Origin of the sequence: Hydrotalea flava, assembly GCF_001623405.1 — a bacterium.
Classification (GTDB): Bacteria; Bacteroidota; Bacteroidia; order Chitinophagales; family Chitinophagaceae; genus Hydrotalea; species Hydrotalea flava.
In genome coordinates, this window is sequence record NZ_LUHG01000097.1 from 1 (window position 1) to 115,343 (window position 115,343).

106 protein-coding genes and 1 CRISPR repeat array (1 of these 107 running past the window's edge) are annotated in these 115,343 nt (G+C 37.3%); of the genes, 70 read left to right on the plus strand and 36 right to left on the minus strand.

Annotated elements, in window-relative coordinates; all coding sequences use genetic code 11:
* The 3 genes from A0F92_RS11300 to A0F92_RS11310 all read left to right on the plus strand — a co-directional run.
* On the plus strand, nucleotides 1-808 hold an 808-nt coding region (locus A0F92_RS11300; protein WP_253810398.1), incomplete at its 5' end, for a glycoside hydrolase family 3 C-terminal domain-containing protein.
* A gap of 130 nt (nucleotides 809-938) precedes the next feature.
* On the plus strand, nucleotides 939-2,318 hold the full coding sequence (locus A0F92_RS11305) for an aldehyde dehydrogenase family protein (RefSeq protein WP_068246247.1): 1,380 nt from the start codon (nucleotides 939-941) through the stop codon (nucleotides 2,316-2,318).
* A 68-nt stretch (nucleotides 2,319-2,386) separates the two neighbouring features.
* Nucleotides 2,387-2,977: a glutathione peroxidase gene (locus tag A0F92_RS11310; protein WP_068245966.1), complete on the plus strand. Its 591-nt coding sequence runs from the start codon at nucleotides 2,387-2,389 to the stop codon at nucleotides 2,975-2,977.
* A 93-nt stretch (nucleotides 2,978-3,070) separates the two neighbouring features.
* On the opposite strand, the gene dusB is transcribed toward A0F92_RS11310, so the two are convergent.
* The gene (gene dusB, locus A0F92_RS11315; RefSeq protein ID WP_068245969.1) at nucleotides 3,071-4,108 is read right to left on the minus strand and encodes a tRNA dihydrouridine synthase DusB; all 1,038 of its coding nucleotides are present in this window, start codon (nucleotides 4,106-4,108) and stop codon (nucleotides 3,071-3,073) included.
* Between the two features lie 70 nt (nucleotides 4,109-4,178).
* Between dusB and A0F92_RS11320 the strand changes: the two genes are divergently transcribed.
* The 14 genes from A0F92_RS11320 (at nucleotide 4,179) to A0F92_RS11385 (ending at nucleotide 14,473) form a co-directional block, all read left to right on the plus strand.
* Nucleotides 4,179-5,141: a CPBP family intramembrane glutamic endopeptidase gene (locus A0F92_RS11320; protein WP_167517047.1), complete on the plus strand. Its 963-nt coding sequence runs from the start codon at nucleotides 4,179-4,181 to the stop codon at nucleotides 5,139-5,141.
* A gap of 9 nt (nucleotides 5,142-5,150) precedes the next feature.
* Complete coding sequence (locus A0F92_RS11325; protein ID WP_068245973.1) at nucleotides 5,151-5,366, plus strand: putative signal transducing protein; 216 nt, start codon at nucleotides 5,151-5,153, stop codon at nucleotides 5,364-5,366.
* A gap of 14 nt (nucleotides 5,367-5,380) precedes the next feature.
* A complete protein-coding gene (locus A0F92_RS11330; RefSeq protein ID WP_068245976.1) occupies nucleotides 5,381-6,271 on the plus strand; it encodes a phosphatidate cytidylyltransferase in 891 nt (296 codons plus the stop codon).
* A 55-nt stretch (nucleotides 6,272-6,326) separates the two neighbouring features.
* The gene (locus tag A0F92_RS11335) at nucleotides 6,327-6,917 is read left to right on the plus strand and encodes a TetR/AcrR family transcriptional regulator (protein WP_068245980.1); all 591 of its coding nucleotides are present in this window, start codon (nucleotides 6,327-6,329) and stop codon (nucleotides 6,915-6,917) included.
* 53 nt (nucleotides 6,918-6,970) lie between these two features.
* The gene (gene paaE, locus A0F92_RS11340; protein WP_068246250.1) at nucleotides 6,971-8,044 is read left to right on the plus strand and encodes a 1,2-phenylacetyl-CoA epoxidase subunit PaaE; all 1,074 of its coding nucleotides are present in this window, start codon (nucleotides 6,971-6,973) and stop codon (nucleotides 8,042-8,044) included.
* A gap of 60 nt (nucleotides 8,045-8,104) precedes the next feature.
* On the plus strand, nucleotides 8,105-9,082 hold the full coding sequence (gene paaA / locus A0F92_RS11345) for a 1,2-phenylacetyl-CoA epoxidase subunit PaaA (protein WP_068246253.1): 978 nt from the start codon (nucleotides 8,105-8,107) through the stop codon (nucleotides 9,080-9,082).
* A 29-nt stretch (nucleotides 9,083-9,111) separates the two neighbouring features.
* Complete coding sequence (gene paaB, locus A0F92_RS11350; protein WP_167517049.1) at nucleotides 9,112-9,474, plus strand: 1,2-phenylacetyl-CoA epoxidase subunit PaaB; 363 nt, start codon at nucleotides 9,112-9,114, stop codon at nucleotides 9,472-9,474.
* A 35-nt stretch (nucleotides 9,475-9,509) separates the two neighbouring features.
* Nucleotides 9,510-10,349 (plus strand): 1,2-phenylacetyl-CoA epoxidase subunit PaaC, encoded by an 840-nt coding sequence (gene paaC, locus A0F92_RS11355; protein ID WP_068246257.1) that lies wholly within the window; start codon nucleotides 9,510-9,512, stop codon nucleotides 10,347-10,349.
* Entirely contained in the window at nucleotides 10,343-10,849 is a 507-nt protein-coding gene (paaD, locus tag A0F92_RS11360) for a 1,2-phenylacetyl-CoA epoxidase subunit PaaD (protein ID WP_068245983.1), read from the plus strand. The genes paaC and paaD overlap by 7 nt, the downstream gene beginning before the upstream one ends.
* Before the next feature lie 9 nt (nucleotides 10,850-10,858).
* Nucleotides 10,859-11,632, plus strand: a complete 774-nt coding sequence (locus A0F92_RS11365; protein ID WP_068245986.1) for an enoyl-CoA hydratase-related protein — start codon at nucleotides 10,859-10,861, stop codon at nucleotides 11,630-11,632.
* An 11-nt stretch (nucleotides 11,633-11,643) separates the two neighbouring features.
* Nucleotides 11,644-12,066 carry a hydroxyphenylacetyl-CoA thioesterase PaaI gene (paaI, locus tag A0F92_RS11370; RefSeq protein ID WP_068245989.1) on the plus strand — a complete coding sequence of 141 codons (423 nt, stop codon included), beginning with the start codon at nucleotides 11,644-11,646 and terminating at the stop codon, nucleotides 12,064-12,066.
* Nucleotides 12,063-12,668 carry an acyltransferase gene (locus tag A0F92_RS11375; RefSeq protein WP_068245995.1) on the plus strand — a complete coding sequence of 202 codons (606 nt, stop codon included), beginning with the start codon at nucleotides 12,063-12,065 and terminating at the stop codon, nucleotides 12,666-12,668. Before paaI ends, A0F92_RS11375 begins: the two co-directional genes overlap by 4 nt.
* 42 nt (nucleotides 12,669-12,710) lie before the next feature.
* The gene (gene obgE / locus A0F92_RS11380) at nucleotides 12,711-13,718 is read left to right on the plus strand and encodes a GTPase ObgE (protein WP_068246001.1); all 1,008 of its coding nucleotides are present in this window, start codon (nucleotides 12,711-12,713) and stop codon (nucleotides 13,716-13,718) included.
* Nucleotides 13,719-14,053: 335 nt separating this feature from the next.
* The gene (locus A0F92_RS11385) at nucleotides 14,054-14,473 is read left to right on the plus strand and encodes a hypothetical protein (RefSeq protein ID WP_068246008.1); all 420 of its coding nucleotides are present in this window, start codon (nucleotides 14,054-14,056) and stop codon (nucleotides 14,471-14,473) included.
* 83 nt (nucleotides 14,474-14,556) lie between these two features.
* Here A0F92_RS11385 and A0F92_RS11390 read toward each other — a convergent pair whose 3' ends face one another.
* From A0F92_RS11390 to A0F92_RS11420, 7 genes are all read right to left on the minus strand, one after another.
* Complete coding sequence (locus A0F92_RS11390; protein ID WP_068246011.1) at nucleotides 14,557-18,348, minus strand: DEAD/DEAH box helicase; 3,792 nt, start codon at nucleotides 18,346-18,348, stop codon at nucleotides 14,557-14,559.
* A 168-nt stretch (nucleotides 18,349-18,516) separates the two neighbouring features.
* Nucleotides 18,517-19,242: a 2-phosphosulfolactate phosphatase gene (locus tag A0F92_RS11395; protein WP_068246014.1), complete on the minus strand. Its 726-nt coding sequence runs from the start codon at nucleotides 19,240-19,242 to the stop codon at nucleotides 18,517-18,519.
* Between the two features lie 128 nt (nucleotides 19,243-19,370).
* A complete protein-coding gene (locus A0F92_RS11400; RefSeq protein ID WP_253810401.1) occupies nucleotides 19,371-19,763 on the minus strand; it encodes a septal ring lytic transglycosylase RlpA family protein in 393 nt (130 codons plus the stop codon).
* Between the two features lie 132 nt (nucleotides 19,764-19,895).
* Nucleotides 19,896-20,987 carry a glycine cleavage system aminomethyltransferase GcvT gene (gcvT, locus tag A0F92_RS11405; RefSeq protein ID WP_068246019.1) on the minus strand — a complete coding sequence of 364 codons (1,092 nt, stop codon included), beginning with the start codon at nucleotides 20,985-20,987 and terminating at the stop codon, nucleotides 19,896-19,898.
* A 142-nt stretch (nucleotides 20,988-21,129) separates the two neighbouring features.
* Nucleotides 21,130-23,271: a PspC domain-containing protein gene (locus A0F92_RS11410; RefSeq protein ID WP_068246022.1), complete on the minus strand. Its 2,142-nt coding sequence runs from the start codon at nucleotides 23,269-23,271 to the stop codon at nucleotides 21,130-21,132.
* Between the two features lie 79 nt (nucleotides 23,272-23,350).
* Nucleotides 23,351-23,707: a PadR family transcriptional regulator gene (locus tag A0F92_RS11415; protein ID WP_068246260.1), complete on the minus strand. Its 357-nt coding sequence runs from the start codon at nucleotides 23,705-23,707 to the stop codon at nucleotides 23,351-23,353.
* Between the two features lie 89 nt (nucleotides 23,708-23,796).
* Entirely contained in the window at nucleotides 23,797-23,991 is a 195-nt protein-coding gene (locus tag A0F92_RS11420) for a hypothetical protein (RefSeq protein WP_068246025.1), read from the minus strand.
* Nucleotides 23,992-24,436: 445 nt separating this feature from the next.
* On the opposite strand from A0F92_RS11420, the gene A0F92_RS11425 reads away from it, so the two are divergent.
* Nucleotides 24,437-25,222 carry a GLPGLI family protein gene (locus A0F92_RS11425; protein WP_167517050.1) on the plus strand — a complete coding sequence of 262 codons (786 nt, stop codon included), beginning with the start codon at nucleotides 24,437-24,439 and terminating at the stop codon, nucleotides 25,220-25,222.
* Nucleotides 25,223-25,326: 104 nt separating this feature from the next.
* Here A0F92_RS11425 and A0F92_RS11430 read toward each other — a convergent pair whose 3' ends face one another.
* Nucleotides 25,327-26,523: an acetyl-CoA C-acyltransferase gene (locus A0F92_RS11430; protein WP_068246034.1), complete on the minus strand. Its 1,197-nt coding sequence runs from the start codon at nucleotides 26,521-26,523 to the stop codon at nucleotides 25,327-25,329.
* A gap of 111 nt (nucleotides 26,524-26,634) precedes the next feature.
* Between A0F92_RS11430 and rlmN the strand changes: the two genes are divergently transcribed.
* The 5 genes from rlmN (at nucleotide 26,635) to A0F92_RS16085 (ending at nucleotide 30,359) form a co-directional block, all read left to right on the plus strand.
* A complete protein-coding gene (rlmN, locus tag A0F92_RS11435; protein ID WP_068246037.1) occupies nucleotides 26,635-27,678 on the plus strand; it encodes a 23S rRNA (adenine(2503)-C(2))-methyltransferase RlmN in 1,044 nt (347 codons plus the stop codon).
* Between the two features lie 188 nt (nucleotides 27,679-27,866).
* A complete protein-coding gene (locus tag A0F92_RS15660) occupies nucleotides 27,867-28,010 on the plus strand; it encodes a hypothetical protein (RefSeq protein ID WP_167517051.1) in 144 nt (47 codons plus the stop codon).
* Between the two features lie 97 nt (nucleotides 28,011-28,107).
* On the plus strand, nucleotides 28,108-29,169 hold the full coding sequence (locus A0F92_RS11440) for a pseudouridine synthase (RefSeq protein ID WP_068246040.1): 1,062 nt from the start codon (nucleotides 28,108-28,110) through the stop codon (nucleotides 29,167-29,169).
* 11 nt (nucleotides 29,170-29,180) lie between these two features.
* The gene (locus tag A0F92_RS11445; protein WP_068246043.1) at nucleotides 29,181-29,885 is read left to right on the plus strand and encodes an RluA family pseudouridine synthase; all 705 of its coding nucleotides are present in this window, start codon (nucleotides 29,181-29,183) and stop codon (nucleotides 29,883-29,885) included.
* 288 nt (nucleotides 29,886-30,173) lie between these two features.
* Complete coding sequence (locus A0F92_RS16085) at nucleotides 30,174-30,359, plus strand: GxxExxY protein (RefSeq protein ID WP_394330971.1); 186 nt, start codon at nucleotides 30,174-30,176, stop codon at nucleotides 30,357-30,359.
* A gap of 228 nt (nucleotides 30,360-30,587) precedes the next feature.
* Here A0F92_RS16085 and A0F92_RS11455 read toward each other — a convergent pair whose 3' ends face one another.
* Nucleotides 30,588-31,484 (minus strand): helix-turn-helix domain-containing protein, encoded by an 897-nt coding sequence (locus tag A0F92_RS11455; RefSeq protein ID WP_068246046.1) that lies wholly within the window; start codon nucleotides 31,482-31,484, stop codon nucleotides 30,588-30,590.
* A 201-nt stretch (nucleotides 31,485-31,685) separates the two neighbouring features.
* Here A0F92_RS11455 and A0F92_RS11460 point away from each other — a divergent pair, with 201 nt between their 5' ends.
* The 6 genes from A0F92_RS11460 to A0F92_RS11485 all read left to right on the plus strand — a co-directional run bounded on the left by A0F92_RS11460 (nucleotide 31,686) and on the right by A0F92_RS11485 (nucleotide 37,119).
* Nucleotides 31,686-32,591, plus strand: coding sequence for an MBL fold metallo-hydrolase (locus A0F92_RS11460; RefSeq protein ID WP_167517052.1), 906 nt, complete (start codon nucleotides 31,686-31,688; stop codon nucleotides 32,589-32,591).
* A gap of 6 nt (nucleotides 32,592-32,597) precedes the next feature.
* Nucleotides 32,598-32,798: a tautomerase family protein gene (locus tag A0F92_RS11465; RefSeq protein ID WP_068246055.1), complete on the plus strand. Its 201-nt coding sequence runs from the start codon at nucleotides 32,598-32,600 to the stop codon at nucleotides 32,796-32,798.
* A 106-nt stretch (nucleotides 32,799-32,904) separates the two neighbouring features.
* Nucleotides 32,905-33,672: a carboxymuconolactone decarboxylase family protein gene (locus tag A0F92_RS11470; protein ID WP_253810403.1), complete on the plus strand. Its 768-nt coding sequence runs from the start codon at nucleotides 32,905-32,907 to the stop codon at nucleotides 33,670-33,672.
* Nucleotides 33,673-33,708: 36 nt separating this feature from the next.
* Nucleotides 33,709-34,719, plus strand: coding sequence for an aldo/keto reductase (locus tag A0F92_RS11475; RefSeq protein WP_068246058.1), 1,011 nt, complete (start codon nucleotides 33,709-33,711; stop codon nucleotides 34,717-34,719).
* A gap of 27 nt (nucleotides 34,720-34,746) precedes the next feature.
* On the plus strand, nucleotides 34,747-35,160 hold the full coding sequence (locus A0F92_RS11480) for a cupin domain-containing protein (protein WP_068246062.1): 414 nt from the start codon (nucleotides 34,747-34,749) through the stop codon (nucleotides 35,158-35,160).
* Between the two features lie 765 nt (nucleotides 35,161-35,925).
* Nucleotides 35,926-37,119, plus strand: coding sequence for a carbamoyl phosphate synthase preATP-grasp domain-containing protein (locus A0F92_RS11485; RefSeq protein ID WP_167517053.1), 1,194 nt, complete (start codon nucleotides 35,926-35,928; stop codon nucleotides 37,117-37,119).
* A gap of 92 nt (nucleotides 37,120-37,211) precedes the next feature.
* On the opposite strand, the gene A0F92_RS11490 is transcribed toward A0F92_RS11485, so the two are convergent.
* The 3 genes from A0F92_RS11490 to A0F92_RS11505 all read right to left on the minus strand — a co-directional run bounded on the left by A0F92_RS11490 (nucleotide 37,212) and on the right by A0F92_RS11505 (nucleotide 39,904).
* On the minus strand, nucleotides 37,212-37,889 hold the full coding sequence (locus tag A0F92_RS11490) for a response regulator transcription factor (protein ID WP_068246065.1): 678 nt from the start codon (nucleotides 37,887-37,889) through the stop codon (nucleotides 37,212-37,214).
* On the minus strand, nucleotides 37,886-38,728 hold the full coding sequence (locus A0F92_RS11495) for a sensor histidine kinase (protein WP_167517054.1): 843 nt from the start codon (nucleotides 38,726-38,728) through the stop codon (nucleotides 37,886-37,888). Before A0F92_RS11495 ends, A0F92_RS11490 begins: the two co-directional genes overlap by 4 nt.
* 681 nt (nucleotides 38,729-39,409) lie before the next feature.
* Nucleotides 39,410-39,904, minus strand: coding sequence for a hypothetical protein (locus A0F92_RS11505; RefSeq protein WP_068246072.1), 495 nt, complete (start codon nucleotides 39,902-39,904; stop codon nucleotides 39,410-39,412).
* A 501-nt stretch (nucleotides 39,905-40,405) separates the two neighbouring features.
* Between A0F92_RS11505 and A0F92_RS11510 the strand changes: the two genes are divergently transcribed.
* From A0F92_RS11510 to A0F92_RS11520, 3 genes are all read left to right on the plus strand, one after another.
* Nucleotides 40,406-42,526, plus strand: a complete 2,121-nt coding sequence (locus A0F92_RS11510; protein WP_068246075.1) for a ComEC/Rec2 family competence protein — start codon at nucleotides 40,406-40,408, stop codon at nucleotides 42,524-42,526.
* 54 nt (nucleotides 42,527-42,580) lie between these two features.
* The gene (gene purH, locus A0F92_RS11515) at nucleotides 42,581-44,077 is read left to right on the plus strand and encodes a bifunctional phosphoribosylaminoimidazolecarboxamide formyltransferase/IMP cyclohydrolase (protein WP_253810405.1); all 1,497 of its coding nucleotides are present in this window, start codon (nucleotides 42,581-42,583) and stop codon (nucleotides 44,075-44,077) included.
* A gap of 77 nt (nucleotides 44,078-44,154) precedes the next feature.
* The gene (locus A0F92_RS11520) at nucleotides 44,155-45,072 is read left to right on the plus strand and encodes a DMT family transporter (protein ID WP_068246084.1); all 918 of its coding nucleotides are present in this window, start codon (nucleotides 44,155-44,157) and stop codon (nucleotides 45,070-45,072) included.
* Nucleotides 45,073-45,081: 9 nt separating this feature from the next.
* Here A0F92_RS11520 and A0F92_RS11525 read toward each other — a convergent pair whose 3' ends face one another.
* From A0F92_RS11525 to cas9, 7 genes are all read right to left on the minus strand, one after another.
* Nucleotides 45,082-46,392, minus strand: coding sequence for a DUF7033 domain-containing protein (locus A0F92_RS11525; protein WP_068246085.1), 1,311 nt, complete (start codon nucleotides 46,390-46,392; stop codon nucleotides 45,082-45,084).
* Nucleotides 46,393-46,404: 12 nt separating this feature from the next.
* Entirely contained in the window at nucleotides 46,405-47,784 is a 1,380-nt protein-coding gene (locus tag A0F92_RS11530) for a LutB/LldF family L-lactate oxidation iron-sulfur protein (RefSeq protein WP_068246086.1), read from the minus strand.
* A 49-nt stretch (nucleotides 47,785-47,833) separates the two neighbouring features.
* Nucleotides 47,834-48,424: a DUF3109 family protein gene (locus A0F92_RS11535; protein WP_068246087.1), complete on the minus strand. Its 591-nt coding sequence runs from the start codon at nucleotides 48,422-48,424 to the stop codon at nucleotides 47,834-47,836.
* Nucleotides 48,425-48,647: 223 nt separating this feature from the next.
* A CRISPR array of direct repeats spans nucleotides 48,648-51,997; the repeat unit is 47 nt; unit sequence GTTGTGATTTGCTTTCAAATTCTTTTTATCAGATCTTTGATAACAAC.
* A gap of 129 nt (nucleotides 51,998-52,126) precedes the next feature.
* Nucleotides 52,127-52,480: a CRISPR-associated endonuclease Cas2 gene (cas2, locus tag A0F92_RS11540; protein WP_068246090.1), complete on the minus strand. Its 354-nt coding sequence runs from the start codon at nucleotides 52,478-52,480 to the stop codon at nucleotides 52,127-52,129.
* A gap of 114 nt (nucleotides 52,481-52,594) precedes the next feature.
* A complete protein-coding gene (gene cas1, locus A0F92_RS11545) occupies nucleotides 52,595-53,506 on the minus strand; it encodes a type II CRISPR-associated endonuclease Cas1 (RefSeq protein ID WP_068246093.1) in 912 nt (303 codons plus the stop codon).
* Between the two features lie 11 nt (nucleotides 53,507-53,517).
* Complete coding sequence (locus A0F92_RS11550; RefSeq protein WP_068246096.1) at nucleotides 53,518-54,111, minus strand: transposase; 594 nt, start codon at nucleotides 54,109-54,111, stop codon at nucleotides 53,518-53,520.
* 16 nt (nucleotides 54,112-54,127) lie between these two features.
* Nucleotides 54,128-58,393 (minus strand): type II CRISPR RNA-guided endonuclease Cas9, encoded by a 4,266-nt coding sequence (cas9, locus tag A0F92_RS11555; RefSeq protein ID WP_068246099.1) that lies wholly within the window; start codon nucleotides 58,391-58,393, stop codon nucleotides 54,128-54,130.
* A gap of 434 nt (nucleotides 58,394-58,827) precedes the next feature.
* Here cas9 and A0F92_RS11560 point away from each other — a divergent pair, with 434 nt between their 5' ends.
* From A0F92_RS11560 to A0F92_RS11595, 9 genes are all read left to right on the plus strand, one after another.
* Nucleotides 58,828-60,987, plus strand: coding sequence for a S9 family peptidase (locus A0F92_RS11560; RefSeq protein WP_068246263.1), 2,160 nt, complete (start codon nucleotides 58,828-58,830; stop codon nucleotides 60,985-60,987).
* 116 nt (nucleotides 60,988-61,103) lie between these two features.
* Nucleotides 61,104-62,465, plus strand: coding sequence for a sigma-54-dependent transcriptional regulator (locus A0F92_RS11565; RefSeq protein WP_068246102.1), 1,362 nt, complete (start codon nucleotides 61,104-61,106; stop codon nucleotides 62,463-62,465).
* 336 nt (nucleotides 62,466-62,801) lie between these two features.
* On the plus strand, nucleotides 62,802-62,879 hold the full coding sequence (locus tag A0F92_RS16090) for a potassium-transporting ATPase subunit F (RefSeq protein ID WP_167517062.1): 78 nt from the start codon (nucleotides 62,802-62,804) through the stop codon (nucleotides 62,877-62,879).
* 109 nt (nucleotides 62,880-62,988) lie between these two features.
* Complete coding sequence (kdpA, locus tag A0F92_RS11570; RefSeq protein ID WP_068246266.1) at nucleotides 62,989-64,692, plus strand: potassium-transporting ATPase subunit KdpA; 1,704 nt, start codon at nucleotides 62,989-62,991, stop codon at nucleotides 64,690-64,692.
* Between the two features lie 12 nt (nucleotides 64,693-64,704).
* Nucleotides 64,705-66,747, plus strand: a complete 2,043-nt coding sequence (gene kdpB / locus A0F92_RS11575; protein ID WP_068246104.1) for a potassium-transporting ATPase subunit KdpB — start codon at nucleotides 64,705-64,707, stop codon at nucleotides 66,745-66,747.
* 8 nt (nucleotides 66,748-66,755) lie between these two features.
* The gene (locus tag A0F92_RS11580; protein ID WP_068246109.1) at nucleotides 66,756-67,322 is read left to right on the plus strand and encodes a potassium-transporting ATPase subunit C; all 567 of its coding nucleotides are present in this window, start codon (nucleotides 66,756-66,758) and stop codon (nucleotides 67,320-67,322) included.
* Between the two features lie 45 nt (nucleotides 67,323-67,367).
* Nucleotides 67,368-68,444 carry a porin gene (locus A0F92_RS11585; protein WP_068246110.1) on the plus strand — a complete coding sequence of 359 codons (1,077 nt, stop codon included), beginning with the start codon at nucleotides 67,368-67,370 and terminating at the stop codon, nucleotides 68,442-68,444.
* Nucleotides 68,444-69,568: a sensor protein KdpD gene (locus tag A0F92_RS11590; protein ID WP_068246111.1), complete on the plus strand. Its 1,125-nt coding sequence runs from the start codon at nucleotides 68,444-68,446 to the stop codon at nucleotides 69,566-69,568. The genes A0F92_RS11585 and A0F92_RS11590 overlap by 1 nt, the downstream gene beginning before the upstream one ends.
* Nucleotides 69,569-69,705: 137 nt before the next feature.
* On the plus strand, nucleotides 69,706-71,448 hold the full coding sequence (locus tag A0F92_RS11595; protein WP_068246114.1) for an ATP-binding protein: 1,743 nt from the start codon (nucleotides 69,706-69,708) through the stop codon (nucleotides 71,446-71,448).
* Between the two features lie 105 nt (nucleotides 71,449-71,553).
* Here A0F92_RS11595 and A0F92_RS11600 read toward each other — a convergent pair whose 3' ends face one another.
* Complete coding sequence (locus tag A0F92_RS11600) at nucleotides 71,554-74,775, minus strand: S41 family peptidase (protein ID WP_068246117.1); 3,222 nt, start codon at nucleotides 74,773-74,775, stop codon at nucleotides 71,554-71,556.
* A gap of 47 nt (nucleotides 74,776-74,822) precedes the next feature.
* Here A0F92_RS11600 and A0F92_RS11605 point away from each other — a divergent pair, with 47 nt between their 5' ends.
* Entirely contained in the window at nucleotides 74,823-75,530 is a 708-nt protein-coding gene (locus A0F92_RS11605) for a peptidoglycan DD-metalloendopeptidase family protein (protein WP_068246120.1), read from the plus strand.
* Nucleotides 75,531-75,565: 35 nt separating this feature from the next.
* Nucleotides 75,566-75,733 carry a hypothetical protein gene (locus A0F92_RS15670; RefSeq protein ID WP_167517055.1) on the plus strand — a complete coding sequence of 56 codons (168 nt, stop codon included), beginning with the start codon at nucleotides 75,566-75,568 and terminating at the stop codon, nucleotides 75,731-75,733.
* 51 nt (nucleotides 75,734-75,784) lie between these two features.
* Here A0F92_RS15670 and A0F92_RS11610 read toward each other — a convergent pair whose 3' ends face one another.
* Entirely contained in the window at nucleotides 75,785-76,480 is a 696-nt protein-coding gene (locus A0F92_RS11610; RefSeq protein ID WP_068246123.1) for a type 1 glutamine amidotransferase, read from the minus strand.
* Between the two features lie 129 nt (nucleotides 76,481-76,609).
* On the opposite strand from A0F92_RS11610, the gene ruvB reads away from it, so the two are divergent.
* Nucleotides 76,610-77,644, plus strand: coding sequence for a Holliday junction branch migration DNA helicase RuvB (gene ruvB / locus A0F92_RS11615; protein ID WP_068246129.1), 1,035 nt, complete (start codon nucleotides 76,610-76,612; stop codon nucleotides 77,642-77,644).
* A 63-nt stretch (nucleotides 77,645-77,707) separates the two neighbouring features.
* Here the strand turns inward: ruvB and A0F92_RS11620 are convergent, their stop codons facing one another.
* Nucleotides 77,708-78,406 (minus strand): response regulator transcription factor, encoded by a 699-nt coding sequence (locus A0F92_RS11620; RefSeq protein WP_068246132.1) that lies wholly within the window; start codon nucleotides 78,404-78,406, stop codon nucleotides 77,708-77,710.
* A gap of 199 nt (nucleotides 78,407-78,605) precedes the next feature.
* On the opposite strand from A0F92_RS11620, the gene A0F92_RS11625 reads away from it, so the two are divergent.
* Nucleotides 78,606-78,977 (plus strand): co-chaperone GroES, encoded by a 372-nt coding sequence (locus tag A0F92_RS11625; protein WP_068246135.1) that lies wholly within the window; start codon nucleotides 78,606-78,608, stop codon nucleotides 78,975-78,977.
* A gap of 148 nt (nucleotides 78,978-79,125) precedes the next feature.
* On the opposite strand, the gene A0F92_RS11630 is transcribed toward A0F92_RS11625, so the two are convergent.
* Nucleotides 79,126-81,042 (minus strand): RecQ family ATP-dependent DNA helicase, encoded by a 1,917-nt coding sequence (locus A0F92_RS11630; RefSeq protein ID WP_068246143.1) that lies wholly within the window; start codon nucleotides 81,040-81,042, stop codon nucleotides 79,126-79,128.
* Between the two features lie 191 nt (nucleotides 81,043-81,233).
* Here A0F92_RS11630 and A0F92_RS11635 point away from each other — a divergent pair, with 191 nt between their 5' ends.
* Nucleotides 81,234-82,199 carry an MBL fold metallo-hydrolase gene (locus A0F92_RS11635; protein WP_068246145.1) on the plus strand — a complete coding sequence of 322 codons (966 nt, stop codon included), beginning with the start codon at nucleotides 81,234-81,236 and terminating at the stop codon, nucleotides 82,197-82,199.
* A gap of 7 nt (nucleotides 82,200-82,206) precedes the next feature.
* Here the strand turns inward: A0F92_RS11635 and A0F92_RS11640 are convergent, their stop codons facing one another.
* Complete coding sequence (locus A0F92_RS11640; protein ID WP_068246150.1) at nucleotides 82,207-84,327, minus strand: heavy metal translocating P-type ATPase; 2,121 nt, start codon at nucleotides 84,325-84,327, stop codon at nucleotides 82,207-82,209.
* Between the two features lie 70 nt (nucleotides 84,328-84,397).
* Between A0F92_RS11640 and tsaE the strand changes: the two genes are divergently transcribed.
* The gene (gene tsaE / locus A0F92_RS11645; protein WP_068246157.1) at nucleotides 84,398-84,838 is read left to right on the plus strand and encodes a tRNA (adenosine(37)-N6)-threonylcarbamoyltransferase complex ATPase subunit type 1 TsaE; all 441 of its coding nucleotides are present in this window, start codon (nucleotides 84,398-84,400) and stop codon (nucleotides 84,836-84,838) included.
* Between the two features lie 52 nt (nucleotides 84,839-84,890).
* Nucleotides 84,891-86,108 (plus strand): alanine dehydrogenase, encoded by a 1,218-nt coding sequence (locus tag A0F92_RS11650; protein WP_068246160.1) that lies wholly within the window; start codon nucleotides 84,891-84,893, stop codon nucleotides 86,106-86,108.
* A 7-nt stretch (nucleotides 86,109-86,115) separates the two neighbouring features.
* Here A0F92_RS11650 and A0F92_RS11655 read toward each other — a convergent pair whose 3' ends face one another.
* The 5 genes from A0F92_RS11655 to A0F92_RS11675 all read right to left on the minus strand — a co-directional run bounded on the left by A0F92_RS11655 (nucleotide 86,116) and on the right by A0F92_RS11675 (nucleotide 91,489).
* Nucleotides 86,116-86,736, minus strand: a complete 621-nt coding sequence (locus A0F92_RS11655) for an ABC transporter ATP-binding protein (protein ID WP_068246163.1) — start codon at nucleotides 86,734-86,736, stop codon at nucleotides 86,116-86,118.
* A 27-nt stretch (nucleotides 86,737-86,763) separates the two neighbouring features.
* Entirely contained in the window at nucleotides 86,764-87,600 is an 837-nt protein-coding gene (gene lpxA / locus A0F92_RS11660; RefSeq protein ID WP_253810407.1) for an acyl-ACP--UDP-N-acetylglucosamine O-acyltransferase, read from the minus strand.
* A 77-nt stretch (nucleotides 87,601-87,677) separates the two neighbouring features.
* On the minus strand, nucleotides 87,678-89,084 hold the full coding sequence (locus A0F92_RS11665; RefSeq protein WP_068246166.1) for a bifunctional UDP-3-O-[3-hydroxymyristoyl] N-acetylglucosamine deacetylase/3-hydroxyacyl-ACP dehydratase: 1,407 nt from the start codon (nucleotides 89,082-89,084) through the stop codon (nucleotides 87,678-87,680).
* A gap of 110 nt (nucleotides 89,085-89,194) precedes the next feature.
* Nucleotides 89,195-90,247 (minus strand): UDP-3-O-(3-hydroxymyristoyl)glucosamine N-acyltransferase, encoded by a 1,053-nt coding sequence (gene lpxD / locus A0F92_RS11670; protein ID WP_068246169.1) that lies wholly within the window; start codon nucleotides 90,245-90,247, stop codon nucleotides 89,195-89,197.
* 30 nt (nucleotides 90,248-90,277) lie between these two features.
* Entirely contained in the window at nucleotides 90,278-91,489 is a 1,212-nt protein-coding gene (locus tag A0F92_RS11675; protein ID WP_068246172.1) for an HD domain-containing protein, read from the minus strand.
* A gap of 154 nt (nucleotides 91,490-91,643) precedes the next feature.
* On the opposite strand from A0F92_RS11675, the gene porX reads away from it, so the two are divergent.
* From porX to A0F92_RS11770, 19 genes are all read left to right on the plus strand, one after another.
* Nucleotides 91,644-93,200, plus strand: coding sequence for a T9SS response regulator signal transducer PorX (gene porX, locus A0F92_RS11680; RefSeq protein WP_068246175.1), 1,557 nt, complete (start codon nucleotides 91,644-91,646; stop codon nucleotides 93,198-93,200).
* Nucleotides 93,201-93,288: 88 nt separating this feature from the next.
* Nucleotides 93,289-93,627, plus strand: coding sequence for a carboxypeptidase-like regulatory domain-containing protein (locus tag A0F92_RS11685; protein ID WP_167517056.1), 339 nt, complete (start codon nucleotides 93,289-93,291; stop codon nucleotides 93,625-93,627).
* 18 nt (nucleotides 93,628-93,645) lie between these two features.
* Nucleotides 93,646-94,008, plus strand: coding sequence for a TonB-dependent receptor plug domain-containing protein (locus A0F92_RS11690; RefSeq protein ID WP_068246179.1), 363 nt, complete (start codon nucleotides 93,646-93,648; stop codon nucleotides 94,006-94,008).
* A 386-nt stretch (nucleotides 94,009-94,394) separates the two neighbouring features.
* On the plus strand, nucleotides 94,395-94,673 hold the full coding sequence (locus tag A0F92_RS11695) for a hypothetical protein (protein WP_068246182.1): 279 nt from the start codon (nucleotides 94,395-94,397) through the stop codon (nucleotides 94,671-94,673).
* Between the two features lie 86 nt (nucleotides 94,674-94,759).
* The gene (locus A0F92_RS11700) at nucleotides 94,760-95,542 is read left to right on the plus strand and encodes an MBL fold metallo-hydrolase (RefSeq protein WP_253810410.1); all 783 of its coding nucleotides are present in this window, start codon (nucleotides 94,760-94,762) and stop codon (nucleotides 95,540-95,542) included.
* An 84-nt stretch (nucleotides 95,543-95,626) separates the two neighbouring features.
* Entirely contained in the window at nucleotides 95,627-96,493 is an 867-nt protein-coding gene (locus A0F92_RS11705) for a helix-hairpin-helix domain-containing protein (protein WP_068246185.1), read from the plus strand.
* A gap of 68 nt (nucleotides 96,494-96,561) precedes the next feature.
* On the plus strand, nucleotides 96,562-97,701 hold the full coding sequence (locus A0F92_RS11710; RefSeq protein WP_068246188.1) for an acyl-CoA dehydrogenase family protein: 1,140 nt from the start codon (nucleotides 96,562-96,564) through the stop codon (nucleotides 97,699-97,701).
* 235 nt (nucleotides 97,702-97,936) lie between these two features.
* Complete coding sequence (locus A0F92_RS11715; RefSeq protein WP_068246191.1) at nucleotides 97,937-98,287, plus strand: NADH-quinone oxidoreductase subunit A; 351 nt, start codon at nucleotides 97,937-97,939, stop codon at nucleotides 98,285-98,287.
* A complete protein-coding gene (locus A0F92_RS11720) occupies nucleotides 98,278-98,829 on the plus strand; it encodes an NADH-quinone oxidoreductase subunit B (RefSeq protein ID WP_068246195.1) in 552 nt (183 codons plus the stop codon). The genes A0F92_RS11715 and A0F92_RS11720 overlap by 10 nt, the downstream gene beginning before the upstream one ends.
* Nucleotides 98,826-99,281 carry an NADH-quinone oxidoreductase subunit C gene (locus tag A0F92_RS11725; protein WP_068246198.1) on the plus strand — a complete coding sequence of 152 codons (456 nt, stop codon included), beginning with the start codon at nucleotides 98,826-98,828 and terminating at the stop codon, nucleotides 99,279-99,281. Before A0F92_RS11720 ends, A0F92_RS11725 begins: the two co-directional genes overlap by 4 nt.
* A gap of 50 nt (nucleotides 99,282-99,331) precedes the next feature.
* A complete protein-coding gene (locus tag A0F92_RS11730; protein WP_068246201.1) occupies nucleotides 99,332-100,447 on the plus strand; it encodes an NADH-quinone oxidoreductase subunit D in 1,116 nt (371 codons plus the stop codon).
* Nucleotides 100,448-100,463: 16 nt separating this feature from the next.
* A complete protein-coding gene (gene nuoH / locus A0F92_RS11735) occupies nucleotides 100,464-101,540 on the plus strand; it encodes an NADH-quinone oxidoreductase subunit NuoH (protein WP_167517057.1) in 1,077 nt (358 codons plus the stop codon).
* Nucleotides 101,541-101,649: 109 nt separating this feature from the next.
* Complete coding sequence (locus tag A0F92_RS11740) at nucleotides 101,650-102,126, plus strand: 4Fe-4S binding protein (protein ID WP_068246204.1); 477 nt, start codon at nucleotides 101,650-101,652, stop codon at nucleotides 102,124-102,126.
* 1 nt (nucleotide 102,127) lies between these two features.
* Nucleotides 102,128-102,643: an NADH-quinone oxidoreductase subunit J family protein gene (locus A0F92_RS11745; RefSeq protein WP_068246207.1), complete on the plus strand. Its 516-nt coding sequence runs from the start codon at nucleotides 102,128-102,130 to the stop codon at nucleotides 102,641-102,643.
* 4 nt (nucleotides 102,644-102,647) lie between these two features.
* Nucleotides 102,648-102,965, plus strand: a complete 318-nt coding sequence (gene nuoK, locus A0F92_RS11750) for an NADH-quinone oxidoreductase subunit NuoK (RefSeq protein WP_167517058.1) — start codon at nucleotides 102,648-102,650, stop codon at nucleotides 102,963-102,965.
* 78 nt (nucleotides 102,966-103,043) lie between these two features.
* Nucleotides 103,044-104,963 (plus strand): NADH-quinone oxidoreductase subunit L, encoded by a 1,920-nt coding sequence (nuoL, locus tag A0F92_RS11755; RefSeq protein ID WP_068246209.1) that lies wholly within the window; start codon nucleotides 103,044-103,046, stop codon nucleotides 104,961-104,963.
* A 31-nt stretch (nucleotides 104,964-104,994) separates the two neighbouring features.
* Entirely contained in the window at nucleotides 104,995-106,479 is a 1,485-nt protein-coding gene (locus tag A0F92_RS11760; RefSeq protein ID WP_068246214.1) for a complex I subunit 4 family protein, read from the plus strand.
* Nucleotides 106,480-106,504: 25 nt separating this feature from the next.
* Nucleotides 106,505-107,929 carry an NADH-quinone oxidoreductase subunit N gene (locus A0F92_RS11765; protein ID WP_253810412.1) on the plus strand — a complete coding sequence of 475 codons (1,425 nt, stop codon included), beginning with the start codon at nucleotides 106,505-106,507 and terminating at the stop codon, nucleotides 107,927-107,929.
* Nucleotides 107,930-107,941: 12 nt separating this feature from the next.
* Entirely contained in the window at nucleotides 107,942-108,322 is a 381-nt protein-coding gene (locus tag A0F92_RS11770) for a hypothetical protein (RefSeq protein WP_068246217.1), read from the plus strand.
* Between the two features lie 135 nt (nucleotides 108,323-108,457).
* Here the strand turns inward: A0F92_RS11770 and A0F92_RS15675 are convergent, their stop codons facing one another.
* The 4 genes from A0F92_RS15675 to A0F92_RS11785 all read right to left on the minus strand — a co-directional run bounded on the left by A0F92_RS15675 (nucleotide 108,458) and on the right by A0F92_RS11785 (nucleotide 111,430).
* Nucleotides 108,458-108,601, minus strand: a complete 144-nt coding sequence (locus tag A0F92_RS15675) for a hypothetical protein (RefSeq protein WP_167517059.1) — start codon at nucleotides 108,599-108,601, stop codon at nucleotides 108,458-108,460.
* 49 nt (nucleotides 108,602-108,650) lie between these two features.
* Nucleotides 108,651-109,889: an ATP-dependent Clp protease ATP-binding subunit ClpX gene (gene clpX / locus A0F92_RS11775; protein WP_068246220.1), complete on the minus strand. Its 1,239-nt coding sequence runs from the start codon at nucleotides 109,887-109,889 to the stop codon at nucleotides 108,651-108,653.
* 158 nt (nucleotides 109,890-110,047) lie between these two features.
* Nucleotides 110,048-110,686, minus strand: coding sequence for a ClpP family protease (locus A0F92_RS11780; RefSeq protein WP_253810414.1), 639 nt, complete (start codon nucleotides 110,684-110,686; stop codon nucleotides 110,048-110,050).
* Nucleotides 110,687-110,734: 48 nt separating this feature from the next.
* Nucleotides 110,735-111,430 carry a ClpP family protease gene (locus A0F92_RS11785; RefSeq protein WP_068246223.1) on the minus strand — a complete coding sequence of 232 codons (696 nt, stop codon included), beginning with the start codon at nucleotides 111,428-111,430 and terminating at the stop codon, nucleotides 110,735-110,737.
* Between the two features lie 349 nt (nucleotides 111,431-111,779).
* Between A0F92_RS11785 and A0F92_RS11790 the strand changes: the two genes are divergently transcribed.
* The 3 genes from A0F92_RS11790 (at nucleotide 111,780) to fabD (ending at nucleotide 114,188) form a co-directional block, all read left to right on the plus strand.
* The gene (locus tag A0F92_RS11790; RefSeq protein WP_068246226.1) at nucleotides 111,780-112,196 is read left to right on the plus strand and encodes a 6-pyruvoyl trahydropterin synthase family protein; all 417 of its coding nucleotides are present in this window, start codon (nucleotides 111,780-111,782) and stop codon (nucleotides 112,194-112,196) included.
* Nucleotides 112,159-112,881, plus strand: coding sequence for a GTP cyclohydrolase I FolE (gene folE / locus A0F92_RS11795; protein ID WP_068246229.1), 723 nt, complete (start codon nucleotides 112,159-112,161; stop codon nucleotides 112,879-112,881). Before A0F92_RS11790 ends, folE begins: the two co-directional genes overlap by 38 nt.
* 416 nt (nucleotides 112,882-113,297) lie before the next feature.
* Nucleotides 113,298-114,188: an ACP S-malonyltransferase gene (fabD, locus tag A0F92_RS11800; protein WP_068246283.1), complete on the plus strand. Its 891-nt coding sequence runs from the start codon at nucleotides 113,298-113,300 to the stop codon at nucleotides 114,186-114,188.
* A gap of 63 nt (nucleotides 114,189-114,251) precedes the next feature.
* Here the strand turns inward: fabD and A0F92_RS11805 are convergent, their stop codons facing one another.
* On the minus strand, nucleotides 114,252-114,701 hold the full coding sequence (locus A0F92_RS11805; protein ID WP_068246285.1) for a GNAT family N-acetyltransferase: 450 nt from the start codon (nucleotides 114,699-114,701) through the stop codon (nucleotides 114,252-114,254).
* A gap of 7 nt (nucleotides 114,702-114,708) precedes the next feature.
* On the minus strand, nucleotides 114,709-115,343 hold the 3' portion of the coding sequence (locus A0F92_RS11810) for a trans-sulfuration enzyme family protein (protein ID WP_068246232.1). Its footprint extends 589 nt past the window's final position; the window shows 635 of its 1,224 coding nt (coding positions 590-1,224); its start codon lies off the right edge, out of view; the stop codon is at nucleotides 114,709-114,711.

The following is a 115,343-nucleotide window of genomic DNA, read 5'->3' on the forward strand; positions in this document are numbered from 1 at the left end:
ATTACAGGCCGATGTGGTAGTGGCTGCATTAGGCGAAGCAGCCGATATGTCCGGAGAATCATCCAGCAGGGCAGATATTGGTTTACCTGAAAGCCAGCAACGCTTGTTAACTGCTTTGGTGCATACCGGAAAACCGGTGGTGGTGGTTTTATTTAACGGAAGACCATTGACGTTGGTTAAAGAAAGTCAGCAGGTTACTGCTATATTGGATGCATGGTTTGGTGGAACGGAAGCCGGAAATGGAATTGCAGACGTGTTATTTGGAAAAGAGAATCCTTCGGGTAAACTAACTGCTTCGTTTCCATTTAGTGTTGGGCAAATTCCGGTGTATTATAATCATTTAAATACAGGCAGACCTTATATTTTAGGTGGAGATACCAAATTTAAATCAGATTATTTAGATATTCCTAACACACCCCTGTTTCCGTTTGGTTTTGGATTAAGTTATACACGTTTTCATTATTCCCCGGTTACTTTATCTGACATTAGTTTGAAAAATGGAAGAACCATTCATGCATCAGTCAATGTTACGAATACCGGTAATTATGATGGGGAGGAAGTGGTACAACTATATCTGCGTGATGAAGTGGCATCTGTTAGCCGGCCGGTTAAAATGTTGAAAGGATTTCAAAAAATATTTTTAAAAAAGGGCGAAACCAAAACAGTTGACTTTCCGATAACGATTGATGTATTAAAGTTTTATAACAGCCAGTTAAAATATGTTACTGAGCCCGGAAAATATGAAGTGATGATTGGTACCAACAGTAATGAAGTGCAAACAGCTTCATTTACACTATTCAATAATTAAAAATTTGTGGTAGTCGTTTTTGTTAGATAGGGCCTGTTGCAATTACTTGCAATGGCCCTTTTTTTGCTATCAATGATGGGGTTTTATTTGTAGCGTTATTTTCTTTATCTTTTCTTTGAAATTAATTGATATGCAGCCGAATGATTTGTCTTTTCTCAATGATTTAAGAACGAATTTTCAATCAGGGGTTACCAAAACTTATGCTTTTAGAAAGCAGCAGTTACTGAATTTAAAAGCAGCCATTCTTCAATTTGAAAATGAATTGTATACTGCGCTGGAAGCTGATTTAAAAAAAAGCAGGGAAGAAGCCTGGGTTACGGAAATTGGGATGGTGGTGGCTGAAATAAATCATGCGCTGCACCATTTAAAAAATTGGATAAAGCCAAAAAATGTTGGTACTAATTTAGCGAATCTGCCTTCTTCCAGTAAAGTATATGCAGAACCCTGGGGCGTTGTATTAATCATTGCGCCATGGAACTATCCGGTTCAATTATTATTCAGTCCATTAGTAGGCGCCATTGCTGCCGGTAATGTGGCGGTGGTAAAACCGAGTGAGTTTGCGGAGGCAACTGCAAATATGTTACAAAAAATAATTGATACCACTTTTTCCAAAAATTATATTGCTTGCATTCAGGGAGATGGTGCTGAAGTGGTACCTGCTCTGATACGTTCATTTACATTCGATTATATTTTTTATACCGGCAGCACAGCAGTTGGTAAAATCATTTATACAATGGCTGCTGAAAAATTAGTGCCCGTTACATTGGAATTGGGGGGTAAAAGTCCTTGTTTAATTGATGCTGATGCCAATATTGCTATAGCTGCAAAACGGGTTGCTGTTACCAAATTCTCGAACTGTGGACAGATGTGTGTGGCCCCCGATTATGTTTTGGTGCATCATGCTATTCAGGAGGTTTTTGTACAAGAAATGAAAAAGGTAATTCATCAGTTTTTTGGAGATGATGCAGCCAACAATCCTGATTATGGTAAAATGATTAATGAAAAACAATGGAACAGGGTAGTTGGTTATTTACAACAGGGAACTATATTAGCAGGAGGCACCTTTCAAAAAGATAATTTATATATTGCGCCTACTTTATTAGCGGTATCTGATTTAAATGCTTCCATAATGAAAGAAGAAATTTTTGGTCCGGTATTGCCAATACTTTCTTATTCAACTCCGGAAGAAGTAGAATCTATTGTTTCCGTCAACCCAAATCCGTTAGCATTTTATGTATTTACGCAATCTAAAAAAAATGCCGAAGATTGGATACAAAAAATACCATCAGGTGGTGCCTGTATCAATAATGCCAGCTGGCATTTAACCAATCCAAATTTGCCTTTTGGCGGAAGGGGAGGCAGCGGACTGGGCGCTTATCATGGTAAATATTCTTTTAACACCTTCAGTCATCAAAAAACAGTAATGCAAACACCAACTTGGTTTGATCCGGCTATCAAATACCCGCCTTTTAAAGGAAAGCTGAAACTGTTTAAATGGCTGATTCGGTAAATGATGCGTTTTTTTGAACAACATCCATCAATGATGTGTTGCCTTGTTAGTACATTTTAAAATATAGTATGACAGTAAAACAAAGTTTGTTGAAATGGATATATCCCATTACCATGCAAATAGGTAAGTGGATGCCGGATAAAAAAAATTATCTGGTCAATTTGCAACAAGTGATACCGCCGGTAGATTTTTACACTTTGCAAGCCATTCAATCTGATGGCTCCGTTTTCAACTTTTCATCTTTACACGGGGGAAAAGTATTACTGGTGAATACTGCCAGTAATTGCGGTTTTACGGCGCAGTATAATGCGTTGGAGAAATTATATGAAACATATAAAGACCGGTTGAACATCCTGGCATTTCCATCCAATGATTTTAAAAATCAGGAACCGGATACGGATGCCAATATTAAAAATTTTTGCAGCTTGTATTACGGAGTACAATTTCCGTTAATGCAAAAATCGGTTGTGGTAAAATCTCAGGTGCAGCATCCTGTGTTCCAATGGTTGAGTGATGCGAACAGGAATGGATGGAATAATCAGGCACCAGTTTGGAATTTTAATAAATATCTTGTGAATGAATCAGGTATGTTAACGCATTATTTTTCTTCTTTTGTTTCGCCTTTATCTCCTAAATTTTTAGCCGCTATTGAACAGTGATGATGTAATTGCCGCTTGCCGCATAGCGATAGGAACGTACAAGTGTGCGACGCAACAGGTGCTGCACAACGATTTGTTGCCGGTAACATAATATTATACCGGGCATTTCTCGTGATAATTAATCAGTTCAATGGCTGTGCGCTCAAAACTGTACCCTTCATAATTCTGTTCAATTTCAGATAAAATGGCAATAATTTCTTCTGTTTCTTTTACGGTCACCAATCTGTTGCGGTATTCTTTTATGCCGGGTAAACCTTTTAAATAGTTGGCATAATGGCGGCGCATTTCATTAATGCCAACAATGGTGCCCTTCCATTCAACCGATTTTAAAAGATGGTTTTTACAAACGTCAATCCGTTCCCGTATAGTTGGTGAAGGTAATACTGTTTGTGTTTCGAAATAATGTTTAATTTCACGAAAAATCCAGGGATAGCCAATAGCGGCGCGGCCAATCATGATGCCATCTACACCATACCTGTTTTTGTATTCAAATGCTTTTTCGGGTGAGTCAATATCGCCATTTCCAAAAATGGGAATTTTGATGCGGGGATTATTTTTTACTTTGGCAATGAGCGTCCAGTCGGCTTCTCCCTTATACATTTGAGAACGGGTGCGACCATGAATAGATAAAGCTTGAATACCTACATCCTGCAAGCGTTCTGCTACTTCTTCAATATTTTTAGATTGCTCATCCCAACCCAAACGGGTTTTAACAGTTACCGGCAAATGCGTAGATTTTACAACGGATTCAGTCAGGCGTACCATTAAATCAACGTCTTTTAAAACGCCGGCTCCGGCACCTTTGCTGACAACTTTTTTAACCGGGCAACCAAAGTTAATGTCAACCAAATCGGGATGTACGGTTTCCACAATTTTAGCACTGAGCGCCATGGCTTCTTCATCGCCGCCAAAAATTTGTATGCCAATGGGGCGTTCGTAATCAAATATGTCTAATTTTCTTCTGCTTTTAATGGCATCACGAATCAATCCTTCACTCGATATAAATTCGGTGTACATTAAGTCTGCCCCATTCTCTTTACATACTGCCCTAAAAGGAGGATCACTAACATCTTCCATAGGAGCCAGCAATAAAGGAAAGGCCGGTAAGCTGATGTTTCCTATTTTTACCATTCAATTAAAAATTAATTGGTTGGTTAACAACCAAAGTGCAAATTTACAATCTTACAGATAAATTATGGATATGTTTGAAAATACAACACCGGAACAAGATGGTTTTGATGCCTTTACAGCAGAAAAGCCGGTTTTACGTAGTAGTAAAATTTCTTATTTTGGGCAGTTGGCCATTTTGATTGGCTTTGCGGGAATGGGTATTGTAGTGAGTAGTGTATTGGCAGTAATTATTTGGATGATGATGACGCACCAATCGTTTACCAGCATGGCTACCTATATTTTATTACCGGCTTATGCCAATGTAGCCAAACTGATTCAATTGGTAATGTCTTTTTGTATGTTTTTTTTGCCGGCATATTTTTTAGCATTGTTATTAAGCCGCAAGCCTTTGCAATACATGCAATATAATCGTAAAGTAAATATTCGTCAGGTATATTTGGTGATTGCAATGGTATTTGCGGGTTTGTTTTTAAGCGGTGCATTAACGCAGCTCAACCAAATTATTCCCATTCCACACAAATGGGAAGTGAGTTTTAAGGCAATGGAAAAAGCATATACCGATGGCGTAAAGGGGATGGCTTCCATGAAAAATTTTGGCGATTACCTGTACACATTGTTCGTTATTGCCATTGCGCCGGCCATTTTTGAAGAAACTTTTTTCAGAGGAGGGTTACAAAATATTCTGGTAAAATGGACTAAAAATGCGGCAGTAGGCATCATTATTACCAGTATCATTTTCAGTGCAGCGCACACCAGCTATTATGGTTTTTTACCCCGTTTTGGACTGGGCATTATTTTAGGCTATATTTATTATTATGGTAAAAATATATGGCTCAATATTTTGTTGCATTTTTTGAACAATGGCTTTGCTGTAACCATGTTGTATTTTGCTACCAAAAACGGACAGTTAAAAGAAGATGCTTTGGATGATACAACTTTTCCCTGGTATATTGGCATTGCAGCCGTTATAGCGTTAGTAGCATTATTTAAGTACTTTAAGCAGGTTACACCAACGCAGCAATCATTGGTATAAACTTTTTTTATGAAGGATAAACCCTCCTGGTATTTGTTATTCAGTACACAAAATTTTCCGAAAGCCAGCATTATAAAAGGAGTTTTGGAAGAAAACAGTATTCCGGTTCAGGTGCTGAATAAATTAGACAGCAGTTACCTGATATTCGGACAAATTGAAATTTATGTGCCCATGCATTTGAAAGATGTGGCACAGCATTTATTACAACAGTCGCTTTTAAATTAATTGAACGAATTGCTATGGCATTGAACCTGCAAACATTTAAAACCCGCACACTTACCGCATTGCTTTTTGTTATGATTATGCTGTCCGGGTTACTGATTAATCAGTGGAGTTTTTTTATATTATTTACCCTTATTCATTTTGGCTGCTGGCATGAGTATCAGCAATTAATTAAAAAAATATATCCGTCCTACAACGGTATTGGGTTGGTGCATGAATATGGAGTTATGTTTTTGGGATGGTGCTTTATGGTTTGGCGTTTTCATAACCCTTTTCCATTGGGCCAGGTAACCATGTATGGTTTGGGATGGTATTTGTTTTTATTAATGGCTGTTTTATTAATGGCCAAAGAAATTGTGTTGAAGAAGGAAATAGATCTTAAAATAATCGGGTATTCCTTATTGGGGCTTATTTATATTTCATTGAGCTGGAGTTTAATGATGGATATTCGAATTGGTTTTTGGCCTGTAGCAGGTATTAATAACTTACAAATATTTCCGGGGCTTGCCATTGTATTGCTATTGATTGGTACCATCTGGATCAATGATACCATGGCTTATTTGGTGGGTTCCTTTATCGGTAAAAGGCCGCTTGCTGCTATTTCTCCCAAAAAAACCTGGGAAGGTACCATTGGTGGAGCTATTATAGCCATAATTGTAGCTACTTTTCTGGGTATTCAGTTTACAGGTGTTTCGCTAAACATTGCATGGGGTATTACCATTATTGCTACGGTGGCCGGAACTTTCGGCGATTTGTTGGAAAGCAAATTAAAACGAATGGCGGGTGTAAAAGACAGTGGACAAATTATGCCGGGGCATGGTGGTTTTTTAGACCGATTCGATTCCTTGTTACTGGCAACGCCCATTGTTTGGCTTTTTTTATGGGCAATGAGTGGATTCCCTCTTTAAACTAACAGTATGAACTTTCATTTGGTGCTAACGTTAGTTAGTGTATTTTTGCAGCATGGGAAGAATTAAAACCGACACCAATAACTCTCGTAAAGAAGTAATTATAGCCAAAGCCGCTACTTTATTCAAAGAAAAAGGTTACAAAGCTGCCAGTATGCGTGAACTGGCTGATATTGTTGGCGTAGAAGCCGCCAGCCTATACAACCATATTAAAAGCAAAAGCGAATTATTGCACGAAATATGTTTTAGTGTAGCCAATCGCTATGGGCATTTTATGGAAACGGTAGAAGCTGAAACTTGCAGTAGTATTGAAAAAATAGAAAAGATTCTCCGTTTTCATATACATGGCATGATTAATCATTTTGATGAAGTATATGTGAGCGACCGGGAATGGAAATACCTTGAAGATCCCTATCTGTCTAATTTCCAAAATCAGCGGCGTACTTATCGCAAACGTTTTGCTGCCATTATAGAATCGGGTATTCAAAAAAAAGAAATAAAACCCATCGATGCAACTACAGCGGTGCTGATTATGTTGCATGCCATCAGCGGCATTGAAAGCTGGCACAGAAGTAAACAGCGCATCAGTGGTGATGTATTAGAAGAAAATATGATTACCATTCTGGTAGGCGGATTGAAAAATTAATGGATAGTACTCAATCAACCAGTTTCCCCAAATCATTAATTAAATCATTCGTTGTGGCACATTTTTATCCGGTAAAAGTGAATGAAGTATACCATGAAACCGATACGGCTGTTGTAATTGGTTTCGATATTCCAGATGAACTGAAGGCTGCATTTGCATTTACGGCAGGTCAGTACATTAACCTCAGAACACATATCAATGGGGAAGAAGTCAGGCGATCTTATTCACTGTGTTCTGCTCCTTCCGAACAACGGTGGCGCATTGCTGTAAAATTATTGCCGGATGGTATTTTTTCAAATTATGCATTTCATTGTTTAAAACCTGGCGATAGTATTGAGCTGATGCCCCCCATGGGTAAATTTTTTACCCCTTTACATCCCGAACAGCAAAAAAAATATGTTGCATTTGCTGCAGGAAGTGGTATTACGCCCATTTTATCCATCATTACCGCTACTCTGCAAACCGAAATTAAAAGTAGCTTTACATTAGTGTATGGCAATAAAAGCCGTGCCGATATGCTATTTAAAGAAGCCTTGGAAGCACTGAAAAATAAATACATGGATCGTTTTATACTTATACCTGTTTTTAGTAGGGAAAGAGTAGAAAGTCCATTGAACGAAGGACGCATTGATGCGCCAAAATGTGCTGTTTTAGCCAAACAGGCAATTGATCTTTCTGCCAGCGAATTTTTTATTTGCGGTCCTTTTGAAATGATAACCGTTGTAAAAAATTTTTTGCAGCAAAAAGGAATTGCTGATCAACATATTCATTTTGAGCTGTTTACTGCCTTGCACGCCAAACCAAGAACTGCAGCTACTGTTTATCAGGTGAATAAAAGTGTGTATGCCAGTAAAGTTACCATACGGTTAGACGGGCGTAGTTTTCAATTTCCATTGGCTGCTAATGGCATGAGTATTTTAGATGCAGCCCAGCAACAGGGCGCCGATGTGCCTTATGCCTGCAAAGGTGGTGTTTGTTCAACCTGTCGTGCTAAACTATTAAAAGGTAAGGTAAATATGGCGGTAAATTATGCCTTGGAGCCTGATGAAGTGGCTGCGGGTTTTATACTTACCTGCCAAAGTCATCCTGCTTCTGATGAAGTTTGGGTAGATTATGATGTTAAATAAACTAACAATTGTTAGTAAGCAGCGGGTATTTCCTTATTTTTGAAATCTAAATGGTTGGTTATGGATACAACAAAATTATCAGAGCAGTTTCAGCAAAAAATAGATGAGGATATAAAAATTGAGCCACAGGATTGGATGCCGGATGAATATCGCAAAACATTAATTCGCCAAATATCACAACATGCTCACAGCGAAGTGGTGGGTATGTTACCCGAAGGAAATTGGATTACCCGTGCCCCATCACTCAGGCGAAAAGCCATTTTATTGGCTAAAGTGCAGGATGAAGCCGGCCATGGCCTCTATCTGTATGCTGCTGGCGAAACACTGGGTATTACTCGCGATGAAATGTATCAACAGTTACACAGCGGCAAAGCAAAATATTCTTCCATATTTAATTATCCCACCCTCACCTGGGCCGATATGGGTGCCATTGGCTGGCTGGTAGATGGGGCTGCCATCATGAATCAGGTGCCTTTATCGCGCTGCTCTTATGGGCCTTATGCCCGTGCAATGGTAAGGGTTTGTAAGGAAGAGAGTTTTCATCAGCGGCAGGGTTTCGAAATTCTTTTAACTTTATCGAAAGGCAATGCTGCACAACGTAAAATGTGTCAGGATGCCATCAACCGTTGGTGGTGGCCTTCGTTAATGATGTTTGGGCCTTCCGATAATAATTCACCACATACTGCGCAAAGCATGCAGTGGAAAATTAAACGATTTACCAACGATGAGTTGCGCCAAAAATTTGTAGATGTATGTGCTGAACAGGTAAAGTTTTTGGGAATGACCTTGCCCGATAAAGATTTAAAATGGAATGAAGCAAAACAGCACTATGATTTTGGTGCCATTAACTGGGATGAATTTTGGAATGTGGTAAAAGGCAATGGCCCCTGTAACAAAGAAAGATTGGCAACCCGTGTACAGGCATGGGAAAATGGTGCCTGGGTTCGGGAAGCAGCTTTAGCGTATGAAGATAAAAAAGCAGCAAGGCAGTACCGTTATAATACAACACAGGCTGAAAGCAAAATGCCTGCAGGATAGTTGAATTCCTCATTTTTAAAGTAACTTTTATGTTGCAGTTAATAAAAAAATATTATTATGGCGATTATGGTGAAATTGAAGGGGGTGCTGCCCCTGCCCCGGGCTCTAATTCCCGTGAATGGCCTTTATGGGAAGTATTCATCAGAAGCAAGCAGGGGCTCGATCATAAACATGTGGGTAGTTTACATGCTGCAGATGCTGCTATGGCAATTGAGAATGCCAGAGATGTGTATACCCGCAGAATGGAGGGCGTAAGTATTTGGGTGGTGGAAAGTAAATACATTCATGCATCTAATCCCGATGAATCGGATGCTTTGTACGATCCTGCTAACGATAAAATTTACAGGCATCCCACTTTTTATCAGCTACCCGATGAATTGAAATATATGTAGTGCCTTGCACCGCCGGTTTTTTAAAAGAATTTTTCATGGAGTCAGATACAATTGTTATGAATGAAACAGCAATTACAGATGCATTGATTGATTGCACACTGCAATTGGCAGATGATAGCTTAATTATGGGACATCGCTGCAGCGAATGGTGTGGGCATGGCCCTGTTCTGGAACAGGATATTGCTTTAACCAATATTGCGTTGGATTATGTAGGGCAATCCCGTAACTTATACCAATATGCAGCTTTGTTATTGGAACAGTTACCCAAAGAAAAGGCACTATCGTTGGTAGATTTTGATATCATACCTGAGCATATAACAGAAGACAGCTTGGCTTATTTACGCGATGTGGGTGCTTTTAAAAATCATTTGTTGTTTGAACAGCCCAACGGTGATTGGGCACAAACCATACTTAAAATTTTCTTTTTCAGTGTGTATCGGTTTTATCTTTTTCAACAATTACAAAATAATGCTGATGAGCGATTGGCTGCCATTGCAGAAAAATCAGTAAAGGAAGTAACCTATCATTTGAAGTGGAGTAGCGAATGGGTGATTCGTTTAGGAGATGGTACTGATGAAAGTAAATTTCGTATGTTGCAGGCCATTGATGCCTTATGGCCTTTTGTGGGCGAATTGTTTGAACCTGCAGGATATGAAACCCTATGCTATTACTCAGATATGCTGACTTTTGAAAGGCTTCGTTCAGATTGGCTGAATAAAATCAATCAAATTTTTGAAACAGCAACCTTGCCACCACAATCAATTGGCCGTTGGCATCAAACCGGTGGAAAAAACGGTTATCATTCTGAACATTTGGGTTATATACTTGCTGAAATGCAATTTTTACAAAGAACCTTCCCCAATGCAATATGGTAAATAGATCCAATCATACGGAAGAAGCAATATGGCAGTTGCTGGAAACGGTAAAAGATCCCGAGGTTCCGGTGCTTTCTGTGGTTGATTTAGGTATTGTAAGAAAGGTTATCATTGAAGATGAAAATACAATTTCAATTGCTGTAACACCAACGTATAGTGGCTGTCCGGCCATGGATGTAATTCGAATGCAATTGCGAATATTGTTATTGGAAAATGGGTTTAAACAGGTGAATATTCAGCAGGTACTGTCACCTGCCTGGACTACAGACTGGATGTCTGAAAAAGGAAAGGAACAACTAAAAGCTTACGGCATTGCCCCACCGCTACCTAAACAAACAGTCTGCCATCCCGATGCTTTTCAGGAAGAAGAAGCCATTCAGTGCCCGCACTGTTTATCTTACCATACCCGTTTGGTTTCCCGATTTGGAAGCACAGCCTGTAAAGCATTGTATCAATGTTTGGATTGCAAAGAACCTTTTGATTATTTTAAATGTCATTAATCAAAAACAATGGCTGAAATTAATTTTGAAATACATAACGGTATAGCCTTTATTACACTAAACAGGCCTGAAAAGTTAAATGCTTTTAATCGATCTATGGCCTTACTGCTGCAGGAAAAATTAGATGTTTGTATGGATGCATCTGTTCGCTGTGTATATATTACAGGCGCCGGTAAAGGTTTTTGTGCCGGACAGGATTTGGAAGAAGTAATGGATCCAAATGGTACTGGAATGGATAGGATTTTAAAAGAACAGTTTAATCCTATTATTACCCGATTACAACAGTTACAAAAACCGGTTTTGGCTGCAGTGAATGGCGTTGCCGCAGGTGCCGGCGCCAATATTGCACTGGCATGTGATATAGTTGTGGCGCATGAACAGGCAGCATTTATTCAGGCTTTTTCTAAAATAGGATTAATACCCGATAGTGGCGGTACTTTCTTTTTACCGCGTTTAATTGGTCGTCAAAAAGCAATGGCATTGATGCTGTTGGGCGATAAAGTTACTGCTGCCGATGCCTGTAATATGGGTATGATTTATAAAACATTTGCTGCCGATGTATTTGAAACAGCATCCAAACAATTAGCACTTACCTTAGCCACCATGCCTACCCGGGCATTGGCGTATATTAAACAAGCAGTGCATTTATCTGCCGTTCAAACGCTGGAGCAGCAATTGGAATTAGAAGATCAGTTACAACAAAAAGCTGCCGCTACGAACGATTTTAAAGAAGGTGTAGTAGCTTTTATGCAAAAAAGAGTACCCAATTTTAAAGGTAATTAAATAATTCAACCATGCAATTGCAAAATAGTTTTGAACAGGTGGTACAGCAAATGATGAAAGATGACCTTTTTTCACAATGGCTGGGTATTCAGGTATTGGAGGTAAAAGAAGGGTATAGTAAAATTTCAATGTTGGTAAGGCCCGAAATGATGAACGGTATGGGTATTGTGCATGGCGGTATTGCCTTTTCGCTTGCCGATAGTGCATTTGCATTTGCCTGTAATAACCGCAACCAATTATCGGTGGCATTAGATACCTCCATTCAATTTTTGAAACCGGTGCATGTGCATGATATATTAACTGCTGAAGCTGTTGAATTGCATAATGGAAAAAGTACAGGTTTGTATTTAATTAAAATTTTTAATCAAAACCAACACCTGATTGCTTTATTCAAAGGCACCTGTTTTAGAACCTCAAAAAAAATAATACCATGATTTATCGGTTTCGTCAGTATATACCCGTTATTCATCCTTCTGCATGGGTGCATCCACAGGCAGCTGTAACCGGAAATGTAATGATCGGCAGTGATGTGTACATAGGACCGGGCGCCGCCATTCGGGGCGATTGGGGTAAAATTATTATTGAAGATGGTTGCAATGTTCAGGAAAACTGCACCATACATATGTTTCCGGGTGTAACTGTTGTATTAAAACAGGGTGCCCACATTGGGCATGGTGCCATTATTCACGGTGCTACTATTGGTGCCAATTGTTTAGTTGGTATGAATGCAGTGATTATGGATAATGTTGTTTTGGGTGATGAATGTATTGTTGGGGCATTAACATTCATCAAAGCAGATACTGCATTTGAACGCCGAAGTTTAATTGTTGGCAATCCTGCCAAAAAAATAAAAACGGTAAGTGATGAAATGTTACAATGGAAAACCGAAGGAACAAAATTATATCAATCATTATCCGCACAAATGCGTGAATATTGGACTGCTTGTGAGGCGCTAACTGAAATACCTGATGCTGATGGCGAAAGTGGACATTCAATTGTTTACAAAACATGGAATGAATCAAAACCCAATCAGTAAATACATTGCTGTACCTTTGTATTTCAATCATGCTGTTATATTGTGTCTGAAAAAAACAATTTCATAGATTATATCCGGGTATTTTGCCGCAGTGGTCATGGTGGTGCCGGCGCCAAACATTTCATGCGCAATAAATTAACCGCAAAAGGTGGCCCCGATGGTGGCGATGGTGGTCGCGGTGGTCATATCATATTACGTGGTAATGCCAATTTATGGACGTTACTGCATTTGCGTTATTACAAAAATGTGCTGGCAGAGAATGGTGAACCGGGATCAAAAAATAATTGTACCGGACATGACGGTGCGGATATTATTCTTGAAGTGCCGCTGGGAACCATTGCAAAGGATGAATTGACCGGTAAAATTGAAGCTGAAATTTTAGAAGATAAACAGGAAGTAATTTGGTTGAAAGGAGGTAGAGGCGGTTTAGGGAATGCCAATTTTGCTACACCTACCAATCAGGTGCCGGAATATGCCCAACCCGGCGAACCGGGAACGGAGGGCTGGAAATATTTAGAATTGAAAGTGTTGGCCGATGTGGGTTTGGTGGGATTTCCCAATGCAGGGAAATCTACTTTATTAAGTATAATTACTGCTGCAAAACCCAAAATTGCCGATTATGCATTTACCACCTTAATTCCGCAATTAGGAATGGTGGAATATCGGGATGGCAAAAGTTTTTGTATGGCCGATTTGCCCGGTATTATAGAGGGAGCTGCAGAAGGAAAAGGTTTAGGGCATCGTTTTTTACGGCATATTGAACGCAATTCGGTATTGCTTTTTTTAATACCTGCCGACAGTAATGACCATGCAGCGGAGTTTAAAATTTTATTGGAAGAATTAACCGCTTACAATCCTGAAATGCTGCAAAAAGATTTTATGATTGCTATTAGTAAAGCCGATATGCTGGATGAAGAATTAAAAGAAGCCATCCAACAACAACTACCATCCCATATACCTCACTTGTTTATATCCTCTGTAACCGGTCAGGGTTTAATGGCCTTAAAAGATGCGCTCTGGCAAATGTTGAACAAGCCTCTTTCAGCATAAACAATTCGTTTTTGCCGGCTACTTTTAAATGCATATACATTTATTATATGTATTATTTTTGGTGAAATCTTACTAAAAATACAAACGATCGTTAGTGTTTTGTTTGGTAACAATTCGTTAATGTAACAATTTTTTGTGTATTGGGTTACCTTTTTTCTATTTTTGTATTAATATTTGAAATGAAGTAGGCCTTACTGATTTATTCTTCAACGCACCGCTTGCCTACTATGAAATACACCATCTGATTGGTTGTCAAATGAAATCAAGTTTTTTTTAATCAAAAAAGATGCTTCGGCATCGGTGGAAAATTATTGTTTCATTTAAAACCAAAAAACATGAAAAAAGTAGCATTAAACAAAGTAGCCAACAAATTTTTTGCAGGCAGTTTAGTAGCAGCAGCATTATTTTTATCAGTACATGCACATGCAGCCAACAACATTACCAAAGCAGAAAACGACAACAACAAAGTTCAAATTAAATATACCGGTAGTAATGATGAGTATTTAAATTTTACTGTATCATATTCCAATCCAACCGGTAACAAATTTGATTTAACTTTTTATGATGAAAGTGGCGATGTAATTTATTCTAACACTTTTAAAGATCAGAATTTTGTAAAACGTTTCAGCGTTCCAAAATCTGCTTATCAAAAGTTAACGGTGGTGGTTAGCAATGCCAATGGTGTTGACCAAAAGAAATTTGATATTGCTATTCGTACCAAACAAGTGGATGATGTAAAAATTAGCCAACTGTAAGGGTGTAAATTAAAAATTTTGTAAAAAGAAAAAGCTATTGCAAACAAATGTGCAATAGCTTTTTTGATGGGGTGCAATGCTTTTTAGCTAAATAAATATTCCAGATCTTCTCTGCTCAGTGATTTTACAAAGCCTTCATCATCTGTTATTAAATCTCTTGCAAGGGCTCTTTTTCTTTCCTGAAGGTTTAAAATTTTATCTTCTACCGTATCAGTACAGATCATGCGATAAGCAAAAATATTTTTGGTTTGTCCAATCCGGTGTGTTCTGTCAATGGCTTGTTGTTCTACTGCCGGGTTCCACCATGGGTCAACAATATACACATAATCGGCAGCGGTTAAATTTAAACCAACGCCACCGGCTTTCAGTGAAATAAGAAATACCCTGCAACTTTCTTCATTTTGAAAACGTTCAATTGCCTTTTGCCTGCCTTCTGCCGATGTGCTGCCATCAAAATATTCATAATCAATACCCAGTTCATTTAATTTTTCTTTGATGAGTGCCAGCATACCCAAAAACTGTGAAAATATTAATGCCTTATGGTTACTGATGTTTTCAGTAATTTCTCTGCCCAATTCTTCCAGTTTAACCGAAACATTCGGGTACTTTTCATCTTCTTTAATAATGGCTGGGCTATCGCAAATTTGCCGTAGTTTCATTAAGCCCTGCAGAATGGTTAACTGCGATTTTTGAACGCCTTGTGTATCTACCACACCCAGAATTTTTTCACGAAAATCATTTCTGTATGCATCGTAAATTTTTCGTTGTTCTGCACCCATTTCGCAAAATAAAACCATCTCCTGTTTTTCGGGCAAATCCTGTGCCACCTGTTCTTTGGTTCTTCTTAAAATAAATGGGTATAATAATTTTCGAAGATGTTCTTTCTGTTCTTTTTCATTAAACTTATCGATGGGTATAGCAAATTCCTGTTTAAAGAATTCAACAGTTCCCAACATCCCAGGGTTTAAAAAATTCATCTGCGCAAAAATATCGAACGTATTATTTTGAAGTGGTGTACCACTTAAGCATAGTCTGTTTTTCGCCTTCAGTAAACAGGCTGCTTTTGTTACTTTGCTGGAAGGGTTTTTAATTGCCTGACTTTCATCCAATACCACATAATCGAAAGGTATTTCTATAAATTGTTTAATGTCGCTACGTAAAGTGCCATACGTTGTAATGATTACATCGTAATTGGTATTGGTTAATGATTCTTTTTCTCTGGCTCCGCCATGGTGCACGTAATGTGATAATTCAGGCGTAAATTTTTTAATTTCATTTTGCCAGTTAAACATCAGCGTAGTAGGACAAACCACTAAGGTTCTTAAATGGCCTTGTTCTTTTTTGATATGATACATAAATGCCAATGCCTGAATGGTTTTACCCAAACCCATATCATCTGCTAAAATTCCGCCCCATTGTACTTCGCGTAAGTAATTTAGCCATTGAAACCCACTTTCCTGGTAAGGCCTTAAAACACTTTGTAAGTGTGCCGGAGCAGGTGTAGGCTGAATGGTATGATTATCTTTTAATTTTTCATATTTTTTTTCTAATTGAATAACTAATTCTTCGTCGTTACGCTGCGCATATAGTTCTTCTATTACACCAAAATGATACTTGCTCAGCTTCATGTTGGTGTTCTTTCCTTCACCAATTCTAAAAAGCAGCGCATATTTTTTTAGCCATTCTTCGGGTAAAATTCCCAAAGTGCCGTCGGTAAGTTGTACAAACTGTTGTTTGTTGGCCAATGCTTTTTTTACATCTGCTACGGTAATTTTTTGCTCGCCAAACTGAATTTCTACTTTGGCATCAAACCAATCTGTATGTGAACTGATGAAAATTTTGGTAGAAGGTTTTGCTGTATTGAACCTGAATTTTTTCAGGCTTTCAAAACCATAAATAGGTGTTGCCCTATCTTTTAAAGTATCTATAAAAAGAAAGAACCAATTGTTTTTAAGTACATCAACTCCCTTTAACGCCAATGCAGTTCCGCTATCAGATTGTAAGAAATGGGAATGGAGTTTTTGTATTTCCTGAATAAATGATTGCTCTGCTTCTGTATTGCGATAAATCATTAAAATGGTATCGCCCTGCGGTATAATTATTTTTTCATTATCGCCTGGTTTTATCTGGTAACCCTGGTAAGTGAATATGGGTTGAAACAATAAGTAATCGCCTTTTTCTTTTAGCAGAACGCCTGTTTCGGGTTTACTGTCTCTTACTTCTTTTTTGTGAATATTTCCAAATTGTATATTGTATTGTTTAGAGAGCGGAATGATGAATTGCTCTAATTTATTTTTCCATTCTTCTGCTGCAATCACAATTTGCCCATCCGGCAAAAATTGTTCAATCAATAAAATATCTTCCGGTCGTTCCCAATTATAAAATCTGCCATTGTTTAAAAATAGAAATGGAGTATTGATTTCGTTTTCATTTACACTAATTCTGCCAACAGGTAATTTAGCATAACATTCTATAATGTATTGATTATCTTTTTGCTGAATAAAAAATTCAGGTACAAGTGTTTGCTGTTCAAATTCGGCCGGTTCAATATTTGCGGTAGTAAAATTTTTTCCGGCGGGTAAATAGAAAGTAAAATTACTTTCGGCCAGTTCAACAAATAATTTTTTGAATTTAGGGTGCAGGTATTCGTTAATCAGATGTTTGGTTTCTTCCGGCAATTCATCGCCATGTTGCTGAATAATATTATCCCAAATGCCGCTGAATGGTGAGTTTCTGGTTAAATATCTGCTTACTTCCGTTGGCAATAATTTGCGTAATTGTTGTACTAAAATTTTATCTTCTTCATTAAAAACTTCCGTATTAACAAATTTATTTAAATCAACTTTTTCAATTTTACCGGTGTATTTGCTAAAGTCTTCATCAATTTCTCCTTGTATGGCATCTACTTGTATGTATGGGTATTGTGGTTGATTTAATATAATAATGGTACCCAACTTCTGTTGTATTTTGCCGATAATGGTATTGGTTTCCTGAACTGCCTGTTCGGCAACATGATTTTGTTGCTGGTTTCTTTCTGCAAGATATGCAGGCTGAGGTACCAATTCGGTATGTGTATTTTGGGTAATGCGTTTAATAGACGGATCTAATACTTTTAAAAATGGCTTTCCGTTGGTATAAGTAAACTCAAATTTGCCGGATAAGTCATCAGTTAATGCATAGCCATAGAGTGATAATAGTTTATTTTTTTCTTTGTCCCAATTTCTGATGGAATCAAAATAATTGGGGCCATAATTATTGAGTAATTGAAGCAGTACAATGGTTTTATGAACACATAAAGGGTGATGTGTATCACTGTTACAATTACATCCTGTATCAAAATTGCGTTCTTCATTTTTTTGCAGAAAAATGGTGAACTTTTGTTGATCAATGAATAGTTCGGCAACTACTTTTTCATCTTTTGCTTCAATAATATTGGCAGTATTGGAACGAACAAAATTTTCCGCAAAAGGATAGTTCTCCTGGCCGGTGAGCATGCGGATAAGCTTTACGTCTAAAACTTTCATTTTAACAACCGTATGCTTTTGGTCGTAACTAATGTCTTTTTCGCCCAATAAATTTTTATCAATCATTTCCTGCAACTGGAATAATGCACCGGCTTTGTGCCTGCAAATTTCAGTTAAGTTATAAGGACAGGTACAGCGCAACGAAAGTGTTTTGGGATCTTTATAATGTTGAATATAAACTTTGTAAAAAGTACCGTAGGTATCGTCTTTTACCCTGAAAACAACGCTGTTCATTAAAGCATCATGTTCAATCAGTTCTACGTTGCCGGATGCATGTATTTTTTTTCCACGGCGAATGACTTCTTCGGCTCCGTTATTATAAATATGCTTAATTAAATAGGGTAATGCCATAATTCCTGAACACTGCTAATATGAATAATTTGCTTTTCAAGGATGCCTTTTTTTACTGAAAAGGGCAATTTGCAAATTTACGGCTTTGTTGCGTAGCAGGTGTCAAAAATTTTGATCATTATATGAAATGTTTGTTAACTCACCGGGCTTAGCTTTCTATTAAAAACCTTAATGCATGGCCAATAATGCACCATTTTTATACAGTGGTAAAACATTGGCTACATTTGGAGTTACACAATATTCTAAATCTTTTTCCAAGCCATAAGCAGAAAGACGATGCCAGTGTGTTGTTTTTCGGATAAATGTGTGCATATTATCTTGATGCAAGGTATACATTTCCTGTGCCATGAGCGATGCATCGCAATGAATTTTAAAATGATTGGTCACTTTGTTTACAACAGCCCCTGCAAATAGGGTATCTTCTAAATTAAATTTATCTTTCCAGGCTGAGCATCCTAAAATAACATTCTTTTTTTGTTGCATTAAAAATTCTGTTACTGCAGCAAGATTTGGGAAAGAACCTGTTATAATTTCTGCAGCACCATTGTTTAATGCCATGTGTAACAAGCGGGTGCCGTTAGTGGTGGTTAATACCAATGTTTTACCCTCAATAAAAGATTTAGGATAATCGCCGGGTGAATTACCATATTGTAATCCTTCAATTACTTTTCCGTCTCTCTCGCCTGCTGTGATGCTATTGGGTGTGGCTTTGCCAAGGGCTATGCATTGTTCAACACTATCAACCGGAATAATTTTTTCCGCTCCATTGTATAAAGCAGTAGCAATAGTTGAAGTGGCTCTGAACACATCTATTATCACTACAATCGTATTGCTTAAATCATATAAATGTAAAAGTGCTGGCGATAAAACGGTATGCAAAACTGGTTGTTTCATATTTTTTTATTTAAAATGCAAGGTAATTCAACGATTCGTTCCAATGAATGTATTGAATGCAAAATTGAGCTGGTTGATAAGTTTGCAAAGATACTTGCGTGAATGAATTTTATTAGGGTGATGTACGCCTATTTTCTGTATTTTATTTTCACTTTTATAATGCCACTTCCCAGCATATCTAATTTTTTTGCCGCCGATTTACTGAGGTCAATGATTCTGCCTTTTACAAACGGCCCTCTGTCGTTAATGCGCACAATTACTGATTTATGATTGGTTAAGTTAATGACGCTTACCTGTGTGCCAAAAGGCAGATGTTTATGTGCAGCAGTATAATTGGATTGATGAAACAATTCGCCACTGGCTGTTTTTTTTCCTTCAAATTTATCGGCATAGTAAGAGGCATAGCCCATTTCTGTGTGTACCCTCCCAGTTCCTCCCAAGGTTTTATCGGGTACTGTTTTTCTATGGCAGGCTACTGCCAATATGCAAAGCAAAAGAATGCTGCTTTTTTGAGGTAACAATTTGTTTAAGTTTATTTTTCGGAAGAATATCATCACGTATTTTATTTTTTAAACGATGGAATGGGTACAATATATTAAAAAAAACAGGCAACAAATTTTGTTGCCTGTAAACAATGCTTTATTAAAAATTTATCAGGATAAAAAGGGCATTTTTACAATTTGTGCTTTTACCAAATTGTTCCTGATTTCAATAAAAATAGTGTTGCCCAAAGCTGCTTGTGCTATGTTTACATAGCCCATGCCTATTCCTTTGTTTAATGAGGGCGATTGTGTACCACTGGTAACATGGCCAATGGTTTCGCCCTGTTCATTTTTTATCAGGTAATGATGGCGTGGAATACCCCGGTCAATCATTTCAAATCCAACTAATTTTTTTTGTATGCCATTTTGTTTTTGTTCCTGTAAAATAGATTTGGCAGTGAACTCTTTGGTAAATTTTGTAATCCATCCTAAACCGGCTTCTAATGGGGTAGTGGTATCATCAATATCATTACCATACAGGCAATAACCCATTTCCAAACGTAATGTATCTCTGGCGCCGAGCCCTATTGGTTTTAATCCTTGTGGTGTTCCGGTTTGCATGATGGCATTCCAAATGGTTGCTGCTGAACCATTGCTGTCTTCAAAATAAATTTCAATGCCGCCTGCACCCGTATAACCGGTGGCACTAATTAAAACATTTTCAATACCTGCAAATGTTGTTTTGATAAAAGTATAATAAGATAAGTTTAATATATCAGCACCTGCTAAAGGTTGTAATATTTTTGTGGCGTTTGGTCCTTGTATAGCCAGCAAGCAGGTTTTATCGCTAATGTTGTGCATTTCGGCACCAAAAGTTTCATTGTTTTGACGAATCCAGTTCCAGTCTTTTTCTATGTTGGCTGCATTTACAACCAGCATATACGACTGGTTTTCATCTAAGCAATACACAATTAAATCATCTACAATACCTCCGTTTGTATTGGTTAGGCAACTGTATTGCGCTTTCCCTTTTGTTAATTTAGCAGCATCATTGGTAGTAATTTGTTGAATAAGCGGCAATGCTTGTGGGCCTTTTAGAATAAATTCGCCCATGTGGCTAACATCAAAAATACCGGCGTTGTTTCTAACGGTTTGGTGTTCATCATTAATGCCAGTGTAACTAATAGGCATATTGTATCCGGCAAATTCTGCCATTTTAGCGCCTAACGCTATGTGGTATTGGGTAAAAGCTGTGTTCTTCATGTGTGCATTTTGTTGGCAACAAAAGTAAGTGAAGTAGCAATGGGGTAAAAAAATAATTGCATACATATATTAAATTATATATACAAAGTGCCCCTGCCGGGAACGGCAACGGGCACAGGGGTATTCCCAACTTCAACCTATTTTAAATCGCGAATCGCGTTCTGATTAAATCAGTTACATTTTGTTGCAGCATATTTATTGAGTCGTTTGAATTGGCTGTAACCTTTGTTTTTTTGGGTGCTTCGGGCTGGTAGTGATAGTGGTTGCTGTCTTTGCTGCCCGGTTGGTTCAATTCTTTTTTCAAATCGTCCGATTCTTTTTGTAATTGCTCTAATTTTTCTTTTATAATTTTTTTCTGTTCGTTAAAGTTGGGCGTACTATTGTTACTTTCATCTGAAAAATCATCCAATGCTTTTAAACCATTTTTGGTCATGATGTAAGTTATATTTGATTTCCAGTTGAAAGCAGCATCATCATTCCAACCCCAGTTCCAATTATCATCAAACCCAAAATAAACATCTGTTCCATCATCCCAATTTTTTTTGCTGGTAATTTTTATTTTTTTGCCTACCGGTACAGCTATGGTTACAATTACATGTTGGTTTCTGAATTTATTGTTTTGGTTAATAGCAATACTGTTGTTAAACTGAATGGTAGAATCGTTTTGTGTAATTTGAAAAGCAATGGCATCGGCATTTATATTGGCGTCAGTTCTGCTTGATCCATTCGCTAATTTTACTGCACTAATAAAAAAACTGTCGGTAGCTGATTGAACGATTCGGATATTGATATTTCTAATATATACGCTATCTTCATCTATATTGGTAAAAGGATCTAATCTAAACCAACGGTTGTTGTTATAATAAAATTTATTTTCATTGCCACGAACAATTTCTAAATAACCTTTGGTGGGTTGTTGTATTTTCACAGTTTGTTCTATAGGGTTGTTGTGGTATCTAAAATCATTGCGTAAAGAAACCATCAAACCAATAAAGCAAAACAAACCAATGAACCAAAGTGCCGTAAAACTGTAGCGGATAATATTTTTATTACCCTTAATATTGGCTATTTTTCTAATGATAAAAGTAACAATACCTATTACCGGCACCCAAATAAAAAATATAAGTGTGCCCCATGCAAAAATGCTTTGCCATCCACTTTCTAATATATAATTTTTTAAAGGCATTAATCCGGTAAATACAATGCCTATAGCAAATAAGGCCACTACAATAGCAAATAACACAACCCCAATAATGAAATAGGCAAATATTTTAAACAGCAATACAATTACATCGCCTAAGTCTTTGCTGGTTTTGCGTGCTGCTATGGTTGCTTCCGTACCCATTTGTTTGCTTTTTTCGCTGACTGTTTTTCCTATTTCCTGTGCTTTATTTTTTATTTCATTTCCCATTTTTTCTGCACGATCTTTCCATCCTTCCATATCACTTTGAATGGTGTTTTTAATGCTTTCCACATCTACTTTTTCGCCGCGCAGTTCTAATTTTTCTGCAGCCGTTTTGGCTTCAGGCAATACTATCCAAAATATAATGTAAATAACCAGAGCACCCGGACTAAATGAAAAGTTTACAAAACTTGGGAAATCAAATAATCCCCAATGCCAGTGCCGGAAAGCGAAGGATAAAAATGGCAGTATAAATAATGCCCGTGGTATCCAAACATTGATACCAAAATATTTAGATAATCCGCTGCAAACCCCTGCAATTATTTTATCGTCCGGGTCGCGATATAGTTTTTTGCGTTGTGCCCCAATTACTTTTGAAGCTGTACTGGGCACGGCAATCCACAATACTAAATAAGGAATAAATGTTACCCCAATAAAAATGGCAGTGAGGATACGAATAATAAGTGGGTCAATATTGAGGTAGTTGGCAATACCACTGCATACACCACCTAAAATTTTGTTGTTTTCATCACGAAATAATCGGTTAGCAGTGCCGGTACTGGTGCTAGTGCTATTGCTTTTACTTTCTGCACCGGGTTGCGCTGTACTATTTACACCCTCTTCATCAAAATCCTGCGGCCTGCCCATACTATTTAATATGGTTTCTACATCTGCATCCGTAATACAGGTATTGCCTTTTTGAAGTACTTCTGCAAATAATTCTGCAATCCTTCCTTCTATATCATTAATAATTTCATCGCGTCCTTCTTCATTGGCAAAATACAAACGCAGGCTATCTATATATTGCTGTAATGCCTCATAGGCAGATTCTTCAATGGGAACAATTCTTCCCTGAAAATTAATGTTGATTACCTTTTTCATGGTTAAATGTTTTGTTTGCCGAATAAAATAGGTGCCGGCATGGTTTAGGCCGTTCCAATGATTCTATTCAGAAAGTTGGTTAAGGTTGGTCTGTTTCTTCGTTTTGGTTTTTTGGCTTTGTTAAGGCATGAACGGCATCGGCCAGTTCGTTCCAGGTGTCTTTTAGTTCTTCGTAAAACGCCAAACCTTTATCCGTCATCATAAAATATTTCCTTGGCGGTCCACTGCTGCTTTCTACCCATCTGTAACTAAGCAGGCCTGCATTTTTTAAACGGGTAAGCAATGGATATAATGTTCCTTCCAAAATGTTTAAGTTGGCGGCTCTCATTTGTTCAACAATATCGCTCGGATACACTTCGCCCTGGCGAATAACTGATAAGATGCAAAACTCCAATACCCCTTTACGCATCTGGCTTTGTGTGTTTTGAATGTCCATACTTTTCGGAGTTTTAAGGTTTGCTTTTTTAAAAGCATTTGTTTTTTCAATTTTTTTCTCACCCATCATTGCTATTTGTAACAATGATGCTATAATGTCCAATACCTTCTCTGTACCCTAACTTTCTTCATTTTGTGAATGTTCCATAAATTGGCGGCGCTTAAAACAGGTTTAACTGTTGTTAAAATGCCTGCACTGGCAATGGTTTCTTTTGTTTCGGCGGTTAATTGTGCTACTTCTAAGTTGGTTAGGTTAGCGAACAATTGTTTTTGTTGTGGTTTCATTTTTTTATGTTTTTAAGATGATTTGTATCATTGACCACACAAAGATGCAACTTTATTTGGTACTATGCAACACATAGTACCAAGTTTATTTTAGTAATAGGCTGACTAAGGAATTGTATTCAATTATTAAGTTATTGACAATCAATGATTTAACTAGAAATTTAAATATTTTTTCTTGGCTTGAATTGGGATGAGCGGTAAAATAAAGTGATAAAAAACAAAAGCTAAACTAGTAAAATGTGTAGCATTTCAATTTTCTGTTACAATTGGGGGGTAGAATAAGCGTATAATTCTATCATCAGGGCGGTACTGCTGCCACAACACTCGATTTATATTCCAAAATATTTATCTGTTTATGTTAGAATATATAACTAAAATAAGTATTTTGCAATAGGGGTATTTCCCTTTAATGCACAATGTAGTAGTATAAAATCATTAGATGTATATGCATATTGGTAAACATTTTTTTACTGTGATACGAAGCCTGCTATTGCTGATGCTGCCTTTACTCTCTTTTCAGTTTGTTGCAACTCAGCCAACCAAAAATGGTTATGCAGTATATCAGTTTTTGAATGGTAATAATTATGAAACCATTGATTTTTGGTTTTCTGCAGATACCTATATATACAATGTTAGAAGAAAAGATTTCAGAGCAAGCAATGATTATAAAAGCAGAATTATAACATTGTCGAAACAAGATTCGCTCAATTTTGAAAAGGTGATTGATACAATTAACAAGAAGAATCAAGCACTACCTCCCAGATACATATATGGTAACCTACGTACAAATTTTACTTTACAAAATGAATTAGACGCCGATTTACATCCGGTTTGTGTGATAGATACCCTTCATTTTATTAGCTGGGAGGTATTGTCTGATACGCTCACCATTAATGGATTGTTGTGCCAAAAAGCAAAGGGTACTTTTGCCGGAATGCAATACGATGCCTGGTTTGCACCCTCCATACCTGTTTCGGTGGCACCCCTTCAATTAAGGGGATTGCCCGGGCTATTGGTAAAGTTAAATAACCTCAATACACATACACAGGTTATCATGACTTATTTAGAATGGCCGGCCAAACAATGGGTGAAAGCAACGCCTTGTAATGCCGCCTCAGCTATTGGAAGAACGGCTTTTAACGAACAGGCAAGGATTTTAGAAGCAAAACATAGGAAAAATATAAGTAGTTCTAAAACCATGATTGAACTGTTGAATGTAATTGAACAATAGTTTATTCAAAATTTTATTTATTTTAAAAATAAAAAATATTTACTGAAAAAGTTACTTTTTTAACTTATAGTAACTATTCCAGTTTAAATGGCATAGCAACAGTATTACCCCACCCCCTCATACACAATGGCTGCACCCTGCCCAACCCCTACACACATAGTAGCCAGTCCATATTTCGCTTTGCGCTTTTTCATTTCATGCACCAATGTAGTGGAAATACGGGCTCCGCTGCATCCCAAAGGATGGCCTATTGCAATGGCACCTCCGTTTACATTTATTTTAGCAGGATCTAGTGATAAATCGCGCAGGCAGGCAATACTCTGGCTGGCAAAGGCTTCGTTCAATTCTATCAAATCCAGATCATTGGCTTGTAGGCCGGCTCTTTGCAATGCTTTACGGCTGGCAGGTACCGGGCCAATACCCATAATGGAAGGATCCACCCCGGCAGTACCCATACTTACTACCCTGGCTAAAGGTTGTAAGTTGAATAATTTTATGGCCGCTTCGTTGGCTAATAATAAGGCCGAAGCCCCATCATTAATGCCGCTGGAATTGCCGGCTGTTACCGAACCCTCTTTGGCAAAAGCGGGTTTTAAACCGGCTAATTTTTCCAAACTCGTTGGGCGCGGATGTTCATCTTCGGCAAAAACAGTGGGCGTTTTGTTTTCGGTAATTTCAACCGGAATTATTTCATCTTTCCATTTACCTGCAGCCAATGCAGCTGCATATTTTTGTTGTGAGGCCCATGCAAAAGCATCTTGTTCTTCCCGGCTAATATTCCATTGTTTGGCCACATTTTCAGCCGTTTCGCCCATATTATACGGGTAGTACATGGCCGCTAATTTTTTATTGGTAAAGCGCCAGCCAATGGTGGTATCGTAGGTTTCGGTTTTACGGCTCCAGGCACCATCGCTCTTGGCAGTTACAAAGGGCGCTCTGGTCATGCTTTCCACGCCACCGGCTATATATAGCATCCCATCACCACAGGCAATGGCCCTGGCTGCATCCATAATGGCTTGTAAACCACTGGCACATAAGCGGTTTACGGTATTGCCACCCACGGTAACCGGTAATCCTGCCAACAAAGCGGCCATCCTGGCTACATTCCGGTTATCTTCTCCGGCCTGATTGGCAGCGCCGGCAATTACATCTTCAATCCTATTTACATCTATATTCGGATTGCGTTGAATTAAGGCGGTTATCATCAATGCCAGTAAATCATCAGGCCGCATGGTGCTTAATTTACCGCCATATCGGCCAATAGGGGTGCGTACCGCATCAATTATATAAACGGGTTGCATATATAAACTATTTTTAATTAATTATCTTCAAATAAATGTGTTGCAAAGGAAAACAAATCACATTATCCGGCAAAATATATCGCTTGGTGCTTCTCTGCCTATCTTTGCAGCATGAATCAATTACCGAATATACGTGCGTTGAGTAACGAACAGCTGGCTGAGTTTATGGAAAGCATTGGCGAAAAAAAATTCAGGACCCAACAAATACAAGAATGGCTGTGGCTGAAACATGCAGCCGGGTTTGATGATATGACGAATTTAAGTAAGGCACTCAGGCAACAGTTATCTGAAAATTTTTCTCTGCCTGCATTATCCATTGATACTACTCAAAACAGCGCCGATGGTACCGTTAAAACCCGCTTTACTACCTTCGACGGGCATAAAATTGAAGGTGTTTTAATTCCTACCGATGAAAGAAAAACGGCCTGTGTTTCCTCGCAAATTGGTTGCAGTTTGAGTTGCAAATTTTGCGCTACCGGTTACATGGATAGAAAACGCAATTTAAATTTTGATGAAATTTATGACCAGGTCATGCTCATTAACCAACAAAGTGAAGCCCTGTACCAAAAAAAGTTAACCAATATTGTATTTATGGGCATGGGCGAACCCTTGTTGAATTATACCAATGTGTTAAAAGCCATTGATCGCATTACAGCAGAAGATGGTATTCATATGAGTGCAAGGCGTATCACAGTATCAACCGCCGGTGTAGCCAAACAAATTAAAAAGTTGGGCGATGATGGCGTGAAATTTAAACTGGCGCTTTCCTTGCATGCACCTACCGATGCCAAACGCAACGAAATTATGCCCATTAATGAAACCAATAACCTGAAGGCATTGGTGGAAGCGCTGAATTATTTTTATAATAAAACCAAAAATGAAATCACTTTCGAATACATTTTATTTAAAAACTTTAACGATTCACAAAAAGATGCCGACGATCTGATTAAATTATACCGTCAGGTTCCTGCCGATTTGGTGAATATTATTGAATACAACCCCATCGATGCATTTGCCTTTCAAAAACCGGATGAAGAGGGTATGGAACGATTTATGCAGTATTTAGAAAAAAACAGGGTAAATGCCCGTTTACGGAGAAGCAGAGGAAAAGATATTGATGCAGCTTGTGGCCAATTGGCCAATAAAGGCAAATAAGGCAATCGAAATGTCCTTATTAAATCGTTAAGAATAGCCTTTCATGCACTTTGAACTGCATTTTTCATTATTTTCATGTTTCAGTAAACCTATATGCTATTTGTATTTCATGCACTGCATGATACGTTGAATCAATCATGCAAATGTTTAGCGCACTGTTAATACAATAAAAATCAAAACATGAGCACATGAAAAAAATTTGGAGTGTACTTTCATTAGCCTTGCTATTCAGTTTTGGGGCAATGGCACAACCTTATCACTTTAAAGGCAAAAGCAAACACCGCCATGCCTGGCACAAACACATCAAAAAGTATAATAAAAAACGTTTATAACCAATCGGTATAAGCAGGCACTATGCCTCAAATACCCTTCGCTGCATTATTTTCCGTAGTTTTGCCTTGCCTGTTGTAAAACAGTAAACGAAAATATATGGCGAAAGCATTTGAAAAGTTTATGGATAGCAGCCCTAAGGGTGCTAAGAAAAAAGAGGCCATACGCCAGGAAAAAAGAAAAGCAAAAGCAGCTTCCCGTGCAGAAGGTGAAGCATTCCGGAAAAAACAATGGGAGAAAAAACATGGCATTGCACCTGAAGTACCTGCCTCAATACCCCCATCAAAAAATGTAGATAAAACAGTACGTAGCCCTAAAAAAGAGGAGCGCCGTTTTTCTAAATCATCTCCCCAATCAGCTAAGCAAAAAGCAATAGCTCCTGTTACCACAGTAGCTGCCGACCCCCAGGCACCTATGCCATTAAATAAATTTTTGGCACATGCGGGTATTTGTGGAAGAAGAGAAGCGGCTGAACTCATTAAAGCCGGACAAGTAACCGTAAATGGGGATACCATTTTTGAACCGGGTTTTAAAGTATTGGGTAATGAAGATGTTAAATGGAAAGGCAAAAAAATATTTCTGCAAAAAAACTTAGTGTATATACTGCTGAATAAACCGAAAGATTATATTACCACAGCTAAAGACCCCGAGGGGCGGAAAACCGTGCTGGATTTGGTGAAAGATGCTGCCAAACAAAGGGTATATCCGGTGGGCAGGTTAGACAGGAATACAACCGGTGTTTTATTGCTCACCAACGATGGGGCATTGGCGCAAAAATTAACGCATCCTTCTTTTCAGGTGAAGAAAATTTATGAGGTTAAATTAGATAAACCTGTTGCCAAAAAAGATTTGGAGGCCTTACTCACGGGCTTTCATTTGGAAGATGGATTTATTCAGGCCGATAGCGCTGCTTATGCCGATGCAAAAGATAAATCGGTAATTGGTATTGAAATTCACAGTGGCCGTAACCGCATTGTACGCCGTATGTTTGAACATTTGGGCTATGATGTGCGTGGGTTAGACAGGGTTTTGTTTGCCGGCCTCACCAAAAAAAATGTAGACCGGGGTACCTGGCGCTTTTTAAACGAAAAAGAAATCAGGAACTTAAAGTTTATGAACGGAGCCGGATTGGCGAAAAATGACCATAATACTGCTCATTAGTTTTAGTTATCATGCAATTGGATATCATTTTTGAAAATAATTATTTTGTTGCCATACACAAACCATCGGGTTTATTAAGTATTCCCGACCGGATAGGAAAGGAGCTGAGTTTAAAAGATATATTGAAAGAAAAATATGGCAATATCTTCACCGTTCACCGATTAGATAAAGATACCAGTGGGGTAATTGTTTTTGCCAAAGATGAAGCCACCCACCGCTCGCTCTCTCAAATGTTTGAAGCAAGGGAAGTGAAGAAAATATATCATGGCTTGGTATATGGCGTTCCGGTGCATACAACAGGCACTATTGATGTACCCATATTTGCACATCCCGGTAAAAATGGTTTAATGGTAACAGGCAACAAGGGTAAACCTGCTATTACTGATTATGCATTGGTAGAAAGTTTTGGAAAATATGCCTGGATGCAATTTCAAATTCATACAGGCCGTACCCATCAAATTCGTTTGCACATGAAGTATATTGGGCATAGTATTGTTTGCGATGCTTTATATGGCAATCCTGCACCATTGCTGCTTTCTTCCATTAAGCGCAATTTTAAATTAGCGAAAGCGGTGGAAGAAGAGAAACCATTGCTACAACGATTGGCATTGCATGCTACTGGATTATCTTTTGAATGGAACAATGAAACATTCCAATTAGAAGCGCCCATCCCTAAGGATCTTCGTGCTGTATTACAACAATTACGTAAGTGGTAATATTGCTGTTTTCTTTAAATGATGAAATTAGCTTTACTCTTACTGCAAATAAGTATAACGAAAACATTAATAGTGTTATCATTTATTTTGAATGAGTCTATGAATTTTAATGAATTATCATATAAAATAATTGCTGTGGCTGTAGATTTTCATACCCAATTAGCACGGGGATGATTAGAGTTTGTTATGAAACCACTTTGGCCTGTAATTTAAGGGAATGAGGGCTTGAAGTGAAAACACAGGTTCCCATGCCATTGGGTTATAAAGCAGTGAAGCAGGATATTGGTGATGGGATTGATACTTGTTGAAAATAAGGTAATTATTGCGGTAAACTGTGTTGAAAATATAGCTGCTGTTCATTTTGCTCAACCATTAACCTATTTAAAACTGGCAGATAAAAAGTTAGCACTGCTTATTAATTTTAATACAAAACTTTTGAAAGACGGTATGCACAGAATTGTGAATCGATTATAAATATTGCTCTATATTGTTCTTCGCGCTCTTTGCGAGGAAAAATAAGTTGCACGCCAAGCACGCTAAGTTATTTCGCGAAGCACGCAAAGTATTTTTTTTGGTACTAAAAATGCCAACACACAGCCTACCCACCTCCGGCTGATTTACAAGACTTCACCAAATAATTATTCATAGATTTTTCAGTGCAATAATTATGGGAAGAAAGAAAACCTGTTTTACCAGAACCGTTTAATTAAGCAGGCGATATTCATTCGGTGAATACCCAACACGTTTCTTAAACATCCTGCTAAAATGTGCAGGGTATTTAAATCCAAGATCATAAGCCACTTCACTTATTGATTTCTTTGTGTCAAATATTTTTTCCTTCGCAGTATCAATTAATTTTAATTGTATAAATTCTTGTGCTGTTTTGCCGGCTTCCTTTTTTATCAAATCACCAAAATACTTTGGAGATAAATTAAGTTGTTCAGCACAATAAGTAACCGAAGGCAATCCTAAAATCTGTGGTTTATCCGACTGAAAATACTCATTCAGTAAACTTTCAAATCCTGTTAATACATCTTTATTAATATGTTCTCTTGTCACAAACTGCCGGTCATAAAAACGAACGCAATAATTCAAAAACAATTCAATATTACTTACAATTAAAGTTCTGCTGTGTTTGTCAATAGCATGCGCCAACTCATACTGTATTTTCCTGAAACATTCCACCACAATCGCTCTTTCGGAATCTGACACATGAAGGGCTTCGTTTGAATCATACGAAAAAAAATCATACTCATTTATATGTTTGCCAAGATGCGTTCCACGTATTAAATCCGGATGAAACACTAATGACCAACCTGAAGGTTGCACCATCTTCCCACGCTCCTCAAATCCGAATACTTGTCCGGGTGCAATCAATAAAAGTGTACCTTCCTCATAATCGTAGTGATTGCGACCATATTTTAGTTCGCCACATATTACGTCTTTTAAAAAAACAATGTACAACTCAGAAATATAACGTGCCTCTTGCACCGGCTTAGAATGAGCGTTATCGAGAACACTTACCAAAGGGTGTAGTGTTTTTTGCCCTCTGTCTCTGTTGAACTGAGCCACGGTTTCTATTTTATTAATTTTTCCCATCAACTATGTTTATCGAATAGTAAAATTAAAGCAAGTAAAGTATAAAACCTATATTTCAAAAGCCATTCGGGAATAATGGTAAGGGAAACAGGAATAAGTATAATAAGCAGATGAGAAATGATATTGAACTTTATCATTTCAAAATCATAATCATCTGCCGGAGCATTAAAATACCCGGCAACACATAAACAAATACAAAAGATGAAAAAAAAGCAAATCTTTCTGACATTAATTGCCGTCTTGGTATTTGCAATCGGAGTGCAAGCTCAATCTACGAATGATAGTACTGGAACACCGAAGAAATATCAGGCAAAAGCGCCAACAACAAAAGCTTTTGGGAAAGAAGCATTTACATCTTCTAACACAACTACGATTCGCTGGTTAGGCATGGCTGGTTTCCTTGTAAACAGTAGGGGCACAACCTTTATGATTGATCCATTGCTGGAGGGTTACGATATGCCTCTGTTAATGAATTTTCCCATCAAGCCAAAAGATGTTCCACACCTAGATGCCGTATTTGCCACTCACAGCGACAACGACCACTACAGTGTTGCAACCTTTAAAGATTTAGCATCTGTTACAAAACAATTTCATTCCACTATATATGTTGACTCGTTGATGAAAAACGACGGCTTGCATTCTTATGGGCATTATATTGGCGAAACCTTTAATGTTGGTAAAATATCTGTTAGGCTAACCCTTGCAGACCATGCATGGCAAAATAGCTTTCCGAAACCCGGGCAACGGTATTACGAACCCGGAGATGCTTGTGGCTTTTGGTTCAATACACCCGATGGTTCTATTTGGGCACCTGGCGATTCACGCTTTATGCAGGAACAACTGCACATGCCCATACCTGACGCTATTCTGTTTGATTATTCAGAAGATGCTGCTTTTCATTCAGGTTTGGAAGGTGCGGTAAAAATAGCAAATGCTTATCCTAATACCCCGCTAATACTCGGTCATTGGGGCTTTGTAGATGCGCCGGATTTTATACCATTCAATGGCGACCCGGAACGTTTAAAAAAACTGGTACTAAACCCTGAACGCATAATAGTTTTAGCACCGGGTGAGCCTTTCACACTTAAACGCTCGAAAAAATTATAAAGAAAAATGCCACACATTATAGTTAAAATGCTTTCTGGTCGGAGTGATAAACAGAAACAAAAACTTGCAAAAAAAATTACAATCGTTGGAAATATAAGCAACGCTATTAATGATGCTTATAAAAAGAATTACACCAGCAGTACTTATCTATCTCCTGTGATTAGTAATCGTGCCTCTGCCTATACATTAAAAATAATTCTGAAATAATTTCAACACAATGAAACACCTCCTCTTAACACTTATAATTATCAATTTCTCCGTGTCGCATTTAATTGCACAAAATTCAAGTAAGCAAACAAATAAAAAAGATACTATGAATAGAATAGAAAGATCCAAACAAACATACGAGCAACTATTTAGGCAGGTACAGTCTGTTTCCGGCTCTGATGATCCTGAACTAATCACCATTCTGCAACGCTTTATTTTCGGTGAAGTTTTTTATATCGGCAATATTAGTGACACAACACGTGAACTTATCACTATAACAGCCCTTGCAACCAATCAAACTTTGCCGCAATTGAGACCGCATACCAATGCTGCCTTAAACATTGGTGTAAATCCGATTGAAATACGGGAAGTAATTTATCAGTTAGCTCCATTTATTGGTTATCCAAAAGTGTTGAATGCTCTAGATTCTATCAACAGCGTTTTCAAAGACAGAGGAATAAAACTGCCTTTGCAAAATGAAGCAAAAATAGCAGACAGTGAAAGATTTGATAAAGGGAAAGAAATACAATCTCCCATTTACGGCGAAGGAATGAAACAAAATATGAAAGATTTGCCGGGTGAATTTGCAGATGCCATTCCCCGAATATTAACTGAGTCATGTTTCGGCGATTTCTATACAAGAGGTGATTTGGATATTAAAACAAGAGAGTTAATGATATTTTGTGCATTAGTTACATTAGGCGGTGCCGATAAACAAATGGGTTCACATGCAGTTGGCAATATGAAAGTGGGCAACAATAAAGAAACCCTTCTTTCTGCGTTGATTCAACTCTATCCATATATCGGATTCCCAAGAATAGCTAATGCTATTTATGCAATTAAAGATGCAAAAGTTGAAACGGATGTTCATTAATACAACAACATTATTTCATTCAATAAAATTTTTAAAATGAAAACACTACAAAAAAGAAAATTGGGCAACAGCGGACTTGAAGTGTCTGCACTCGGTCTTGGATGTATGGGCATGAGTTGGTCTTACGGTGCAGCAAAAAACAAACAAGAAATGATTCAACTCATTCATTCGGCAGTTGAACGTGGCGTAACATTTTTTGATACAGCGGAAGTATATGGTCCTCTCACCAATGAAGAATTAGTCGGTGAAGCATTAAGGCCTTTCAAAAATGAAGTGGTGATTGCAACCAAGTTTGGTTGGGAACCTGCAAATGAAAACGAAGTTAATGCAAGATGGAATGCTTTAAACAGCCGACCGGAGCACATAAAGAAAGTGGTTGAAGGTTCGCTGAAAAGATTAAATGTAGAAGTTATTGATTTATACTACCAACATCGAGTTGATCCAAACGTTCCAATTGAAGATGTAGCAGGGGCAGTAAAAGATTTAATTCAGGAAGGTAAAGTAAAATATTGGGGACTTTCCGAAGCAGGGGCGCAAACCATTCGCAAAGCACATACTGTGCATCCGGTGGCTGCACTGCAAAGCGAATACTCACTTTGGACAAGACAGCCTGAAAACGAAATTATACCAACACTGGAAGAATTGGGCATAGGCTTTGTTCCTTTTAGCCCACTTGGTAAAGGATTTTTAACAGGAAAGATTGACGAAAACACACAACTTGATAGCAATGATTTCCGAACTACAGTTCCCCGTTTTAGCGCCGAAAATCGTAAAGCAAACAAAGCATTGGTTAACTTATTGAACCAGTTTGCCAAACAAAGGAATGCAACACCTGCACAAATAGCTTTGGCTTGGTTACTGGCAAAAAAGCCGTGGATTGTTCCAATCCCGGGCACAACAAAATTGAACCGGTTAGAAGAAAATCTTGGAGCTATGAGTGTTGAACTTAAACCTGACGATTTGAATGAAATTGAACAGGCGGCTTCTGAAATTAAAATAGAAGGGGCACGGTATCCGGTAGCTGCAGAACGTATGACAGGGCTTTAATATGAAATTGAAAAAGGAGGAATTAAAATGGCAAAACATGAAGAAATAAAAAACGGAGTAATTTTTCCAGTCGGTGAGAAAAATGAAGCCTATGCACAATATTTTATAGGACAAAGTTATCTTAAAGGATTAGTTACCGATCCTCAAGTGAATGTTGGAGTTGGAAATGTGACCTTTGAACCAGGATGCAGAAATAACTGGCATATGCATCGTAATGGGTTTCAAATATTATTGGTTACAGGTGGCGAAGGGTGGTATCAGGAAGAAGGGAAACCAGCACAATTTTTAAAAGCAGGTGATGTAATAGTTACCCACGATGGAGTAAAACATTGGCATGGTGCAACAAAAAATAGTTGGTTTGAACACATCGCAATCACTGCCGGAAAACCCGAATGGTTGGAGCCGGTTGATGATGAAACGTATGATAAAGTACAAGACTAAATACGGTAATAGGTGGTACTGTATTGGTTGAAATGGTTTATGTTTTTGACAACAATTTGCTTAGCGACACCTCAAATGAACAAACTAAGTTTCAATTAACGTCCTATACACAACGAAGTATTGAATATTTTATAGAAAAGGCGACATTCGAAGCGCAATGAAAACATTTGGATAAATTTAAATTGACTTTCATTTTAGATTCTGGAGGCTAAATCATGTAGCTATTCACAAAGAGCAGTATGGAGAAATGAAAAAGCCAATATAGTATCAGCTTTCAGATAAAATCATTTCAAAGGCAGATGGAGGTTAGCCACAGGAAAAGTGAGAAGATGGTGGGTATTATAATTATGTTTTGAATAGAACTATGGCCCATCAAGACCTTTTACCAAGTACGAAATAGACAAGAATTTCTTAATAAAAGCAATAAAAAAACCTTGACTTTTCCTGAAACAGGTTGTCTAAAAATCAGCCAATTTCTGGACATCAAAAATCAAGATATTCCGTAACCCGGAGATGTATCTCTGGCAAGTTGTTCTCCGGCAGAGCCTGCTTCCGTTTGGTGTTCAATGCAAATGTAAACCTAATTGAGGATTACTGAAAACGTGTACACTTGTAACCGGATTTAAAACCAAAATAGTGTTAACTTTTTTCAGGAAGGTACCCAATCTCTGTTTTTGTATGCTTCATTTTTCTATTTTCATATTTCATTCAAAAAAATATGCTTAAAAAAATGAGAGGTTGTTACATTTGCACAATTTCATACTCATGAGCAATAACCTTCTACACAACGAATCCATCCCCTCTGCAAGAAAAAAAATTATTGTTTTAGGAAGTGGCCCTAACAGAATTGGCCAGGGTATTGAATTCGATTACTGCTGTGTGCACGGCTTATTAGCCATTAAAGAATGTGGTTATGAAGCCATTATGGTAAACTGTAATCCGGAAACTGTTTCCACCGATTTTGATATGGCCGATAAATTGTATTTTGAACCTGTGTTTTGGGAACATTTGTGGGAAATTATTGAGTTAGAGCGACCGGAAGGGGTTATTGTTCAATTGGGCGGACAAACCGCATTGAAATTATCGAAACGCCTACATGAAAAAGGCATTAAAATTATCGGTACCTCATTTGATGATATGGATATTGCTGAAGACCGCGGCCGTTTTAGCGATTTATTGAAACAATTGGATATTCCTTATCCTGAATATGGCACCGCTTTTACTGCCGATGAAGCCATTGAAGTGGCCAACAGAGTGGGTTATCCGGTGCTGGTAAGGCCGAGTTATGTTTTAGGCGGACAAAGAATGCGGATTGTAATTAATGATGAGGAAGTTGAAAAAGCAGTAGTGAGCCTTTTAAAACATATTCCGGATAATAAAATATTAATTGACCATTTTTTAGACCGTTGCCAGGAAGCAGAAGTAGATGCCATTTTTGATGGCGAAAACTTTCATGTAATGGGTGTTATGGAACATATAGAGCCGGCAGGTATTCATAGCGGCGATAGCAATGCCGTGTTGCCCGCATTTAACCTAAGCCCTTTGCTGGTGGAAACCATGGAGTATTACAGCGAGAAAATTGCACGTGCTTTAAATATAAAAGGGTTGATTAATATACAATTTGCCATTAAAGGCAATACGGTGTATGTAATTGAAGCCAATCCCCGTGCCAGTCGTACCACACCATTTATTGCAAAAGCCCATCAGGTACCTTATTTGAACATAGCTACCAAAGTAATGCTGGGCGCTGCAAAATTGACCGATTTTGTAATTGAAAAGAAATTAGATGGATATGCCATAAAAGAACCGGTATTCAGTTTCGATAAATTCCCCGGTGTAAGTAAAGAGCTGGGTCCTGAAATGAAAAGCACCGGCGAAGCCATCCGATTTATTAAAGATTTACGCGATCCTTACTTCAGAACCCTGTACAAGGAAAGAAGTATGAATTTGAGTAAGTAATCGAAAAGAAACTTTTTGGAACTTAAACCGGTGCTTCCGTTATTGAAGTATAACATTGAGGCAGTGCATAACTGAGCAATGGTTTCAATGAATTACAACTGATTAATATCTACCAATTTATTTCTTAATGCATAAATGGCTAAGCCCATACGGCTGTGTACATTCAGCTTTTCAAAAAGGGCATTGCGGTAATCATCCAATGTTCGGGGACTGATGAACATGCGTTCGGCTATATCTTTGTACGTAAGTTCTGTACAAATTAAACGTAAAAAATCTTTTTCTTTTTCGGTGAGTGTTTCGGGTTCAGAGGCTTTTTGGGCGCCACTTTGCAAACCACTGATTACTTTACCGGAAATGGTATCAGATAAATAAAAATCTTTTTCCAACACTGAATCTAAAGCACCATTCAATTCTTCCGGTTCTACATTCTTCATTAAAAACCCTTTGGCGCCCAATTTTATCATCTGAATAATATTGGTATCATCGCTTTCCATTGAAAGCGCCAAAATTTTAATGTGCGGATAGTGCTTGGTTAACCAACGGGCTGTTTCATACCCATCCATTTCAGGCATATTAATATCTAACAGCACAATATCGGGCAATACCTGTTTACTTAATTTTTCAATAAATTCTTTACCATTACTGGCTTCAAAAGCAACGGAATAATTTTCGTAACTGCAAATTAAACGGGCTAAAGCACTGCGCAATAAAACATGATCGTCAACTACTGCTACTTTATAGGATGGTATATTATTGGCATTGCCAATCATAAGTCAGTGTTTTGTTGTAAAATATTGGTGGTTGATAAAGGTAAAATTATTTTAACTTCAGTTCCATGCTCTAAGATACTGCTAATTTCTATTGCTGCATTAATCATTTTTGCCCGGTTATGTAAATTGCTTAACCCAAGGCCGGAGTTTTTAGATGCTTCTTCCATTTTTTCTTTTACAGTAAAGCCCACGCCATTGTCTTTAATACTCAAAACAAATTTATCTTCTTCCGGATAATACATACAAATATCAATAGCAGTAGCATGCGCATGTTTAATAATATTACTGAGTGCTTCCTGAAACATGCGGAACAAAAATATATTGGTTTCTTCATTAAATTTTACCTGAAAATTACTGGTAGGGTATTCAAATGTTACCTGGTATTTGCCAGTTTCTCTTAAACGGTCTACTTCATTTGAAATGGAGAATTCCAAATTAATTTTTTCTGCTTTTTCGGTATGCAGGGTTTTGGTGAGGCGCGATATATCGGCAATTACAAACTTCAAACTATTGGCAGAGCTTATCAGCATTTCTTTGGCCTCTGGTTTTTGCAGCATACTGCGGGCAGTACTTACCGTTAATTTAATAACCTGTAATTGCTGGCCAATGCTATCGTGCAGTTCCTGAGCAATATTGGTCATGGTACGTTCCTGTACCAAAATTCTTTCCCGTAAAATTTGTTGTTCATGCCTTTGTTTCAGCAGGGTCATTTCTCGTAAAAAATTATGCTGCCGCCGTTGGTACAACAAAACCATGCCTACAATGAAACCTACCAGACTAAAACCTAGTACGGTACCAAGGACAATGATAGAGGTGATTTCGTTACCTTGAATCGGCATAAGAATGCAATACTAAACATTGTGTACAATATTATATTCAAAATCTGGATGAAAAGATTAAAATTTTTTAGTAAAGCATGTGGTAAACTCATTACAAAATTGGTAAAGCCATAAATGGGGAAACTTACCGCATAATAAAACAATAAACCGCTGCAAATCCAAAAATCAGGCATGCGTACCAGGGTAACCGGTGTTGGGCGAAACAAAATTTCATAGAAATAATACACTGCACAAAATACTATCACCAAACAACCTATTGCGTAAGTAATGGTATGAAATACCATGATGCCCTGTATTAAGAAAATATTGATAAAAGCAGCCAGGCCATAAGCTACCATGGTATATAAAAATATTTTTCTGCCTAAAGGGCGGTGAATAAACTGCCGGATGGTGAAGATGTAAAAAATAAATTCAAAAGTGGTAAAAATATTATACAGGGGCAGATTAGAAATGTCTTTTGAACTCAAATAATTCGCTGTCAACTCTACAATTAGAGTAGCCAGTAAAAAAAAAGTAAAAAAACGGAGCTTGTTGGGCTTGTGTTGTTTCAAAAGGTAAATTATTGAAACAACACAACTTAATGCTAATATATAAACGCCTATTTGTATCATATTGGAAAAATAAAAAAAAGAATCAAATACTTGATTCTTTTCAATAAAATATTTTATGGTGCTATGGTTATTAAATTAAAATCATTCCATCTTCTCCTTTGTCTATTAAAGTAACCCCCAGTTCATTGTCATCAATACTCGATTTACCCAAGGTGCCTGAGCAATAAGGAGGACACATACTCATAGCATTATACGCCAGAATATTGCTTTGTCCGCTGGCGTCGGTATAATAAATATCTTTATTCAGCACACCCATACCGGTTTCGTTGTGTTTGGTACCTACCATTACCAGGGTTTGGCGGCCGGCATATTCAGGTTTTTCTGCATAATCGGCATCGTAAGCGCCAAAATAAAATTTAATACCATCGGCACCATGGCTTTTGGCTTTGGCAATAAATTCTTCCATTTCTTCAACACTCCACCAGCCGCTTAAAGAATCTTCTTTACCAATTCTTTCACTGTTGTGTACCCAACGTTCTTGTTTGTAATTACGGATTACTTTGTCAACATGAGCGGTATTTACGTATTTACCAACCTTTAATGATTTTTTTTCAATAGTTTGCATAGCTGTAGGCTTTTAGATGTTTAGAAATTTGTTGTTTTTAAATGACAGAGTAAAACTATTGAATAGTTTTTATGAATTTTATTCAGAACCCTTTGTTTATCAATCAATTACAGATTAATTTCATTCATAAACATTTCAGCATTAACCTTTTTTATGTACAAACCCGCAAAAAAAACCGTAAAAACACGGGGTAAAAAACCGTAAAAACACGGTATCTAAAACACGTAGTAACCCGCAGAAAAAACCCCGTAAAAGCACGGTAAAAAATACCGTTTCATTTTTTTTAACAATAATTACCTCAATTCAAAATAAGTATAGAAATTAGCTATGGGTTGATCGCCAACCGTTTTTACAAATCCAATATCCTAAGGCTTAGCCCATTTATTTCCTCAAAATTTCATCTGAATGTTTTGGGGAAATTTTTTTGTACCCTGCCGTAAACAGCAAAAACGATGATAACATTTGCCTGATTGTGCAATCTGTTGTATTTTTCTTTTTTCTATGCATACATCTGCCCACCTCATACCGCAACATTTTGGCCCCAACTGGCTGCAAAAAGCACCCATGCTTCGTTTGCTGCTTCCTTTTATGGCCGGTATTTTGTTGCAATATCATTTTTCTATTACTTTCTTCGCACTGCTGGTGGGCGGATTGGGCGGTTGCCTGTTGCTCACTGCTTTTCAAATATTACCACTTGCCTGGCGCTACCATTGGTTTTGGGTAAAAGGATGCATACTGCAGTTCATTTTTATAGTATTGGGCATGAGTGTGTATACCCTGCAAATACAACAAACCCAACCAGCACCCCTGTTGCAGCCGGGAAAACAGCAAATACTTGTACAATTGGATGAACCGCTTACCGAGCGTGATAAAACTTATAAGGGAGTGGCCACTTTGCAACAACAAATTGTGGAGGGTAGGTCACAAATGGCAAAAGGTAAAATCATCCTCTATTTTCAAAAAGATACGGCTTTGTTGCGGCAGCTTCCGGCTTTACAACCCGGAACATTGTTGTTAATGCAGGCTACTGTGCAACCCATTGCCAATTCGGGTAATCCCGGTGCTTTTAACTACATAGCCTGGTGCCACCGGAAAGGTATTTATTATCAGAGTTTTGTACCCATGCGGCAATGCGTTGTTATAACCGGTGCACATTTATCTACCCTGCAAACTACGCTATGGCATTTTCGCAAAGCTGTTTTGCAAATTTTAGATCAATATATTCCCGATAAAGATGCTAGCAATGTGGCTGCTGCATTGCTGATTGGGTATCGCAATTATTTAGACCGTGAATTGGTACAGGCATACAGCAATGTGGGGGTGGTGCATATTATTGCCATCAGCGGGTTGCATTTAGGAATGATATATGGGTTATTGTTCTTTTTACTGGCACCATTGGAACGTTCGGCAAAATGGCGTTCAGTGAAATATTGCTTAATGTTAAGTATTATATGGCTATTTACCGCAATTGCCGGTGGCGTGCCTTCTATTGCCCGCAGTGCAGTAATGTTTTCATTCATTATTTTGGGGCAATGGTTAAACCGTAACTCCCATATTTACAATAATCTGGCCGCTTCAGCATTTTGCTTGTTATTGTACAACCCTTTTAATTTATGGGATGTGGGTTTTCAGCTCAGTTATGCAGCGGTGTTGGGTATTGTGTTATTTCAGCCCATTATACAACAACAACTGAACTGGCCGGGACTGCTTAAAAAAATAGGACAATTAATGGCCGTTACGCTTGCTGCACAAATACTCACTTTGCCCATCAGTTGGTACCATTTCCATCAGTTTCCGGTTTATTTTTTATTCGCCAATATTTGGGTGGTGCCACTGTCGGGGTTGTTATTATATGGGTTGATGGCACTTTTATTGGTGCAAAGCTGGCCGGCTGTTGCGGTACTTTTCGGTAATTTTTTGAACAATGGAATTGAATGGATGAATGCGGGTATTACTGCTATTAATCATTGGCCGCATGCGGTTTGGGGTGGTATTCAAATCAATGTATGGCAGGCAGGGTGTATCATTTTAGCCATTGCCGGTATGGGTTATTGGTTGTTACAGAAAAAAACAGCAGGTATTTATTGGGCACTCCTGGCTACTTTATTATTTGCCGGCATTCGTTCGGCTGATTTTTTGGAAAAGCAACAGCAAACCAAACTCATTGTTTATCAGGTGCCCAAAACCACAGCTATCGATATTATTCAGGGGCGTACCTGCCGTTTTATGGGGGCGCCTGAGTTGTTGGAAGATGGATATCTGCGAAATTTTCATTTGCAGCCCTCCCGTATTGTACATCGTATACAAACTATTCAGGTATTAGATACCCAATTAACCGCACCTAAAATCATTACCCTGCAACAAAAACAGATTGTTTGGCTCAACAATCGGCTAACTTTACCCTCGTTACCCGTTCTGCCTATACCTGCTGAAGTAGTAATTCTTTCCCAAAATCCAAACGTTTCGCTGCAGGAAATATACCAGCATTGGCCCTGTAAACAGTTTGTTGCCGATGGTAGTAATGCCTTGTGGAAAATCAATCAATGGAAAAAAGAAGCAGAGGCTTTACATTTGCGCCTTCATTCTATTCCCGAATCGGGGGCTTTTACTTTAAATTTTTAGCCACCGCGGATTATTCCGGCAAACAACCAATTGTACCATAGTATGCAAAAACAAATGAAGTCGGCTCTAATTTCAGTTTTTTATAAAGACGGATTAGCGCCCATTGCCCGGCAATTACAGGCATTAGGAATTACTATTTATTCTACCGGCGGTACCCAGCAATTTTTAGAAAAAGAAGTGGGTGTACCCTGTGTAGGTGTTGAAACCCTTACCCATTATCCGAGTATTTTGGGGGGACGGGTAAAAACCCTGCATCCTGCCGTTTTTGGCGGAATTTTAGGCAGAAGAGCAGAGGTACAGGATATGGCCGAAATGCAACAGTATGCCATTCCTGAAATTGATTTGGTGATAGTGGATTTATACCCTTTTGAAGAAACAGTTGCTACCACACGGGAAGAAGCTAAAATTATTGAAAAAATTGATATTGGCGGTCCCTCTATGATTCGTGCGGCTGCCAAAAATTTTAAAGATGTATTGGTAGTGGCAGCTAAAGCAGATTATGCTGCTTTACTGCAATTGCTTACCGAACAACAAGGTGCCACTACATTGGAACAACGGCGTGCCTTTGCCGCCAAGGCTTTTGAAGTGGTGATGCATTATGATGTAGCTATTCACCAATATTTTACACCCCCGGCTGCATTAACAGAACAAGTGTTGCGTTATGGAGAAAACCCGCATCAGAAAGCTGCATTCAGGGGTAATTTAAGTGCTTTGTTTCAGCAACTGCATGGAAAAGAATTATCGTACAATAATTTGGTAGATGTAGAAGCGGCCATTCAATTGTTGTTAGATATTAAAACGGTAGCCAAACAACCGGTATTTGCCATTTTTAAGCATACCAACGTATGTGGCATTGCTGAAAGGCCTACTTTGAAAGAAAGCTGGGAAGCTGCTTTAGCCGGCGATCCGGAAAGTGCTTTTGGCGGGGTGTTAATTACCGATCATATTGTAGATGCCGCAACCGCAACTGCTATTCAGGAAATATTTTTTGAAGTATTAATTGCCCCTGGCTTTGATGCCGAAGCCCTGCGTATTCTGCAGTTAAAAAAGAACCGCATTTTATTGCAATTGCATCCTGAAATTACATTAGAAAAACAACAACAAAAATCATTACTCAACGGCATATTGCAACAAACTTCCGATGAGGGAAATATTTTAGAATACAAAGAAACAGGTGGAAGAACTACAACCGAATGGGAAAAAGAAAATTTATTGTTTGCCAATTTGGTTTGCAAACATTTAAAAAGCAACGCTATAGCATTGGTGAAGGATAAACAGTTGGTGGGAAAGGGTTGCGGACAAACTTCGCGTATCGATGCTTTGCGGCATGCCATAGAAAAAGCACAGCAATTTAATTTTTCACTGAAAGGTGCTGTATTGGCCAGTGATGCTTTTTTCCCTTTTAATGATTGTGTACAAATTGCACATGCTGCCGGCATTGAATGTTATATTCAGCCCGGTGGTTCTATTCGCGATAAAGACAGTATTGATTATTGTGTGGAAAATAAACTGGCTATGGTATTTACCAACTTGCGCCACTTTAAACATTAAGCATACAACATAGCTACCAATTAAATTAAAACAAAAGCATAAGGCCACTGTATTTTATCAGTGGCTTTTTATACATCATGCAAACAAAAACCAAAGCCTATATTGCCTTTGCTGCCACCGGTATTTTATGGGGCAGTACATGGGAAGCCAGTAAAATTGGGGTAGGCACCTTACCCGGTTTACAATTTTCAGCCATACGGCAGTGCATTGCTGGATTATTGATAATAGGTTATTTTATGGCTAAGGGGCAACCACTACCTACACGCAGGCAATTTGTATTTTTAGCAGGAATGGGTTTTTTTACGTTCTTTTTATCGAATGGAGTGAGTACCTGGGGGCTTAATTATATTTCCGGGGGTATGGCTGCACTCATTGCAGCTATGTATCCATTATTTGTTGTTCTCATTGAAATTATTTTCTTCAAAAAAAATATAGCACGCCCTGCCACTTTTTTGGGGCTGGCAATGGGTATAGGCGGTATTGTACTGGTATTTTATGAAAATGCCATACATCAAAACACCTCGCATTATTGGAAGGGCATTTTACTATGTTTTATTGCTACGCTGGGCTGGAGTGTAGGTACTATTTTGCTGGCCGGCAACACTTTACAAATGCATCGGCAATATGCTTTGGGTTGGCAAATGGTTGCTGCTTCTTTTTTTATAGGTTTCCTGGCATTTGTTACCGGTAATCATATTCCATTTCATCAAATTACTCTTACTTCATGGTTTGCCATGGCTTATCTTGTTGTAGCGGGTTCAATCCTGGCTTTTAAAGCATTTTTGTATACCATGGAACATTTAACACCTTCGGTGGCTGCATTGTATGCATACATTAACCCAATTGTAGCCTTGTTAATTGGCGCTGCTTTATTGAATGATCCTTTAACTTTTACAAATATTGTTGGTTCGCTGATTACGCTGGCGGGTGTGTATATAGTGAATAGAAGTGTACAAATTCATACAATGACCATTGCCGATGCCGAGGGCATGTAGTACCTCAATTTAAAGTGTTCTAAAAAAATTGTAAAAAGCCTGTTTCCAAACGCTCATATTCCGCTCATTACTAATGCAGTGATTATGCCATACCGGCATACAAAAACCATTTACTGATTGGGTTATTGTAATTAATTGCTGTAATTCGGTATAAGCTGCCTGCGGTGTTAGCTTTTGTTGAAAAATAGCGGCAGTATCCATCCAGCAAAAAGGGTAAACCGTTAGGTGGGTGGTAGTTTCTTTTGGTAAATGATACCATTGAAACGGTTGTGCATAGGATGCTCTAAACCCATTTGCCGTACTGTATCCCATTGAATAGTCGGCGGTAATGCCTAATTTAATCAGTTGTTCATAGCTTTCCGGTAAATGAAAGTGTAAGTAATGAAATCGGTTTTTGGTAATGGGCGATTTTATAAGGTTGATAAGGGTTTTTATTTCCTGCTTAGCTGCGGCCGGGTTCGGTGCCATACTGCTTTGTACCGATAAATGAATGCCCGTTTCAAATTGTTTGCTGAGTTGTTGTATAAGCAGCCGCATCCCTTTTTTTTGCGGTGCTATGTTTTTATCGAGTGCATGTTTTTTTTGTGACACTAAAAAAAAGAACAGTGCCGGCAGGTTTTGGGCAGCTAATATTTGAGTTATCTCATCAAATACGTAAAACGGATCACGTTGGTTACCTATCAATACACGTGCTGATTCTGTAATTGCTTCAACATTTCCTGTTATCATGGCTTTTAAAAATTCGGCCATATTTTTTATGATTCCCCGGTAATGGTATTTATATGCCATATCAATATCAAAACCCGGAATAAATACAAATGAGCGTTGGGGTAACCGGTATGCCGGAAACAGGCATTGCATCTTTTTTTCAAACTGTTGTAACCACAAATCAATTAAGGGTATTTGGAGAAAATTTTCACGATAGGCTAAGCTTTTATTGGCCGGGAACCGGCCAAAACTATCCGTTTCATGTGGTAAGTATTCTTCATAACGGGATAGTAAATAAAATGATGCAGCAAAAATATCAAAGCCTAATTCACTCGCAAAACAAAAAAAAACGGGTGGTTTAAACCAATTGTCAATATATATCCGTTGTTTGTGTATATCGGTTTGGTGTAACAGTCCGTGCGGAATAACATTCAAGCATGGGCACTGAACCGTTAAGGTAGAGTAATTAATTTTAATGGCTTTACATTTTTCAAAAAAGTGCAGGTTGTGTGTAATTTGCCAATGTTTGCCCAACAAAGTTTCTATAATATAGGTTAACCTGGGCGAGGGCTCTTTTGCAAACAGCAAGTGTGTGGGCTTAGCAGCTTTCATAGGCAATGTATACTACTGTTTTTGTGCCTGTTCTTTCCACAACTCATTAAAAGTTTTTGGGCTAAACTGTAATGGGGTTCTGTGTTTGGTCCAGTTTTTGAATAATTGATGCACCATTTTGTTTTTCAGCTTTCCATTGCCTGTATTCATCATGCCTCTGTGCAGGCTGGCCATTTTCCATACTTTCCAGGCCAAACGTTCTGAGAGTAAGCTATTGCCATCCTGAACCGATTCGAGCCTGTTTTCTAACAATAATTCATGCAGGTTAATACGTACCGGACAAACCTGTGTGCAGTTACCGCAGAGGGATGAGGCAAAACTAAGGTGTTCGTAATCCTTCATCCCATTTAAATGCGGTGTAATGACACTACCAATGGGTCCGCTGTAGGTGGTTTCATAGCTATGGCCACCAATATTTTTATATACGGGGCAGGCATTTAAACAGGCACCGCAGCGAATACAGTACAATGCTTCACGGGTTTTTGCATTGGCCAATAGGTTGGTGCGGCCATTGTTTAATAATATCACATACATGGCTTCCGGTCCGTCTGTTTCACCGGCCTGCCGCGGCCCGGTAATAATGGAATTGTAAACGGTAATTTGCTGGCCTGTACCAAACGATGCCAGTAAGGGCCAAAACAAAGGCAGGTCATACACCGAGGGTAACACTTTTTCAATACCCACAATTACAATATGTGTATTGGGCCAGGCTGTGGTTAAACGGGCATTGCCTTCATTTTCGGTAAGTGCAATACCGCCAATATCGGCCAGAATAAAATTGGCACCGGTTATACCAATTTGCGCTGCAGTATATTTTTCCCTCAGTTTTTGCCGGGCTATCTGCGTAATTTCAGCGGGGTTTAATCCGCCGGGAACGCCCAATTTATCGGCAAACAATTTGGCCACATCTTCCTTGCTTTTGTGCATGGCAGGTGTAACTATATGATAGGGTGGTTCGCCATCTAATTGCTGAATATATTCGCCTAAATCGGTTTCTATGCTTTCAATACCATGGCTGGCTAAAAAATGGTTTAAGTGAATTTCTTCGGTAACCATACTCTTGCTTTTAACCACAGTAGTACAGTTTTTAGCTTTACAAATATTGCCAATGGCAGCCAGGGCCTGTTCGGTGTTTTCGGCCCATATAACCTCAGCACCACGGGCTGTTATTTGTTTTTCGAATTGTTCTAATAAAGTATCTAAATGTTCAATGGCCCGCCATTTAATATTTTTGGCTTTTTCGCGAACTAACGGCAGGTTGGCAAATTGTTGTTGCCCTTTTGGAACGGCAGCATTGTATTTCCCTATATTGAAATTAATTTTTCGGCGATGCTCTAAATCGGGTGCTTTAATGGTACTTTTGGCAATAAAACCTGCTGCATTTTTGTTCATACCCGTTCAATTTAATGCTGATAAACACTTGCAATTTACATTCATAAAATTATTTTTTGGCCATACGTATATTTTCGGCGGTGGCTGCCAGAGCTTCATAAAATTCGTTGCCATATTTTCGAATCAGTGCATCTTTCAGGAAAAGATATACCGGTACTTTTAGTTGTTTACCCAGCGCACAAGCCGGGCTGCACATTGTTTCTCTTGGTTCATAATTTACATATTCCACATCCGTATGTTTTTTACTGGCCGAAATGCGAATGGGGTATAAGTGACAGCTGATGGGCTTTTTCCATTGGGTTAGGCCCTGCATATACGCTTGTTCAAAAGCACAGAGAATTACGCCATTGGCATCACGTTTACCATAAATACAAATACCGCTGCCAATGGTGGGGGTTACCCAGCCAAATTCTTTATCGTACACTGCTTCGCCCTGTTTTTCCAGTTCTTTCAGCCCTGCAGCACTCATAAACTGCTTTGCTGCGGCAATGCTGGCTTTTATTGCTTTCAATTCGTCTAGTTCTAATGGTGCACCTGCATCGCCATCTTCACAACAACCGCCTTTGCATTGATTCAAATTGCACACAAATTGTTCTTCTATTACGGCATCGCTAATTAAAACATTATCAATGGCTATCATTTTCAATTAATGGGTTTAAAGGGTAGGTATTACAAAGGTAAAAGGTTTGGAGTTAGTGATGGGTAGTTTGCGGAAAATAGCTTTTTTTGGAAGGGGGCAATCCGCAGGAAAATGATTCATTTTTTATAAAATTGGCAGTCATTCAGTAGGGAATAGGCTGTAATATACATTTTGTTCGATTTTTACTAACAACGTTCAGTTATTCATAAATCATCAAACCCCGGTTGTGATTTGCTTTCAAATTCTTTTTATCAGATCTTTGATAACAACATTTTTTCAAAATAAAACAAAAAAAACTTTGTTGTGATTTGCTTTCAAATTCTTTTTATCAGATCTTTGATAACAACTGTAAATGATAATAATGTGTTTGAAGCAGGGTTGTGATTTGCTTTCAAATTCTTTTTATCAGATCTTTGATAACAACTTTAACTAAAATATTAGCAATTAAATGTACGTTGTGATTTGCTTTCAAATTCTTTTTATCAGATCTTTGATAACAACTCCCTCCGTTTTTTAATTTCCATCCATATTGTTGTGATTTGCTTTCAAATTCTTTTTATCAGATCTTTGATAACAACGCAATGAATGAAACAACTGCCGGCAAGCGTTGTGATTTGCTTTCAAATTCTTTTTATCAGATCTTTGATAACAACAAATCCATCGTTTGTGCTTGTAGTAAGATGGTTGTGATTTGCTTTCAAATTCTTTTTATCAGATCTTTGATAACAACTCTTCTACTCCCTTTAATTCATGTGCCTTCGTTGTGATTTGCTTTCAAATTCTTTTTATCAGATCTTTGATAACAACCGACTGGATAAAAAGATTACAGAGTGAAGAGTTGTGATTTGCTTTCAAATTCTTTTTATCAGATCTTTGATAACAACAGATGACGCTGTCACCATTAATGTAAATCAGTTGTGATTTGCTTTCAAATTCTTTTTATCAGATCTTTGATAACAACTCAACATCACCTCTGCTAACAGCTACAACTGTTGTGATTTGCTTTCAAATTCTTTTTATCAGATCTTTGATAACAACCATTTTGCCATCGGCCCAACTAACGTATATGTTGTGATTTGCTTTCAAATTCTTTTTATCAGATCTTTGATAACAACAAAATTGCCGCCTTGAAAATTGCTCTGGGAGGTTGTGATTTGCTTTCAAATTCTTTTTATCAGATCTTTGATAACAACAACTGCAACGGGTATTCTTTTACAAATTCGTTGTGATTTGCTTTCAAATTCTTTTTATCAGATCTTTGATAACAACTAAACGTAGAAGCACTACAGTTGGCTCGTGTTGTGATTTGCTTTCAAATTCTTTTTATCAGATCTTTGATAACAACAATTTATGAAAAGCAAACCTTTTACAGAAGGTTGTGATTTGCTTTCAAATTCTTTTTATCAGATCTTTGATAACAACTAAAGCTTTGGAACTGCAATTAGAAAAGCAGTTGTGATTTGCTTTCAAATTCTTTTTATCAGATCTTTGATAACAACACAACCGACAGGCAGGCAATTGAAAGTAACGTTGTGATTTGCTTTCAAATTCTTTTTATCAGATCTTTGATAACAACGTTACACTAACAGTAACAGAGCCTGCGGGGTTGTGATTTGCTTTCAAATTCTTTTTATCAGATCTTTGATAACAACAGATTTTATGAGCGTTTGCTTTTTGTGTTCGTTGTGATTTGCTTTCAAATTCTTTTTATCAGATCTTTGATAACAACTGAGCAACTTTTTGAATTTTTAAAAGATAGGTTGTGATTTGCTTTCAAATTCTTTTTATCAGATCTTTGATAACAACAAAATATTTATGCGTGTGCTTCGACAATTTGTTGTGATTTGCTTTCAAATTCTTTTTATCAGATCTTTGATAACAACATGAAAGCGCTACAAGCGATTTAATGCGCTGTTGTGATTTGCTTTCAAATTCTTTTTATCAGATCTTTGATAACAACAAAATAAGTAATACTATTATTGTTTTTTCTGTTGTGATTTGCTTTCAAATTCTTTTTATCAGATCTTTGATAACAACCAAATCAAAAAATAGTTATTAACATTTGTGTTGTGATTTGCTTTCAAATTCTTTTTATCAGATCTTTGATAACAACCTGAATACAAAAAGGAATTACATCTGCATTGTTGTGATTTGCTTTCAAATTCTTTTTATCAGATCTTTGATAACAACCGCTTCCCTTTGCTTTTTCAAAGCAATCTGGTTGTGATTTGCTTTCAAATTCTTTTTATCAGATCTTTGATAACAACTTCTGGCATCTTGTTTGTTTTTTATTATTTGTTGTGATTTGCTTTCAAATTCTTTTTATCAGATCTTTGATAACAACACAACCGTTTTAGTTTTAACAGAAAGCGCGTTGTGATTTGCTTTCAAATTCTTTTTATCAGATCTTTGATAACAACGTTCAGAAGTGTTTTTAAGCACGGCAAATGGTTGTGATTTGCTTTCAAATTCTTTTTATCAGATCTTTGATAACAACAAAAAAGAAACGCTGTTGCGCAAGTTCATGGTTGTGATTTGCTTTCAAATTCTTTTTATCAGATCTTTGATAACAACCTGAATACAAAAAGGAATTACATCTGCATTGTTGTGATTTGCTTTCAAATTCTTTTTATCAGATCTTTGATAACAACGCCGGTTTTGATGAAATAAACGAAATAAACGTTGTGATTTGCTTTCAAATTCTTTTTATCAGATCTTTGATAACAACAAAGTTCATCCTATTGTTTTTCAAGACAATGTTGTGATTTGCTTTCAAATTCTTTTTATCAGATCTTTGATAACAACCACGTTACACAGTAATGTACATACTTCGTGTTGTGATTTGCTTTCAAATTCTTTTTATCAGATCTTTGATAACAACAAATCTTCGTGGCAATGCAATAACAAGTTGGTTGTGATTTGCTTTCAAATTCTTTTTATCAGATCTTTGATAACAACACACCGCCGCCGTAGATTACTCACTGCTTATGTTGTGATTTGCTTTCAAATTCTTTTTATCAGATCTTTGATAACAACCCAGACAGCCTATTGATAGCAACGGCGACGTTGTGATTTGCTTTCAAATTCTTTTTATCAGATCTTTGATAACAACTTAATACAATCAATTGACCACCCTTTGGGTGTTGTGATTTGCTTTCAAATTCTTTTTATCAGATCTTTGATAACAACATTTTTTCAAAATAAAACAAAAAAAACTTTGTTGTGATTTGCTTTCAAATTCTTTTTATCAGATCTTTGATAACAACGTTTTTATTTACAAATCATTTTAAAGTTTGTTGTGATTTGCTTTCAAATTCTTTTTATCAGATCTTTGATAACAACAATGGTATTTGGCGGATAAAATCGAGTGATGTTGTGATTTGCTTTCAAATTCTTTTTATCAGATCTTTGATAACAACTTACCATTGATAAATTGGATGCAGTTTGTAGTTGTGATTTGCTTTCAAATTCTTTTTATCAGATCTTTGATAACAACCTCTCATCATAGTTCACAAGGTATTTTTCCGTTGTGATTTGCTTTCAAATTCTTTTTATCAGATCTTTGATAACAACAGTAAATGCTGAAATGCAATGCCTGTAAGGGTTTTCAAAGAAAATAGAAAGAAAAAAATGACTAAAAAGGCTGTATCTGCCATAAGCAGTACAGCCTTTTTGCTTTTCTATTGCGTTGGTGGTGGGGTTTTAAAATAACTCTAACTGCTGGGGTATGGGCTGGGCAGGTGCTTCTTTTTTACCTTGAAATAGCTCCATCATGCCAAATTGTTTGTCGGTAATAGTCATAATACCTATATGCCCCTTTTCGGGCAATATTTTTTTTACCCTTTTTATATGTACCGTTGCATTTTCCATACTGGGGCAATGTCGTAGGTATATGGAGAATTGAAACATTACAAAGCCATCGGCCATAATTTTTTTTCTAAAATCCTGTGCCGTTTTGCGCTCTGTTTTGGTTTCGGTAGGTAAATCGAAAAATACCATTATCCACATTATACGGTAGGCATTAAAACGTTCAGAAAGGTTTTTATGTTTGGGCATATCCTTTAACTGCTATCTGGTATCATCAATTGCATGTACTGGTATTACAACGCCATTAATAAGTTTATTATTGTATATTGAGAATATATTTATATACCGGCGGGGTTGGTGTGTTTACAAAAATTCAGGGAATAGCAGTTTTCGCTGCTCGCCATTATAGCATTTACTTAACGAGAAAGCGGTTTTTTGCATGGCAATCCATAAGGGGCTGTTTTGTGCTTCTATTTTTGTATCATGTGTTAACACACTCAGCAGTTGCACTTTTATGGGTTGCGTTAACACCTCAACTGCCGATGTTTCGTGAATAATGTTGCGTACAATAGCATCTACAAAAGGGCGGTAGGGTTCCATCATATCATCGGCCAAACAATATGCATTGTAGCGGTTGCGGTGAAAAATGCCCAGTGTGGGCAATAAGCCCGCTCCGGCAATGGCACGGGCCATGGCTGCCCGTATAATGGCATATCCGTAATTCAGCAAATTATTGGGTGGTGGGCCTTCCCGTTTTCTAAAAAACTGCCAGGCTTCCGGAAACAAATGTGCCCAATAATATGCCGCTGCTTTGGCTTCGGCATTATCGGCATCGCCACTTTTTACGCTTTGCTGGGCATTGTTTAAATAACCATGGGGTATATGCCATTTTTTTAAAACGGCTGCCTGGTTATTGATTTTGGCTTTTACGGTTTGTTGCCACAATTGTTTTTTCAAAGGTTCGCTGGCTGCCAATTGTTCCTTGAAACGTTCACTTTGCAGGGTATGACTTTCTAAAGGCAATAACATGCCGGTAGGGTGGTGGGTGCTGTTGCAGGTAATTACGGCAATATTATTAGCAACTAGTTTGTTTAACAAAAAATGGGTAATGGTAATTTGGGGGTGTTCTAACACCAGTACTCCCACATCTTCAATGGGTACGCTTTTATCGTGCCTGTCTTCCAAACCTTTAATAGCGGCATAACTAATTACCAATTGTTCATTGTTGCACTTTAGGTGGCAGGGGTTTTCTATGCAGAGGGTGCGTTTAAGCATGCTGGCATAATTTACCGGGTGAGCGATTCTTCCAATTCGTTGTATTTAATAAAACGTTCATGTTTAAGTGTATGTTGTTTAAGAAAACTATTTTTATTTTCGAAGATTTCTCGAAAAAAGGGAAGCTCTTCAAAATGCGTATGTATATGTTGGTAGGAGCTCCAGGGCCATGCAGTTATTTCTTTTGCAAAATGATGTTTAATTGGGTTGCAGTGGATGTATACAACGATTGTTTGTAGATATTGAGCAGTAGTAATTTCCTTTCTTTTAAAATTTTTAATAAAAAGCGAACCTCTGCGTTGGTACATTTTATTAAAAGCCTGCGTATAACTGCTAAAGAAGTTGGAAAATTTTTTCGACAGCAACTTTTCCAAAGTTTCGAACTTTGGAAAAGTTTGCAGCAGCGCCTCTTCGTTTTTTATTTTAACCAGCAGATGAAAATGATTCGGCATCAAACACCACGCTAAGGTATCTGCTATAGCATCTATATGTTGATGGTATTGTTGCAGGAAGAAACGATAATTCTCTTCTTCCCGGAAAAGATTATCATCACCATTCGCATGGTTGTATATATGATAATATTGGCCGGGAAGAAGCGGTGACATATTTTATTGATTGTTGTTACATAATTGGCATGGGTTGTATGTTGCCAAGGCGGTCAATAGTTAGTTTTAAACAATGCTGTTTAATGGATAACCCATTAATAATTTCATAGGCATTTTGACTTCCATATTCTTTTCCCTTTATTATTAAATCTGCAATATTGTGCCTAATAAAATAAATCTGTTTTCCACTATATTTTGTAACATAATGAACGTTTTTGCTACGCGCCGTTTTATCATCCCAAAACGGTTTAAATAAAGGGCTATAGGGGTCAGTTATTACCTCTTCACTATCAGAAGGCATATAAACGGGATCGCCTTGTTTTAGAGTAAATAACAATTTTGCACCATTTTTTGCTTCAAAATAATTTTTGAAAACTAAATCTTTATTAAATGTTTGTTTGTTAGGACATCTATTAAATTCTTCTTTTAAAATATTGACTGCATCAAAAAAGGTTATGATATCAAAAATACGCTCATTGTTTTTTTCTAAAATACCAAATAGATAGTTGCCACCTGTCTTTACAAAAAGCGATTTGTTAAAGGCCTTACTTCTTTCTAATTTTTGAAGTGCTTCTTCCGGTTCTTCATCTCCTTTTTTCTTCTTTATTTTGGAGGGGTTCCTGTAAAAAACTTTTATAGATGAAATAGGTGTGTGTGGTGCAACTTTTCCTTGAGAATTTTTTTTCTCAGCTAATTTTTTGTTTAAATACAAAATTCCTTCTGTCGAAAAAGCTTCTTCTTTTTTGTTATCAAAATCTTTAAGATGTTCTTTTAAAATAGTTTTTAAATAATCATTCGTTATTTTTTCAATTATTTTCTCTGTGGCAATGTTTTTGTTACCCAATTTCGTTAATGGTATACGGTAAGTTTCAATATATTTACTTTTTCCATATAATGTTTCTTCATGTAGTGGACCTCGGATTTTTATTTGTAGTTTTCCTTCTTTATTGGGTTGAATTAAAAGTTTATCTTTAGGTTTTTGAGAAATTATAATTTTTTTAATTTCTAATTCAGCCGATTCAGGAAAACCGGGCCATGGCATATCAATGGCTTTAAATTTCTCAATCTGTTTAAAAATTGCTTCTTTTTTTGATTCTTCAAGATTGAGTATTTCATCTAGTAACTCTGTTGGAGACCCTTCAAAATTCGGTAAGATTTCGTTTCTATGCGATTCCAACCATGTCTGCAATTCTTTGTTTAAGTCATTTAGCCTTTTTATATGACTGGGTTCGGTACAAGCTATTACCAATGCATCAATAGCATGATGCCTGTGGTCAATACGTTTATTCCAACCCTTTAGCACTAGTTTATTGTTTTTAAAAGCAATTAGATCTTTTTTAAACGACTCAATGTAGGCTTCTTTATTTTGGATTATATTTTTCCTTTTTTCGTATTCCAGTTCAGCAAGAGTCTCTTTCATTCTTTCATACCTTTCTTGAAGTAGTTTTTTAAATTTATCTGTAACTCCCCATTGGTTTCGTAGGTAATCAGTAACGCCTCCTGTAGTGGTTTTTACATTTTCATTACCTACAATTTTATTAATTTCTTCTTTTACTCTTACTGATATGTATTGCGTTTCTTTCATTTGTCTTGTAATGGGATCTTCCGGTACTTTCGTTGCAAGTAAATTTTTACGTTTAGCAGGGTAGTTTTTAAACTGGTTGTTTACATGGTTAACAAAATTTTCTTTAGAGAAGACAGTCTGAATAAATGACCCCGTCTCAAAATATTCCATAGCAGTTCTGTTGCCTTTTTCTTTGTTTACAGATTTCTCGCAAATCACTTTATTAGCAAAAGAGTCATCAAAATATCGCGATTGCGGAATAATATGATCTACATCATATCGCTCTCTGTCGAACAATTCTGAAAGTGGAATGGGTTGACCGGTATATGGTGAAATGTGTCCTTGTTCTCGCCATAACTTCATCTTTTCAATTTCAGTTTTTGAAGGATCTTTATATTGCTTCAAATATTCATCTGCAAGATTTTCCTGCGATAGCCAAATCTTATATTTTTCAATGTTTGTAAGTGTTATTTCTTGTTTTAATTCAATCAATAAATTTTTAACCTCTTCATTCGCCTTTTGGTTTTCATTATTTGCCTTGTAAATTTTTGCTCTTCGTTCTGCATTATTTTTTAATTCTCTGGCAAGTTCCAGTCTTATCTCATCAGGCTTGCCAAATTGTTTCCAGATATCTTTAACTACCATTAAAGTTTCACTGACCAGTTGTTCCACAAGCGGATTTCTTAGCTCTCCAGGAATTAGTCGTTTTATTTCCTGATACCTGTTAATTCTTTCATTTTCTCCATATTCTTTAGCAGTATGCCTACCGTAAATTAATATAGTGGCATATGCATTCATAATTCCACCGTCTGTTAATACATCAAGATTGGTTTCTAAATATTCCTGAGCTGCTTTTTCAAATGGATCGGTTACATTCTCATTAAACAATCTGATAATAGTTTCTTTGAGAGAAGCGGAAAATTCATAATTAAAATATTTCCCACATCTTATAAGCGGTAAAATTTTTTCAATGGCTTTGAGACTAAGTGATGCATAGTTTCGACTGAATTTTATTTTGCTTATTTGAATAGCTGTTTGTTCAGGATTTGAAATATCATTTGAACTTTTTTTAATGAATACTAAAACTTTTGAGGTTCGCTCACTTTCAATATCATATTCATTTCCTCTTGCATTGAATAATATATCCCATAACTCAATTTGTTTGTTTATTTTTTTTAAATCCAACTGATCCCAGAGCTGATTACCTAACGCTTTTTTTATTATCAGTTTTGTTTCATTTCCCTTCAATTTTGCTTTAGGATTCATGCCATTAAAGAAATCAATTCCATCACGTAAACCATATTCTTTCTTTAGTTTATTTAGTACTACTCCAAATCCTATTTCCTTTTTATCTTGTAATTCATCAAAAAGCCATTCTTTCAATGAGGATGGGATGGGTTTATCCACATATTTATATCTAATTTCACCTTTTCTATTTTTCCCGTTTTCCATTTTGGTATTAATGGTTAACTTATTTATCTGCTCCCAAATTTTATACTCCTGAAAAATTGGATGACTTGTTGCAACAGCTTTCTCACCTTTTTCAAACCTACAATTGGAAATAAGACTGCTTTGGTCTTTTAATTCTCTTTGATAGTAGATTATTTGATTTCTAATAATATGATAAAGTCCCTTTTCTAGCCCTATTTGTCTGTATCTTTCCTGTGTTGCTTTGGTTCCCGGAAAAAGAAATTGAAGGATTTCTCTTAATTTATCTTGCGAAAGTGTATTAAGTATTTTGTGATATTTGCTTTGTTCCTTCCAGATAGCGTCAAATTCAGATTGATAACGGGAACGAAGAATGACATTGTCCCTTATTTTTGCCCATTTATTCTCTTTGAGAATAGATAAAAAATACTCTGATATATAAACTTCCCTCCCTTTTTCTCTCGATAACTCTGTCAGATCTTTTTCCAGATTTTCCATTTTCTTACGCCAATTTGTTTTGTTAGGAAGTTTAAAACTTAGAGTTCTTCCATTCTTTTTTGAGTTTGTTATTTTAACTAGCAGCTCTAATGTTTCGCCAACTTTAAGTACTTCTAAAAATGTATCTCCTTCTAATATACCATCTTCTGTTTCAATAGAAACTTTGTACTTATTGAGTTCTTTTTTTTGGTACAAGATTTTTTCGGGGTCAGATATTGAAAGTATTTTAGCAACTGTTACATAACTATCATTTTCGTTTCTAACATTTTCTTCAGTTTCGTTTTCTTCATCTTTTTCATCATCAGGTTCATTTCCTCCACCAGCATATCCACGTAGTTGGTTGAATAAATAAATAATTTTACCCAAATCTTTCTGGGATATTGGTTGACTTAGTGCTCTAACTCTTAATTCTAACAAATCCAGTGCTGAATACTGCTTTTGTTTTTTTTGTATTGGCAGAATTGAAACTTTATTAAGTTTTAATGGATCAGTAAAAGGTTCGGATAGTTTAATCTGCTCGGGTAGCATTTCTAACTTTTCCAAAACATAAATGAGTTTATTTCTTCTCTGTTTGTAACGCTTATTCAGTTTTCGAATACCTCTTGCAATTCGTCGATTTGCATTTTTTGTTTGAGCTTGCCCACGTTCAAACTTGCTTAATTCTTCGCCCATTGGAATTATTCTACTGCCCATTCCCAATATGTTTCCTTGTTTGTTTTCAAAATCCTGTTCTATCAACGCCCACCCTATTGAATTGGTGCCTAAATCAAGCCCTAAAATTGTTTTTTTCATGTTGCAATTATTTCTTTATTTTTGAAATCTAATTTGAAAGCAAATCACAATAAGGATTATTCCGTTGTGAAAACATTTAAGTCGCCCCACTTTAAAAGGTGGGGCTACTTTTTTCTTCCCCTAAACTACACATTTTATGTATACATAAAAAAAATATTATCTCTTTTTTTAAAATTATTTTTTTTACCTTTTCAACCGGTTAAATAATTGTACCCCCATCTCCCTTACTCCCGGCCTTCTTCGATACAAGTTCGATACAGGTTCGACACTACTTCGATACAACCCGCATCATTGCTGCTTTTTTATGGGCCGGAGTCGAACAACGGTCGAACAATTTTCGAAAAAAGCCCGATAATACAGTGGTTTGTCACTTTTTTTTGAATGGTATCGTAAAAAAGGATGAGGATATTTATCTTCATGCAAAATTCAAACACATGAGAAGAATATTTGGCACCATTGCTTGCTGTTGTTTAACAATACTATACACCACTGCCCAGCAAAAAGAAATACCTGTTTCGCAATTGGTTACCGGAAAAGCACCGCAAGGGTTTTACCAACCTTTGCCCTCGGTATTGGAATGGCTGAACGATAACCAGGTTTTGTTATTGCAGCGGGGCGAGCAACCTCATAATGCCAAAACCTTTTTATACGATATTCCTTCGGGTAAAATGCTTTCGTATACTGCACCTGCCCAATTAAAACCAGGTAAAACGGTTACCGAAATGAATCACGATTTGTATTTGTTTATTAATGGAAACCCTACCCGCATTACCAACGATACGGCGCAGGAACGAAACCCCACCTTTTCGCCCGATAGCAATTATATTGCATATACAAAAAATAACAATTTATACAGTTATAACATAGCCACGCAAAAAGAAACACAATTAACTTTTAACGGCAGCACTACCACGTTAAACGGCTACGCCAGTTGGGTGTATTTGGAAGAAATTTATGGCCGCCCCACGCATTACCGTGCTTTTTGGTGGAGCCCCGATAGCAAAACCATTGCCTATGCCCGGTTTGATGAAAGTATGGTGCCTATGTTCCCCATATACAGCAGCGAGGGGCAACATGGTTATGTAGAATATACCCGTTACCCAGAAGTGGGCGATAAAAACCCCGAAGTTAAAATAGGTTTTGTTAGCCCCAATGGCGGTACTACCACCTGGGCTAATTTTAATGAAAAAGATGACCAGTATTTTGGCTGGCCCATTTGGCGCAACAGCAACAATAGCTTATGGCTGCCCTGGATGAACCGGAAACAAGATAGCCTGATTGTTTATGAAGTAAATACACAAACGGGTAGCCGTAAACCCGTATATACCGAAACCCAAAAAACCTGGATTGATTTGGAAGACAGGGTTGGTGGAAGAATTAATTTTTTGAAAGATGGTAGCGGCTATATTGCCCAAAGCGATAAAACCGGTTGGAATATGCTGTACCTCTATAATATGGATGGTACCTTGCAACATGCCATTACACAAGGCAATTTTACCGTTACCGGTATTGAATACATTGATGAGGCTAAAAAGCTTATTTATTTTACGGCCCGTGGTATTGAAAACTCAACCCGTATTGATTTATATAAAATTAGTTTAAACGGTGGTAAACCACAACGTTTAACATTTGGCAATTACAGTCACAGTATCAATTTTTCGCCCGGTGGTAAATATTTTATTACCACCTATAGCAATACACAAACGCCTACCCGTATGGCATTGGTAGATGTAAATGGTAAAACAGTTACAGAACTGGGTAATGCCAAAGGCCCTGCAATGGATCAGTATGCCATTGCCAAAACAGAAATCATCCGCATTAAAAGTGCCGATGGTTTATTTGAGCTGCCTGCTTTGGTAACCTGGCCTGCACATTATGATAAAACGAAGCAATACCCCATGCTAATTAGTATATACGGTGGCCCTAATGCCGGCACGGTATGGGATAAATGGAACTGGACTGCCAATCGTGAATTATTGGCGCAGGAAGGATTGATACAGGTAGCATTCGATCACAGGGCCAGTGGCCAATTTGGAAAAGCGGGGGTAAATTATTTATACCACAATTTAGGTTATTGGGAAATGGAAGATTACAGTACCATGGCCAAATGGTTTATCCATAATGCCGGTGCCGACCCTGCCCGTATTGGTATTACCGGCTTTAGTTATGGTGGTTATATAACGTGCTATGCACTAACGTACAAATCGGATATATTTACCTATGGTATGGCCGGTGGCAGTGTGGTTGACTGGCGTTTGTACGATACCCATTATACCGAACGTTATATGGGTACACCGGAAAGCAACCCGGAAGGTTATAAAAAAAGCAGTGTATTGCGTTATGTTAATAGGTACAAAGGCATGTTACAAATTGTACATGGTACCATGGATGATAATGTACACATGCAAAACAGCATACAATTAATCAGTGCTTTAGAAGATGCCAAAAAGCCATTTGAAATGATGTTGTACCCCGGCGGCCGGCATGGCTGGCCTTATTTGCCTGCTAAATGGGATGATTTTCAGAACCTGAAAACAAAATTTATGTACAAATATTTAATGAAGAAACCCATACCGGAAGGTTTGATACATTAAGCAAAAAGCCCTGCAATTGGCAGGGTTTTTTTCGTTTACTTATACATGCATTACATTTGTAATGGTATATAACAGTAATATTCTAATCATTCATCTGCTTTCAGTTAAACCAATTTATGGCAAATACTATTTTAATAATAGATGATGAGGTTAAATTAAGAACGCTGCTGGCAAAAATGTTGAGTTTAGAAGGTTTTGAAGTATTGCAGGCAGGCGATGGAAAAACCGGGCTTAAGAAATTAGAACTGCAAAATATAGATATAGTACTTTGTGATGTGAAATTACCTGATGAGCATGGTGTTGAATTGGCAAAAAGTATCAAACAAAAGTACCCTGCCTCTGAAATTATTTTGATGACAGCCTATGGCAATATTCCCGATAGTGTACAAGCTATAAAAAATGGAGCATTTGATTATATAACAAAGGGCGACGATAATTATAAAATTATTCCATTGCTTTACAGAGCACTTGAAAAAGTGAAACTGGCAAAAAGGGTACAACAATTAGAAAAGCAATTAGATAATAAATATGCATTAAACAGTATACTCGGTTGTTCAAAAAGTATTCAATTAGCCATTGAAGCCGCCCGAAAAGTAGCACAAACAGATGCCACTGTTTTATTAACCGGCGAAACAGGAACCGGTAAAGAAGTTTTTGCACAGGCCATACACCAGGCAGGAAAAAGAAAGAATAGTAATTTTATTGCAGTGAATTGCTCAGCTTTCAGCAAAGAATTATTGGAAAATGAATTATTTGGCCATAAAGCCGGTGCATTTACCGGCGCCATAAAAGATACCAAAGGAATTTTTGAAGAAGCGAATGATGGTACCATTTTTTTAGATGAAATAGGCGAGATGCCCCTCGATTTGCAGGCAAAACTACTGCGCGTTATTGAAACCGGCGAATTGCTGAAAGTGGGCGATAATAATATTACCAGGGTAAATGTTCGGTTAATTGCAGCTACCAACCGCGATTTAAAGAAGGAAATAAATGCCGGCCGCTTTCGCGAAGATTTGTTTTACCGTATTTCAGTATTTCAAATACAACTGCCTTCCTTACGGGAACGTATTGACGATATTGCATTATTAGCCAATCATTTCTTACAATATTTTTCGGAAAAAACGAATAAAAAAATAACCGGTATTGATCCGGCATACATACAATTGTTACAAAAACATTCCTGGAAAGGAAATATCCGTGAACTGAAAAATATTATTGAACGAAGTGTTATTTTAACTGAAAATAATATATTAGAGCCTGCTTCCTTACCGGTTGATTTTTATCAGGTATCCGATTTAGAAACCGGTAATAAGCCAGCAGCTTCATTAGCGCTGGCTGCTGTTGAAAAAGCACATATTCAAAAAGTACTGCAATATACCGGTGGTAATAAAACAGAAACTGCACGCTTACTCAATATTGCCTTAACTACCTTGTACAGAAAAATTGAAGAGTATAATATACCGGGTTCAGTTGCCTGATACTTTTATTTTTGTATTCCGCTTCAGCCATACCCTTTTAAAATGATAGTATCAACCCTTTCAAAATGAAAGGATTTGTTAGTGTGTATATATAGTATATTATATTTATAATTCATATCCTGTAAGGCTTTTCATGTATTTTATGTTAGCCGGCACTTGTTTTGCCATTGTTTAAAACTTTAAAAGATGGAAGGATGAATAATTTACTGTAGGATGCTTCTATTATTTTAAACATAAAAAATACCCACATGCAGTTTTTACTATTACTAATTACCGGTTTGTTAGCATTTCTGCTGTTTAAAGCAATCATTCATTGGTTCGAAAAAATTTAAACTTATGCTTTTATTATTTATTGTAGCAGTAGCCGTATTTGTATACATGTGTTATGTTTTAATTCATCCTGAAAAGTTTTAATACGGCAAATGTGCTGTATATTTTGGATAATGCATGTTCAGCAGTACAGGCACATTGCTGCATTTTACAGTGCACAAATTGATATTCTAAACTAAATTAAACAATGCAAATGAGTACTGAAATGTATGGCATAATAGCCATGTTTATGATAACGGTATTGTTAGCCATTCCGTTAGGCAGGTATATGGGTAAATTATTTTCAGGAAACAGCACCTGGTTAGATCCCATTTTCAATCCAATTGATCAACTGATTTATCGAATATCAGGTGTTGATCCAAACATAGAAATGAGCTGGAAGCAGCATTTAAAAGTATTACTCTCCATTAATTTTATCTGGTTTGTTCTGGCCATGTTGGTATTAACCAATATGGCGCATTTACCACTAAACCCTGATCATAATCCCTCCATGTCGGCCGATCTGGCTTTTAATACAGCTGTAAGTTTTATTTCGAACACCAATTTGCAACATTATTCCGGTGAAACGGGCATGTCTTATCTGGGTCAGTTAGTTTTAATGCTATTCCAATTTATCAGTGCAGGATGCGGAATGGCAATATGTATTGTAGTTTTTAAGGCCATGAAAGAAGGTACAACCAATACCCCACTGGGTAATTATTATTATTATTTTGTAAGAAGTTGTACCCGCGTTTTATTACCTATTGCTTTTATAATGGCAGTTCTGTTTTTATTAAACGGTATGCCCATGACGTTTAAGGGTAAAGATACCATTACTACATTGCAGGGCGATACAGTTCAGGTTAGCAGAGGCCCGGTAGCAGCATTTGTTGCCATTAAACAATTGGGAACAAATGGAGGTGGTTTCTTCGGGCCTAACTCGGCTCATCCATTTGAAAATCCTAACTATTTCACTAACATGATTGAAACAATAGCTATTGCTTTATTACCTATTGCATTAATATTTACCATGGGCTATATGCTGAAACGAAAAAAATTAGCCTGGTTAATTGTTGGGGTAATGACGGTGGGGTTCATTTTATTATTAGCACCCACCCTTGTGATGGAAACTGCAGGCAATCCTGCCATTGCAAAAATGGGAATTGAACAAAATTTAGGTAATATGGAAGGTAAAGAACTGCGTTTGGGGGCTGCCGCATCTGCATACTGGGGAATTGTTACCACAGTAACCAGTAATGGTTCTGTGAATGCGATGCATGATAGTTTTATGCCGCTTGCAGGCATGTGTACCATGTTGGGAATGATGGTAAATGCTTTTTACGGGGGTATTGGCGTAGGCTTTTTAAACTTTTATATTTTCATGATTTTGGCAGTATTTATCAGTGGATTAATGGTTGGCAGAACACCCGAACTGATGGGTAAAAAAATTGAAGCAAAAGAAATGAAAATAGCGATGATCATTGCTTTAATTCATCCATTTTTAATATTATCGGGTACAGCCATTTCGGCTTATTTGTATGCGCATCATCCTGCTGAATATGCGGGCTGGCTTTCTAATCCGGGTTTTCATGGCTTTAGCGAAATGTTATACGAATTTACTTCTGCCAGTGCCAACAACGGTAGCGAATTTGCGGGGCTTGGGGCTAATACTCCCTGGTGGAATATTGCGGATGGTATTGTAATGCTGTTATCGAGGTATTTGCCCATCATTGGGCCGGTAGCCATTGCCGGTTTATTGGCACAAAAAAAATATATTCCGGAAAGTGCCGGTACGCTAAAAACCGATACGGTTACATTCGGGTTAATGGTAATGGCCGTTATTGTAATTGTTGCAGCTTTATCATTTTTTCCGTCTTTGGCTTTAGGGCCTGTTGCTGAATATTTTTCTTTTCACTAAAAATATATTAAAATGAATCATACTGCATCTAAACAATTTCTAAATAAAGCATTATTGGCCGGTGCATTCAAGCAGTCATTCCTGAAATTAAATCCTGCCGCCATGATTTTAAATCCAGTCATGTTTACCGTTTGGGTAGGAACCGTTGTAATGGGAGGAGTATGCATCTGGATTGCCGGCGGAGCGGATGGTCAGGGAAGTTTAACGTACAATTTGGTAATCACCTTATTACTGTTTATTACCCTGCTGTTTGCCAATTTTGCCGAAGCCATTGCCGAGGCAAGGGGTAAGGCACAAGCCAACAGTTTGCGGAAAACAAGAGAAGACACACCTGCCAAATTAATATTGCCGGTAGGCGAAATGTATGTGAATGAAGTGATTGTTGTTCCGGCTTCCAAATTAAAAAAAGGAGATATTTTTATATGTGAAACAGATGATATTATTCCTGCCGATGGGGAAATTGTGGAAGGCCTGGCAACCATTGATGAAAGTGCTATTACCGGTGAAAGTGCACCTGTAATTAGAGAAGCTGGTGGCGATAAAAGCAGCGTTACAGGCGGAACAAAAGTGCTCAGCGATACAATTAAAGTAAAGGTAACCAGTGAACCGGGCGAAAGTTTTTTAGATAAAATGATTGCTTTGGTAGAAGGCGCTTCACGCCAAAAAACACCCAACGAAATTGCATTAACCATTTTATTGGCAGGTTTTACACTGGTTTTTATCATTGTAACAGTTACCTTAAAATCATTTGCAGATTATGCGCATACACCCATTACGATTGCCGCTTTTATTGCCTTATTTGTTTGCCTGATACCCACTACCATTGGTGGGCTATTATCCGCAATAGGAATTGCGGGAATGAATCGTGCATTGAAAGCCAATGTAATTACCAAAAGTGGTAAAGCAGTAGAAACTGCCGGCGATATTGATGTGTTACTGTTAGATAAAACAGGTACCATTACCATTGGAAACAGAAAAGCAACGCAATTTTATCCGGCTACCCATGTTGATCCCGATTATTTTAAGCAACTGGTTGTAATGAGTTCGGTTTCCGATCAAACCCCCGAAGGGAAATCGATTATTGAATTAGCCGCATTAGATACTGTGATGTTACAAATCAACAACCCGCGTTTCATTCCATTTACTGCAGAAACCAGATGTTCGGGTATTGACGTAGGTGATATGCGTATCAGAAAAGGTGCAGCAGATGCCATCAGAAAAATTTGTGAAAATGCAGGAAATACATTTCCTGAAGATGTGCATACCATTGTTCAATCCATTTCAAGTAAAGGCGGTACACCACTGGTGGTTACTGAAAATGAAAAAGTAATGGGGGTTATTGAATTGCAGGATATTATTAAAACCGGTATTAAAGAAAGATTTGAGCGTTTACGGAAGATGGGCATTAAAACAGTAATGGTTACCGGCGATAACCCGTTAACAGCCAGGTTTATTGCCGAAAAAGCAGGTGTGGATGATTTTATAGCTGAAGCAAAGCCGGAAGATAAAATGAATTATATTAAAATAGAACAGGCTTCAGGCAGGCTGGTTGCAATGATGGGAGATGGCACCAATGATGCACCGGCTTTGGCTCAGGCAGATGTAGGGGTGGCTATGAACAGTGGAACACAGGCAGCCAAAGAAGCTGGTAATATGGTAGATCTGGATAATGACCCCACCAAATTGATTGAAGTGGTTGAAATTGGAAAACAATTATTAATGACAAGGGGCACTTTAACAACGTTTAGTATTGCAAACGATGTTGCAAAATACTTTGCCATTGTACCCGCATTGTTCATTACCTATATACCTGCCTTGCAGGGAATGAATATTATGCATTTGCATAGCCCGCAAAGTGCCATTCTTTCGGCAGTTATTTTTAATGCCATTATTATACCGCTGCTCATTCCACTGGCATTGCGCGGTGTGGCTTATAAACCTATTGGCGCAAGCGCACTGCTACGGCGTAATTTGCTGATATACGGACTGGGCGGAATTATTGTTCCTTTTGTGGGCATTAAAATCATTGATATCATTGTTGCAAACTTTATATAAACAATTTTATGAAATACTATTTATTACCTGCCATTCGTTTAACATTGGTTTGCTTGCTGCTTTTTTCTGTTATGTATACAGCATTAGTGTGGTGCGTTGCTCAAATTACGCCTGATAAAGGAGAAGCTGCTGTATGGATGGTACATGGGAAAAAAATGTACCGGAATATCGGACAAAAATTTTCGGATGATAAATATTTCTGGTCAAGACCTTCTGCGGTGAATTATAATGCAGCAGCGGCAGGTGCAAGTAATAAAGGGCCTAATAATCCGGATTATTTGCTTTCAGTACAACAAAATGTTGATTCATTCCAAATCCATCATCCCGGTGTTCCTGCATCGGCTATACCCGCTGATTTGGTTACCGCAAGTGGTAGCGGTTTAGATCCTGATATTGCTGTGCAATCTGCTATGATACAGGTAAACAGAATTGCACAAATAAGACATATTCCTAAATCTATTATTGAATCATTGGTGCGGCAGCATACCGATAAACCTTTGTTAGGAATTTTTGGCCCCGAATCTGTGAATGTATTGGCGCTTAACATTGCTTTAGATTCCCTGACAAATCATTAAAGCGTTATAGCAGATATGCCTACAGGAATGTAAAATGAACAGTACATGAAGAAAATGATGTTGCTATCCGTGTATATAATAACAGGTTATGCCCATGCCCAAAACGATTCATTGAATCAAAAGCTACAACTTAGTGGCTATTTGGATGTATATTATGCTTATGATTTTGCTAATCCGCCTAACCATAACCGACCTGCTTTTTTATATAGCTACAACCAGCACAATGAGGTAAATTTGAATCTTGGATTGTTGAAAGCTGCTATTACTGAAAATAAGGTAAGGGCAAATTTGGCTTTTGCAACCGGAACCTATATGAATGCCAATCTTGCAACAGAGAAAGGTGTAATGAAAAATATTTTTGAAGCCAATGTGGGTATAAAACTATTCCGCAAAAAGGATGTTTGGGCAGATGCCGGTATTTTTGCTTCACATATCGGTTTTGAAGGTGCCATTGGTAAAGATTGTTGGACACTCTCCAGAAGTATTTTGGCCGAGAATTCGCCGTATTATGAAACCGGTATACGGGTAGCCTATACAACCAATAACAAAAAATGGTATATGGCCCTATTATTGTTAAACGGCTGGCAAAATATTAGCCGGATAAATGGTAATAATACCCCTGCTTTTGGGCATCAAATTACCTTTAATCCTACTGCCAATATTACGCTTAATAGTAGTTCATTTATAGGGAATACCTTACCCGACAGTATTCGTGCAATGCGTTATTTTCATAACTTGTATGGTATATTTCAACTAACCCCAAAATGGGGCATTACAACAGGATTTGATATAGGCTTTCAACAAAAATCAGTACACAGCCGTTCATTTTACACCTGGTATAGTTATGTAGCTATTCTACAATGGAAACCATCTCAAAAAAATGAATTGGCTGCACGAGTTGAATATTATGCAGATACTGATAATGTTATTATTCCTGCAAATTTTCAAAATGGTTTTAAAACATTTGGATATTCCATTAATTATGATAGAGCTATTCGTTCAAAACTTTTATGGAGAATAGAGGCAAGAGATTTTTATGCCGCTGAAACCTATTTCGAAAATAATAATATACCTGTTCATAACAATTTTGCAATGACCACTTCTATTTCAATTGTATTATAATGCCGGGCAAAGAAGAAACAGTACAACATTTTTTAGACTTGATTAAAAAGTCGAAACGCGGTAAATTTAAAATTTACATTGGCATGAGTGCAGGTGTAGGAAAAACATACCGGATGTTACAGGAAGCGCATGCCCTGTTAAAAAATGGTATTGATATAAAAATTGGTTATATAGAAACACACCAACGTAAGGAAACGGAAGCATTGTTAGAGGGGCTTCCACAAATACCCCGACGAAAATTATTTTACAAGGGAAAGGAGTTAGAAGAGTTAGATGTTGCTGCCATAATGCAGTTAAGACCTGAAGTAGTAATTATAGACGAACTGGCCCATACCAATATTGAGGGAAGCAAAAATGAAAAAAGATGGCAGGATGTTTTAGATATTTTAGATGCAGGAATTAGTGTAATTAGTGCAGTAAATATTCAACACATTGAAAGCCTGAATGAAGAAGTAAAAAAAATTACCGGTATTGAAGTAAAAGAACGAATACCTGATAGTGTGCTGAATCAGGCCGATGAGGTAGTGAATATTGATCTTACAGCCGATGAATTGATTAGCCGATTAAAAGAAGGTAAAATTTATACATCAGATAAAATAGCCGCAGCACTGAAAAATTTTTTTCAGAGTGAACATATTTTACAATTAAGAGAATTGGCATTGAAAGAAGTAGCATCGCAGGTTGAAAGAAAAGTTGAAACAGAAGTTATAAAGAACAATGCACTAAAACATGAACGATTTTTAGCCTGTATCAGTTCTAACGAGCATACTGCTAAAACGGTTATCCGTAAAACAGCAAGATTGGCCAATTATTATAATTCAAAATGGTATGTATTATATGTGCAAACCCCAAAAGAAAGTCCGGAACGCATACCGTTGGATAAACAGCGGCACTTAATCAACAATTTTAAAATAGCTACTGAATTAGGGGCAGAAATTATAAAAGTATCGAATAACAATATTGCTAAAACAATTGTTGAACAATGTGAAGAGCGTTTTATTACCACCATTTGTATTGGCAAACCCCATCTCAGTTTGTTTCGTTTAATACTGGTTACCAATGTTTTTAATGAATTACTAAAAAAATTATCTTCCAGTAAAATTGATCTGGTTATACTGAGTTAAAGCAATCATTATTCCCGTAAAGTAATAACAAACAAATACAAAATACAACAACATGCAATGCGCTATAATAAAAACTGCATACCAATGGGGACAATGATTGAAATATTTTACAAGAAGCTAAAACCAAACTATACCAGATGAAAACAAAGGTGAAATTATCAATTGGAATAGGATTGTTATTTGGAATGATAATTCTGCTTACTGCTTTGAGTATTTTTTACATCAATAAATTGTCATCCGATTCAAAAAATATTCTTGTTGCCAATTACAATACCATTGATTATTCCAGAAATATGGAAATTGCATTAAATAATGGCATAGAACAAAAAGATAATCTTCAACTTTTTTTAAATAGCCTGCAACATCAGCAACATAATATTACCGAAATTGGTGAGGATGCATTAACCGGTCAATTAACAACCCATTTTCAACAGTTCATTGCAAATCCAAAAGATTCAGTTTTATTAAAACAAATTAGAAATGATATTACCGATATAATGCTGTTAAATATGCAAGCTATTCAACGCAAAAGCAATATTGCTAATTTAACTGCTCAAAAATCGGTATTCTGGATAACCTTAGCAGGTACCATTTGTTTTTTAGCAGCATTTGTAATGTTTGTTAATTTACCGGGTAGCATTGCCAATCCGATCCGTGAATTAACCGATAGTATTAAACAGATTGCAGCACAAAATTATTCGCAAAGGGTTCATTTTTCGGGGCATGATGAATTTGCAGAGCTTGCCTCATCATTTAATACCATGGCAGAAAAATTAGAAGAATACCAGCTTAGCAATATTGATAAACTCATGATGGCTAAAAAACGGATTGAAACACTCATTGATAATTTAAAAGATCCGATTATTGGGTTAGATGAGCAAAGAAGGATTTTATTTATGAATAATACGGCTTTACAAATTACCGGGTTAAAGAATACAGATGCAATGGGGAAACCGGTTCAGGATATAGCTGTTAAAAATGATCTGATTAGAAATTTGGTACATGAAATGTTTGAAGAAACAAAGAATGAAAGTATTAAGAAACAACCTATAAAAATATATGCTAATAATAAAGAAAGTTACTTTGAAAAAGAAATTATACCCATCAGAATTATTCCAACCGGGGAAACCGAAGAAAAATTGATAGGTAATGTAATTCTGCTACAAAATATTACCCCTTACAAAGAGTTAGATTTTGCAAAAACAAATTTTATTGCAACTATTTCACATGAATTAAAAACCCCTTTATCCTCCATACAATTGAGTGTTGAGTTACTTGGCAAAAAAGAACTCGGAACTTTAAATGAAGAACAAATAAACCTTGTTGAAAGCATAAAAGAGGATGCTACAAGATTATTAAAAATAACCGGTGAATTGTTAAATTTATCGCAATTAGAGAGTGGTGCAATTGAGCTTTCTATGGTTCCGTGTTCTCCTTACGAAATTGTACAATATGCTATAGAAGCCAATCAAAAAATAGCATTACAGAAAAATATTCATTTAAACATTCATTTGCCCGACAATTTACCTGAGGTTATGGCTGATAAAGACAGAACAGCATGGGTATTGTCGAACCTCATTTCTAATGCTATTCGGTATTCTTACGATAACTCAATTGTTGAAATTAAGGTACAGCAAATCAACAATAATCTGCAGTTTTCGGTACAAGATTTTGGTATTGGTATTGCACCGCAATACATCAATAAAATTTTTGATCGCTATTTCCGTATACCCGGCAATAGAAATGAAGGAACCGGTTTAGGGCTTAGTATATGTAAAGAATTTATGGAAGCACAGGGTGGCAGCATTCATGTTATCAGTGATTTTGGCTCTGGAAGTACCTTTTGGTTTATACTACCTGTTGTAAATACAAATATTTAAAAATTACACCTATTATTTGAGCTTAAAAATTTATACAAAACAAAAAGACCGCCTCAAATAGTTTTGAGACGGCCTTTATTGGCATAATATACGGTACCGTTATTTTTATTGATTGGCCGTTGTTTCTTTCAGCATTTCTTTTACTGCTGCCGCCAACTGATCATCTGTTCCAAACAATACATCATTGTAAGGATTGTCTACATCAATATCCGGATTGATTTGGAGGTTTTCTGTTGGGCGCCCTTCTTTACCTATGGTAGCAATCATGGGTATACCAAAAACAATAGTGGGGTCTATTTGTGTTTCCCACCAAACGGCAGTACCGGTGCCGGGTACCGGCTTACCAATGAGTTTGCCAATACCATTGGCACGATAAGCATAGGGAAATAAAAATGCATCGCTGTAATTGCTTTCGCTCATTAACACACAACTGGGTTTGGTCCATTTACCTGCCGGCTCGCCACCATCTGCTTTAAATCCATAGGGTGCAAAGCTGAGGTATTGTTTGCCTTTCAAAAAAGTAACCAAATCATCATGCAGCCAGCCTCCGCCATTAAAACGGGTATCTACAATCAATGCTTTTTTATTGTAATTTTTTCCCATTACCTTATCAAAAAACTCTCTGTAACTGGCATCGTTCATACCTTGTATGTGTACATAACCTATTTGTCCGTTACTCAGTTTGTTAACCATTTCAGACATGGTGTTGGTCCAGCGTTTGTATAATAAAGTATTTTCTTCAGCAACGGTAATGGGTTTAACAGTTTCTTCCCAAGTGGTTTTAGTAGTAGGATTATACACCTGCAACAAAACATTTTTACCTGCTTTTCTGTTTAAAAAAATATTCCAATCGTTGGTATCGGTAATATTTTCACCGTCAATAGCCATGATTATATCACCTGCTTTTATTTTGCTGGATGCTTTATCAACAGGTCCGCCTTTTATTACTTCGGTAATTTCTAACCCATTACCACCTTTCATTTCGTTGTAAAATAAACCTAATGAGGCAGTATTATCTCCATCGGTATTACGGGGTGTATAACGGCCACCTGTATGCGAAGCATTTAGTTCGCCCAATAATTCGCTTAACAATTCCTGGAAGTCGTAGTTGTTATTGATGTGGGGTAAAAAACGGGCATAATCTGTTTTGTACATGGCCCAGTTAACGCTATGCAATTTGGGGTCGTAAAATTTCTTTTCTACCTGGCGCCAGGCGTGTTCAAATATATAGGCACGTTCACCGGCAGTATTTAAAATCATCTCACTGTTAATAGTAACGGGGGATACCTTGCCGCCTTCTACTTCTACTTTCATAATTTTACCACCACCTAATACAAAAAGTTGTTTACCATCTTTACTCAGTTCCATATTGCCACCACCACTGCTTAATTTGGTAAGCAGCTTCATTTCTTTGGTTCGGGTATCCATCTGCCATAAATCGGCGCCTTGTTCAAATCGGGCTAATAAAAACAATTTGCTGCCATCGGCCGATAATTTATAATCATCCAAATTCATGGAAGCATTGGTAAGCCTTACTTTCTGTTGGTTTAAGTTGCTAAAATCCAATACTATATTTTCTTTCTTTTTAATGGTATCCTTGTTTTCTTTTTCTTTCTCTTTTAATAAGGCTGCATCTTCTTTATTCAGTTGAAATTGATCATAAGCTGCTTTGTCAAAGAATAAAGCATAAACATCAGCTTCTTTAGGCCCCTGTATAGCCAATGAGCGTTTACCTTCTTTATCAGAGGTAAAGAGCAGGGCTTTACCGCCCATTGCCCATTGCTGGCGGTTATTGCTAAAACCACTTTGGGTAACATCGGTGCCGTTTGCATCACTTCCATCGGCTTTAAAAACCAATATGGCACCGCCGCTTAAACCAAATACTCCTTTACTGCTTCTAACGGCAATCCATTTGCTATCGGGGCTCCATTCGTACCGCTGATCACCATCGCTGTAAGAAAAATTCTGGCCTGCCGGTAAAATAGTTGTACTTGTTTTGGTGGCTATATCAAATACACGCAGGGTATTGCGTTCTTCTAAATAAGCAATTTTTTTACCATCCGGCGAGGGCATGGGTTGAAATTCTTCCTTCTCTGTAGCAATTATCGGATCTTCTTTAATTAATGTAGCAGCATAAAAATAAGGTTCATCTTTTCGGGTAATGGTAGCTTTTATAATATCCCAACTGTTACCCCTTTCTGCTGCATAATATAAACTTCTTCCATCGGGTGCAAATGCCACCATTCTTTCCTGTTGTGGTGTATTGGTAATGCGCTTGGTATAACTACCATCGGTACTGGTTACAAAAACTTCGCCCCTGAATACAAACGCAATTTCCTTACCGTTAGGCGATACACTCATTTCAGTGGCGCCACCATTAATGGTTACATTTTTTTCAACATTGCCTCTGGTATCTGCGTTAATAATGATGTTTACTTTTTCCGGTTTACCATCTGGTTTTAGCGTATATATTTCACCATTCCAGGAAAAACAAAGGGTATTGTTGTTAGAGCGGGAAAGATGCCTCACCGGATAATCTTTAAAATCGGTCAATTGCTGTTCTGCCATTTTTAATTGCAAAGGCATTCTATAAATATTCTGTGTACCGTTTTTCTCGCTTAAATAATACACATACTGATTATCGGCTGAAAAAACAGGTTCTCTGTCTTCGCCAATAAAATTCGTTAATTTTCTATAATTTTTTGTTTGGAAGTTGTATAGCCAAATATCGCGGGTTACACTACTGGTATGGTGTTTGCGCCAGGGATCTTCGTACCCTTTTCTGTCTTGAAATACTATTTCTTTTCCATCATTACTATAATGCACGTTTTCAGTACCGGCAGTATTTAAAAGAATGTTTCTGCCGCCGCTTACCGGTACATCATACAATTTTAAGAACAACGCTTTTTGTGGAAAACGTACGGATGTATTTAAATCGTTTCTGCCGCTGCCAAAAATAATTTTACTGTTATCGGGCGAAAAATCCCATGGAAAATCATTGGCTGAGTTAAAAGTGAGGCGTTTAGCTTCGCCTCCGGTAGCGGGCATTACAAACACATCAAAATTACCATAACGGTCTGAGGCAAAGGCAATACTTTTTCCATCATGACTCCAAACCGGCATTTCCTCCTGCGATTCGTTGAGCGTTAACGGAATGGCCGTACCGCCTGTAGCAGGTACACTGTATAAATCGCCTTTATAGCCAAATACAATGGTATTGCCATCGGGACTAATGGCAGGGTAACGTAACCACAAGGGTGGATTGTTTTGCGAAGCACCTACAATGCTGTAACCTAACAGCATTATGAAAAAGATAAATTTCTGCATGGCATTTATTTTTATTTTTATCAGAGCATTAAAGATAATTACCCAAAATGGATAGCCTTACAGATTTTTATGAACGGATACAGCCCCTACATACCAGCTTTGCTTCCATAGTGCCTTTTCAGGCATTTTCCGACAAATTATTAGCAATGGATTTTACAGAGAAAAATGATATTTGGCGCAAAGAAGTGGTGGAAAATGTGGCTTTGTTTACAACAACCGTGAATGGTGTTTTGCGTCAGGCAAAAGCAAAATATGGTATTGGCGGCTATTTAGAGCACCGCAATATTTATGCCCGTAGCCCGGTGTTTGATGGTACTGCACCCCGTCGTATTCATTTAGGAATAGATATTTGGGGAAGAGAAGGTACGCCGGTAATGGCACCCTTAGCCGGCACAGTGCATAGTTTTGCGTTCAATAAAGCCTATGGCGATTATGGTGCTACCATTATTTTAGCGCACCATATTCATGAACTACAATTTTATAGTTTGTATGGTCATTTGGCTTTAAAAAGTTTGAGCCGTATTTCAGAAGGGCAACTGATAAAGCAAGGAGAAAAATTTGCTTGGTTGGGTGTTCCGGAAGAAAATGGCTATTGGCCACCACATCTTCATTTTCAGTTAATGTTAGATATGGAAGATTATAAAGGTGATTACCCTGGTGTTTGTGCTGCCAATCAACTGCAACATTATGCCCAAAATTGCCCCAATCCCGATGTAATTTTACAAATGCAGCGCTATGCAGTGGTTGATTTTTAATTTCTTCTGTTTAAATTTGTGCAAAAACCCATTACATGTTACATCAAATACACCACGAAGAAGATACTAAGAAATTTACCCTCACCATTTTTTTATCATTTGCGGTTGTTTTCTGTTTTTTGGTACTCATGGCACAATGTAAAGGCCCATATCATCCGCCAGCAGCACATGCAAATACAGAACATGCAGCATCGCATGAATAATCAGGTATAACACCATGCAAAGCAGGCAGGTATTGAAGAAGAATAAACAAACTATTCAAATTGGTCTTTTAAAAACATATTCAGCAGCTTTATCAGGAATGGATACTGTTGTGGCAAAAATTTTTCTGTTTGCTTAATGATAGCATGTTCTGTTTGCACAAAAGGGGCATTGATAAGTTCATGTTTGCCATGTTGTAACATTTGCAATAAAAGATGCATTTCTATTTCAGGATGAAATTGTAATGCCAATACATGGTTTTGATAAATGAAACCCTGCTGTGTACAGGCATCTGAATGAAACAGGGAAACTGCATGTGCAGGAAGATCAAACGTATCGCCATGCCAGTGAAAGCAATGCAATGGTTGTGGCAATATTTGTGATAATGGATGTGGGTTAGATGGAAATATAGGCCACCAGCCAATTTCCTGTTGAACATGCGCATACACGCCGGCTCCTAAAACGGAAGCAATGAGCTGACTGCCCAGGCAAATGCCCATCACTTTTTTTGCAGCGTGGATGGCTTGTTCAATACAGGTTTTTTCGGCAGTCATCCATTTAAACTTTTTTTCCTGATATATACCCATAGGGCCACCCATTACAATCAGCATATCATATTGATCCGGCTCAGGGAAGGGTTCTTCATTGAACACACGGGTTATATGAATTTGATGCCCCATATTTTTAGCCCATTGCAGTAAACTGCCCGGATTTTCAAAAGAAACATGCTGTATGAAATGAACTCGCATAACTTCGTAGCTATTGTTTTTGTAGTTTTACCGGTGCATATCACAGTAAAAAAAGCATGATAGATGCCCTACTGCGGATGATATGTTCAGGAAACATTTACTTTATAAAATTATTGTTTCATACACACAATGTCAAATCCTAATTTAGATAGTAGCAAAGAACAGTTAAACCAGGCCGATAAGGAGTTTGAAAATACCATACGGCCTAAAGAGCTGGATGACTTTTCGGGGCAACCGCAGTTGATAGAAAATCTGATCATTTTTATTAAAGCGGCAAAAATTCGTGGAGAGGCATTGGATCATATACTTTTTCATGGCCCCCCGGGATTGGGTAAAACCACTTTAAGCAGAATTGTAGCCAACGAACTGGGCGTAAACATCCGTGAAACCAGTGGTCCGGTTATTGAAAAACCCGGCGATTTGGCCGGCTTATTAACCAATCTGGAACCCAATGATGTTTTGTTTATTGATGAAATACACCGGTTAAGTACTGTGGTAGAAGAATACCTGTATGCGGCCATGGAAGATTTCAGGATTGATATTATGATTGATAGTGGCCCCAATGCAAGAAGCATACAACTCAACATCAATCCCTTTACGTTGGTGGGTGCCACTACCCGCAGTGGTTTATTAACGGCACCCTTGCTTTCCCGTTTTGGTATAAAATCGCGGTTGGAATATTATAATGCAGCTACGCTTCAAAAAATTATACAACGCAGTGCTGTTATATTGAATGTGCCTGTTTCGGAAGAAGCTGCTGCTGAAATAGCCCGGCGCAGCCGGGGAACACCACGCATTGCCAATGGTTTATTGCGCAGGGTACGCGATTTTGCCCAGGTATTGAATGACGGAATGATTGATATTGGCATTACACAACATGCATTAAAAGCATTGAATGTAGATGAGTATGGTTTAGATGATATGGATAATCGGATTTTGTTAACCATCATTGAAAAATTTAAAGGCGGGCCTGTAGGTATTACTACTATTGCAACCGCTGTTGGTGAGGAATCGGGTACCATTGAAGAAGTATATGAACCTTTTTTAATACAGGAAGGTTTTTTGCAACGAACACCAAGGGGCAGAGAGGTAACTGCCAAAGCTTACCAACATTTAGGCAAACATAAACCCAAGGGTACACAGCCCGGTTTATTTAACGAATAAGCATAAAAAATGCCACTCGCTTGAAGTGGCATTTTTGCATAAAAATCGAATATGCTTTTGGCATTATGGCGCTACCAATCTGAAACCATTGCCATGAATGTTTACAATTTCAATATTGGTATCATCTTTTAGGTACTTACGCAGTTTGGCTATGTATACATCCATGCTTCTGCCATTAAAATACGTATCGCTGCCCCAAATTTTCTTCAAAGCCCTTTCACGAGGCAATAAATCATTTTTATGCTCTGCCAGCATTTTTAATAATTCGTTTTCTTTGGGTGAAAGCGTATGGGTTTGACCGTTATGCGATAACTCTCTCAGTTTTGGATTGAAATGATAAGAGCCTAAATCAAATTCTATATTATCGCTAATGCGGTTTTCTTCTTCATTTCTTTTTAAAATAGCTTTTATTTTCAGTAGCAGTACCTCGCTGTCAAAAGGCTTGGTAATATAATCATCGGCACCTAAACGATAGCCCTGTACCACATCTTCTTTCATGGTTTTGGCACTTAAAAAAAAGAGTGGTATATCGGGGTCTACATCGCGAATTTCTTCAGCTAGCGCAAACCCATCCACGTTAGGCATCATTACATCTAACAGGCAAATATCAAATTTTTCCCGCTGAAAAGCGGCTAAGCCTAAACGGCCATCTCTTTCCAATACCACTTCATAATCATTCAATTCCAAATAGTTTTTCAATACCATGCCCAGGTTGGTATCGTCTTCGCAGAGCAAAATTTTGTATTTCTTTTTTTCTTCCATAACCGTTCTTGTTTTTAAATATTCAAATAAAGTTCATTACAGCAATAATTAACTCGATTTCCGGCGCAATCTTTTGTTAAAAAGCTGTTTTCATTTTGCTAAAGATATTACTATTTTTGTGGTTGTTACACAAGAATTTTTCAAAACCCGTTAACAGTTGCTACTTTAGCTTGTTTTTAAGTGAAGAAAATTGGTGTATATGATGATAACGCAGGATAACAAATTGAAAAAGCTCATTATTATTGGCGACAGGGTTTTAATTAAACCTTCTAAACCGAATGAACAAACCTCCAGCGGATTGTATTTGCCTCCCGGTGTGCAGGAAAAAGAAAAAGTACAACAAGGTTATATCATTAAAACAGGACCGGGTTATGCCATACCACTACCTGTTGAAAACGAACCCTGGAAAACAGAGGAAGAACAGGTAAAATACATTCCTTTACAGGCACGCGAAGGTGATTTGGCTTTGTTTTTATTAAATGGTGCCACCGAATTGCAATATGAAGGCGAAAAATATTTTATTGTTCCGCAGCATGCCATTTTAATGCTGGAAAGGGAAGAGGATTTATAAATGGCAGGTTGCAGTGCAATTTTAACCTTGCAGTTATATGGCTGCTTTTGCAAATTTTACAAAAACCGGAATCATTGCAGATGCAACTGGAAGGGAAACAGCATCATTGGCTGAAATTTAAAAAAGCACTTTGAGCCGGGGGTGGTAATTATTTTTTAGTTACACCATTTTGTGCATCTATTATAATGTATGCGGCATCCAATAAACTTTGCAATACTTCATGAAATTGTTTTTCCATTTCATTTGGGAACAGGGCTTTTAACTCAGCCAACGCAATCCCATGTTGTGGAATTGCATTCATGATTTCCCATTCAATTTTTTTAAAGTCTTTTGTACTTAAATGTTGGTGATTGGTTCGTAAACAATTATCGCAAATGCCACACCGTTCATTGGATTCATCTGAAAAATATCGGGCAATTATATTGCTGCGGCAGTTTTTGGTTTCTTTTGCGTAGGCTATGATGGATTGAATACGTTCGCTGTACTGTTGTTTTCTGGCATGGTATTGTTCATAATTAATGTGTAGGGAAGCAGCCGGTGCCCGGTTCAATAACATAAAAATTTGTGGAGTATCTTTCTGTGGTAAATATTCTATGATGCCATACTGTTGCAACTGATGCAGCTGTTCGGTTACTGTATTATAACTGATGCGTGCAATTTTGGCAATTTGCCTTTCATAAATAGAAACACGGTTATCTAATATTCCCTGATAGGTTCTCAACAATGTTTGCGTTATTTTTTCTAATGCAGGAAAGTTTTTCTGAAATTCAAATAACACCTCTTTGTCTACTTTAAACCCTGCCTGCGATGGCGTAAATACCGACTCATTGAATAATAAATGCCCCTCCTGTTCCAATACTTTTAAAACATTGAATACTGTAGCGGCATCTAATTTAAAATACTGTACAAAATTTTCTATATCAAAATCATAATAGTTGCCCTGACCAATACCAACCGGTATTTGCAGATAATCGGCTAGTCCCTGATAAATTTTCCGAATGGTTTCAACCGGGGGGAAATGTTTTTCAGGCAGTTGAACTAATTGCTGTAAATCGTCGTGATGATATAACAAAACAGCATAGGCTTTTTGGTTATCGCGGCCTGCCCTGCCTGCCTCCTGATAATAGTTTTCAATGCAGTCGGGGATGTTGTAATGAATAACCGTTCTTACATCCGGTTTGTCAATACCCATTCCAAAGGCATTGGTACAAACCATAATGCGTGTTTTATTTTGAATCCAGTTGAATTGCTTTTGGTTCCTTTCTTCTTTAGATAATCCTGCATGATAAAAATCGGCTGAAAAGCCCTGTAATTGTAACAAATGTGCTACATCTTTGGTCTGCTTTCGGGTACTGCAATACACAATACTGCTACCGGGTACCTTCTGCAGTATTTCAATAGCTTTATTGATTTTACTATGTGTTTCATATACCGAATACGAAAGTGCAGGCCGGGTAAATGATTGTTTAAATACAGCCGGTTGCTCTAATTGTAATTTTTGAATAATATCTTCCTGTACCGTTAAAGTAGCCGATGCAGTTAATGCTATAAATGGTACTGCATTGATGTAATGCTTCAGTTTTGCAATTTGCAGATAGGATGGCCTGAAATCATACCCCCATTGTGAAATGCAATGCGCTTCATCTATTACTACAATACCAATAGGTAAATCGGGTAAAAAATGAAGAAAGAGTTTATTTTGTAAACGCTCCGGCGATACATATAAAAAAGAAAATTTTCCATTTACTGCTTTTTCTAAAAGTAATTGTATTTCAAAATAGCTCAGTCCACTTTCGATGGTGGTTGCTGTAATACCCAATTCATTGAGCCTCGTTACCTGATCGTTCATCAACGCAATTAATGGCGAAATTACAAGTGCCATACCTCCTTTCATTAATGTGGGTACCTGAAAGCAAATTGATTTACCACCACCGGTAGGTAATAAAGCCAGTGTATCTTTTCCTGCCAGCACCGATTCAATAATAGGCAGTTGCAATCCCTTAAAATCAGAATAACCCCAATACTGTTGCAATACTTCTTTTGGTGTTATGGGCTTTGAATTCATTGTTGGGCGGTGCTTTAATATTTCTGTTCATAAAAACTGTATAAAAATAACGTGGAACTGCTAATCATTCGCTGAAATTTACCGGATAAATATAAAAATTGAAATATACAGGTTCCGGAAAATCATTTTACCTTGTTGTTTTGATTTGCAATACTTCAATCATTGATAAATGTGTTTATAAATATTGAACTATGATTTACTTACGGTATCGCCTTGTTGTAATGGTATTGTTGTTCATGGGTTTTCAACAGCTATTGCAGGCTCAAAAGCCTGTTTTTAAAGTTGTTCCATTAGGTGTAAAGGGTGGATTGGATGAAAGTAACTTATCAGCCTACTTACTTGCGGTGAATGGGACCAGCCGGTATATTGCTTTAGATGCCGGCACCATTGATGCCGGCATTCAAAAAGCCATTCAAAAAAAATTATGGAAGGGTACTACCTCAACTGCTGTTTTGCAGGATTCAATTAAAGGTTATTGCATTTCACATGGGCATTTAGACCATGTGGCCGGTTTAATTATCAATGCTCCCAACGACAGTAAAAAAAATATTTATGCCATGCCTTATTGTTTGCAGGTATTAGAACAAAACTATTTTACCTGGCAAAGCTGGGCCAATTTTGGTGATGCAGGTACACCGCCATTTTTAAATAAATACCATTATGTGCCCCTCGCAGCAAGACGGGAGGTGCCACTTGAAGGAACAGAAATGATGGTAACACCCTTTGTTTTAAGCCACGGTGCCAATTATAACAGTACTGCATTTTTAGTCAGGTATCAATCTGGTTACCTGCTTTATTTGGGTGATACCGGAGCCGACACCATTGAACATAGCCATGATTTATTACAATTATGGCTATGCATTGCACCCTTAGTGCAGCAGAAAAAATTAAAAGCCATTTTTATAGAAGTTTCTTATCCGAATGAGCAGCCGGAGCATCAGTTGTTCGGTCATCTTACCCCAAAATTATTATTGGATGAAATGCATATACTGGCCAATTTAACAGGAACAAATGCTGTGCAGGGATTACCTATTGTAATTACACATATGAAACCTTCGGGCAATAATGAAGCCATTATTCAACGGCAGTTGTTGCAAAACAATGCTTTGCAATTGCAATTTATATTTGCCCAACAGGCAGTGCCATTGTTTTTTTAAAAGAGGGTTATACTACTTTTTTGTAATTTAACCGAACACTGTTAATGGCTAATACCACATCACTTAATCCCATGGCTAATGCACCCATGGCAGGGTTTAAATAACCAAATGCTGCAATAGGTATGGCAATGATGTTGTAGAAAAAGGCCCAAAACAAATTTTCACGAATGGTTTGGTAGGTGTGTTTACCTAAACCCAATGCCAGCGGCAGGTGTGTAAGTCCGTGATTCATTAAAACTACCTGTGCACTTTGCATGGCAATATGTGAGGCATCGCTCAGCGAAATACCAACTGTTGCTTTTGCTAATGCCGGAGCATCATTAATACCATCGCCAATCATAGCAGTAGGTGCCTGGGTGGTAAGCCGGGCAATGGTTTGCAATTTTTGTTCAGGAGTTTGTTCACCAAAAACAGTATCTATTCCTGCAATTGCAGCCACTTTTTCACAATTGGCTTGTGAATCGCCGCTTAATAAAATTGTTCGAATGTTTTTTTGATGGAGTTGTTGCATTACCTGTACTGCTTCCGGACGAATGGTATCTTCCACATCTAACCAGCCTAATATTGCATTGTTTTTGGTAATGTAAACATTGTGAAAATGGTCGGTTGTTAAATCGGCCACCTGTTTGTAGGAGGTTGCCATATAAACATTGCCTTCAGCATCTACACCTTTCATCCCCAATCCTTTTATTTCTTCAACCTTAGTAAAGTGAGTGTGTGCCAGGGGTTTCCATTCTTTTACAATGGCTTTGGCAATGGGGTGGGCTGCATATTTTTCTAAGGAAGCTACAATGCTTTGAAAGGTGTTAATATCTATATTGGTTTCAAATTGGGTAATGGAAAAATGCCCGGTTGTGAGTGTACCTGTTTTATCAAATACCACCTGTTGAATGTCTTTAAATACTTCCAAACTTCTGGCATTTTTAAATAATATGCCATTTTTTGCAGCACGGCCCAAACCTACGGCAATAGCCGCCGGAGTAGCCAATCCCATAGCGCAAGGGCAGGAGATCACTAAAACTGCAATGCCCCTTAGCAAACTGTTACCAAAACCAATATCCGTAAAAAAATAATTGCCAATTAGGGTAAGCATTGCAATGCTAATAACGGTGGGTACGAATATGGCGCTGATTTTATCGGCCAATTGCTGTACTGGTGGTTTTTCAGCCTGTGCCTGTTTTACTAAATTTAAAATATTGCTTAATACGGTATCTTTTCCTACCGCAGTTACCTGCGCTTTAACAGTGCCACTTTCCAAAGTGCTGCCACCAATCAGCAGGTCTTTCATTGTTTTCTGTACCGGAATACTTTCACCGGTTAACAGTGATTCATTTACTTTCGCTTCACCCCATAAAATTTTACAATCCATGGGTACAGGTTCTCCAGAATTAATTAAAATTAAATCGCCTACTCTTAATGACTCGCTTTCTACCTGAAATATTTGCTCTTGATGCTGGTCATCAAAAGCAATCATATTTGCTTTGGTTTTTTGCGTTATTGCTAAACTGCGAATGGCTTTTTGCGTAGTTTCAACAGATTTATCTTCTAACCAGTTGCCCAAAAAAACTAAGGTTATAATGGCTGCAGTTGTTTCAAAAAACATAAAATCGGCAGCACGGCCAATGAGCATACCGTATAAACTGTATATAAAAGCAGCAGTGGCGCCTAAGGCAATCAGAACGTTCATGTTGGGTATACCATTGCGCAAGCTTTTAATGGCACTTTTTCCAAAAAATTTTATGCCCACCCAATATACAGGCAGGGTAAGGGCTAACTGTACATAGGGGTTCATTAAAAAATGGCTGTGCACAAACATATCCAACATGAGTGGCAGGGTAAAAACAGCGCAGAATAAAAAGCGCTGACCATGATTGGTGAACCGTAAATTCCAACGGGTAGTGGCTTTACTTTCAGCAGGAATCGTTTCGTTTTTTACATGATATCCTAAACTTTCAATGCCTTTCAGCAGAATGGTTTTTTTGGTGGTATCATTCAAGTCAAAATTTACCTCGCCACCAATAAAATTTACTTTCACATTATCAACCCCTTTTTCTTCCAAATATTTATGAATGGTGAGGGCACAATTGGTGCAACTCATACCTTCTACTTTCCACGATACATTCTCCATACTGCAAAATTAATTTATTAATTTAGTTATAGGTTACCAACCCTTTCGTAAGTAGGAATATCTTTGCCCTATGGATGCAATTTTTACTTTATTTGAACTGCCGGCTCTGATTCCTTATTTAATTGAAGAAGGAAAAACTGCCAATACATGGGTGTTTGAAGCGCCAATGGGTGCCGGAAAAACTACTTTAATTCATGCTTTGGCAACTTATTGCGGAGTTCAGCAAACAGTGAGCAGCCCAACTTATGCGCTTGTAAATGAATATACTACGGCCGAGGGCAAAATTATTTACCACATGGACTGGTATCGGTTAAAAGATGAGGAAGAAGCTGTAAATGCCGGAATAGAAGAATTGGTAAACAGCCATTGGTGTTGGATAGAATGGCCTGAAAAAGCAATTGGTATTTTGCCGGATGATGTTTTTATTATTCGGATTGTTGTGGTAAATGAAACCACCCGGAGAATTGTAACGGAACTGTCACATCAATCATTTATACCTTCATATTTGTAATAAATACTGTATTTTTATTACCTATATTCATAGATTTTCTTAAAGCAAACATATGTCGTCAAAAAAGCCGGTTATTTCTACTTCATTCAGTTATGAAACACTGGAAGAAACTTTGGATATTAAACCACAGGGTTTACCACTTGAAATAGGGTTGCCCAAAGAAACGGCTTTTCAGGAGAACAGAATATCATTAACTCCTGAAGCGGTGCGTGTAATGGTGATGAATGGACACAGGGTCGTGGTGGAACACAAGGCCGGAGAGGGAAGCAATTATACCGATAAAGATTACAGCGAGGCGGGTGCTACTATTGTATACCATCATTCTGAGGTATTTAAGGCACCATTGTTATTAAAAAGTGCACCGGTTGTAATAGAAGATATTCCTTTGTTACAAATGCATCAAACCATTATTTCCCCCATACATCATTCTGCTTTAAAAAGTGAAATATTGGAACGGATGATGGATAAAAAAATTACGGCATTAAGTTTTGAAAATTTAAAAGATGAACACGGCAGTTACCCCATTGTAAGAAGTATGAGCGAAATTGCAGGTGGTGCATTAATGCTCATTGCAGGACAGTATTTAAGCAGTTTTAACAAAGGCAAGGGGGTACTGTTAGGTGGTGTAAGTGGTATACCGCCTACTAAAGTAATTATTATTGGTGCAGGAACAGTGGGCGAAGTAGCTACTAGAAATGCATTGGCATTGGGTGCCAGTGTTAAGGTATTCGATAACAATGTATACAGGTTGAAACAATTGCAAAATAATTTGGGGCAGCGGGTATGGACCAGTGTATTGGAACCCGGTATTTTAGCCAAACAACTTAAAACTTGCGAAGTGGCTATTGGTGCGCTTAGCAGCGATTATGGAAGAGCGCCCGTTGTGGTTACTGAAGAAATGGTAGCCGCTATGCGTCCCGGAAGTATCATTATTGATGTTTCTATTGACCGCGGTGGTTGCTTTGAAACCAGTGAATTAACCACCCATGAAAAGCCGGTATTTCTAAAACACAACGTAATTCATTATTGTGTACCCAATATACCCAGTGGATTTGCCCGAACAGCCAGCCATGCCATCAGTAATGTATTAATGCCATTGTTATTGGAAATTAGTGATGAAGGCGGGATGGAAGAAATGGTTTGGCACAGCATTAATCTGCGCGAAGGAATTTATTTGTTTAAGGGGGCATTAACCGATTTTTATCTGAGCCAAAAATTCAATTTGAAATACAATGATTTGAATTTACTGATTGCCAGCAGGCGATATTAATTCCGGTTTATTTATAATCAGTAATAGCAATTCTTTTTTTACAAAAATCTATTTCGGCAGCATCATTACTGCTCACAATAATGGTTTTGGAAGTGGCATAATCAGCAATTAAATCGTGGTAAAGCTGGTAACCTTCTGCATCCAGATTGGTGCAGGGCTCATCTAATAACAATACCGGTGTATTTGAAAATATAGCTTGTGCTAATTTTACTCTTTGTACCATGCCGCTGCTGTAATAGCGTATTTGCTTATGGGCCGATTGTGCAAGGCCAATTTTTTCTAAAATAGCGGGAATTGAAATACCCGGTAGCAGTGGTTTAAATTGGGCATGAAAATGCAAAAATTCAGTAGCTGTCATCTCTTCAATTACATCCAGATAAGGCGCAACAATCGATAAATATTGATGTACCTGATCTTCCGGAATGAATTGCCCGGTTCCGTTTTGCCAGATGCATTTTCCTTCATTTACTCTTAATGCCATGGCAATGGCTTGTAGTAATGTACTTTTGCCACTTCCATTAGGCCCGGTAATAGCATAGGATGTTGATGCTGAGAAAGTAAAGCTTACATGCCTGAAAATCCAGTCGCGGTTAAATTTTTTGCCTGCATCTTGTAATTCAATCGTCATTTGTATGAAAATAGTGGATACTTTGAATTAATCCTCATCACTAATACCAGAGGCAAACTTTTTGATAATACCTCTGCCACTTTCCCTGATAAATGTTACAATTTCATCTCTTTCATCGCTGGCAGGCAAATCTTCTTCAATTAAAGCAAGTGCCTGCGAGGTATTAAAACCTTTGTTGAAAATAATGCGGTAAATATCAATGATGTGATTAATTTTTTCTAATTCAAAACCTCTTCTTTTCAGTCCCACACTGTTTACCCCGCCATAGCTTAATGGGTTACGTACTGCTTTAATATAAGGAGGCACATCTTTACTCACCAAACTGCCACCGGCTATGTAGGCATGCTGACCAATTTGAACAAATTGATGAACAGCACTAACGCCTGCTATCCAGGCCCAATCGCCCATTACCACATGGCCGGCCACCTGAACACTGTTGCTTAAAATACAGTTGTTCCCAATTTTACAGTCGTGTGCAATATGGCTGTAGGCCATAATGAGGCAATGGCTGCCAACGGTTGTTTTCCACTTATCGGCTGTGCCGCGGTTGATGGTTACAAATTCGCGAATAGTGGTATGGTCGCCAATTTCAACAGTTGTTTTTTCTCCGTTATATTTTAAGTCTTGTGGAATAGCGCCTAAAACTGCTCCCGGAAAAATTCTGCAATTTTTGCCAATTCTGGTGCCATCCATAATGGTAACATTACTGCCAATCCAGGTGCCTTCTCCTATCTGAACATCACCATGTATTACAGTGAATGGGTCTATTTTAACATTGGCTGCTATTTTAGCATTAGGATCTATGTAGGTGTAGGGATGTGTCATCCGCTTTGATTTATTAATTTGTGCTATTCTGGTTTGCATGGCAGAATAGACTTTAAAAAATGGGCCGATGTTTACCGACCGTTACAAAAATAGAAATATTAGGAATAGTTTAAGGTTTAATTGCGTTTTACGAGTTGCGCTACTAAATTAGCTTCGGTAGCCACTTTTCCGCCAACATAAACCATACCTTTCATTTCGCAGATACCTCTTCTAATTGGACTAATGAATTCCATTTTTAAAATCATGGTATCTCCAGGTAATACCTTTTGTTTGAATTTGCAGTTGTCAATTTTTAAGAAATAAGTATCATAATCACCTTCCGGCAGGGTATTAATACAAAGAATACCTCCTGTTTGTGCCAAAGCCTCAATTTGCAATACACCTGGCATAACAGGGTTGTTGGGGAAGTGCCCTTGGAAAAACCATTCATTAAAAGTTACATTCTTCACTCCTACAATATGTGTATCTGTTAGTTCAATAATTTTATCTACCAACAAAAATGGGAAGCGGTGTGGTAATGTTTTCTCGATACGTTGCAGGTTAAATATGGAGGGTGCTGCCGGATTGTATACCGGTACATCTTTAACGTGTTTGTTTTTCTTGATGTATTGTTTTATTTTCTTTGCAAATTCAACATTGGTGCTGTGGCCGGGCCTATTGGCAATGATATGGGCTTTAATGGGGTAACCAATCAGCGCCAAATCGCCCACAACATCTAGTAATTTGTGGCGGGCAGGCTCATTCGGAAAGCGTAATTCTAAATTATTTAAGTAGCCTTCGCTTTTAACTTCAATTTTCTCGCGTTTAAATGTTTTGGCCAGCCGCTCCATTTCACCATCGGTTAAAGGTTTATCTACCACCACAATGGCATTATTAATATCGCCGCCTTTAATCAGGTTATTATCTAACAGCATTTCTAATTCATGCAAAAAAACAAAAGTGCGACAGGGCGCTATTTCGGTTTTAAAATCTTTGATGGTTTTTAATCCGGCATGCTGGGTACCTAATACCGGGCTGTTAAAATCAATTAGTGTAGTTATTTGGTAATCAATAGCGGGCATCGCTACCATTTCAACCCGTTTCTTTTCATCGTATAGATAAATGTTTTCATCAATGCTATACCAGGCTTTGGCGGCATCCTGTTCGGCAATGCCGGCTTCTTCAATAAAAGTGATGAAAGGAGCTGAGCTACCATCCATAATGGGTATTTCAGGTCCGTTTATTTCAATTAAAACATTATCAATACCTAATCCTACCAAGGCAGCCAGAATATGTTCAACCGTACTTACTTTGGCATCACCAATCTGAAGCGTAGTACCACGAGAGGTATCGGTAACCAAATCACAATCGGCTTTAATAATGGGCTGTCCCGGTAAATCGGTTCTTTGAAATTGAATACCAAAACCCGGATTAGCAGGTTTTAAATTCATTTCAACCAAAATGCCGGTATGCAAACCTGTGCCTTTTATACTAATGCTTTTGCTGAGGGTATGTTGTTTATCCGGATTAAAGTTTTGATCCATTCTTGATTTGTTTTAATTGGCAGCAAAATTCACAATTTGATAATGCTTCCTTTTTCCTGAATTGTTATAATTTATGCAAAAATAAGCCGATTAACGGTTGAAGTGCAAGATTATGGTGTAACTCTTTCTGCAAGCAATTGCTGTACCATTTTTTCTAACTCCATTACTTTCTTTTCAAGTATTGGAAGCTTTCGGGAGGCAGCCTGGCTTCTTAGGGCTGCAGTATATTCATAAGCAGGTGAACCGGTTACTACGCTGTTGGGTTGTTTGATGGCTTTGCTTACCCCACTTTGTGCATTAATTTTGCTGCCATCGGCAATGGTGAGATGGCCAACAATACCCGCCTGCCCGCCTACCATTACGTGATTGCCCACTTTAGTACTGCCGCTTACGCCGGCCTGTGCTGCAATAACGGTATGATGCCCAATTTCAACATTATGGGCAATTTGTATCAAATTATCTAATTTGGCACCGGAACGAATAATGGTAGATCCAATGGTAGCACGGTCGATAGTGGCATTGGAGCCTATTTCTACATTGTCTTCAATAATAACATTCCCAATTTGGGGTATTTTCTGATAAGTGCCATCATTTAAAGGGGCAAATCCAAATCCATCACCGCCAATTACTGTTCCTGCATGTATGGTAACATTTTTACCAATTTGGCAATGGCTGTAAACTTTTACACCGGCATGAAGAATTGTATTATCATTTATGGTAACATAATCGCCAATTACAACCCCGGGAAAAAGTTTTACCCGGTTTCCAATTTTGGCATGTTTCCCAATATATACGAAGGCTGCTATATAAACATCTTCACCTAATTGTGCCGTAGGGGCTACAAATGAAGGTTGCTCTATGCCATTTAGTTGTTCGGTAACCAGCTTTTGATATTTAGTGAGCAGTGCTGCAAATGCTGCGTAAGCATCAGGTACACGTATTAAAGTTGCTGTAACAGGCTGCTTTAATGTTTGATTTTGATTAACAATAATGATAGAAGCATGTGTATGGTATAAATAATCTTCGTATTTGGGGTTGGCTAAAAAAGATAATTGCCCTGCATTGGCTTCTTCAATTTTTCCAAAAGAGGTTACAGCTACAGTAGCATCCCCATCTACTTGTCCATCAATCAATAGAGCTATTTGAGCAGCAGTAAATTGCATATTTGTTAATCTTTTTAATCTTCCTTACCCCTACAATAATGTGCAAATGTAAAATTTTTTGATGGGTGAAGAAATAGTTTGATGAATTAACGGGTTATCAATAGCAGAAATATCTTTTACCTCGCCAGTTTTAAAGAGAATTTTAATGTTCTCATCATCTGGCTGATACATGGTATTAACGGCCTCACCGGTAAATACAAAATTGGCTGCATCCTGTTCAGATATTTTCAAAAAACCCGCCGCTTCAGCAATTTTTTCTGCTATGAATGCATTGGTGAACGGCTTTGTTTCTAATTTAATTTTAAGTAACTGGCGGTTTAACAATTTATTACATAAACTATTAACGATAAAATCGGGGTGTTCCGACCATTTTTTTATGGCAAATGAAATATCCACATCATCTAAACGGCAGAACCGGGTTAAAATTTCATCAGAAAGGCTGGTAGTGTTTTGATAGAGAAAACCATCCAACACTCCACCGGTTTTAAAGCTATTGTTGCCGGAAGCTATTAAAAAGCGAACCCGCTCTAAAATATGTACCAGCATTTTTTCAGCACTTAATACGGTTTTATGCAGATATACCTGCCAGTACATTTGCCGGCGGGCTACTAAAAATTTTTCAATGCTGTAAATGCCTTTTTCTTCTACCATTAACTGTCCGTTATGAACGGTAAGCATTTTAATGATTCTGTCATAACCTATCACTCCTTCACTCACACCGGTAAAAAAACTATCACGGGTTAAATAATCCATCCGGTCTACATCTAACTGGCTGCTAATCAGTTGGTGCAGGAATGGCTTGTGATAGGTGCCTGTAAAAATATCAATGGCCATTTGCAGGCGGCCATCTAGTTGCCGGTTTATAGTTTGCATCAGGGCAAGGCTAATGGTTTCATGATGTACCGTTTGAATTAATTGGTTTTCTAAGGCATGCGAAAAAGGGCCATGACCAATATCATGTAATAAAATGGCGGCTTTTACTGCAACTTCTTCTTCCGGCGTAATTGCTACCTGTTTTGTTTTTAATTCAGCAATAGCATTGCACATTAAATGATAGGCACCCAGGGCATGATGCAAACGGGTATGTACTGCTCCGGGATACACCAAATATGCCAATGCCATTTGATGAATACGCCGCAATCTTTGAAAATAGGGATGATTAATGATATCGAAAATTAATGGATGATTGATGGTAATAAAACCATACACTGGGTCATTAATAATTTTTTGAGTAGCTTTCATGCGTGTTGCCAGTTTGTTAAAGCAGCCAGCAAATGTACTATTTGTGCGGCTATCGAATATATTTGAATTATAGCAGTAAAATGCAGGCATATCTGTTTGATGGATAACTGGCCTGCTATTTGCACACCATTGTAATTTAATGAAAAAGATGCATATGGAACCAGTAACAATACTTTGGGCCGATGATGAAATAGAGGGTTTACAGTCGCAAATTATATTTTTAGAAAACAAAGGGTATCGTGTAAAAAGTTTTGCCAGTGGCTTTGAAGCATTATCATACCTGGAAGAAAATTTAGTGGATATTGTTTTTTTAGATGAGTCGATGCCAGGAATTACCGGTTTGGAAACACTGGCTAAAATAAAAGCAGCACATCCGGCAATACCGGTGGTGCTGATTACCAAAAATGAAACAGAAAGTTTAATGGATGATGCCATTGGCAGCCAGATAACAGATTATTTATTGAAACCCGTAAACCCCAATCAGGTGTTATTATGCCTGAAAAAAATTATTGATAACAAAAGATTGGTATCTGAAAAAACCACAACGGCTTATCAGCAACAATTTAGGGAATTGTTTATGGCATTCAATAACAACCCCGATTATAAAGAATGGACAGAAATTTATAAAAGATTAGTGTATTGGGAATTGGAAATGGAAAAGACCGATAGTGCCGAAATGCGCGAAATTCTTGCATCGCAAAAACAGGAAGCCAATGCTGAATTTTCAAAATTTGTATCCAAACATTATGCCGAATGGATAAAACCTGCCACTGCCGAAACACCCATAATGAGTCATTATTTAATGCAGTTTAAAGTATTGCCACATGTAGAAAAGGGCACACCGCTATTTTTTATACTAATTGATAATCTGCGCTTTGATCAGTGGAAAGTTATTCAACCCATTTTTGCCGAAACCTTTAGAATACTGGAAGATGAAACCTATTACTCTATCTTGCCAACAGCCACACAATACAGTCGAAATGCCATTTTTAGCGGATTATTACCGGTAGATATAGAAAAAAAATTTCCCGAACAATGGAAAAATGATGATGAACAGGGCGGTAAAAATTTATATGAAGAACTGTTTTTCAGGGCATTACTAAAGCGGTTGCAGAAAGAAGATTTGAAATTTAGCTATACCAAAGTATTGAGCCACACAGATGGTTTACAACTGGTGAATAACATGCATAATTTACTGGAGAATGATTTGAATATAATTGTATATAATTTTGTAGATATGCTGAGCCACGCCAGAACAGAAATGGAGGTATTGAAAGAACTGGCTGCCGATGAAACCAGTTACCGCAGCATTACCAAAAGCTGGTTTGAACATAGTGCCCTACACCAGGCATTAAAAAAAATTGCAGGAAAAAATATTAAACTCATACTCTCAACCGATCATGGCAGTGTGCGGGTAAAATCGCCCTGTAAAGTAATTGGCGATAAACAAACCACTGCCAATTTAAGATATAAACATGGCAGAAATTTAGATTACAATCCAAAAGAAGTATTGGCATTTAAAGATCCGCGGCAAGCCGGATTGCCGGTACCAACGGTAAATTCTTCATTCATCTTTGCGAAAGAAGATGAATATCTCTGTTATCCGAACAATTACAATCATTTTGCCAACTATTATAAAAATACTTTTCAACACGGGGGTATCAGTATGGAAGAAATGATTATACCAATTGTAAAAATGGTTAATAAGTAGTTTTGTTTTTCCTTTTTGCGTAATTCAATTTTTCCGATGCGGCATTCATTTTTTTGCAGTGTTTCAACTTTGCAAAAAATTAATGTTGATGAGATGGATGAATTGCATAAAAACTATTTGCTTTGTTTTAATGAGTATATTTTCAACTCAATTATCATTTGCGCATAATGAAGATAAAGGAGGCGGAGTGATCAGCGGAAAAATAATTACTGCCGATAATGAACCTTCAGAAGGCGTAACGGTTCATTTAAGGAATAAAAATAAAAATAAAAATAGAACTACAGTTACCAATGAAAATGGCTTCTTCAAATTTAGTGGTGTTGCTATAGGAAATTATATAATAGAAATTTCCTTTGTTGGATATGAAACTATTCATCAGAAAATATTGATTGAAGAAGGTGCAAGGCTTTCTCTTTCTTATCAGTAAAAAATATCAGCAAAACAGTTGCAGAAAATTATTGTTGAAAGCGCTCAGGAACAACTCAATACGGGCAAAATTAATATTCCTGATAAAGATTTGCCATTGACAACTGCAGTGATAAGTAGTAAAGTTATTGCCGATAAACAGGCTATTCGTTTAGGTGATATCGTAAAAAATGTTCCGGGTGTTTCATTGGTACAAACGCGTTATGGTGTTAATGAAACTTATGGAGCAAGAGGCTATATTATTGGTATTACAGGCAGTGCAGGTGGCGGAAGGGTTTTTAAAAAAGGGTTATCCTGCGGTATTCCCGGTATGCCCGAAGCTGTATCATTCAAATCAGTTGAAATTATAAAAGGCAGCTCTGCTTTTTTATCGGGAAGTTAGTTTGGCGGATTAATTATAAATATGATAAGCAAAATACTGAAATACAATTTTGGCGGAAATATTTCATGGTTGATGGGAAGCAATTTGCAATTTAAGCCCATTGTTAATGTGTATGGCCTATCAATAAAAACTTTTCATGCAGCGTTATAGGTAGTTATGAAAATAACAGAATTTACTGAGAAATTGTAAAAACAATCAGAACATAGATCAATTCATTTTTATGTACAGGTTCTGAAAAAAAAACATTCATTGATAGTTCAGCAGGATGATTAGTATGCACAATTAATGTAAGAACTGAGCCATCAGTTTTAATGTGGATAAATCTAAATTTTACATTGCTGCTTCATTATTAATTTTGTTATCATAGTAGTGAAGCAGCTTTAATTATGAAATACACGCAAAATAATTTAGACAAATTAGAAAATATTTTAGGAGAGAGCGATTATATTGTTCGTTATGAACGTGGTACTTTTCAAAGCGGATGGTGCTTGTTGGAATCTAAAAAAGTGGTAGTGTTGAATAAATACTTAGATACGGAAGGAAGAATTAATACATTACTCGATTTAATTCCACAGGTAACTATCTATTATGATAAATTAACGCATGAAAGTCAGTTATTGTACGATGAGATTGTGAAAAATGCTAAATCGGTTGACAACGCATAAGTACAATATTTTATATAAATATGAAAAGGATGTACCCCGTGGCTGCATCCTTTTTTTTATGATGGAATTAAGGTACTTTTGATATTGTGCAAAACCATCATTTAAAAATTACTTTTCTTGGAACAGGCACCAGTACCGGTGTTCCTATGATTGGCTGTGATTGTGCAGTGTGTACTTCAACAGATTTAAAAGACAAGCGCCTTCGTAGCAGTGTATTAGTAGAATCTTTACAGGAGCCGGTTACACTTGTTATTGATACTACACCCGATTTTCGTTACCAAATGCTGCGTATCAATAATCGTCGGTTAAATGCCGTTTTATTTACACATCCGCATAAAGATCATATTGCGGGTTTAGACGATGTTCGTGCATACAATTATTTTCAGCATACCAATATGCCGGTTTATGCCAATACATTAACAGCAGAGGCTTTGCAACGCGATTTTTATTATGCTTTTACCGAAAATGCCTATCCTGGCGTACCTCGAATTGATTTGCATCTGATCAATCATGCTCCTTTTCAAATTCAATCTTTACAAATAGAACCCATTTGGGTATGGCATTTAAAGATGCCGGTGGTAGGGTATAGAATTGGTGATTTTACCTACATTACCGATGCCAATAAAATTGATGAACAGGAAAAAGAAAAAATTAGAGGCTCCTCAGTTTTAGTGCTGAATGCTTTGCGTCAGGAGCCGCATATCTCTCATTTTAGTATGCAAGAAGCCATTGCTTTGGCGAATGAACTATCTGTTCCAGAAGTTTATTTTACACATATCAGTCACCAGTTGGGTTTACATGCTTCTGTCAGCAAACAACTGCCGCAACATATTCATTTGGGTTATGATGGTTTGGTGTTGTATGTGTAAATATTTTTTTATTTTTATGGATAGTTGAATGAGAAGCCATACGTGCAATTTCAACAATTACCTACCGAAAATTAACCTCGTTGTATGCAACCAATGAGAAAGCATTATTTGCATTTTTCAACCCGGCAAACCACCGGCATCATTATACTATTGGCTATAGTTGTACTTGTATTCAGTTTGCCTTATTTTTCTAAACAGGCGCTCACCGATTTGCAGGTGCTTACATTATCCAATACAGCATTGCAAATGGATGATGTAAATATGGAAAAAAGTATACCCGATGACGCACCGATCCGTAAATCTTTACATTTGTTTTATTTTGATCCCAATACCATTGATTCGACGGGCATGGTACAAATGGGGTTGCGTCAAAAATTAATTCAAACCATATTGCATTATCGCAATAAAGGCGGAAAGTTTTTTAAGCCGGAAGATATTCGAAAAATTTGGGGTCTGTTTCCGGAAGATGCCAATGCCATGTTGCCTTTTATACAAATACAGTCATTACAAAATGCTGCAGGTAACAATCATACTCAAACCGTCCTTGCTTTTCATTCGGTTGAGCTGAATCAGGCTGATGTACAAGCATTCCGGCAAATTCCCGGAATATCGCCTGCACTGGCCTATGGCATTGTACATTACAGAAAAAAATTAGAGGGTTTTGTACAAACAGTGCAATTAAAACAAGTACCCGGTTTTCCCGATTCATTGTATGCTACTATTGAGCCATATATTTACATCAATACGCAGCAAATTCCCAAAATCAATATTAATCGTGCGGAGCCTTTTGCTTTATTGCATCATCCTTTTATACCCGAAAATGTAGCAAAAGCCATTTTAATTCTTCGCAAACAACAAGGGTCTTTTCCATCTGTGGCCGATTTGCAAAAAATTCCTTTTTTAAATGCAGAAACTTATCGGCAAATCAGTGCTTTTTGTACGGTAGAATAATTTTCTTGATGAATTCAAAAAAACTTCTACATTTGTGAACTAACATTAGTTAGTATTGTAGTATCAGTATGGAATTTAATCAAAGCGAATTAACAGAACAGGTAGCACAAACAGCAAGGGATTTTGCAAAACAGTATATTTTGCCGCATGTAATGGAGTGGGATGAACAACAGGAATTTCCCGTTGCGCTGTTTAAAGAAATGGGTAAATTAGGATTAATGGGGGTGTTGGTACCGGAGGCTTATGGAGGTGCAGGTTTAGGTTATTTTGAATACAGTGCTATTATTCAGGAAATAGCGCAGGTATGTGGTTCAATAGGTTTAAGTGTGGCAGCGCATAATTCATTATGTACCAACCATATTTTAACTTTTGGAACCGAATCACAAAAAATGAAGTATTTGCCAAAACTGGCCAGTGCAGAATTTATTGGTGCATGGGGCTTAACCGAACCGAATACCGGAAGTGACGCTGGAAATATGCAAACGGTAGCTTTAAGAGATGGGAATGACTGGGTAATTAATGGCACCAAATGCTGGATAACGCATGGCAAATCGGGGGATGTAGCAGTGGTAGTATGCAGAACGGGCGAACCGGGTGCTAAAAATAATGCATCTGTATTTATTGTGGAAAGAGGTATGCCGGGTTTTAGTGCGGGTAAAAAAGAGAATAAGTTGGGTATGCGAGCCAGTGAAACCGCAGAAATGATATTTGATAATTGCCGTATTTCAGATGTGCAAAGGGTAGGTGAAGTTGGAGAAGGTTTTTATCAGGCATTAAAAATATTGGATGGGGGCCGTATTTCCATTGCCGCACTTTCATTAGGCATAGCAAAAGGTGCATACAAAGCTGCAGTGCAATATGCCAAAGAAAGGCATCAGTTTAATCAGCCCATTGCCAATTTCCAAGGCATCAGTTTTAAACTGGCTGATATGGCTACTGAAATTGCAGCCGCTGAAATGTTAATCAACAAAGCCTGTCATCTTAAAATGATGGGTGAAAAATATACACGGGAAGCCGCAATGGCAAAATATTATGCCAGTGAAGTGGCCGTTAAAGTGGCAACAGATGCGGTTCAGGTTTTTGGAGGATACGGTTATACCAAAGATTTTCCCGTAGAAAAATTTTACAGAGATGCCAAACTTTGTACCATTGGTGAAGGCACTTCTGAAATACAAAAAATTGTAATTGCACGAGAGATACTCTTATAGCAAAGAGAGACTGTTTCTACAGTTCATAAAGAACGTTAGGTTTGGTTGCTTGCTCATAAACTTAGCCCCCATTTTTGGGGGCTTTGCTATTTTTATAACAGTTGCGTAATACTTTCAAATGCATAACAACTGAAGATAGACTTTTAAAAAACTATCCATGCCAATATCAGCTTATCAAAAATTATTCGTAATTTAAATTTTACTAGTTAAGTTAGTAGTTCACAAAATAAGTATTATGGGTACCATTGCTTTGCTCATTCTTACCATTGCTGCCATTATTTTTTCAGCCGGTGGTATTCTTGTATCCAGGTTATTTACAAAAGGCAGTATCAATACTCAAAAAGGGCAACCTTATGAGTGTGGCATTCCTACTACAGGAACGCCCTGGTCGCAATTTCATGTGGGGTATTATTTATATGCTATTGTTTTTTTATTGTTTGATGTTGAATTGGTATTTATGTATCCCTGGGCTGTAGTGGTTCAAAAAATTGGTTTCCCTGCATTGATAGAAATGATTTTTTTTATCATGATTTTATTTATCGGGTTTTTATATGCGCATAAAAAAGGAGCATTAAAATGGATGTAACACCAGCCAATACTATTACAGGTGTTTTCCCGGGCGAAGTACATCAGGCGCCGGGAGGAACCATTGTAACCAGTAAGTTAGATGATATTATTAATTGGGCCAGAGCTAATTCGCTGTGGCCACTCACTTTTGCTACAAGTTGTTGTGGTATTGAAATGATGGCAACAGCATCTGCCAAATACGATTTTTCCCGCTTTGGATTTGAAGTGGCTCGTGCCTCGCCCAGACAGGCAGATGTGATTATTATTGCCGGCACCATTGTAAATAAAATGGCACCGGTGTTAAAAAGATTATATGATCAAATGGCAGATCCAAAATATGTAATAGCCATGGGCGCTTGTGCCATTAGCGGCGGACCATTTTTTTATAATACCTATTCTGTGGTGAAGGGTGCAGATCATATTATTCCTGTAGATGTGTATGTTGCAGGATGTCCGCCCCGCCCCGAAGCATTATTACATGCACTGATTACTTTACAGGAAAAAATAAAAAGCGGCTTAACCCGCGAACAATACATTACCGTTAAGAATCCTACAGAATGACCAATGAAGCATTGAAAATAGCATTAATAAATTGGAATACTGCCCTTGTTTTTGAAGAGGGCGGCGAGTGGTTGAATGTACTGGTACCTGCCGATCAGTGGAAGCCATTGGCTAAAGCATTACGTACACTGCCGGAGTTTAACTGCAATTATTTATTTTGTTTAACCTGTGTTGATTGGAAAACACATTTAACCATGGTGTATCATTTAACCTCTTTACAGTGGCAACATAATCTGGTGATAAAGTCAGTTTTAAACAGAGATAATCCTGAAATAGAAACCGTGAGTGATATTTGGAAAGCAGCCGATTTTCTGGAAAGGGAAGTGTATGAATTATTTGGGGTGAATTTTATCAATCATCCCGATTTAAGACGATTGATTTTAACGGATGATTTTAACGGATGGCCATTACGTAAAGATTTTGAAGATTCGGTGAATATGATCAGATTATGATAAAGGCATGATTCAAATGATAATAATTTAAACTATTTTAAATTTTCGGTATGCACGAAGTGGTAGGCACAACACCCGAAGGCGATTTTATCATTAATGTAGGGCCTCAGCATCCTGCAACACATGGTGTATTGCATTTAGTGATTACACTGGAGGGAGAAACCATTAAAAATATAGAACCACATTTAGGATATATTCATCGCTCTATCGAAAAAATGTGTGAAAGCCTTACTTATCGTCAATTTATATACGTTACCAGCAGAATGGATTATTTGTCGGCACACATTAATAACCATGCCTGTGCCTTGTGTGTTGAAAAAGGGTTACAGGTAGAAGTGCCCTTGCGGGCACAATATATACGGGTTATTATGGATGAACTTACCCGTATTGCTTCACATGAATTGTGGTGGGGAGCAATGGCTATGGATGTAGGTGCTTTTACCCCTTTCTTTTATGCATTCAGAGAAAGAGAAACCATTAATGAAATTATGGAAGAAACTTGTGGTGCCCGTTTAACCATGAATTATATGGTGCCGGGTGGTGTAATGGCCGATTTGCATCCACAGTTTCAGCAAAAAGTAAAAAATTTTATAGCGCTCTATAAAAAGAAAATTGATGAATACAATGAATTGGTTACCGGTAATATTATTTTTCAAAACAGAATGAAGGGAGTAGGTTATTTATCTGCAGAAGATGCTATTTCGTATGGCTGTAGTGGTCCGGTTGCACGAGCCAGCAGTGTAGCTTGTGATGTGCGTAAACGGTATCCATATGATGTATATGGATTAGTGCAGTTTGAAGAAGTGCTTGAAACCGGCGGAGATGCTTTTGCCCGTTATTGGGTGCGTATTCAGGAAATGCAGCAGTCGGTACGCATTATTGAACAATTAATTGATAATATTCCGGAAGGCGAGTTTCAGGCAAAAACAAAGGCTGTATTAAAATTACCCAAGGGTGAGTTTTATCAACGCGTAGAAACAGCCAGAGGTGAATTAGGGGTTTATATTGTAAGTGAAGGAGGTACAACACCTTATAGAATTAAATTCAGATCACCGGGGTTTTCAAATTTATCGGCATTGAATCAAATGGCAAAAGGAGGAAAAATTGGTGATTTGGTAGCTACGATGGGAACTTTAGATTTGGTAATACCGGATATAGACAGATGATTATTAATAAATGAATATGATTAGTTTAGAAGCAATCAAAAATGCGGTTCAAAGCTGGCTGCAGTTGCATATTGGCGGCACTTTGGCCTTAGTGGCAGAAAGTATTTTGCTGGGTATATTGGTGATTACATTATTTGCTGTATTAGGTTTGTTGTTGGTATTTATGGAACGTAAAGTGTCGGCCGTTATGCAAATTCGTTTAGGCCCGAACAGGGTTGGCCCTAAGGGCTGGTTACAAACCTCTGCCGATACTTTAAAACTCATGTTGAAAGAAGGTTTAACCCCCGATGGGGCAGATCGCTTTTTATTTAATTTGGCGCCATTTATGATTATGATTGCTGCCATGCTAATAATGGCACCCATTGCATTTGCCAAAAATTTCCAAATTTGGGATATTAATATTGGTGTATTGTATATTTCTTCGGTAGCTTCTATTTCCGTAATTGCCATTTTAATGGCAGGATGGTCTAGCAATAACAAATATTCGTTATTAGGTGCCATGCGCAGCGGCGCACAAATTATTAGTTATGAATTGTCTGCCGGTGTTGCTGTGATTACCATGATTATTTTAACCGGAAGCCTGAGTGTAAATGATATTATTGCCTCACAGGAAAATGGATGGTGGATTTTTAAAGGGCATATTCCGGCCATTATTGCATTTATTATTTTTATGATTGCAGTAACTGCTGAAACCAATCGGGCACCTTTCGATTTGGCCGAAGCTGAATCTGAACTAACTGCCGGCTTTCATACTGAATATTCCGGGATGAAATTTGCTTTGTTTTTTCTGGCAGAGTATATCAATATTTTTATTGTTTGTGCCGTTGCCGCTATTTTATTTTTGGGGGGATGGATGCCTTTGCATATTGGCAACTGGCAGGCATTCAATCATGTAATGGATTATATTCCATCTTCTATTTGGTTTTTTGGGAAAACATTTTTGTTAATAGGTTTAATTATGTGGTTTAGATGGACTTTTCCCCGATTGAGAATTGATCAGTTATTAAATTTAGAGTGGAAATATTTATTGCCCATTAGTTTGTTGAATATGTTGTTAATGACGATAGTGGCAATTTTAAAATGGTATTTGTAATGAAAAAAAATTCGGCTAAACTTATAAAAGATGTTATACTTATTGCCATACAAGTGTGCGACGCAACAAAAGTTGAATATTGTGCCATAGCCGATAACAAAATAAAAAAATGAGTATCAAACAATACATACAAGATGTTTTCAATGCTATAAAATCATTACTAAAAGGCATGCGCGTTACCGGGTATTATTTTTTTCATCCAAAAGAAATTATTACCGAACAATACCCCGATAACAAAGCTACTTTAAAATTGGCCGACAGATTTAAAGGTGAAGTGGTGATGTTGCATGACGAAAATAATGAGCATGCCTGTACCGGTTGTACTGCCTGTGAATTAGCCTGCCCAAATGGAACCATTAAAATTATTACCCAATTTGATATTACGCCGGGAGGAAAAAAGAAAAAAGCATTGAACACATTTGTATATCATTTGGAATTATGCACCATGTGCAATTTGTGTGTAGAAGCTTGCCCAACTGGAGCCATTGTAATGGCACAAAATTTTGAACATAGTGTGTATGATAGAAAACAACTTACTAAAACATTAAATAAGCCGGGCTCTAAACTTAGAGCAGGTATTGAATAATATGGAAACAATTGTATTTTATGGTATTGCCCTCTTTATTTTCATTACCGGTATTTTAGCGGTAACTGCCCGTCATATTTTTAGGGCAGCTATTTGGTTATTATTTGCTTTAATGGGTATTGCAGCATTGTATTTTTGGATGGATTTGAATTTTGTTGCAGCGGTTCAAATAATCATTTACGTAGGTGGAATTGTAGTGTTGATTATTTTTTCTATTTTTCTTACACAACAATCCGGGCAAAAAATGGCCCAATCTTCTTTATTGCAATACATATTTAGTATTGCTGCAGTTGTTTTTGGAACTGCATTTATTGGCAGTATAATAGCTCGTTTTTATTTTGTAGAGAGCCATGTTGTAATGAATACGGCAGTTGAAAATATTGGTGCACAATTAATGAGTGTACAACAGTACGGTTATGCATTGCCTTTTGAACTGGTAAGTATTTTATTACTGGCAGCCATGATAGGAAGCATTGTAATTGCCATGAAACAAAAAACAAAAATTAAAAATAGTTAAACAAATGATGCAACAAATAACATTGCAACATATTTTATTGTTAAGTACAGCCTTGTTTTTTATTGGGGTATTTGGTCTGTTAACACGAAGGAATATGATTGCAATTTTAATGAGTATTGAATTGATGCTGAATAGTGTAAACATCAATTTTGTGGCATTTAATAAATACCTCTATCCAGAAAAATTAGATGGTGTTTTCTTTTTTTTGTTTGTAATTACTGTTGCAGCCGCTGAAGCCGCTGTTGCTATTGCCATTATCATTCATTTATATCGTTATAACAAACAAATTGATGTTTCTGAAACAGAAGAAATGCGGTATTGATAGGGTAGAACAGTTTTTGGGAATCAATAACAAATAGAAACGAAATTGAATGGTTATTTGAAAGTTTAAATTATTGCTATGAACGAAGGGCTGATTGTTACATTTTTACTTTGTTTACCATTAAGTGCATTTGTGGTAATCCGACTTTTTACCGGTAGGCGTTGGCAAATTTTTTCCGGCTATTTGTCTACATTGGTATTGGCACTAACAACTTTTTTTGCATTTATAATGGCTTGGCAATACTTTTTTGTGTACGGAAAAATGGATGGAGCCTATGCCTTGTTTGTACCAATAGATATGAATTGGCTGGTTTTTACCAATGATCTTTCCATCAATTTTAGTATTATTATTGATTCCATTTCAGTAATGATGTTGTTGGTAGTGAGTTTTATTTCATTAATGGTGCATGTGTTTAGTCTGGCTTATATGAAAGGCGAACAGCGTTATGGTTATTACTTTGCCTATTTAAGTTTGTTTACGTTTGCTATGTTGGGTTTGGTTTTATCCGGTAATCTTTTTGAGTTATTTATGTTTTGGGAGTTGGTAGGTATTTCATCTTATTTGTTAATTGGTTTTTATTACACAAAGCCATCAGCCGTTGCTGCTGCGAAAAAAGCATTTCTTGTTACCCGGTTTGCCGATTTTGGTTTTTTAATAGGAATATTGATGTTGGGTGGAGTGGCTAATAATTTCGACATTGTACAAATGATTCGTTCTATTGCCCAACAGCAGGCATTATGGGAAGGTGCCGGTACTTCATTTTTAGGCATGTCGGTTTTAACTTGGGCTTGTTTGCTTTTGTTTATGGGCGCAGCAGGAAAATCGGCAATGTTTCCTTTACATATTTGGTTACCCGATGCTATGGAAGGGCCAACACCTGTTTCGGCCTTAATACATGCGGCAACCATGGTAGTGGCCGGTGTGTATTTAATTGCCCGATTTTTTCCTGTTTTTCAAATGGATGCTACTGTTTTGTATGTAATTGCCATAGTTGGTGCAGGTACGGCATTGTTTGCCGCTATTATTGCTTGTACACAAGCCGACATAAAACGGGTTTTGGCATTTTCTACCATTTCTCAAATTGGGTATATGATGCTGGCGCTTGGAGTAGATGATAGCCTAAATGGTTTGCATGAAGGTTATACAGCAGCTATGTTTCATTTATTTACGCATGCATTTTTTAAATCTTTGTTATTTTTGGGTGCAGGTGCTATTATACATACGGTACATACCAATGATATGCATGAAATGGGTGGATTACGCAAGCAGATGCCCGTTACCCACATTAGTTTTTTAATTGCTTGTTTGGCTATTTCGGGTATACCCCCTTTCTCGGGTTTTTTTAGTAAGGAAGCTATTTTATCGGCAGCTTATAGTAACCATAAATGGTTATATGCCATTGGTGTAGTTACTGCAGCGATCACTGCTTTTTACATGTTTCGTTTGTACTTTAGTATTTTCTGGAACAAACCCCTATCTCCTGTTTTTATTAAAAAAGAAGGCAGTTGGCTGATTCGCATACCCTTAATTATTCTTGCCGTATTGGTGTTGATTACAGGGTTTATCCCTTTTGGAAATTTTATAAGTGCCAACGGTAAGCCATTGCCATTAGAAGTACATTTTGGATTTTCTGTTATTCCGGTATCACTTTCTGTATTGGGAATTTTTTATGCAGCAGTATTGTATTATCAACAAAACAATTTACCTGCACTTTTAGAGAAATCGTTTGGGTGGTTTTATATTACCATTAGGCAAAAATTTTATATCGATGAAGTTTATCTCTTCATTACACATAAAATTGTTTTTAATGTAATTGGGAACACTACTGCCTGGATTGATAAAAATATAGTAGATGGGCTGGTGAATTGGAGTGCGGGAATTACTTATCAATTTTCTGTATTAATTAAAAAAGTGCAATCCGGGAAAATACAACAATATGTATTATACTTTTTGTTGGGGGTGTTGTGTTTATTGGCGGTAGTATTATATAACAACTGATTGCTGTTACAAAATTTGAATAATCAAAAATATGATAGTCAACTTTTTACTCATTGTTCCACTGTTAACCGTACTAACTTTATTGCTGGTAAAAAACGAGCAATATATTAAGCCCATTGCTTTGGTAGGTTCGTTTGTACAGCTTTTGGTAATTATTGGCACATTGATACAATATTTAGGAGCAGCATCGTTAAAAAACAACGGTGCAATGCTTTTACAAACGGATGTTAACTGGTTTGCTCCTTTACATATACACTATCATATTGGGGTAGATGGTATTTCAATGGTCATGTTATTATTAACTGCCTTGATTGTAATTGCTGCCATTTTGGTTTCATGGAAAGAAGCATTTTTACAAAAGGAATTTTTTATTTTATTAATCCTATTGTCATTTGGTGCCTATGGTTTTTTTATTGCTATTGATTTGTTTTTAATGTTTTTCTTTTTGGAAATAGCGGTTGTTCCCAAATTCTTATTGATACTTATATGGGGCAGTGGTAAAAAAGCATACAGTGCTACCAAATTAGTACTGATGTTAATTGGTGCTTCTGCATTATTGTTCATGGGCATTGTAGGTATTTATTACAACCAGCCCAACGGCTTACAAAGTTTGAATATGTTGCAAATTGCCCAAATGCAATTGCCTTATCATGTGCAGCTTACTTTTTTTCCTTTCCTGTTTATTGGTTTTGGTGTGTTTACGGCTTTGTTTCCTTTTCACACTTGGGTGCCCGATGGCCATCCTGCAGCACCTACAGCCGGTTCCATGTTTTTAGCAGGCATTTCAATGAAGTTGGGTGGATATGGTTTACTGCGATTGGTAATGTTATTAATGCCTGCCGCAGCACAGTTTTATGCTCCCTATATTATTTTGCTTGCAGCTATTGGTATATTGTATGGCGCTTTTGCTACGATGGTTCAAAAAGATTTGAAATATATGAATGCTTATTCCTCTATCAGTCATTGTGGTTTTGTGTTGCTTGGAATTGGTATGTTAACCCCCGTGGCTTTAACAGGTGCTGTATTGCAAATGGTTTCTCATGGTTTAATGACGGCCCTTTTCTTTGCTGCTATTGGAATGATATACAGTAGAACACATACGCGTATTATTGAAGAAATGGGTGGATTGTTGGTATATATGCCCTTTATTAGCGGTGTATTTATTTTGGCTGGTTTAGCTTCATTAGGCTTACCTGGTTTGAGCGGCTTTACGGCCGAAATGACTGTTTTGGTAGGCTCGTGGCAGCAGCCTGTTACAGCATATAGGGTGGCCACCATTGTAGCTGCTGCATCTATTGTTATTACAGCGGTTTATGTGCTTAGAGCTATTGGTACGGTATTAATGGGTAAAGGAAAAATATATTCGGATGATACGCCAACAGATGCCCGTTGGTATGAGAAATGGGCCGGGATTATTTTGGTTTTAGGAATTTTGGTTGTGGGCATTATGCCTTTTTTATTATTGAAATTAATCTCGCCATCAATTCTGTACCTGCCACAATCTATTTTTAAATAATTCAACGCTATTAGCTATACAACCCATGATGCATTATTACCTACATTTATTATTGCCTTTTAAACAGGAACTACTCTTGTTAATGGCTATTTTTATTTTGTTGTTGTTGCAAATTTTTGGAAAAAAACTACAACAGGAGTGGACCATGCAATGGGTAAATCTGTTGTTGTTAATTACGGTATTAGCCGGATTTTGGCAGGTTGGTTATTCAACTGATGTCAATGCCATGTTTCAATTATCGCCTTTGAATGCTTTTGAAAAATCGGTACTTGCTTTTGCAACTTATCTCATTTCTTTACAGGCATATAACTGGTTGCTTCATCATGAACAGATAATGGAGTTCTATGTATTATTGTTCAGCTCTTTATTGGGAATGTTTTGTATGATTTCAGCTACCAACTTACTGTTTTTTTATGTGGGGTTAGAACTCTCTACCATTCCTTTGGCTATATTGGCTAATTTCCATTTACAAAAAAAGCAATCATCTGAAGCTGCATTTAAATTTATTGTTGCTGCATCTTTTGCTTCTGCTTTATTATTATTAGGTATTTCATTCTTATACGGGAGTGCCGGATCGATTGGGTTTACGGAAATTGCTGCGCATTTAATTGTTAATCCATTTTCAATTTTGGCTTTTGTACTTTTTTTTACCGGGCTTGCTTTTAAAATTTCGATAGTGCCATTTCATTTATGGACTGCCGATGTGTATCAAGGTTCGCCGGTAACGGTTACTGCCTTTTTATCGGTGGTTTCTAAAGCTTCGGTTTTATTTGTTTCACTCAATTTTTTATTTAGTGTATTTCATTCTTTAGAACCGGTATGGCATACCATGGTTTTGATATTGCTATTGCTTACTATTGTAACGGGTAATTTATTTGCTTTACGGCAGCAAAATTTTAAAAGGTTCATGGCATTTTCTTCTATTACACAAATAGGATTTATTTTAATTGCATTGTTGGGACAAAATATTGCGGGTAGTGCTGCTGTAGTTTATTTTATGGTAGTGTATGTATTTTCTAATCTTTGTGTTTTTGGGGTAATAGCATTGGTGGCAGCCACCACCGGAAAAGAAAAAATTGAAGATTTTAAAGGGTTTTATCAAACCAATCCTTTTTTAGCATGGGTGTTATTGCTGGGATTGTTTTCATTAGCAGGTATACCACCTACTGCAGGTTTTTTTGGAAAATTTTTCCTGTTATTATCGGGTGCACAAAGCAATTATTTTGGGTGGATTACTTTTGCAGCTTTGAATTTAGTGGTTTCATTGTATTATTATTTGAGAGTAGTAGTAGTAATTTTTCATCGTGAATCTGCTGCAGTAATAGCGCCTATTCAGATTCCCAAACCCGTTCAATTTAGTTTTTTCATTTGCATGGCGGGGGTAATTATTACCGGTGTGGGTAGTTGGATTTATACTTACATTTATTCATTAGCAGCCACTGCTTTTTAAAAAATAATGTGTATGGCCATCAATAAAAATCATGAATTTGAAGATTTGGATGGAATAAAATGTGCTATCGTAGAACGCAATATTTCCAGCGAACGCGTAATGTTTTTAAAAAATCTGTTAACCTATAATGGGTATACCGTTGTAGTTGTTCCTGTAATCAATCCCGCAGCGAAAAATACAGTTGTTGAATCAGCATTGCCGAACGAAAAAATAGTTCCTGAATTGTTTACTATAGGTGTTACCGATGTAACCTTTAATGTTACTAATGCAATTTTTGGCAGGGCACTCAAAACAAAAGATGGGAAAATAGTAACACTGGCATACTGGCAACAGAAAGATAAAATATCGCACGATGATATACCTTATTTTGCAGATAACAGTTGTATGAACTGATAAAGAAAGTAGCAAAAAAATGAGGAGTCTCAAAAGTCCGAGGCAGCCTCTTTTTATTTGGTAAGGGGGTAGAGAAAGTTTTCATTTAAGCCATTCTCAAACGCTTCATTTTACTTTTGAGACTTCCTCATTTTTTTATTTTTTGAAAATATTATTGACTGCACTTCCTAACATAGGAAATTTTTCTTTTACATACCCTGCAATGGTTTCAATGGCTTTTTGTGCCTGTTCGGGCGTTAAGCCGGCTTCTGCTACTAAGCGTTCAATCAGTTCATTCATGTGTTTATTTTTTAATGATTTGTTAGGAGTTCATTCAATTGTATGTTGGCTATGCAACTTTTAAAAGGCTTAATTTGCTTTTATTGAACATTTTTTCGGCATAAGCCAGATCTACATGAAATTCTTTTTGCCGTGATCCGGGTAACTCAAACATGGCATCGGTTAAAATACTTTCGCAAATACTGCGCAATGCTCTGGCCCCCAGTTTGTATTCCAAAGCTTTTGTAACCATAAAGTCGTATACCTCATCGTCAATAGTTAATATAATATTTTCCAGTTCAAACAAACGCTTGTATTGTTTAATTAACGCATTTTTAGGCTCCGTTAAAATATTGCGTAAGGTAGATTTATCTAAGGGATCCAAATGGGTTAATACCGGCAAACGGCCTAATAATTCAGGAATTAAACCAAACGATTTTAAATCTTGTGCACTCACAAATTGCAGCAGGTTGTTTCTTTTATTTTCCTGTTCATCTTTATCTACATTAAATCCAATGGCATTGGTATTAATTCTTCTGGCAATTATTTTATCAATACCATCAAAAGCGCCACCACAAATAAATAATATATTTTTTGTGTCTACTTTAATCATTTTTTGTTCGGGATGTTTTCTGCCGCCCTGCGGAGGAACTAAAACTTCTGTACCTTCCAGCATTTTCAATAATCCCTGTTGAACACCTTCTCCGCTTACATCACGGGTAATAGATGGGTTATCGCCTTTTCTGGCAATTTTATCAATCTCATCCACATAAACAATTCCTTTTTCTGCAGCATTAACATCATAATTACAATTTTGCAGCAGGCGCGTTAGCATACTTTCTACATCTTCACCCACATAACCTGCTTCTGTAAAAACAGTAGCATCAACTATGGCAAAAGGTACATTCAGCATTTTGGCAATGGTTTTAGCCAACAATGTTTTTCCGGTACCGGTTTCGCCAATCATAATGATATTGCTCTTATCAATTTCAATATCATCTGCCTGTGTTTTTTGAGTAATACGTTTATAATGATTGTATACCGCTACACTTAAAACTTTTTTTGCTTCATCCTGCCCAATTACATACTCATCTAAAAACTTTTTAATTTCTAACGGTTTTTTTATAGATATTTTAGTTGAGTTTGCGGCAGGTTGAATGTTATTATCTTTTACTTCCTGTGCAATAATTTCCTGAGCATGTTCAATGCAATTTTCACAAATATGCGCTTCCTGTCCGGCTATCAGAATTTTTACTTCTGCCCGGCTTCTTCCACAAAATGAACAATGTAAATGTGTTTGTTTGGCCATAATACAAGTTTTGTGTGTTTTAATAAGCTGTTAATGAATGGGTTAACACATTAAAACAACATACAGCCACTGCCCGTAAGTACAGGTAGTGACTGGCAAAGTTACTAATTTGTTGATACCGTTTAGGTTAAAAGTGACATTCGGTAATGATGCAGGATTTATATCTTGGTAAGTATGGCATCTACAATACCATATTCAACGGCTTCTTTCGCATCCATCCAATAATCGCGGTCAAAATCTGTCATGATTTGTTCTACTGGTTTACCGCAATTTTCAGCTAAAATTTTAGCGCCTAAATCCTTTGTTTTTTTCATTTGATCGGCCTGAATTTCAATATCGGCTGATGTGGCCTGAATATAACCACTAAGGCTGGGCTGATGAATCATTACTTCGCCATGCGGGTAAATAAATCTTTTCCCCTTTTTGCCAACACTTAATAGAATAGAGCCCATACTGGCAGCTAATCCCATGCAAATAGTGCTTACGGGCGATTGGATGAGTTGAATGGTATCATAAATTACCATGCCACTGGTAACTACTCCGCCGGGGCTATTGATGTATAATTTTATTTCTTCTCCGGATTTATCTGCATCTAACAATAACAATTTGCTCACCAACTCTCTGGCACTTTTATCATCTACTACTCCCCACAAATAAACTGCTCTTCTTTCAAAAAAAAGTTTCTCCATTTTTTTCAGCATCTGAGGGCTCATGGGTTCTTTCTCTTCCTTATTGTTGTTTTCATCTTCTCCTTCTTCATTTAAGTAAGGATTAATGATGTATTTGTTTGTAATCATAAATATTTTGTTTTAAAATGTTGGTAAAAATGGCAGACAATGCAGCAATTAGTCTTTTTTATCTTTTTTAGGATTACGGAATAAAACCTCATCCACCAATCCATATGCTTTGGCATCTTGTGCAGTCATCCAAAAATCTCTGTCGCAGTCTTTACCTACCGTTTCAATATCTTTTCCTGTATGCTCTGCAATTACTTCATACAGTTCTAATTTTAATTTTTTGATTTCACGGGCAGTAATTTCAATATCTGTTGCCTGACCACCAATAGCGCCACTGGGTTGGTGCAACATAATTCTGCTGTGTTTTAATGCGGTGCGCTTTCCTTTTACACCTGCACATAATAAAACGGCACCCATACTGGCTGCTACGCCGGTGCAAATGGTAGAAACATCGGGGGTAACAAATTGCATGGTATCATAAATACCCATGCCGGCATATACACTGCCACCGGGGCTGTTAATATACATTTGTATGTCTCTGGTGCGGTCAGTACTGTCTAAAAATAATAGTTGTGCGGTAACAATATTGGCCACATAATCATCAATTGCTTCTCCTAAAAAAATTATACGATCCATCATTAACCGGCTAAAAACATCCATTTGCGCAACATTGAGCGAACGTTCTTCAATGATATAAGGGGTTAAAGCGGTTGGATTAAAATGGTTGCGGTAATTATGTAATGTTGTACTGCTGATTCTTCTGTGATGAATCGCATAATGCTCAAATTCTTTTTGTAAGTCCATGCTCAATTAATTTTGAATGAAGGTAAGGGTTTAGGATATTCAAATACCATGCAAAAAAAACAATACGACAAAATTACAGGTTAGCTATTTTGTTTAAAAAAAATAAAAAAATTTTAAACAAAATAATCATTAATTGGTTACTATAGGTTAGCAGGCTAATTTTGATAAATATTTCAGTGTATTCAAAAGGGCTTTCTATCGGTACAGGCCACTTGATCAGCACACTTCTGATGCAGTGCCTGTAGAAAAAGTTTTCAGTAGGGGTTTTAAATTTATTTAAGTGTACAACAGAAACTGTTTGAACAGTTGTATGTGAATTGCATCAGCAAGTGAAACAGTAAGGAAAATTATGAAGCAAAATAAAGTAGCAGTATATCGTAAAGAACATTTTAATGCCGCCCACAGGTTGCACAATCATGCATGGAGTGATGAAAAAAATGCAACTGTATTTGGTTCATGTAATAATAAAAATTTTCATGGTCATAATTATGAATTAATTGTGAAAGTAACCGGTGAACCCAACCCCGATACCGGTTATGTGTTAGATTTAAAAGTTTTGAGTGCATTGATAAAAAAAGAAATATTAGACCAATTTGATCATAAAAATTTGAATTTAGATACGGTTTACTTTCAACAAGTAAACCCCACAGCCGAAAACATAGCAAAAGTTATTTATCAGTTGCTGCGTGATAAGCTGGACGAACAATTAGAACTAAAAATATTTTTATATGAAACAGAGCGAAACTATGTCGAGTATCCAGCTTAATGGCAAAACTAAAGTAGAATTAACCGATGTATTAATTGATGAAATGGGCGATAATCACATCCTCACATCTGTAGATACACCACTTCGGGAAGATGCGTTCGATTTATCTGATGAGGAAAAAACAAAAGCTATTGAAAAACATTTCCGTTCTATTATGGAAATTATGGGGTTAGATTTAACTGATGACAGTTTAAAAGGCACGCCTAAGCGAGTGGCAAAAATGTATATTAAAGAAATATTCAGAGGATTGAATCCTGCTAACAAGCCTAAAGTGGCATTGTTTAATAATACCTATCAATATAACCAAATGCTGGTTGAAAAAAATATTTCTTTTTACAGCAATTGCGAACATCACTTTGTACCCATTATTGGAAAAGCGCATGTAGGCTATATTAGCAATGGTAAAGTAATAGGATTAAGCAAGCTAAACCGAATGGTAGGATATTTTGCTAAAAGGCCACAGGTGCAAGAACGGCTTACCATGCAAATAGGTACCGAATTACAACAAATTTTGGGTACCAACGATGTAGCAGTTGTAATTGATGCAAAGCATTTATGTGTGGCTAGCAGAGGTGTTGAAGATGATACTTCTACTACCATTACCTCTTTTTACGAAGGTAAATTTAAAGAAGAAACTACCCGGAATGAATTTCTGAAATATTTGGAATTGAACACGAAGTTCTGAGAGAAAAGCCCGATGCACAATTGGCCGGTTGTTTTTGCTACCGGCTTTTGTATGCATATAATACCAACTATTTTAAATATTTTACAGGATAGTTGTATAAAACAATACTTCGGTTTTTAATTTATAAGTATACTTGCATTAATTTTAAATGGATGTTTTATTGGCAGCAGATGAAAACATTTAAAAAGCAATCGTAATTTTTAATCATTATTGTTCGGCAAAATTTAACTTAAAAATCGCTGTAATACTTTGCTGTAAAGAATTACAGGCTAAAAAATGATTGTTTCAAAATTGGAGGGAATACCCATCTTTTGAAATCGGCTGAAATATGGTTCTGTAAAGGGTTTGAGCCATTATTTTACAATTTTAGTCGGACAACAATGATTTTTAATATAGGATTCAATAAATTTTTTACAATGAAACATGCTTATGTTTTTCCGGGACAGGGTGCACAATTTAGTGGAATGGGTAAACCATTGTATGAGCAACATGCTGTTGCAAAGGAAATGTTTGAAAAGGCAAATGAAATATTGGGTTTTCGTATTAGCGATATCATGTTTACCGGTACTGAGGAAGCATTGAAACAAACCAATGTAACACAACCGGCAGTTTTTTTGCATGCAGTGATTGCTTATGTCACGTTGCCTGCACCAAAGCCTGATATGGTGGCAGGCCATTCGTTGGGAGAGTTTTCTGCCTTGGTAGCCAATGAAGTGTTACAATTTGAAGATGCGTTACGATTAGTGGCAGTTCGTGCCAATGCCATGCAAAAAGCCTGTGCATTAGAACCATCTACTATGGCCGCCATATTAGCATTGCCCGATGAAAAAGTTGAGGCCATTTGTGCGGAAGTACAACAGGAAACAGGCGAAGTGGTGGTGGCTGCCAATTACAATTGTCCCGGACAATTGGTGATTAGTGGTACCATTAAAGGAGTGGAAATTGCCTGCGAAAAAATGAAAGCAGCAGGCGCCAAACGTGCTTTGGTATTGCCCGTTGGAGGAGCTTTTCATTCTCCTTTAATGGAGCCTGCCAAAAAAGAATTAGCCGAAGCCATTCAAAAAACCAATTTTAGTGAACCCGTTTGCCCGATTTATCAAAATGTTGTGGCACAGGCAGTGAATGATGCCAAAACCATTCAACAAAATTTAATAGCGCAATTAACCGGTGCTGTTAAATGGACACAAAGTGTGGAAGCAATGGTTGCTGACGGTGCTACGCATTTTACAGAAGTAGGTCCGGGTAAAGTATTGCAGGGGTTGGTTCAAAAAATTGCAAAGAATATTACAACAGATGGCGTTAGTTAAAATGCCCAAAAAAAATATAAACGAAAATGGGTAGCCGTTATTGAAAGCTACCCATTTTATTTTTTAAAACTGAAGCGAGCAGTTCATCCATTCATCTTCAATTTTGGCATTATACTTTTTATAAAATTGAATGGCAGGTTCATTCCAATTCAATACCTGCCATACCATTCCATTTAGTTTTTTTTCTTTTGCTTCCTGAATAAGCGCATCAAAAAGCAGGCTGCCAATTTTTTTACCCCTCATTTGTTCCGTTACCAAAATATCTTCTAAATACATGCGCTGCCCCTTCCAGGTACTGTACCGAATATAGTAAAGTGCAAATGCCTGAACTACACCCTCTACTTCGGCTACCAATGCCCACCAAACAGGCTTTTCACCAAATCCGCTTTCTTCAAAATGTTGTAAGGTAACGGTTACTTCTTCTGGTGCTTTTTCAAAAACAGCCAGTTCATGAATTAATTCCAATAATCTTGCGCAATCTTTTTTTTCAGCTTTTCTAATTTGAATATTCATATGTTTATTAAGATAATGCCTGATCAAAATCATTTAAAATATCTGCAATATTTTCAATACCCACACTTAACCGAATTAATCCATCTGTAATGCCAAATTTCAAACGTTCTTCCACGCTAACGCCTCTGTGGCTCATGCTGGCGGGGTGGGATAATAAAGTATCTAATGTGCCCAGTGAAATTGCCCGAACACACATTTGCAATTTATCTATAAATTTTTTACCTGCTTCTAATCCCCCTTTTACTTCAAAGCTCATGAGTGCGCCGGGATGTTTCATTTGTTTGGCTGCAATAGCATAATCAGGATGGGTTGCTAATCCGGCATAATTTACTTTTTCAATGGCCGGGTGCTGGTCTAAAAATTCAGCTACTGCTTTTGCGTTACTGCAATGGCGGTCCATCCGCAATTCCAGCGTCTTTAATCCGTTCATCAATAAAAAAGCATCAAAGGGATTGCTGTTGCCGCCTAGTAAAACCTGCCATTTCCAGGCATGTGTTTGCATAAATTCAATATCATTTCCAATTAAAACACCACCAATGGCTGTACCATGCCCGTTTAAAAATTTAGTGGTAGAGTGAAAAACAAAATCAACGCCATATTTAAAAGGTTGTTGTAAATAAGGTGTAGCAAATGTATTATCTA

Coding starts and splice junctions, on each gene's coding strand:
- A0F92_RS11305 (WP_068246247.1), top strand. CDS start 939: ATGCAGCCGAATGATTTGTCTTTTCTCAATGATTTAAGAACGAATTTT.
- A0F92_RS11310 (WP_068245966.1), top strand. CDS start 2,387: ATGACAGTAAAACAAAGTTTGTTGAAATGGATATATCCCATTACCATG.
- dusB (WP_068245969.1), bottom strand. CDS start 4,108: ATGGTAAAAATAGGAAACATCAGCTTACCGGCCTTTCCTTTATTGCTG.
- A0F92_RS11320 (WP_167517047.1), top strand. CDS start 4,179: ATGTTTGAAAATACAACACCGGAACAAGATGGTTTTGATGCCTTTACA.
- A0F92_RS11325 (WP_068245973.1), top strand. CDS start 5,151: ATGAAGGATAAACCCTCCTGGTATTTGTTATTCAGTACACAAAATTTT.
- A0F92_RS11330 (WP_068245976.1), top strand. CDS start 5,381: ATGGCATTGAACCTGCAAACATTTAAAACCCGCACACTTACCGCATTG.
- A0F92_RS11335 (WP_068245980.1), top strand. CDS start 6,327: ATGGGAAGAATTAAAACCGACACCAATAACTCTCGTAAAGAAGTAATT.
- paaA (WP_068246253.1), top strand. CDS start 8,105: ATGGATACAACAAAATTATCAGAGCAGTTTCAGCAAAAAATAGATGAG.
- paaB (WP_167517049.1), top strand. CDS start 9,112: ATGTTGCAGTTAATAAAAAAATATTATTATGGCGATTATGGTGAAATT.
- paaC (WP_068246257.1), top strand. CDS start 9,510: ATGGAGTCAGATACAATTGTTATGAATGAAACAGCAATTACAGATGCA.
- paaD (WP_068245983.1), top strand. CDS start 10,343: ATGGTAAATAGATCCAATCATACGGAAGAAGCAATATGGCAGTTGCTG.
- A0F92_RS11365 (WP_068245986.1), top strand. CDS start 10,859: ATGGCTGAAATTAATTTTGAAATACATAACGGTATAGCCTTTATTACA.
- paaI (WP_068245989.1), top strand. CDS start 11,644: ATGCAATTGCAAAATAGTTTTGAACAGGTGGTACAGCAAATGATGAAA.
- A0F92_RS11375 (WP_068245995.1), top strand. CDS start 12,063: ATGATTTATCGGTTTCGTCAGTATATACCCGTTATTCATCCTTCTGCA.
- A0F92_RS11385 (WP_068246008.1), top strand. CDS start 14,054: ATGAAAAAAGTAGCATTAAACAAAGTAGCCAACAAATTTTTTGCAGGC.
- A0F92_RS11390 (WP_068246011.1), bottom strand. CDS start 18,348: ATGGCATTACCCTATTTAATTAAGCATATTTATAATAACGGAGCCGAA.
- A0F92_RS11395 (WP_068246014.1), bottom strand. CDS start 19,242: ATGAAACAACCAGTTTTGCATACCGTTTTATCGCCAGCACTTTTACAT.
- gcvT (WP_068246019.1), bottom strand. CDS start 20,987: ATGAAGAACACAGCTTTTACCCAATACCACATAGCGTTAGGCGCTAAA.
- A0F92_RS11410 (WP_068246022.1), bottom strand. CDS start 23,271: ATGAAAAAGGTAATCAACATTAATTTTCAGGGAAGAATTGTTCCCATT.
- A0F92_RS11415 (WP_068246260.1), bottom strand. CDS start 23,707: ATGGACATTCAAAACACACAAAGCCAGATGCGTAAAGGGGTATTGGAG.
- A0F92_RS11420 (WP_068246025.1), bottom strand. CDS start 23,991: ATGAAACCACAACAAAAACAATTGTTCGCTAACCTAACCAACTTAGAA.
- A0F92_RS11425 (WP_167517050.1), top strand. CDS start 24,437: ATGCATATTGGTAAACATTTTTTTACTGTGATACGAAGCCTGCTATTG.
- A0F92_RS11430 (WP_068246034.1), bottom strand. CDS start 26,523: ATGCAACCCGTTTATATAATTGATGCGGTACGCACCCCTATTGGCCGA.
- rlmN (WP_068246037.1), top strand. CDS start 26,635: ATGAATCAATTACCGAATATACGTGCGTTGAGTAACGAACAGCTGGCT.
- A0F92_RS15660 (WP_167517051.1), top strand. CDS start 27,867: ATGAAAAAAATTTGGAGTGTACTTTCATTAGCCTTGCTATTCAGTTTT.
- A0F92_RS11440 (WP_068246040.1), top strand. CDS start 28,108: ATGGCGAAAGCATTTGAAAAGTTTATGGATAGCAGCCCTAAGGGTGCT.
- A0F92_RS11445 (WP_068246043.1), top strand. CDS start 29,181: ATGCAATTGGATATCATTTTTGAAAATAATTATTTTGTTGCCATACAC.
- A0F92_RS16085 (WP_394330971.1), top strand. CDS start 30,174: ATGGGATTGATACTTGTTGAAAATAAGGTAATTATTGCGGTAAACTGT.
- A0F92_RS11455 (WP_068246046.1), bottom strand. CDS start 31,484: ATGGGAAAAATTAATAAAATAGAAACCGTGGCTCAGTTCAACAGAGAC.
- A0F92_RS11460 (WP_167517052.1), top strand. CDS start 31,686: ATGAAAAAAAAGCAAATCTTTCTGACATTAATTGCCGTCTTGGTATTT.
- A0F92_RS11465 (WP_068246055.1), top strand. CDS start 32,598: ATGCCACACATTATAGTTAAAATGCTTTCTGGTCGGAGTGATAAACAG.
- A0F92_RS11470 (WP_253810403.1), top strand. CDS start 32,905: ATGAATAGAATAGAAAGATCCAAACAAACATACGAGCAACTATTTAGG.
- A0F92_RS11475 (WP_068246058.1), top strand. CDS start 33,709: ATGAAAACACTACAAAAAAGAAAATTGGGCAACAGCGGACTTGAAGTG.
- A0F92_RS11480 (WP_068246062.1), top strand. CDS start 34,747: ATGGCAAAACATGAAGAAATAAAAAACGGAGTAATTTTTCCAGTCGGT.
- A0F92_RS11485 (WP_167517053.1), top strand. CDS start 35,926: ATGAGCAATAACCTTCTACACAACGAATCCATCCCCTCTGCAAGAAAA.
- A0F92_RS11490 (WP_068246065.1), bottom strand. CDS start 37,889: ATGATTGGCAATGCCAATAATATACCATCCTATAAAGTAGCAGTAGTT.
- A0F92_RS11495 (WP_167517054.1), bottom strand. CDS start 38,728: ATGCCGATTCAAGGTAACGAAATCACCTCTATCATTGTCCTTGGTACC.
- A0F92_RS11505 (WP_068246072.1), bottom strand. CDS start 39,904: ATGCAAACTATTGAAAAAAAATCATTAAAGGTTGGTAAATACGTAAAT.
- A0F92_RS11510 (WP_068246075.1), top strand. CDS start 40,406: ATGCATACATCTGCCCACCTCATACCGCAACATTTTGGCCCCAACTGG.
- purH (WP_253810405.1), top strand. CDS start 42,581: ATGAAGTCGGCTCTAATTTCAGTTTTTTATAAAGACGGATTAGCGCCC.
- A0F92_RS11520 (WP_068246084.1), top strand. CDS start 44,155: ATGCAAACAAAAACCAAAGCCTATATTGCCTTTGCTGCCACCGGTATT.
- A0F92_RS11525 (WP_068246085.1), bottom strand. CDS start 46,392: ATGAAAGCTGCTAAGCCCACACACTTGCTGTTTGCAAAAGAGCCCTCG.
- A0F92_RS11530 (WP_068246086.1), bottom strand. CDS start 47,784: ATGAACAAAAATGCAGCAGGTTTTATTGCCAAAAGTACCATTAAAGCA.
- A0F92_RS11535 (WP_068246087.1), bottom strand. CDS start 48,424: ATGATAGCCATTGATAATGTTTTAATTAGCGATGCCGTAATAGAAGAA.
- cas2 (WP_068246090.1), bottom strand. CDS start 52,480: ATGCCCAAACATAAAAACCTTTCTGAACGTTTTAATGCCTACCGTATA.
- cas1 (WP_068246093.1), bottom strand. CDS start 53,506: ATGCTTAAACGCACCCTCTGCATAGAAAACCCCTGCCACCTAAAGTGC.
- A0F92_RS11550 (WP_068246096.1), bottom strand. CDS start 54,111: ATGTCACCGCTTCTTCCCGGCCAATATTATCATATATACAACCATGCG.
- cas9 (WP_068246099.1), bottom strand. CDS start 58,393: ATGAAAAAAACAATTTTAGGGCTTGATTTAGGCACCAATTCAATAGGG.
- A0F92_RS11560 (WP_068246263.1), top strand. CDS start 58,828: ATGAGAAGAATATTTGGCACCATTGCTTGCTGTTGTTTAACAATACTA.
- A0F92_RS11565 (WP_068246102.1), top strand. CDS start 61,104: ATGGCAAATACTATTTTAATAATAGATGATGAGGTTAAATTAAGAACG.
- A0F92_RS16090 (WP_167517062.1), top strand. CDS start 62,802: ATGCTTTTATTATTTATTGTAGCAGTAGCCGTATTTGTATACATGTGT.
- kdpA (WP_068246266.1), top strand. CDS start 62,989: ATGAGTACTGAAATGTATGGCATAATAGCCATGTTTATGATAACGGTA.
- kdpB (WP_068246104.1), top strand. CDS start 64,705: ATGAATCATACTGCATCTAAACAATTTCTAAATAAAGCATTATTGGCC.
- A0F92_RS11580 (WP_068246109.1), top strand. CDS start 66,756: ATGAAATACTATTTATTACCTGCCATTCGTTTAACATTGGTTTGCTTG.
- A0F92_RS11585 (WP_068246110.1), top strand. CDS start 67,368: ATGAAGAAAATGATGTTGCTATCCGTGTATATAATAACAGGTTATGCC.
- A0F92_RS11590 (WP_068246111.1), top strand. CDS start 68,444: ATGCCGGGCAAAGAAGAAACAGTACAACATTTTTTAGACTTGATTAAA.
- A0F92_RS11595 (WP_068246114.1), top strand. CDS start 69,706: ATGAAAACAAAGGTGAAATTATCAATTGGAATAGGATTGTTATTTGGA.
- A0F92_RS11600 (WP_068246117.1), bottom strand. CDS start 74,775: ATGCAGAAATTTATCTTTTTCATAATGCTGTTAGGTTACAGCATTGTA.
- A0F92_RS11605 (WP_068246120.1), top strand. CDS start 74,823: ATGGATAGCCTTACAGATTTTTATGAACGGATACAGCCCCTACATACC.
- A0F92_RS15670 (WP_167517055.1), top strand. CDS start 75,566: ATGTTACATCAAATACACCACGAAGAAGATACTAAGAAATTTACCCTC.
- A0F92_RS11610 (WP_068246123.1), bottom strand. CDS start 76,480: ATGCGAGTTCATTTCATACAGCATGTTTCTTTTGAAAATCCGGGCAGT.
- ruvB (WP_068246129.1), top strand. CDS start 76,610: ATGTCAAATCCTAATTTAGATAGTAGCAAAGAACAGTTAAACCAGGCC.
- A0F92_RS11620 (WP_068246132.1), bottom strand. CDS start 78,406: ATGGAAGAAAAAAAGAAATACAAAATTTTGCTCTGCGAAGACGATACC.
- A0F92_RS11625 (WP_068246135.1), top strand. CDS start 78,606: ATGATGATAACGCAGGATAACAAATTGAAAAAGCTCATTATTATTGGC.
- A0F92_RS11630 (WP_068246143.1), bottom strand. CDS start 81,042: ATGAATTCAAAGCCCATAACACCAAAAGAAGTATTGCAACAGTATTGG.
- A0F92_RS11635 (WP_068246145.1), top strand. CDS start 81,234: ATGATTTACTTACGGTATCGCCTTGTTGTAATGGTATTGTTGTTCATG.
- A0F92_RS11640 (WP_068246150.1), bottom strand. CDS start 84,327: ATGGAGAATGTATCGTGGAAAGTAGAAGGTATGAGTTGCACCAATTGT.
- tsaE (WP_068246157.1), top strand. CDS start 84,398: ATGGATGCAATTTTTACTTTATTTGAACTGCCGGCTCTGATTCCTTAT.
- A0F92_RS11650 (WP_068246160.1), top strand. CDS start 84,891: ATGTCGTCAAAAAAGCCGGTTATTTCTACTTCATTCAGTTATGAAACA.
- A0F92_RS11655 (WP_068246163.1), bottom strand. CDS start 86,736: ATGACGATTGAATTACAAGATGCAGGCAAAAAATTTAACCGCGACTGG.
- lpxA (WP_253810407.1), bottom strand. CDS start 87,600: ATGCAAACCAGAATAGCACAAATTAATAAATCAAAGCGGATGACACAT.
- A0F92_RS11665 (WP_068246166.1), bottom strand. CDS start 89,084: ATGGATCAAAACTTTAATCCGGATAAACAACATACCCTCAGCAAAAGC.
- lpxD (WP_068246169.1), bottom strand. CDS start 90,247: ATGCAATTTACTGCTGCTCAAATAGCTCTATTGATTGATGGACAAGTA.
- A0F92_RS11675 (WP_068246172.1), bottom strand. CDS start 91,489: ATGAAAGCTACTCAAAAAATTATTAATGACCCAGTGTATGGTTTTATT.
- porX (WP_068246175.1), top strand. CDS start 91,644: ATGGAACCAGTAACAATACTTTGGGCCGATGATGAAATAGAGGGTTTA.
- A0F92_RS11685 (WP_167517056.1), top strand. CDS start 93,289: ATGAGATGGATGAATTGCATAAAAACTATTTGCTTTGTTTTAATGAGT.
- A0F92_RS11695 (WP_068246182.1), top strand. CDS start 94,395: ATGAAATACACGCAAAATAATTTAGACAAATTAGAAAATATTTTAGGA.
- A0F92_RS11705 (WP_068246185.1), top strand. CDS start 95,627: ATGCAACCAATGAGAAAGCATTATTTGCATTTTTCAACCCGGCAAACC.
- A0F92_RS11710 (WP_068246188.1), top strand. CDS start 96,562: ATGGAATTTAATCAAAGCGAATTAACAGAACAGGTAGCACAAACAGCA.
- A0F92_RS11715 (WP_068246191.1), top strand. CDS start 97,937: ATGGGTACCATTGCTTTGCTCATTCTTACCATTGCTGCCATTATTTTT.
- A0F92_RS11720 (WP_068246195.1), top strand. CDS start 98,278: ATGGATGTAACACCAGCCAATACTATTACAGGTGTTTTCCCGGGCGAA.
- A0F92_RS11725 (WP_068246198.1), top strand. CDS start 98,826: ATGACCAATGAAGCATTGAAAATAGCATTAATAAATTGGAATACTGCC.
- A0F92_RS11730 (WP_068246201.1), top strand. CDS start 99,332: ATGCACGAAGTGGTAGGCACAACACCCGAAGGCGATTTTATCATTAAT.
- nuoH (WP_167517057.1), top strand. CDS start 100,464: ATGATTAGTTTAGAAGCAATCAAAAATGCGGTTCAAAGCTGGCTGCAG.
- A0F92_RS11740 (WP_068246204.1), top strand. CDS start 101,650: ATGAGTATCAAACAATACATACAAGATGTTTTCAATGCTATAAAATCA.
- A0F92_RS11745 (WP_068246207.1), top strand. CDS start 102,128: ATGGAAACAATTGTATTTTATGGTATTGCCCTCTTTATTTTCATTACC.
- nuoK (WP_167517058.1), top strand. CDS start 102,648: ATGATGCAACAAATAACATTGCAACATATTTTATTGTTAAGTACAGCC.
- nuoL (WP_068246209.1), top strand. CDS start 103,044: ATGAACGAAGGGCTGATTGTTACATTTTTACTTTGTTTACCATTAAGT.
- A0F92_RS11760 (WP_068246214.1), top strand. CDS start 104,995: ATGATAGTCAACTTTTTACTCATTGTTCCACTGTTAACCGTACTAACT.
- A0F92_RS11765 (WP_253810412.1), top strand. CDS start 106,505: ATGATGCATTATTACCTACATTTATTATTGCCTTTTAAACAGGAACTA.
- A0F92_RS11770 (WP_068246217.1), top strand. CDS start 107,942: ATGGCCATCAATAAAAATCATGAATTTGAAGATTTGGATGGAATAAAA.
- A0F92_RS15675 (WP_167517059.1), bottom strand. CDS start 108,601: ATGAATGAACTGATTGAACGCTTAGTAGCAGAAGCCGGCTTAACGCCC.
- clpX (WP_068246220.1), bottom strand. CDS start 109,889: ATGGCCAAACAAACACATTTACATTGTTCATTTTGTGGAAGAAGCCGG.
- A0F92_RS11780 (WP_253810414.1), bottom strand. CDS start 110,686: ATGATTACAAACAAATACATCATTAATCCTTACTTAAATGAAGAAGGA.
- A0F92_RS11785 (WP_068246223.1), bottom strand. CDS start 111,430: ATGGACTTACAAAAAGAATTTGAGCATTATGCGATTCATCACAGAAGA.
- A0F92_RS11790 (WP_068246226.1), top strand. CDS start 111,780: ATGAAGCAAAATAAAGTAGCAGTATATCGTAAAGAACATTTTAATGCC.
- folE (WP_068246229.1), top strand. CDS start 112,159: ATGAAACAGAGCGAAACTATGTCGAGTATCCAGCTTAATGGCAAAACT.
- fabD (WP_068246283.1), top strand. CDS start 113,298: ATGAAACATGCTTATGTTTTTCCGGGACAGGGTGCACAATTTAGTGGA.
- A0F92_RS11805 (WP_068246285.1), bottom strand. CDS start 114,701: ATGAATATTCAAATTAGAAAAGCTGAAAAAAAAGATTGCGCAAGATTA.